The organism is Sporolactobacillus sp. CQH2019 (genome assembly GCF_028765345.1).
In the GTDB taxonomy this organism is placed as follows: domain Bacteria; phylum Bacillota; class Bacilli; order Bacillales; family Sporolactobacillaceae; genus Sporolactobacillus.
On record NZ_JARAJZ010000011.1, the window covers coordinates 1 to 115,343 of the forward strand.

The following is a 115,343-nucleotide window of genomic DNA, read 5'->3' on the forward strand; positions in this document are numbered from 1 at the left end:
TCTTGAGTCAGCAGCAGTGCTGCTTTTTGGCGTTTGAATGGCATCGTATCCTCTCCCCAGAATCTTCTTGTTTCAAGGATACCATAAACCATCTATATAAACACTAATTTTGAATCGATCTACTAGTAAGGATTTAAGGGACTGACCGGCTGTTTTGGTTCCGACCGCATCTCGACTAAACAGAAAATCATTCGGATTTGTGGTATGAGACGGGATTCTCTGAGCTTTTTATTAAGGGCAGCCGGGGGGTTGTCAGCCTTTCTCAGACCGATCATACGACTTTCTGATCAATCGCATAATTCAAATCTTCTAAACTAATGACTTGATTCTCGCTAATTAAATTAGTAGACAGTTTATATAAAAAGCGAACTTACGAAATGGATAGTAACCTTACCTAATCAAAGCTCACCCACTCAAACCAGTGTGCGAAAGTTGAGCAATTACGATAGCATGCCTATGAATTCTTCGAGGCTTTTAGCAGTGAAATAAATCATAGGATCCAACTCTCCTGATTCTTCGTGGTCCCATACACAAACAGTTGGATGATTTTTTGAGATCCTATAATCCAGGCATAGATAATCCCCAGCAAACAGTATCGCAATTGGCAGTAAATCTACTCCAATCAGATCCTCATTATCTGTAAGGCGCTCCTCGATACGAGTTAAAGTCACATCGATATCATACATGCCAAACTCATTGTTTTCTGTTTCTTCTAAAACACATAAAAATCTATCTATCTATCGCATAAAAATGATTTTGAGTATAAAAAGACTTATGCTCAGGGGTACCCCCATTGTATTTTTTTAAAAAATCTTTATAGCTTTTTGGAAGAGCTACTCTCCACATTTTTTCTTCTTTTTCAAGAAGTGTATCTGTGGGTAATGGAAGTACTATTCAATCAACTATATCCATATAATAACAATCATTTTTAGTTAGTTTTTCTAAAAATTCGGTCAAGGAATCAGCGATCTTATACTCATCATAATAAATCGCCCCACAATCTTCATTACTAAAGCTTATTAACATCAATGTACTTTCGTTAGCTTCAAAAAAAACTAACTTACCATCTTCTAATTCTTCATATGCTTCAATATCCGGATATAATTCAAAATCATTTTCTCTCAATCGGAAATCTCTTAATGAGAGAGGATCCATTAATCGATTTATATTATTGCTTGAACTCTTAATAAATCCGTACCCGATCTCATTATAAAATTGTACTAATTCACTCGGAATTTTCAAATTTAGTTCTTTTTCAACATCGCCTATTTCTTCTTTAGAAACTGGAAAAAATCGATTATCAGGATCCTTTTTTAAAAAATCAAATTTCATCTTTTATCATCTCCTTTAAATAGTACAGTAGCAGGTGAATCCTTCCCATGAATACCCAACTGATGTTCGTCAGGAAATTTTGCGGGATGAATGTTCCACCAGGTACTGTCTCCACCATATGTGTTTTCAATTATATGATGAGCATCATATTGGTCTCCTTTACTTCTAATAATTTTTCCTGTTTTCCCCGAGATTACATCCTCTGAATATGTTGGCCATTTTTGGTCTGTCTGAGTTTCCCATTCTGAGATTAATTTATTTTTTATCTTATTAAAATCTCTTCTAAGTTTTCTTGTTTCAGCAGGTGTTTTTTTTATATATTGATTGTTTCTTAATGCATTTTTTAGTTCATCGATTTGATTTTGGGGCAACTTCCTTCCTGTTTTTGCCTCAATATCTCTAATGTAACTCCTTACCAAATTTGAGTCTAACTTACCCGTTACGCTAGCTCCACTTTCCCCCTGAACATCCTCTATTTTACTATAATTGATCTGGGGATTGACACTTTCCTTAGATGCCATCTGCCGGAATGTGTTTTTGACATTCTGAGTCAGACTCTCCCCGCCGCCTGCACCGCCAACCCCCGAAGCGCCGGCAAACTCCGGCTGCAGGCCGCTCAGGGAAAGCCGGTCTCCCGCGTTGGCCGCGGCTTGTTTCACGCTGTCTATCCCTGCACGGCTGATCTGTTTCAGCTGGATCAGCCGCCTTCCGGATGCCCGGCCCATCGTTTTCGTCAGATCGCACAGGGTCGTCACGCCCTTTGTGCCCATCCGGCCGATCGCACTGAAAGCGCCGCCGGCGGCCTTGAAAGCGGGGATCACGTCCAGCACGCCGAAGACGCCTTCCGTGACCCGCTCTTCCGTGCTCAGCTTCCGCCCGGAGATCAGGCTCGTCCCGGTGGCCGGTCGGCCAGCTGCATCGCCCCGTAGGCGGCACCCGCCGCGATCCCGGCCGGCGGGCAGGCGATCGTCAGGATGACAACCGCTGCTCCGATGCCGAGGTTCCCCTGGGAGTCTTAGGATTGTGCTTTAGTCGACCTTCATGATTTTTAGTTTAAGGACGTATTATTGAAATTAAAAGAGTCATTCACTTTGATGTGGTAGGAACGATCGATATGACAGTTGATCTTTACCGATGAAGCGTGCAAATGAAAAAAGCACCTATCATCACAATAGACAATAAGATGCTCTAAATTATTTCATTCACTCAATTGTTAAAGGCATTACGTTTGAGAGGTCATTAAAAAAAAGAACGGTGTTTCTTTATACAAATTAAATGGGATTATCTGGATATCCGATTAAATATCTATTAATGATCGCAGTTAGGCAACCGTTTCAAGGCTATCTTTTTCCCACGATTTAGTTGATTGACACGGACTCCGTATTTGGACAACAATTCGTTTAAATATTGTTCCGCCTTCAGGATCTCGAGTGAAGTTTTAGCTTTAAAGGGTTGTTAGAATATGATTCCCTTTTTATAAATTCACTTTACCATTTCTTCATTTTTGTCCAAAACTTTGGGTTCATTATACCCGTGACCGTCTTAACTGGCGAGCTATATTACTATAATTCTTATAACCTTGATATTTTGAAGATTGCATACCTTACTAAAAAGCACGAGCAAACATTTCCATTGTGGAAAGCTTACATTTTTCTAATCAGTTATAAAACTATTCAAATTTTTTGATTTGCCCTAATTTCTTCAAACCAACTATTAAAAATATCATTGGGCAATAAATCTTCCGTCTGAGAATACACCAAATCATATTGATATTTACCTTGTAATTTATTCAATTTGACATCGTAGTACAGTTTCATTTCAGCTGGCATTTCTCTTTTATATTCTTTACATATATCATGAATTCTTTCTAAATCTTCTCTTCCAATTTTCATTAAAGCTTTTTGCCTTTCAATAGAAATATCATATTCTTCTTTCGAAATATTATTTAACTCATGTTTATGAACTAATTGTCCATTAATTCTGTAAAACACATTAAAATAATATGCTTCTGGTTCATAAGAACAATATATATATATATTGTCCACTTTGTTATTTACATACTCCAACGAAATTGATACCATGTCTGTTTGTAATTCAGCAAAATAGTCCTCAAATTGTTTCATATCTACCACCTCTTTACATTTAATTTTTGATGGTTATAGAATCAAAAATGCCATCAATTGTATACTCCACATCAAAACTATCTGGCCTTAGGCTAGTATCTTTATAATTAACTTTTACATTAACCGACACTTTTTTACCTTCTTCCAGCGCCTTAGCCCGCTGATTCTCTATTTTCTTATACTTGCTCAAATTTACTTTGCTAGACTGTGAAACCATATTATCTAAATCCGGAGAGCCACCAAACCTATCTCCTGCTATGTGTCCTGCATGATCTCCTGGTTGCTTGCCAGCTGTATTAGAATTGTGTGGAAGTCTATCTTCTCTTGTAGTTAGTTGCAACTCATCTGCATTAAAATCAGTTAATCGACCTAACCCATCTGTTTCATAAAGATATTCATATTCACCTGTTTGATATTTACTATTTGGTTTTAGGTGTCCTAACTTATCAATATGACTACCATCACGTATAATGTCGTCTACAGCTTTACCAGTTCCCTTAGCACCCTGAACATCCTCTATCTTACTATAACTGACTTCCTGAGTATGCTTTTGACATCCTGAATCAGACTCTCTCTGCCGCCTGCACCAACCCCCGAAGCCCCGGCAAACTCCGGCTGCAGGCCGCTCAGGGAAAGCCGGTCTCCCGCGTTGGCCGCGGCTTGTTTCACGCTGTCTATCCCTGCACGGCTGATCTGTTTCAGCTGGATCAGCCGCCTTCCGGACGCCTGGCCCATCGTTTTCGTCAGGTCGTCCAGGGGCGTAACGTCCCTTGTGCCCATCCTGCCGATCATGCTGAAAGCGCCGGCGGCCTTGAAAGCGGGGATCACGTCCAGCACGCCGAAGACGCCTTCTGTGACCCGTTCTTCCGTGCTCAGCTTCCGCCCGGAGATCAGGCTCGTCCCGGTGGCCGGTCGGCCAACTGCATCGCCCCGTAAGCGGCACCCGCGGCGATCCCGGCCGGCGATGGCGGGGATGATGATGGATGATGATGCCTGCTGTGATGGCGAGATTGGCCCAGAATTCCGTGTCCATTTACCTACATTGTGGTTAGCTAATCGCGTCTCCGGCCGATATTAATGTAAATAAAAACGCACCAAAAGAATGATTGGCACGTGAACTCCAGTACTATCGGAAACTGGCAAGATAGCATGCATAGATGATTAAAGTGCTGTCAATATCACTGCTTTCGTGAGGCTTTAGCCAAGATAATGTAGAGAGTCGTATTTAATGTTATTTACAAATAATCTATTAGGTAGTTTCTCGTTGAATTAAGTAGAAAATCAATTTATTTTTGTAAGCTATGATCTAAACCTATCAGGCTTCCCCAAATCGTCCACTTATTGCTAATAAACAATTCTAAACATTTATAGCGAATCGCCATAATATTCTCTGACTAATTTGTCTCCCCTTAATCTTTTAACGAAATCTTCTAATGCATCACTTTCATTATTATATATTTGCTCTCCTATCTTAGCTGCTCTCTCATCACACGTATACACTGCCCATTTTTTCCCTGATTTTTGAATAACTACCTCTCTCTCGTTTGGAGATCTATCGCAAAAAAAGCAATAGTTCTTCAGGCCTTCTTTTTGAATGATCATTTTTGTTTCTTCTACATTCATTCTCTTTTCCCCCTTGTATGGATCAAAATAATTTTTCTATCATACCCAAATTCTCTAACATTTTTATAGGCAAAGGTAATTGATATTGTATCCCGCCTCCTATCGAGCCAAAACCCGGAGCTATTTCTCCCTTTTCAATAACTAAATCATCAACTGTTAATGAATATTTTGACATATATCCTTCAATAGCAGCTTTTAGTTTTTCATTTGAACAATTCTCTATATACGATTTAATATTATTAAAGTCTCTAGTAATTTTATATTGATGATATTTCGACTCATCTTCCAAATAAGGTAATGAGCGTTGTTCATAAGAGTATGGTTTTCCATCAATAACTGGCGAAGTAAATCTCCCGTCAGCCGGACCATATCTATCAATGACTTCTCCAACTTTAGGTATATAAGGCTTTTTGATGGGATTCCCTTTTTCATTAAGTTTAAATCCATCGTTTGGTACCTGTGACCAATCAATCCTGCCATTAGGTTTTAATACTTCTGGTGACTTAGGAATTTGTACTTTCTCTGGCCATTTTCCCATCTTTAAATATTCATCTGCTAAATCACTATTAATACTCTTTAAATAAACCTGTAAATCCGAATTTGTACACTTTGTTTTTCGTAAAATATTATCTACTGTAGTACTAGCTTTCTCAGCCCCCTGAACATCCTCTATTTTACTATAATTGATCTGGGGATTGACACCTTCCTTAGACGCCATTTGCCGGAATGTGCTTTTGACATTCTGAATCAAGCTCTCTCCGCCGCCTGCACCGCCAACCCCCGGAGCCCCGGCAAACTCCGGCTGCAGGCCGCTCAGGGAAAGCCGGTCTCCCGCGTTGGCCGCGGCTTGTTTCACGCTGTCTATCCCTGCACGGCTGATCTGTTTCAGCTGGATCAGCCGCCTTCCGGATGCCCGGCCCATCGTTTTCGTCAGGTCGCCCAGAGTCGTCACGCCCTTTGTACCTAGACGGCCGATTGCGCTGAAAGCACCGGCGGCCTTGAAAGCGGGGATCACGTCCAGCACGCCGAAGACGCCCTCCGTGACCCGCTCTTCCGCGCTCAGTTTCCGCCCGGAGATCAGGCTCGTTCCGGTGGCCGCATCGGCCAGCTGCATCGCCCCATAGGCGGCACCCGCGGCGATCCCGGCCGGCGGGCAGGCGATCGTCAGGATGACAACCGCCGCTCCGATGCCGAGGTTCACCCAGAACTCCTGGTCCATCTGCTTGTCTTTGATCGATTGGTAGTCGAAGCCGCGGCTGTACTGGATGCTCTCTTTGTACTGGTCGAAAGTCACGTCTCCCGCCTGTTTTCCGGCCGCGGCCCGGTAGGACTCGTATTCCTTTTTCAGCGAGGCAGCCATCAGGCTGCTGCTGTTAAAGAGATCGTCGAACGTAATCGACTGTTTCGTCACTGGCTCATAGGCGGCGACGGAGGCGAGCGGACTGGCTGCTTGGTATTCCTTAACGTTCAGCGTGTTCCGGGTGTGATACTGGCTGATCGAAACCTGCGCCATTTCCGCGGCAAAGGCGTCCATCTGCTTGTAAAAGGGATCATCGATCTGGCGGTTAACCGCGTCGCCTGCTTCACCCGTAAACGTGCCCAACTTCCGGTAGTCCTGGCCCAGTTTGTCGAGCGCCCCAGCCTGGCTTTTGTACGAAAACCAGAGGCGCCGGTCCTCGTCCAGATCGTCGATCGCCTTCTGGATCTGCTGAAGGGTCCGGTCCACCTGGCGCATGCGCTCCAGCGCGCCGCCCCAGCCTGAAATTTGAGCGATCGCCCGGCCCATGTCGTCCCATGAAGCGCTCCGGTAGGAAACATCCTCTCCCATGCTTTCCGTCACCGCCCTTCATTGATTGCGGCGGCCAGCGCCTCGTCCTGGCCGCTCATGATTTCCGCTACGAGCGCCAGTATCTGCGCCGCCCGATAGTAGAAGTCGCCGACATCCATCATTTTCTCCAGCGCCTGCCGGTAGTGGGCAAACGCGTCGGCAGCCTCTCCCTGAGTATAATATCCGAGACCGCTCAGCCGTTCGATCTCCGGCCGGATCCGATTTTGAAAAAGACCGCCGATCGACTGGGCCCGTTCGGCAAAGCGCTGCAGTTCATCGGGATTCAGGGAGATCTCTCCGCCCCCGCCTTCCGCCATCATCGTCATCGGGCATGCGCCTCCTGTCCGTAAGGAATGTCCAGCCAGTCAAACAGCTCCTTGTAGAGATAAAACAGGCTGGCCTTTCGTGTCTTCTGGCTGACAACATCTGTCCGGAAGAGCTGATTTTCAACCGGTACATAGAGAAAGTGGGAATAGGGCCTCAGATAGCCCGATTTTTCCTTCGGCATCCATTCCATCGCTAAAAGATCGGTTTGATTCACAGAGATGGATGCCCACAGCTTTTTTTCCTCGGCTGTGATTTCCTTCAGTAAAAACCGCTGTTCTTCCTCAGTCGGTTTGCGGTTCAGGAAGGGATGCGCCTGAAAAAGCCCGGTAACAAGCAGGCTTTTCGGCAGGATCTCCAGCCGGTAACTGCGCCACGGTTCCTGCTCGGTCAGCACAATCAGATCCCTGCTCCTCTCTTTTCTGAACGCCGCCATCTGATCGTTGATCCGGACATAGGCCGGACTGTCCGCATAGATTTTCAGCATTTCAATGAGTAAAACCGCCTGCTCAGTCAGCCCGCCCGCATCCGTCAGGATCTTCTTCCTCTGCAGCGATCTTTTGGCCTTGATAAAAATCTTCATATCAAGCATCGCCAGCAGTTCCTGTTCCGGAAGGCCGAATAAATCATGCACATCCGCAGCCGTTCCGAGCACATAGAGCTCGGCCGGTGTCAGTCCGTCAAGCGTCAGCCGTTGATCTCCCATATTCACAGCCCCTTTATTTTCGACACTTCATCCGTTCCGGAAAAAGCGGCAATATCTTTTTGCAGAGACTGGAGGGACGCTGCATGCTGCGAAGCAATCTTCGTGACTTGGCGCTGATACTGCAGCAGAATATCCATGAAGGCTGAAAAAGCCAGTTTATTTTTCCCAGTCCAGTCGGGCTGTCCGTCAATATCCGACTTCAGTGCCTCACCCTGCGAAAGTGCGGTGTGCAGCGCGGCGTCGATCGTTTTCATGCATTTTATCGCTTCTCCCAGTTGCGGACCTCTGATTTCCACTTGATTATTGCCGGCTTTTCCCATCGTTTTATGTCACCCCTTCTTCTTGTCTTCTTCCGCGGCTAAATATTTGTAATGAGCATAGGCCCTTTCCGCCCCCGCTCTGGCTTCCTTCGCCTCATCCAGTTTTGTCCTCAAAGTATGCAGTTTCGCCTGCAGCCGCTCGTCCGTCCTTTCCCGCGCGGCACTGAATTCGATTCCCGGGATCTTGGTTTTCGGCACAGGATGTACGCCCATGTAGCTGCCTGTATGCCCGGAGATCTGATGAAGATCGTCTTCCGCCCGGCTGATATAAGCATCTAATTGCTGGCGAAGCTGATCATATTTCGCGCGCTTGCGCTCGGCATCCGTCACGCCGATTCCCAAAAAATTGCCGATCGAATCCCATATTGATTCTCCCAATGGAACGCCTCCTCATCTCCGTTTTCCCTATATCATTTAAACAGCTTGGCGGCCGCTGTTTTAACGTCCGCTTTCTGATTTTTATCCGGCGTCAAAAACAGATTCTTGACAAGGTTATCTCTTTGGCGTGGCTCAGTAAATGTCAGTTTTCTGACCTCCGCCGGTATTTTCCGGTAGGGCCCGTCGATTGTCACATCGATCTCGCTCGGGTTGATCTGCGTCTGCGGTTTGCTGAGACGGTTCGGCGTGACCTTGTCCTGCCTGATATTTTCATTCCCGTAGCCGGAAACAACAATAAATGACAGCAGGACAGCACTCGCCGGCAGCAGCATTTTAAAAAATTTCAGTCTCATGCGCCTTCTCCTCTCTTACGTGGCGTATGATCGCTCTCGTTCCGATCACGGCAAATACCGGAACCGTCAAAAGTGCAATTGCCAGAATCCCTTTCAGGAACGGAAGATAGCCCTGACTGTTTGCGATCGAGAGGTACACGTCGGCGGCCGGATTCTGAAAAGCGAAACCGTCCATGCTGTTTTTCAGCAAAGGCAGCGTAAAGAAAACGACCAGCGCCGATGTAAGCAGAACGCCGGCAATCTCAGACAGCCGGTAAGCCTCCCCGATCCATGCGGACATAAGCGCGATCAGCCCGAATGTGAAGACGCTCCACATGATCGTCGCCGCACCGGTCAGCCCGTACTGCACCGCGCCGTAGTAGATGATGGCGGCGGAACTGATCAGTGCGAGCAGAGTCGTAATCAGTCCGTTCGTCATCTTGCCCAGGCTGCGGTAATGATAGCTGAAATAACCGGTCAAAATACTGGCGATCAGCACGGCAAGCAGGGTAAGAAAAGGCTGCTGAACGGGAGACGCAGGTGTACTGCTGTCGGCCGCCGCCGATTGCTGAGCCGGGCCGGGTGAAACGTTGTTCACATTCCCGGCAGCCAGTCCGGCGAGACCGACCGGACTCGACAGCTGCTGGTAAACATTCTGATTGCGGTTGCCGGGCTCGCCCGTATTGCCGAGCGTCTGAGCAACCGCGTTTTTCAGCTCAGCGGTCGCCGTGACATTCTGCCCCCATGAGTTGCTCAGCCGGCCGGCGCTGCCCTGAACGCCGTTGACCATCGACTGCACGTCTTTTGAATCCTTCAGAATCAGCGTTTCATTGTCTGAGATGTTCTGGATGCCCTGATCAATCATATTCAGCTGATCAAAATTATTATCCTGAAGCGTCACGGCGATGCCGCTGCCGGTATCGGCAATGCTGATGTCCGGATTGGAAGTCTGAAGCGGCTTGATAATGTCCGCCGTCAGTTGCTGCGTGTTGGCCATGTTATTCGCCAGCACATTCTCCGCTGTTTGCAGATCTGCTTTTTGCTGCTGTGTCACGCTGTAAAAATTTTGAATGACTCCGTCCTTGCTTTTAATGGATCCGGTAATCGATCCGGTTGCGTTATTCAACTGTCCCAGATCTGTGTTCAGCCCCGAGACGGTTCCGTTTACGGCACTTGCATTGCTGTCAAGTGCCTGACCCAATTTTTTAGCATTATCATACTGAACATTAAGATTTGTGAGATCATTTTGAACTTTTTCATCCGTGTTGATGGCATCACTCGTCGTATTGTTATCAAATGCGGATTGCATATCGCTGCCGTTCAATTGAACATAAATGTCCATACCATCAGCAACTGCACTCAGTGTCTTGTAATAGTTCAATAGATTGTCTTCCGAGTAGGTTGTACCGCCGGAGAAATCTATTCCATTAATTGTGGCTGTAATTGAAGAAAAATCGGGAATGCTTGCATATGTCGTATTTTTTGTAATTTCAGTCTGTAAATCCGTAATCGCCTTGACGACTTTATCATATGCCGCTTGATCATTATTAGATGGATTGTCTGTCGAACTGCCTGTCCCATTCCCAGCCGATCCGCCTGTCGGGCTTCCCGTACCGGTTGAATCGCCTGCAGAACTGCCCGTCCCATTCCCGGTCGATCCGTTTGTCGGGCTTCCCGTACCGGCCCCGGTCGAATCGCCTGCAGAACTGCCCGTTCCGCTCCCGGATGAAACGCCTGTTTGCTCCAGGGCTGTCTTCGCGTCACTCAATTTATTTTCTCCGTTCGACAGAATCTGGCCTGCCAGATTATTAGTAACCTGACGGAAAGTATCAAGAGCTATTTGCCGGTATATATTTTGAGTATATGTTTTCGTGCCATTAAAGACAGCCGTGATTTGATCTTCGTTATCTTGACCTAAATTCTGAAAGTTATTAAACAGCTGTGTCCCGTCCGTAAAATAACTGTTCAATTGATCCAGCTGAGTAAGTTCCGGCGTTAGAGAAAGATCCCCTGCTCCAGCCGTTTGATTTCCTAAACCGGACACTCCCTGCTGATACTGGGCAAGCATATCGTTCAGACTGGTCTGAGTTTTGGTCGAGGCATCCGTTACCAGTTTCTCATTTTCCATTCGCGTCTGATCCATCGTCTGAATCTGTTTCTTGAGCTGGTCATTGAATGTGTTCAGTGCGTCCAGCTGCCGGCTGATTTGTGCCTTTGTATCGGTCAGCGTCAGCTGTTTGCCGGCCGTCGTTTTTTCCGCCTGGCCGGTTTCGGCAAGCAGCTGATTGATTTCGTCCAGCTGCGTGTTAAAGATCTGCGCCATATTCAGGGACGACGGTTTATAAAAATCGGACATGGCCTGCAGGTACTGCTGTTCCTTCTGCAGGACGCCCGCAAAATTTCCGTTTATGTAATTGATCCGGTCTGAAATGAACCGCCAGTATATTTTGGAAAACTGCTGGTTCAGGGTCCCCCTGACCTTTTCAAACTCGGTCTGGACTTTCGCGGCGTCTGCGGCGGTCAGTTTCGGATCCGCCCGATAGGAAATGATTGCCGTGCTTGGCTTTTGATTCTCAAATGTCAGGATATTCTTAGTGAAATTCGAAGGAATATAGAAAACAGCCTGATAGCTGCCTTGACTTAATCCGCTGTCGGCGACACTGCGGTCGACGGTTTCCCACTGATAATTGTCCTGATCGGAAAAGAGCGGCACGATCTGATTGCCGAGATCCAGTTTCTGGCCGTTGAAATCGGCACCCTGATCCTCATTGACCAGCGCGATATGGCCGGTTTTCGGCACGGAAGGCACGATTGTCTGCGCCGCCTTTCCCTTCTTCACGGCAGGCTGCTGCGGCGACGGCGTCAGGTAGCGCGGCAGCGCGGCCGAAATGCCGACGATGAGCACAAAAGCGAGAATCAGCGACCCCCATTTTATCCAGCGGCTTTTTCTATTCTCGTCCATCCTGAAGAGCTCCTTTTTAATGAAATCGCGATGCGACCGTTTATTTTCAAAATTTCATCTGTTCGCTGTATCAAAGGCGGGCGCGTCCGTCCGCGGGATCATCACGCGGCGGTCCTGTCCCTGATGCAGCAAATAACCGAATCCGGTCTCAAGCACGGGTTCCTTGTTCGCAAAAGGCAATGTAAATAGGGACTGATCGCTTTTCCGAATGAGCAGGAGCGCGTCCTTTGTATTCTTCAGTTCGGCAACGATCGGATCATAGCCCTTCCATTCCGTCTGATTGCCGGCAGCAATCACGTAAAAGCCGAGCGAGGCAAAACGCTTGATCAGTTGAACGATTCTTGTCTGCAAACGGCTGTCTATCCTGCGGAGAAATGTGTCCAGACCGTCAATTAATAAATAATAGGGGGAATAGGCCTCTGCGATTTCCGCACGCGTCTGCCCCGTTTCCAGCATTTTTTCCCTGACTTCCCTTTCCCTCGCAGCAAACGCATTCTCCAGCTGATCGGCATACAGCTCAATCGATGCGGCATCTTCCAGATACATCCAGCCATGGCGTTCGGCCGCCTTGGCAAAGGCCAGTTCCTCGGAATCGCTGACTGCGATCACTGTCCGGCCGGAACGCGCGATCTGCTTGAGAAAGAGCCGGATTGCATTGGTCTTGCCCTTGCCCGGGTCGCCGACAATCATGAAGGTAGTCAATTGCCGGCCGGAAATGCCGAGCGGTTCGACGGATTCCGCATCCAGACCGAGGTAAATACGGTCCGCCTGCATTTTTTTATCCTGAAGGAATTGAGAGACTTCCAAAGTTTCCGGCAGCATCGGCACACGGTAGATCGTCCCGCTCTCCGGATGAATCCGGTTGCATGCATCAACTTCTTCCCGTACTGCCTTCAGCTGCGCACCGGCCGTGCCGGCTTCGAACAGCAGATAGGCCTGGATGCTCTCCAGCTCTTCCGTCATGATCAGAGCACGTCCGGGGATGGCATCAACCGTTTTCTTGACTGAGCCGCTGAATATTGTATAGAATTCCGATTGATCCACCATATAATGAGACAGGCGGACGGGCAGACTGGTCAGCAGATTCGGCCGAATACCGTTGGCGCGCGAGACGGACAGGATGAACTGGAAACCGAGGCTGCCGCCCTCCCGAGCCCAGCGGATGAAGGATTCCTCCAATTCGGACGCTTCCTCTCTCAGTGCTTCAAAATTGTCGACGATTATTTTCAGGTACGGCAGTTTTTCCGTCCCCTGCCCGTTGTAGAGTTCGACATTCGGCACGCCCGTGCGACGCAGCAGATCTTTGCGCCGCTGAATTTCCTGATTCAGCCATTTGGCGAACTTCCCGGTCTTTTCCTCTTCATCAAGCCGGAAGTAATCGCCGGTATGGTGAAGCTTCTTAAGAGGCAGCAGGCCGCCGCTGCCGAAATCGAACAGATAAAATTGCACGTCGTCCGCTGAATAGCGCCTGGCGGCCGCCAGCAGATAAGAGGAAATAGTGGTCGTTTTCCCAAACCCGGACGCACCGAATATCGCCATATTTTTCGCTTTTTGCAGGTGCAGGTATACGGGCGTCTGTTTCTGCGTTTCCGGATGGTCCGCCAGGCCGACGGCGTACAGATCGCCTTCTTCTTTTAATGCTGCCGGCCGGACAAGATGAACAGGCAGCGGCGCAAGCCACGGACTCGGCAGCCGTTTCAGGCCCATCTCGGCGCAAAGCCCGGCGATTGCCTGCACGACTGCTTCAAGCTCCGTTTCCTTTTTCGCCTGGACCTGCGATTTCGCGTGCACCTCGGAAATCGGATACAGGCCGGTGTCCTTGACATAGAAGACGTCATCCTCGGATGTATAGATATTTTTCTCATAAGGCGCCCCGCTCCAGGCGGACTGAAAAAGTTCATACATCTCGTTGTTTCCGACCTGCAGGTAGCCGCGGCCGACCTGTTTCAATTCAGCCGCGTCGCTGTTGCCCAGTATGTCATTGCTGTCGGCCGCATCCTGCACGCGCAGGGCTATTTTAAACCGCGAGTTGCTGCGGATCTGATCATCCACGACTCCGGCAGGCTTCTGCGTCGCCAGAATCAGGTGAATCCCCAGGCTGCGGCCGATCCGCGCTGTCGTCACCAGCTCGCGGATAAAGTCCGGCTCCTCCTTCTTAAGTTCCGCAAACTCATCGGAAATAATGAACAGGTGAGGCATCGGCACCTGGACTTTCCCCTGCTTATACAGCAGCTTATAGTCGTCAATATGATTAATGTTATATTGGGAAAACAGCTTCTGCCGCCGGCGCGATTCACTTTTCACCGCTGCCAGCGCCCGTTCGCTGAAGTTCTTTTCATCGTTGATATTTGTCATCGTTCCGAGCAGATGCGGCAGTTTTTCAAAAAGCCGGGCCATGCCGCCGCCCTTGAAGTCGATCAAAAGGAAGGCCACATCATACGGATGAAAATTGACAGCCAGCGACAGAATGTAAGACTGCAGCAGCTCGCTTTTTCCGGATCCCGTCGTACCCGCCAGCAGCCCGTGCGGTCCGTGCGCCTTTTCATGAAGGTTCAGTTCCAGCCGATCATTCCTGCCGCGCAGGCCGATCGGCACGGCAAGCGACTGAATCGGGTCGTGTTCGGCCCAGCGCCGGCGGATTTGCAGATCGCCGACGTCCTCCGCATGCATCATTTCCAGAAAGGATACACTTCCCGGAATCGAATTGGTGAATCGGGTCGTGTGCTTGAGCGAAGCCAGAAAACGGGAAAACCGTTCATTTCCGTCTTTAGTAAACGGATCCAGCTTGAACTTCTGACCGTTCGCCACTTTGTCCAGAATCATCACGTCTCCCTCATGCTCGTTTACACAGCGGACGACCGTATTCACGTTCTCATTCAGATCATCTTTGCTGTTGGCCAGAAAAATGGAACCGGCTCCGATCTCCGTAAAATCCTTGTTGAGGAACTCCACGATTTCATGTTCGTGAATCAGCCGGTCCGACGCGACGATAAAGACGATATGCGGCAAAAAAAGTCTCTTTTCCTTATTTTCCGTATGCTGCCGCTCTTTCAGCAGCTCATAGATACCCGAGAGCAGCAGATCCCTCGTCTGCTCGCTGTAGATCATGTTCCGTCCCCGGGTGCTCAGGCTTTTCAGATGCGGCAGCCATTTCAGCCAGGCCCATTCCGCGTACTCCTCTTCATCAAAAAAAACAACAAAACGCAGGTCATGGTAGCTGTGAAAAAAAGCCAGCTGCAGCATCATCTGCTGGACGGCCTTGCGGATGATCGAATGTTTTCCGACAATCCCGACCGGCCCGTCCAGCAGCCGGATGGTCAGCGGCACATCGTCAACCCGGCGATAGTGATCCACAATCGTCTTCGCTTCCAGATAAAGTTCGTCAAACGAGCGGTTGGAAAGCTCCTGATCGCTGCCCTGAATTTCATAATCAGCAGGCAGAGTCGTGCTGCCCAGCCTCATTTCCAGAAAATCATCGTCTGTCCGGCTGCGCTCCCAGATCCGCGGGCTCAGCCGGAAGGCAAGTTCTTTCAGCTTAGCGCTGTCCGGGAACTGGTAACGCAGCACAGATCTCTGCTTTTCGTACAGCCGATTCAGTTCTTCCCGCTTTTCCCGAAGGTAGCCGGTATAGTTGGCCTTCCGTTCTTTCTGATGCTCCTTCGCGTGCTTCGATTCTCTCATATATTGATAACCGGACGTGAAGATTGTCGAAAGAAACATGACGATCGAGAGGAGCATATAAATGCCGGTTGGCTGAACAATCAGCACGATCGACATCACGATGAGCATAACAAGAGGCGGCAGAATCGTTATCCACAGATTATGGCGGCCGTTTTTCTCCAAATCCGCCGGCCAGGAAAACTTGACTTTGACCTTCGGGCGTTCATAGATGAGTCTCGGCATCCTCTGATAGTTCGGATACTTTTCAGCTAACAGGGTCTGCGGGCTGCGGGCGGGGACAAGCTCTGTCTGACAGGCTTCTCCCGAAGTCAGGACGATTAAATCCGGCGACTTCAGCGTCCATTCGTTCAATCCCCATGAAACGACGTCGCCTGTCTGTAAAAGCGCACTGCCGTGTACCCTTTCCCCGTTGACAAACACGGGACGGATTTCGGAATCCGGCCGTGCACGCCATCTGTCCCTCTCTCTGATCAAAAGAAAACCGGCTTCGCCTTCATACTGCGGGAAGGAAAAATCAGCACCTTCCCCGGCAGCCGACACTTGAAGTCTGTGCCCGATGTAATAGCCGGCGGATTCCGGATCCGCATTCTGATAGACCAGCTCCAGCCGCTCATCCGCTTCATTGCGGACAATCTCGCGGCGATCGGCAGTCAGGTACGACCGTGAGTCCTGATTGATCAGCATCCACATTTTTTCCCCGCCATCCCACTTCACCGTCATTTTTTGGCTGAATCGGACCGGAATGGTGATCGTATCTTTCAATTCGTCGCCGATAACCACGTCTTTCTTATGAAAAAGCTGCAGGTTAATCAGCTGATAGTGTTCTTTTGTAAAAAGCCATAGCCTTTCCAAAGGGCTTCCTCCTCCTTTCAGCAAATTTTCATTTTTCAGACCCGATGCCCTTGCCTGAAGCTAATGGCTGCCGGTCTGCGTCTTGCCGGATGATCCGCCGCTGCTTTGTGTATTCTGCGTGCTTTTTTGATTCTTCGCCGGCTGGTTCGGCGATGACGTTCCGCTTTGCGTGCTTGCGCCCTGCTGGCTGCTGCCGGCGGCAGAAACGTTCGCGGAACTGCTCCCGCTCCCTGAAGTGCTGCTTCCCGACGTACTTTTCTGCCCTTGCGTTATATCCTTATACTGGGACAGTTCGGAATTAATCGTCTGCAGCTGCTGTGCCTTGGCACTGCCGCTCATCGACATATTGTTCTGAACCGCCAGTTTTTCTTTAATTAGTGCGTAAGCCGTCAGCGTACGGTCATTGAGCGATTTCGCCGTATTCAGCGCACCGGCCGTATCGCCGCGTCCGACCTGAATCCAGTACTGATAGTAGAGCGTGTTGCTTTGGAGGGTCAGGTTATTCAAAATATTGGTGTGCTGCGTATCCGTCAGCGGTTCGTTTTTCACATAAGAAACGGCCAATTCATAACGGACAACATTCGGCATATGATTATAGGCAACCGGACTTAAGACCGTCACAACATCGCTGTAGCGGTTCTGCAGGAAAAACTCATGGCCTTGCTCGAAAAGGCTCTCCCGTGGGAGCTGAATGAAGAATGCATAAATCGTCAAAATAAGAAGAGGAATAAGGACGGCTATGCCGCCGATCAAAAGTCCGTTTTTGATCGTATTCTTTTTTTTAGGTATTCTCGTGCTCTTTTTTTCCAGCAGCAGTTCTTTTTTCCGCTCATTTTCCACCAGGCCGGCCAGCGCGTGAAATGTTTTGCAGCGGAAAAGGTCCTTTACAAACCGTGTTGATTTTGTTGCAAAATCAAATTTGACATATGTATCAAAACTGTTTGACGGGTCAAACAATAATGCGATGACCGCCCTGACATGCTGAAGCGTCTTCTCCTCATCGAATGCAACCGGCGGCAGGCTGTCCCTGACGCCGTAATGAAGAAAGGCCGGCTGAAATCCGGGAGAAAAAAAGAGATTTTCCGGGAAACAAATCGGAACGATCCGGGAGTGCCCGCCATTTTCAAAGAAACGAATCAGGTTGCTGGAAAAAATCAGCCGTTCAACCGTCGTTTCTGTTTCCAGTTCGGAAAAGCTCCGCAGTTCCGAATCTTTCTCGGCTGTGATCACGACTTCATCTTCGGTCGTTTCCGCTTCTCTTTTGAAACCGTCCTCAATACTCTGCAGAACGCCCAATTCTTCCACATGCCGCAGCGGAATCTTGACCCGTTGAAAGGTCAGCCTGTACAGATTGTCCTTTTGCTCCGCCTCCGCGTCCAGTACGGATTGAAAAAAGCTGTTCGAAAGTGCCATAATCGTTCTCCTTCACAATACAGTGAGCTTATCGCCGTCCGAGATTCTTTTATCTCCTAAGATATCAAAACCGCGAATCATTTGTTCTTTATTTTCGACGCGCACCCAGTATCCGCTTCGCGGCGCCTTCTGAATGCCGGCAATCGTCCAGACCGTCCGTATCAGCTGTTTGACCGGCTGCCGGTCCGAGACTCTCAGGTCCAGCGTCTTCCTTTGATAACGAGACAAATCGACTGTAATATTGATGTACATTTTATTTCACTCCATTGGAAAAAAACCGAAACTCTGCCGAGAGCTCCGGTTTCCGACTTTTCCTCACCCGTTGATTTGTCCGGCAATGCGCTGGTCGGTTTCTTCGAGCACGCTCGCCGTCTGCGCCAACTGCCGGTCGATGTCCTCAAGAAGCTGCCGCATCTGCTGAAAAGACGGGCGCAGCCTCTCATACTGATCCTTGAACGCCCGGCTTGAGGCACCCTCCCAGACCTGCTCCAACTGATTGATCATCCCGTCCAGCCGCCCGATCAGCTCGCCCGTGTTCGACGACTCCTGCCCGTACTTCGCCGCGTAACTCCGCAGTTCTTCCGGAGTCAGCCTGATTTGTCCTGCCATGAATAAAGCCTCCTCGTTTTTGGCAAACGCTTGCCGGAAAATGCAGGGTCCAATCCGCGCAGCAGCGGATCGCCGCTGAAAGCAAAAGGCCCCGAGTTCCAAGTCCCGAGAAAATTGATAGATACTCATGAACAGCCGAAGACCCGGATTTCTTGTTTTTCGGAAAAGTAAGCCTTTCCCCGCCATTCACTCGTATTATAAATAAATGTGACAGATTATTGAACAGGGAAAAGTTCCTAAATTTCCGTCAATTTTTGCGCCATTCCCCACTCATTCGACAGACTTCGACAAAAAATTGCAGGCCTTTTTTACCATCTCTTTTTTAAATTATCCTATTCTATCGGCATTTCCTGTCCATTCGGCAGCAATCCTCCGCCGCTAACGGGAAGATGAATTTCCGCATACCATTCTCCGTAAACCGCGATCATGACATGATAGAATACAGACGAACAGGAGAAACCATGTTCGCGCGCAAACGCCTGCAGTTCCCGGTGCGAGGCGGAGAACGGTTTGCCCTCCTCGTCGTGGCGGAGAAACAGCGTATGCTCCAGCATGAGAGACGGCTGAAAAACGAATCCGGCTTCGGGATCTGTATTCAATGACCCGTTCAGCGGCAGATAAAATGTGAACGTAGCCCGATCGGAAAGCGGATCCATCCGGTCAATCGTCATGACAGGCGGTCCGACCGGATACAAGCCGTGTCGGACTGCCTCAATTTTCAAAGATCCCGCCCGGTCGAGCCACATCGCTTTCTCAATAGTTTCCGTTCGGCTCAGCACGTTGAACAGAATAAGCGATGACTCTTTAATGCGGCTGTGCTTCTGTTTTTCTGCCGGCATCATTGAACCCCCACTTTCAATTCGACATATTGAAAATTCAGGTCTCCCCTAAAAAAATGGAAGAACGGAGACGCCATCTCCAGTTCATTTTCTTCTAAAAATTGAAGCAGTTCCGCGTATGCCCATTCCGTCCGTTTTTCAATATTTCCGGAATAATAGGTCATGATCATGTTTTTCACGGTAAAGTAGCTGTGAAAAGAAAAGATGTCGTTTTCAGGAACATAGTTTTCTTCAACAGCGGCAAACACTTCAACAGCCATCTGTTCATCGGCCGGAACATTGTTCAATGAATAGAAAAGCGTCCCCGTCGGTGTCAGATTCTTCTCCTCGAGTATCCGGCAGAAGTCTTCCAGCGCCTCCGGAAACTGCGAATAGTGAAGGCTGTACCGTCCGGACACGACATTTCTAAGCTCAATCGAATCATTTTCGATAACCATCAGGCAGCACTTCCTTTTATGGGAGCGTGTATATCAAAGAACCGTTCTCCATTGACTTCCAGGCAGACATGGTAAAAGGGCCGTTCAAGAATAATCCCCCGCCTGTACGCGACGTTCTCCAGTTCCCGGTATGACGCTGCAAACGGTTCATCCGCTTCATAATGGCGAATGGCTGCCGTTTTTTTGAAATAAAGACGGCTGCGAAAGCCGAGTGCCCGCTCGGCGGGTCCTTCGACAGGCGAACTGAGCGGCAGAAATAATCCGTACTCCCGCAGTTCAGGCTCGTTTTTCACTTCGCCGATTGTCATCACGAGCGGTCCGTTCGGATAAACACCGCTTTCAAGCGCCAGCTTTCTCAGTTCCTCCCCCTCTTCATGCCAGCGGTCCATCCCGCAGATAACCGAACGGCTCAGCAGATTGAGAAGGACCAGCGAACTTTGCTTAACCCTCATCATCAGGACTCCTTTCATTCTTTCAATTGTTCATGCGTTCTTTTATAATTGTCAGCACAGATGAGGATGAGCAAAAACCAATGATTAACGGTATGATCCGTGTCGCCCTTTTTTTTCACGTTCCGGCCGTTTCATGGCTTCTTTTTTCTCCTTTTCTAACCGATTAATCTGTTTTAAAAGAATCTTATTCTTCCTGTCGATTCCTACTTGTTGTTCGGCTGTGACATTAAACGACGGAAAGCGGAGCTTGCAATAGAATACAAAAATAAATTCAGTCGATACAACCGTGTACATCAAAAACGACATGACAAGCATTATAGAAAGAATCATTATGTCCTGTCCCATGTTTCCAAGGAAGCTCATTACTATGCCTCCTAAAATGACGATCGGAAATATAATACTAAACATCGATGAAAAACTATTTACTCGTTCACCATACTGTTTTCCCATAAGTCCACGACCGTTCTCTTTAAATTCTCCTTTCTGAAGAAGATGATAGGCTCTTAATAGAGAAAGGCCAAAAATGAATATGCTTCCTAGAGCATAAAAAATTAGCGTATTGAAAAAAGGAAATGTCAGAAAATCCATTTTAGTTTTAACTAAAAAAAACAATGTCATTTCGAATGACATTTTTGGTGCACTTAATAAAAGAATCAACATTTGGAACTTTTGATATTTTAAACTAAGTCTCTTAGAAATAAATAACAGAGTAACTAAAAATAATATGCAGGCAGTCAATTCTTGAAAAAAGAAAAAAGGAAACCAAAATTGGCTGAAATTTGAACTTACCGATTGTGACGCTGCATATGCACCAAAAACCATCAACAAAGACAAAAACGGATATATAAAAACCATTTTACCTAGCCTTACCGGATTAAGCCGTCCCGACGAAACGCCATTTCGGAAAAACTCGAAATCTTGTTCAGAAAAGCTGCTTAATACCCTCACACTAACCCCGCCAATCTTTGTCCGCAGAATGGATGGCCTATCTCACCCGCGAAGATTTTTTGAGTTTTTCCTTTTGGTATGATTTTGCTGTTTCAAGGCTTCTTTTTTCTCCTTTTCTAATCGATTAATCTGTTTTAAAAGAATCTTATTCTTCCTATCGATTCCTACTTGTTGTTCAGCTGTGATATTAAATGACGGAAAACGAAGCTTGCAGTACAGCACAAAAATAAATTCTGTGACACCGACGGAATAAATGATGGCGGATAACACAAACATGGCAAAAGTAATAACAACATACATCCCAGTCTCTCCGAACAAAACGGTGCCCGCTCCCCCTCCCAAGAAAGAAGCAACCAAAGCGTAAACAGCTATATTCGAAAATTTCGATGTGCTTTCACTATATTGTTTACCTAATAGCCCGCGACCGTTTTCTCTGAATTTTCCTTTTTTAAGCAGGCGATAAGCTCTAATCAACGACAGACAAAAAATAAGAATACTTCCCAGGATGTAAAGAAGCAATGAAACTGTAAATGAAAATGACGCGATACGTTCCGATAATACAATAAGAAAAAAGAAGGTCATATTAAATGCCATGGAAACCGAACTGATAATCAAAACTGCCATCTGTATTTTTTGAAATTTTAAACTTATCCATTTGAAAAAAAACAACAGCGATGATAGGCTCATAATTATTAGCAAAGCCCATTGAAACATAAGCAGCGGTGACCAAATCTCATATAGATTTGTTATCACGCTTAACTCTGCGGTGCTTCCAAACAAAGAAAGTAAAGAAAGCAATGGAAAAACAAAAAGACGCTTTCCCATATTGGCCGGATTTAATCGTCTTGATGAAACACCTTTACGAAAAAATTCGAAATCTTGTTCAGAAAAGCTGCTTAATGCCTTCATGCTAATCCCGCCAATCTTTGTCCATAAAACTATCCTAGCATCACACTTTGCCAGTTCACCCACGAAAATTTTTTGAGTTTTTTCTTTTCCCGTGCTTTTGCCGCTTTATGGCTTCCTTTTCCTCTTTTTCTAACCGATTAATATGTTCCAAAAAAAGCTTATCATCCTTGTCGATCTTCACTTGTTGTTCGGCTGTGATATTAAACGACGGAAAGCGGAGCTTGCAGTACAGCACGAAAATAAATTCTGTGATACCGACGGAATAAATGATGACAGACACCACAAACATAACAAACATGGTGACAATATCCTGGCCCACCAGACCGAAAAGAGAAACAACAATGGCACCTAAAAAAGCCGCAATTATAGCGAAAACAGCAATATTGGAAAATCTGGACAGGCTTTCACTATATTGTTTACCTAACAGCCCACGACCGTTTTCCCTGAATTCTCCTCCTTTAAGCCGACGATAAGCTCTAATCAGTGACAAACAAAAAACAAGAAAACCAGCTATCACATAACTGATTAAGACAATAGTAAATGGAAATGATGAGAAATCCATTTTTGTTTTTACTAGGAACACTAAACTAAGATTGAACGCCATTTGAGGTGCACTTAAAGTCAATATAAACATTTGAAATCTCTGGTATTTCAAACTGATCTTTTTAAAGAAAAACGAGATAGACAAAAGCAAAAGGAGCAATGAACTAATTCCTTGAAAGGTGAAAAATGGAAACCAGAATTCGGTAAAATTAGGACTTACTGACCTAGAAGCTGAATAAGCACCAAGGGCAGTGCATAGGGACAGCAAAGGAAAAATAAACAACGCCTTGCCCATACTGACGGGGTTTAGCCGCCCCGATAAAACGCCATTTCTAAAAAACTCAAAGTCTCGTTCCGTAAATTTTTTAAGTGACGTCATTCGTTGCATCCTCTCATGCTGTATTTATTTAAACCACGAAGCAGAATCCTTTCCCAACGTATTAACACCTATTTTTGCCCAATCCACAGCACTTTTTCCACCCCATATATCTGCATTGGCAAACACATTTGTTCCGAATCCCACACCGGCCCCTACTACAGTTCCCAGTGGCGGCAAGAAGAAAGAGCCGGCGAAGGCCCCCGCACCGGCTGCCGCAGCCGAAGCGCCGAGATCCACACCAATATCTTCTGTAATATTGGCAACTTTTTCCACGCTCATTTTTTCATTTTTATGAGCCTCAATATCGGAATATACAGTCAAACCGACACCGGCAATGCCGGCAGCCTTTCCGAATTTCCCCATGCTGCCCAGCTTTGTCCAACTGCCTTTTTTGACGAAATCCCAGTTGCTGCTCAGGCTGCTTTTCACACCGCCGTTTAAAACTTTTAATTTGCCTGCCATGCTTTTCTTATTCAATAAATAATTTTTCACATCAGAGGACTCAGTGATCAGACCATCCCCAGCAAGACTCGGCCCTTTTTCCCCGCCGATTCTGATCGGATCACCGTTTGTTAACTTCATATTAAACGTATAGTTTTGCGGCAGTTTGCCCCAACGTCCTAGGTACAGCTCCATCCACTTTTTATCACCGGTAATGTAAATATAATTGCCCTTCTTTACTATTTTCAGGCCCTTCATCGCAGCTAGACCCGCAGGCAGAGTTTTTGCCGTCAGTGCCGAGAGCGTGATCGTATATTTTGCGCCGTTTTTTACGAGCACAAGATTACCGTTCTGCCCCGTTTTAGGAACATCGCCGGCATAGGCGGTTTCCACGGCCTCCGTTCTCCGAATCAGTTCTTTGCCGATCGCTGTTTGCGCGAAAGTGCCTCCCAGATAAAAGGACTCGGTGCCTAGATGAGGGCTGTAATCTTTCTTTATCTTGGTCATCGCCCGCTCGATTGCTGTCAGGAGCGGCATCAGGTCGCCGGTAAAATCAGCCGAAACAAAAGACATGAACTGGTCATTCAATTGGCCGGTTTCCCGGTCCTGCAGTTCGACGTCCGACGAGAACGCCATTGTGGAAGGGACATTGAAAAAGGAGACATCACTGACGGCACGGACGTCCGCCGCCAGCTGGCTTTCAATTCCGTCAAAATGGCTTTTCAGCTGTCTCAGCTGTCTACGGACGTCATCCAGATGCTCCGAACGGATTACTGCATTGGAGGCGCTGTCGACCTGCCGGTCAAACTGCTGCAGCATTTTCTTATACACCTGCTGCAGCCGCTCCCCCGCCTGAATCAGGCTTTTAATCAGCGTCAGATGAACTTCGCCGAAATAGGCGCGGATGCTGTCCGCAGCCGCCCCTTCAAAAGACTGAAGCGCGTTGAATTCCCTGATTTCAGATTGAACTCTTTGCAGCGCATCCGCAGCCGTGGCCTCTTGAGGCGCCAGTTGGCTTTCTATTCTTCTCGGTTCTGCAATTCGGACTTTCGGCATCGAACCGCCTCGCTTTTCGTCATCATTTAACGTGTGCAGAGAGATAGTGTGCCAGTTTCTGATCGGTTTGCTCGATTTCGTCCCCGATTTTTTTCAGTTTCGAAACTTCGGAATGAAGCGACGACTGATAATCGCGCAGCAGGCGCTGCCACTGTTCAATTGCCTTGCTGAGTTCCCTGATCGATCGGGCATCGGTCTCGTGAAGACTTGTGTCGACAGGACGGCCGGCCCCCAGATTGGCAGCCGCCCGATCAAGCTGCGAGACTTTGCTGAAATACGCACGCGCATTGAATTCAATTGTTATCATCTTAATCACACCTACTTGGTTTTTAATGCGGCAAGAGACGAATGAATCGACGTGATGTCGGAGCGGCAGAGATTCAGGCTGCCGTTCAAATGTCCGATCTGATCCTGGACGTCTTCTCTTAGATGATGAACGGAAGTGATATAGAATTGATAATCCGCCAGGGTTTCCGAATTCAATCGGTTGTCAAAAATTCTCCGATGGGCACCGTCCCATTCGTTTTGCGGATTATACAGCGAATGAAATTTATTGCGGTTGTCCACAAATGAAGACAGATGCTGATCGATTTTTGCAAGCAGCGCATGCAGCCTGTTGATTTTTGCTGTCAATACCGATTCTTCCCCATAAAGGGATGAAAGGTTATGATTCAGATTCTGCCGGATTTGATCGGCAAGGCTCGCCGGCATCGGTCTTCCCTCCCTCTTGCAGGCTATTAATGAATCGCAAGTGATGCTGAATCCGCTTCAGGCGCAAAATTCCATGAACTTGAAAAAACCGAAACTCCTGTCGGAGCCTCGGCATGATCGAAACAATTATCCGTTGATTTGTCCGGCAATATGCTGGTCGGTCTCTTCGAGGACGTTCGCCGCCTGCGCCAGCTGCCGGTCGATGTCCTCAAGAAGCTGCCGCATCTGCTGAAAAGACGGGCGCAGCCTCTCGTACTGATCCTTGAACGCCCGGCTTGAGGCGCCTTCCCAGACCTGCTCCAACTGATTGATCATCCCGTCCAGCCGCCCGATCAGCTCGCCCGTATTCGACGACTCCTGCCCGTACTTCGCTGCATAGCTCCGAAGTTCTTCCGGAGTCAGCCTGATTTGTCCTGCCATCAATAAAGCCTCCTCGTTTTTGGCAAATGCTTGCCGGAAAATGTAGGGTCCAATCCGCGCCGCGGCGGATTGGCCGCTGAAAGCAAAGAATTCTGTTTAAAAAATAGCTGCAGAATCAGATTCGTGTTTTCAGGAAAGCAAGCCCTTTCCCATTTCTAATTAATATTATAGAAAAATGTGACAAAATATTGAACGGGAAAAAGTTCCTAAATTTCCGTCGATTTTTGCGCGATTCAACACTTATTCGACTGATTTCGACAGGAAATTGCGGGCCTTTTTTACCGGTGGCCTTAATCCGTTCATCGATAAGCTGCCTTTAAATTTTTTCCCGTCTGTGAAATTTACGCTTGACTGTTTTCGCCTGTCTACCGTCCGCTTCCCGATCGCCCCTTTCTATCATGGCGAAAGGGACATAAAGCAAGACGAATTCAAGAAGCATCAGTGCTTCAAGCGAGAGAAGATGCCACGGCTGCGGTCCGAGAAAATCCATGACGGAGGACGTTTTCGGCCTGTTCACGAGATACAGATAATTGGCGTCCGTCAGCCGATCGAGGAAAAAGATACCTGCCCCGTATGCGGTAACAATCAGAAAAGTCGTCCACAATGAACGAAATGACGGCCGGTAATGCTCTACCGCAATCATCAACAGGCAGGCGAGAATCATGCCGCCGTGTGCCGTGAAAAATTCGATGAAGAGAAAATGGGGAAACGCATAGCTGCTCAGATCCGGCGTCAGCAGCGCCTGCAGCGAGCTGCCGATGCCCGCAAAATAGAGGAAGGAAAAAAGATAACGGTTTCCATTGATCAGCAGCAGGATTGCCAGCAGTGCAGAAAGATCGCTCAGCTCAAGCGGAAGCGATGATCTCAGCGACCATTTGCCGGAATAAATGAGCCAGGCCTGATAGCTGATTTCCGCGAGAAGCAGTAAGGCGGCAAGCAGATAACGCAGCCCGTTCCGCCACGGCGCCGAACGGCGAATGCGTTTCCGAAAAACAAACAGAAGGATCGCCGCCAAAGCGATCACGGCAAGAGCCGCCAGATGTTCCGGTGAAAAAAGACGGAACGGTGTTTCATAAGGTTTTGTCTGAAAAAATTTTCCCATATTAATAACACCCCGATGCAAACGAATCGATCTTAGTCTGCCGCAGGGTGCCCTGTTTCATGTATTGTTCATCTGAAAATGCGGTCCGGATTTTTCTGCAAATTTACTCTTCCGTCCGTTGTTCTTTCGGCGCATGCGTCCGCTTCAAAAACAGCGAAAGAATAAATGAAGCGGCAGCGACAATCATCGCCGCCATAAACGCCCGATCCATGCCCGACACCAGTGCTTTCAGCGCCTGTTCGGGTGCCGCTGGGTCGGAGGCGCCTTTCAAATAAGCCTGCTGACCGGAAACCATGATGCCGACGAACAGCGCCGTTCCGATGCCTGCGGATACCTGCTGCAACGTGTTCATGATCGCTGTTCCGTGCGGGTACAGAGCTTTCGGCAGCTCGTTCAGTCCCGTTGTCGATACCGGCATCATCACCATCGCCATCCCGATCAGCAGTACGCTGTATAGGATTACTATGTACAGCGTGCTTTCCGAGGCCGTCAGCCGGCTGAAAAGCCAGACAATCGCACCGATGATCAACAGCCCGGGAATGACCAGCCGTCTCGGGCCGAATGTATCGAACAGGCGGCCCATTAGCGGCGAAAGCAGCCCGTTGATCAGGCCTCCCGGTAAAAGAATCAGACCGGCGCTGAACGAAGTCAGCAAAAGCGCCTTCTGCAAGTAAAGAGGCAAAAGAATCATCGTCGAAAACAGAGTCATCATGACCAGGATCAGGATGACTGTCGCCAGTGAAAACATTGGGTATTTAAAAGCACGAAGGTCAAGAATCGGCTCCGCAATCGTCAGCTGGCGCCAGATAAAAAGGAGAAGAGCTGCCAGACCGACGGCCAGGAAGATCAGGCCGGCCCGGCTGTTCTCAGCACTCGCACCAAGCCCGTATACCAGCCCGCCGAACCCGACCGTCGATAGCAGAATTGAAAGAATCTCTACTTTCGGCCGGGTCACTTCCGAGACATTTTTTAAATAGGCGATCGCAAACAAGATAGAAAAGAACGCCAGGGGGAACACCAGGATAAACAGCCAGCGCCAGGACAATATGGAAAGGATCAGCCCCGAAAGAGTCGGTCCGATCGCCGGTGCGAACATGATCACTAGCCCGATCGTGCCCATTGCACCCCCTCTTTTTTCCGGAGGATAGATCAGCAGAATTGTGTCCATCATGACGGGCAGCAAAAGGCCTGAACCGACAGCCTGAATCATTCTTCCGACCAGAAGAAAGCTGAAATTCGCCGATACGGCACAAATCACCGTGCCGATCAGAAAGAACGACATCGCACTGAGGAACATCTGCCGCGTCGTCAGCCAGCCGGCAATCAGCGCAGTGACAGGCATCAGCATGCCGACCACCAGCATATAGGCCGTCGCCAGCCATTGCACCGTCGCTGCCGAAACATGAAAAGTCCGCATTAAATCGACCAGTGCAATATTCAGAAAGGTTTCATTAAGAATGGCGACGAAAGCGCCGATAATCAGTGCCACAGTAATGGGGCCCCTTTTGATTTCCCGTTCAGAAAGTGTCCCGATGTTTGTCATTTTATAGACTCCTCTTGTCGGAAATAATTATAGAGCTGAAAAAAGTTTGGCGAAACGGGGATGCTGAGCCGGCAATAAGCCTGACGGAAGCGAAAGGGAGCAGGGCCCGTCTCTTCGCCGGCTGACTGAGCGGACGCTGTTTTAGTAAAGATGTGCGCCCGTCACGATACGCTTTTATCGACGTTCAGTGCATCCATTTGATCCATCGTTTCGAAAGACAGTTCAAAATCAAAGATGTCCGCATTAGCGACAATGTGCTCCTCCTTTGTTGAACGCGGGATGGCAATCATCTCGTTTTGTATATTCCAGCGCAGGAGCACTTGAGCGACCGACTTATGATATTCTTCCGCAATCCTGTTTAAAACCGGATGGTCGAGCAGCGCTCCGCTGCCGAGCGGTGAATAGGATTCCACCCGGATCCCTTTTGCATAGCAATAATTTCTGAGCCCTATCTGCGTCTGCAGCGGATGCACCTCAATTTGGTTCACTGCCGGTACAACCGCCGCTTCCTGAAGGAGAGTTTCCAGATGATGCTGTCCGAAATTGCTGACGCCGATCGCCCGTACCCGGCCGTCTCTATACAACCGTTCCATTGCTTTCCAGGTTTCCAAATAGTGATCCCCTATCGGCCAGTGGATCAGATAGAGGTCGATCGTATCGATGCCGAGTTTCGCTGTGCTGTCTTCAAATGCCCTCAGCGTCGCATCATAACCCTGATCAACAACTTTAGTTGTAACAAACAGGGATTTTCTGAGGAGCCCCGACCGGCGAATTGCTTCGCCGACGCCGCCTTCGTTTCGATAAACGGCGGCCGTATCAATCATTCGGTAGCCTGCCTGCAGAGCGTACTGAACGGAATCAATGACCTCTTTGCCGTCGCGGATCTGCCAGACACCGAGGCCGAATCCCGGCATGCTCACACTATTATTCAATGTCACTGTATCGCTCAAAGATTTTATCATTTCGCCCTCCCCCTTCTTAATGAAATTTTCTCATAGATTAAGCAAGGAGAAAAGAAATAAACTCTTATAAATTTTGCATGATTAGAAATAAATTTTATCGAATATTCCTCAGCTCATGTATCCAGTCAGGCCGCGGCATGAAGAAGGCACGGATTCTCCCGAAAAGCGATCGTTTGGCACGAGCGCCAGTCTGTTCTTTTGAATGTTCATGCGAACGGCGCTTGATTCCGTTGAAGAAGAGGGATATTCTGCACGGACAGGCGTTTCCTGTCGGAAGCACCCGATCTTTTTCTTCGGACCGCTGTGTATCCCTGCGATCGTTGGCTAAAACCACCGGGAATTGCCGGCTTGTCATCAGAAAAAAGCAAAATATCAACAGTGACGTGCAGAAAATCTACAGCAGCAGCCAAAGAATCGACAGTAAACGGACTGAAATCAATAATTGTGAATAATCAGAACAGCAAGATCGTCCCTGATCAATGGCTCAGCCGCGTACGGAGAGTTTTATTAATTTCCGGCCGGATTCGCGGTTCTTCCAGCCAAATTCAAGGTCCTACCGGGTTCCTCCGACCGGTTTTCAGACTCTTCCGGCCAAACTCAAGGCCCTATCGGCCGATTTCAAAACTCTTCCGGCCAAATTCGGGGTTCCTCCGGCCGGTTCCGGGCGCTCCTTCCGGCCGAATTCAAGGTCCTATCGGCCGGTTTCAGAACTCTTCCAGCCGGTTCCCGGTGCTGGCACAGTTTTTCGACCATTGCACAAGTTTATTGATCGCGGAAATGCTCTCCGCCTTTCGAGAGATTGACGGTCTCAGGAAAAGCCGATCATTTTTTGATGACACAGCAGGAAAAAGAGCTCAAGAGACACTCATATAATTTTTTATCACGCATAAAAATATCGGGAAAGACTTTATGAGGATCAAAGCCGGGCCGACAGACGCTAGGACGGGCCAGCGGGCACAAGAGCCTTGACGGAACAAAAAAGAGCGGCCGATTATCAATCTATTTCGGACGCTCTTTCATATAATAACTGACAATTTTTTATTCTTCATCGCTGAGCCGGCCAGAACCACGAACTGGATCGTGAAGACGAATCCTTACCGGAGTCCTCGTTCATCCCGACCAGCTGCGACGACAGGTCCATGAACCAGTCGCGGTCATAGGTAACCAGAGCGAGGTCGGCCATACTGCGTAACTGACCGCCCGTCGGCGGCAGGACCGGGAAGGGTTTGATCAGATAACCGAGCGTCTCAATTGTCCGTCCCACGGTCGATTCACGGTCGCAGGCAACGACGTGGACTTTTACCGTTCCTGTACCGGCGTTGTAATCGACAATATAGCCGTGCATGAGTTCCCCGTTTACCGTTCTTCCCTTTACCCAGTCGCCTTTTTTCCACTTCAGTTCCTGTTGCATCATCCTTCACCACCGATCCTGTTATTTATATAGTATATTTATTCAACTTGTCCTTGTGAGCCGAAACCGAAAAATGATCCGAAAATGAGGTATCCGGCCCACTCATTGTGCGCCTGATCTGTTCCAAGAGGGAATCAATGGTCCATCGCTCCAAATACGTTTCGAGCATTTCCTCGGCTTTGAGGAAAGCCTGATCCATCACCGACCGGACGCTCGCCAGTTCGGGATCGTCCGCCTCTTCTTCCGAACACCAGTTCAGTTTCAGCGCCTCGCACGAAACAGTCCGGTAAACATGCGCAAGCGTAACGTCCGCGGGAGAGAATCCGAGGCGATAGCCGCCGCGCAGCCCTTCTTTTGTCGTGACCAGCCCATTCTTCCGAAGAACGCTCATAATCTTGCGGACTCTCGCCGGATTGGTATGAACCTTTCTGGACAGCGATCCGCTGCTCCAGACATGATCCGGAGCACTCGCCAGCACAATCAGGCAATGCACCGCTATCGTAAACTCGCTATTCATACTATCGATTCCTCTATAAGAAGATTAATGTAATTATAATAGATACAGTTTATAAAATCAATTGTTCTGTTTGAAAAAAGTACAGTTGGAAGTCATTTACTGATTGAATTCCGGAAAGTTCAGAAATGGATCGCCCGGAAACGCTTAAAACTCAGTAAAAAGCCGGAAGGCCCTTCTTTTCGGCACAGGCTTTTCTTTTCATACAGAGGACCTGCGCAAAATGAGAAAGCGCAGTCAGCGGTGGCCGATCCGTTCACCCTGCACATTCACCAGTCTGTCCCTTTGCCGGATCCGTACGTCCTCTTTGCTCTCCGTGTCAGTTATTCAGCATCTTCCTGCCAGCCCTTGCAGACGTCCACCCACTTTTTCGCCCGGGCGAAGGTATACAGCTCGTCGATTTTCAGCTCAATCGCCGAATTGCCGCTGCCGCACGCAGGGAACACAGTTTCGAACCGTTTCAGCGACTCGTCCATAAATACCGGCCACTCATTCTTCAGTCCGAACGGGCAGACACCGCCGACGGCATGGCCGATCAATTCTAATGTTTCATCCGAAGACAGCATGTGCGCCTTGAAACCGAAAGTGCCACGGAATTTCTTGTTGTCGATTTTCCCGTCACCGGCCATAACAACGAGCATGGCGCCTTCCTTATTTTCTCCGCGAAAAGCGAGTGTTTTAGCGATACGTTCCGGTTCGACATGAAGATGTTCGGCCGCCAGGTTTACAGTCGCACTGGAGTCTTCCAACTCAATAATATCCTTGTCCCGGCCGAATTGTCGGAAATAGGATCTGACATCATCAACAGACATGGCCCGTCCTCCTTATCCAATCAATAGTTTTGGCGTATCCTGCAGGTTTGCCTGCATCCTATGTAAATTTTTTGCTTAATGAACAGTCTAACAAATTCACTGACCCTGTCAATAAAAGCCGGCTGGCAGAATTTGAGACAGCCGTTATTTTATATTTATTCCCAATCATTTGGCCGGCAGGACCCGCCGGCCTTCAAATTCGAAAAAAGCGGCGGCTCCTGAGAAAAGTTCCGGGAGATCCGAGACATGTTTCGTACAAAATTCAAAATTTTTCGGATCAGCATCCCCTTTTGCAAATTGCCGGGATATATAATAAATTAAGTGTATAATCAGTGTCCGCTTTATCGTGATAAAAATTTTTGACTAGCCGAGAAGGGACGGTATCATGACAACGTATTACACAGGAAAAGAAATCTGCGGCAAGTACAGCGACATTGAAAATGACGACTTTGGGACGGATGCCCATCGATTCATTTTAACTGCAGTAGCCAAAGAAACATTGTATGAAGTGCCCTGCCCGTTCAGCAGCAACGGACGAAATCTCCTGACCTTTAAAGAATGGGAGGAGCACCCGGAAAACTATGATGGTTATCATACCGACAGCATTCAGAAAATGATCGAGTATATAAAAAAGGGCGGAACGATGCCGCCGATGATTGTTAATAAAAATCTGGGCCTCTACGACGGCCAGCACAGACTCACCGCCTACAGTATGATCCCCGAAATAAAGGAAGTTCAGATCTACAAGGAGGTGTGATCCGTATCGGAAACGCGGGAAAAAGGCAGTCCGTCGTTCCCGATCTGAAAAAACGGAGCTGAAATATGCTTCGCTTTTTTCTGCGCGGCCGAGATAATTATTTTCAGCCTGGACAGACTCATTTTCCGTTCCTTATTACAATGACAGCCTCTCTTAGGAAGAATAATTCCATCGGTGCCGGCAAATAGTAATTCCTGTAATCATTAAAAGGAGGTATGAGGATGGACGCACATCGTGCTCAGGAAATTGCCGGGTCGCCGATTATGGTGAATGTGACTCATAACGGGACCCCCGTTTATATTCAGCACGTCGATGAGAGCATGCAGACCGCCCGGATTTATCCGCTTGACAATCCGGGAAATGAGCGTGAAGTTTCTGTCGCAAACCTGCAGGAACATGAATAAATGAAAAGCACCCGCCGCCGCGATTTTGGCTGCGGAAAGTTATAGAAACCCTGCAGGCCGGCTTCCTGCCGAATGCCTTTTAACATTTGTCGGTCCAAAAGACAAATAAAACACATATTTTTAGTATGAATGTGTATTGACATAACGGCGGCCAGTGGTATGATATTAATCAACAAATTAATAAAGTGAATTCTTATCCAGAGCGGCGGAGGGACTGGCCCTATGAAACCCGACAACCAGCACATGATTGTGTATGGTGTTAATTCCAGGAGCACGGATCCGTGTTCAGAAGATGAGAAGGAATAAAAAGCAGGCCTTCTTCATCTTGACGGCTTGTTTTTTTATTTTAAATTACAAATGAGTTAAAGGAGGCGGATGGCAGCAATTCACTTCAAACAAAAAAAATCGGAAAAGGAGGTGAACCGCACGATGCTGGCATTGAAAAACATCCATAAGTCGTTCAACGATCATGAAGTCCTGAAAGGCATCGATTTAGACATTAACAAAGGCGACGTCGTGACCATCATCGGTCCGAGCGGCACCGGCAAAACGACCTTGCTGAGATGCGTCAATTATCTGGAAAAACCCGACGAAGGAGAAATCGCCTTCACAGATTTCCAGCTGAACTGCCGGTCCGTCAAAAAAAAGGACATTCTTCGGCTCCGAAGAAAAACGGCAATGGTTTTTCAGCAGTACAATCTATTTAAAAACAAAACAGCCATTGAAAACGTCATGGAAGCACAGATCGTTGTCCGGAAAAAAAGTAAAAAAGCCGCTTATGAAAGGAGTCTGGAAGAATTAAACAGAGTCGGGCTCGCCGACAAACTGGACGCCTATCCTTCCCAGCTTTCCGGCGGCCAGCAGCAGAGAGTCAGCATTGCCAGAGCCCTGGCAATGGAACCGGAAATCATTCTTTTCGACGAACCGACGTCGGCGCTTGATCCGGAACTGGTCGGCGAAGTATTAAACGTGATTGATAGTATTGCAAATTCGGGCGTGACGATTCTGCTTGTTACTCACGAAATGGCCTTTGCCCGGACCATTTCGACAAAGGTCGTGTTTATGGATCGGGGGAAAATCGTTGAAGAAGGGCCGCCTTCTCAGATTTTCAACCATTCTAAAGAAAAAAGGACCCGGGAATTTCTCAGTCATTTTAACAACAGCTACAAAAAAATTATAACAGCAAAGTGAGTGGAAGAACAATGAAAAAGATTTCAGCCGCCGTACTTGTTTTCATCCTTTTATTTACACTGGGCGCTTGTTCGAACAGTTCATCCGGCGCAAACCAGTCCTCATCTTCATCGAAGTCGTCCAGCGTAAAAACCGTTCAAATTGCCGTCCCGACGGCCGAAAAACCGCTGAGCTATACGGAAAACGGAAAACTGATAGGCTATGAGGTTGAGATATTAAGAAAAATCGATACAAAGCTGAAAGACTACAGTTTCAATATTCAAAGCGTCTCTTCGAACGCTCAGCAGATCGGCCTCGATACAGGCAAATACGATTTGATTGCCGAAGGATTTTTTAAAAATTCCGTGCGTGAACAAAAGTATCTGATTCCGAATGAAAGCGACGGAGCAAGCTTGATCAAAATTTATACGAATGACGCCAATCAATCCATTACGAACTTTTCGGATCTGGTCGGCAAAAAAATCGCTCCGGTCGACGCCAACGGGGGCATATACAATATTTTAACGGCCTACAATACTCAGAATCCTTCGAAAAAAATCGACATTCCGACATCGGACACCGGTCTTTCGACAGCCGACCGGCTTAAAGAAGTAGCTGCCGGAAAATATGACGCCTCGGTTCTTCCGTCCAATTTGGGTGAGGCTCAGATTATTAAACAACTGAACTTAAAGATTCATACTTCTGCCCCGGTAAAAGTAATCCCGACCTACTTCCTGCTCTCGAAAAAGAACGAAAAGCTTAAAGAAGCCGTTGATTCAGCCTTAAAGCAGCTGAAGAGCGATGGGACGCTTTCCGCACTGTCGAAGAAGTATTACGGAGAAGATGTTTTTCAATACAAAATAACCAACTAATTATATCGAATTACATTGCAATAGGTAACGGAAATCTGTCACTATTTTATTGAACATTCTCACAGCTTCAGAAGGGATACAAGCGAAGATGGATATTGGCTACATGATCAAAATACTGCCCGGTTTTATTGACGCCCTTCCATTAACGCTCGCCGTTATTGTCTGTTCCGGGTTAATCGGATTATTATTAAGCATACTTGTCACAGGTATCCGAATTAAAAAAGTCAAATTTTTCAGTCCTCTGATGGAACTATATATTTCTTTCACAAGAAGCACGCCTATTCTGCTTCAGATGCTTCTTGTTTATTACGGGCTGCCGGTTGTCCTGTCTTTAATCGGCATGAACATCAATTATTGGAGCGGCATATTTTTTGCCATAGTGACCCTTGTCTTTCATTACGGCGCCTATCTTTCGGAAATTCTCAGGCCTGCCTATCTGGCCGTCGATAAGGGGCAGAAAGAGGCCGCTGACAGTCTCGGTTTTACGCCTTTTCAGACACAAATCCGGATCATATTCCCCCAGGTTCTGCCGATCGCATTGCCGGGTTTGGGAAATGCTTTGATTTATTTGATCCAGGATACATCCATCTTATTCATTATCGGCGTGGTCGACATTATGGGTACGGCAAATAATCTGATCTCCAACGATTTCGGCTCAAGGCAGATTGAAGTCTTTCTGACCGTCGCCTTAATCTATTGGGCCATTTCTTATCTAGCGGACAGGTTTATCAATTTTTTTGAAGCCAGAACGGCAAAGTATCATCTGGAAAACGGAATAAAACGATAAGGAGAAAAGTCTTGTTCGAACCCAACATCTTTTTTCAGGACTTTTCAGGGATATTGACTATTGTCCCTTATACATTAGGGCTTGCACTTTTGATTTTATTTTTCGCAATCCTGATCGGAGGCATTTTGTCGCTCATTGATCAATATAAGGTCCCTGTCCTGTCCCGGGTCACAGCCGTGTGCATTTCTTTTTTAAGAGGAACGCCGCTGCTTGTCCAATTATATTTAGCGTACTACGGCCTGCCGAAAATTTTTCTTTATTTTGCGGAATTGTTGAATCTTAGGTTCGATCCCAATCAATTTAATCCGGTCATTACGGTGATTGTCTCTTATTCCATCTGTTTTTCGGCTTTTCAGTCGGAAATCATACGAGGAGCATTTATGGCGGTCAGCTACGGACAGATAGAAGCCGCCCAATCCCTCGGATTCAGCTCCGTTCAGACCTTAAGAAGAATTGTCGTCCCGCAGGCCGTCATTGAAGCACTGCCCAACTTTTTAAACTCATACCTATCGATTATAAAGTCTCTGTCTTTGGCTTTCATGGTTTCCGTTGTCGATATATTGGCGAAAGCAAAACTTGAATCCGCGTTAAACTTTCGCTATCTGGAATCTTATGCCGCAGCCGCTGCCGTTTATTGGCTGCTATGCGTGTTCCTGACTGTTGTTTTCAGAAAATATGAAAAAACGTTAAGAAAAGAAGCCTGATTTCTTATAAAAGGGAGGACAAGAGCATGAACCGATTCGAACGTATTAAAGCCGCGTTAAACTTTGAAGATGTGGACCGTATTCCCGTAAATTTATGGATGCATTTTTCCGCTTATGATCAGAATCCAAAACTGCTGGCTGAGAAACAAGTGGCATATGCCAGAAAATATGATTTTGATTTTATTAAACTGGCTCCGTTCGGTTTATACGGAGTGGAAGACTGGGGCGTCGAAATTGAATATTTTAACAAAATTAACCAACCGCCCACTGTCAGACGTTATGCAATTGAGTCGGCCGACGACTGGAAAAGGCTTGAAGTGCTTCCTGCCATTTACGGAACGTATGGAAAGCAGCTGCAGCTTTCCCAGCATGTCAGCAAACTGGCGAAGAGAGAATTCCCGTTTGTCCAGACGATTTTCAGCCCACTGACGACCGCCCATAAACTGGCGGGAGACCGGCTGTTCCTTGATATTAAGGAAAATCCCGCAGTTGTCAAACAGGCGCTCGATGTGATTACGGAAACGACGATCAATTTTGTTAAAGCCAACATTGAAGCCGGTGTCAGCGGATTTTTCTTTGCCACGAAATCTGCGACCAAAGATCTGTTCACGGAGGACGAATACAAAGAATTCGGTGTGCCTTACGACTTGAAAGTGATTAACAGTTATAACAAACAGACGTTCTTCAATATTGCGCACATTCACGGACCGAACAATCTGTTTCATCTGATCGCAGCCTATCCGGTGAATTGTCTGAACTGGCATGACCGCTGGGTTTCTCCTTCGCTTGCAGAAGCGAGAAAAATAACAGACAAGTGCCTTCTGGGCGGCATTCGGGAGGTTCCGTATTTCGATGAGAATAACCGGATCGTCCGAAAAAGCCTGCTTGTGAACGGTACCGTCAGTGAAGTGGAGAATCATGTGAAAGAAGCGATTCGTGAAGTAAACGGCAAGGGGCTCATTCTGGGACCCGGCTGTGTTGCCGATCAGGAAGCGTCCGAAAAAAATATTTATGCCGTGAGAAGGGCTGCCGTGCCCGGCAAAGCGAAACCCGCATCCGAGGCCACGACTGCCTGATGCCGATTAACCGGCAGCTTTGGTTAAAAGAAACCGTAAAGGAGCACGGTAAAAATGGCACATACACACGGCGGGCCTATATATTCTTACGGAAGCGCGGGCGAAAACATTTCTGGAAATAAGGAGGCAAGGACAAGGAGCGGACTGATTATTTCCCTGATCGGGCTGCTGGCCATAGCACTTTTTCAGGCGGCGGTTGCTGCGATATCGGACAGCACGGCGTTGCTGGCCGATACGATTTACAATTTCGGCAATCTGCTGACATCGATTCTATTATGGGTCGCTTTTTCACTCAGCCGCCGCCGGCCGACAAAGCGTTTCACATTCGGTTTTAGGCGTAGTGAAAATCTCGCGGGCTCAATGATCGTTCTTGTAATCTTTTTCAGCGCCGTACTTGCCGGCTATGAATCGATCGGAGGATTATTCGCCGGATCTTCTCCATCGCACCTCGGCGCAGCAGCCATTGCCGCCGCTGCCGGATTTATCGGCAACGAAGCAGCCGCTGTCTGCCGCATCCGGGCGGGAAAACGGATCGGAAGCGCGGTGCTGATCGCGGACGGCCGCCGTGTGCGGATTAACGGCTGGACTTCTCTCGCCGTATTGGCGGGGATTTTGGCGACATGGCTGGGCTATCCCGTCATTGATCCGATCATCGGCCTGATCATCGCTTTCATGATTCTGGTTACTGTTAAAAATGCAGCACGGACCGTTTTCACACAATGGCTGAACGGAATTGATCCGAAATACATTGAAACCATTGAAAAGACGGCCGCCCGGGTCGACGGCGTCCGGCATGTAAGAGATGTTAAGGCGCGCCGCCAGCTGGGCCATCGAATCGTTGCCGAACTGAGCATCACGCTTCCGTCCGATTCTTCCGTCAGAGAAGGGCATGCCATTGTACGGCAGATCATCCATCGTCTGCGGCATGAAATTGAACACCTGTCTGCCGTGCAGATTCATGTTGAACCTGCCGAAGAGCAGGGCGTATCCTTTCATACTCATAAATGATCGTCCGCGGACACGATCACACGGCGCGTCCTGTTTATCAGAGGAGCACCCCAATGTCTAAGGGTGCAGCCGAAAAAACGGGCTAGGCATGGTTTATCCGTCCGTTTGCTGGCCCGGCAAGCCGGCGTGATGAAAACAAATACCTTAAGGGGGCAAACGGCTGGTGCCTGAAATTAAAAAAAGCGGCAGGAAAAAAGCAGGCGAATCCGGGTTTGACGCATTGCTGAGGCAGGTCCGGAAAAAATATTCTTATGATCCGCAAAGACAGATCGAATTTTTCAGAAGTGAACAAAGCAGCGCCCGATTTGAATTAATCGGCCTGTTAAAAGTGCTGGAAATGCATCTGGGCGAGGAACATAAAACTTTTGAAATCAGCAGTGAAAGTATGGACTGTATCTTCCGCTCATTAATTGATCTGGCAGTCCATCTGAAGGAAGGCCTGCCCGACGGAGTCTATGAGTATACCCTCGGTAACTTAAAAGAGATAACCGATTCTATTTTAAAACAAGGCACAGATGCCGACGCCGTCAGACGCTTCTCCAAAAAATGCCTCCCGGCATCCGCTCTGCCCGGATCTAATCTGTTCCTTTAAGGAACAAACCGGCCTGATCCGCATTTGCATGCAGAAAAGATGGTCCCGATAAAACGGGATCATCTTTTCTGCGCTATCGGACACTATCATCGGTACCACGGGAGCGCAGGAAACTGTGCACACGGCCGGAACCATTGAGGCGTTGCGGCGGCGGACATTCCCGGCGAACCTTCTTCTCTTCCCGTCCCGGGCTCTTCCGGCCCCAGATCGATCATTCCAAGTATCCTGCTGCAGTGCTCACGATAATAAGTCCATTGTTTTGACCGGGGATCGTATACGTTCATGCCGACCCTATCCGTCGCAGGATTAAGAGACAGCAGCCTGATCGTCAGCATTTCTGCAGAACCGGCGAGCCCCACTCGATAATAATGGCCCGTTCTTCCGAGATTGATTTCGTTTTGAACGGCTGCGGACGGCCGCAGATCAGCCGGCCGCCTGCAAAAATAATTCCGATCCCGAAACCTGCCGCGGCAGTTATTCACGCAAACGTCACCTACCTACCCATTTTTTACTAATGTATGCCGGACAGATTCACGGGCATGGGCGCCTGTTCCCGATATCAATCAAGAGCCGGAATTTTACAAGAAAGTGGCTGCTCATAGGCAACCGGGAGCGGCATCCCGCATTCAGTGCATGTTTGCCCCCCATAGAATACGGATTTCTCCAAGCATATTTTTAACACGTTTTGGAGCACTGCCGGACCGCGCAAATAAAATGAATGATACGTCACAAACAGCGTCCTAAGGGCATCGGTCGTCTAAAACGTTCCGCGAAATTTAACAGTACAAACTATGAGCTTGCTTTATCCATGCACCAGCCTTTTTGGATTATGTTATCGATTTTTGAATTTTCTGTTCTTATTTCAAGAACTCATTTTTTTTAGAAAAACTGTGAAAGAGTTAACAGGCTTTCTCCTTTGCGGCTCATAGGCCGTGCTCATGAAAGCGATTAAAAGTAAAGCAGTACGCAAAATGTCTATCGGGACGAATACCTTTTGTCATTTTTTTAAAATAGCAATCTTTTCCTTTAAAAACTGCTCCATTCAGAACGATTTTTGGCATTGAGCATCACTTTTTTTAAATTTGCCATTCTCGCGATTTTCTGATGATCAGGGTACTGTTAAAGAGTATTGTAATTTGAATTAAGGAAGTGATCTCCAGTTGATTGTAAAGGAAAGAAATCCACCCCGAATTCTCCAGCAGATACGCGCTTTAAAAAGCCGAATTCCCAGCCATCATCCTCAATTTACTGAAATCAGTCGCAATGAAACAAGAAGGTCAAGTGGGTTTAAAGGTGAAGAATCCCTCGATTATTTTTTTACTGATCTGGCAACTGAAAAAGATTATTTTATCTTTCACGACCTCCGCCTTTCCTTAAACAATACTTTTTTCCAAATGGACACTCTTATTATGACTCGCTGTTTTCTATTAATTATTGAAGTGAAGAACATGGCGGGTACACTCTACTTCGATCCGGTCTTCAAACAGTTGATCCGGACGCTTAATGGCAGAGAGGAAGGGTTTTTCGATCCTATTGCACAGGTCGAGCGGCAAAAAATGCAGCTGACCCGCTGGATGAATTTACACCAACTGCCACCGATCCCGATTGAATTTATGGTTGTCATAAGCAATCCCTCTACAATTATCAGAACTGAACCTGGAAATTCCGCAGTTCCTCAGCGAGTCGCTCATATACATCAAGTACCTGAAAGAATTAAAACGATCAGATCCACGTATTCGGAAGAAAAAATGACTTTGGCCGAACAAAAAAGAATCAGTCATTATTTAATAAAATATCACACTCCTTCCGATATCAATATTCTGAAAATGTATCAGATTACTGAAGCTGATTTAATCGCAGGCGTCCATTGTCCTTCTTGCCGTGCAATTCCGATGCAACGAACCAATGGGACCTGGCACTGTCCCTCCTGCGGCTGCAAATCGAAAAATGCACATGTGCAGGCACTACACGACTACTTTCTGCTTATCTGCCCTGCAATAACTAATGAAGAATTCCGAAAATGGACATACTTAAAGTCCAGTAAAACTGCTTATGAACTCTTGCAAAAAATGAACCTTCCTGTATCGGGAAACAATCGACGTCGATTATATCATCAACCGATCGGTTTCGATAAATGATCTTGCTTATATCATTTATGCTTCAAAACAACTTCCTTTTTTCATTAGAGCAATTCTCGATTCTTTCCGGGCGATTCTCCCTGCACAAGGCGATTTCAACTCTGATTAGGGCGATTCTTCTCTTTTTTAGGGCGATTGAACTTCTTTTCGGGGCGATTCCTGTTTCTTTCCGGGCGATTCTCCCTGCACAAGGCGATTCCTACTCTGATTAAGGCGATTCTTCTCTTTTTCAGGGCGATTGAACTTCTTTTCGGGGCGATTCCTGTTTCTTTCCGGGCGATTCTCTCTGCACAAGGCGATTTCAACTCTGATCGGGGCGATTCTTCTCTTTTTCAGAGCGATTGAACTTCTTTTCGGGGCGATTCCTACTCTAATTAAGGCGATTCTTCTCTTTTTCAGGGCGATTGAACTTCTTTTCCGGGCGATTCTCCCTGCAAAGGCGATTCCTACTCTGATTAGGGCGATTCTTCTCTTTTTCAGGGCGATTGAACTTCTTTTCGGGGCGATTCCTGATTCTTTCCGGGCGATTCTCTCTGCACAAGGCGATTTCAACTCTGATCGGGGCGATTCTTTTCTTTTTCAGGGCGATTGAACTTCTTTTCGGGGCGATTCCTGATTCTTTCCGGGCGATTCTCCCTGCAAAGGCGATTCCTACTCTGATTAGGGCGATTCTTCTCTTTTTCAGGGCGATTGAACTTCTTTTCGGGGCGATTCCTGTTTCTTTCCAGGCGATTCTCTCTGCACAAGGCGATTTCAACTCTGATCGGGGCGATTCTTTTCTTTTTCAGGGCGATTGAACTTCTTTTCGGGGCGATTCCTGATTCTTTCCGGGGCAATTCCTGTTTCTTTCCGGGCGATTCTCTCTGCACAAGGCGATTTCAACTCTGATCGGGGCAATTCTTCTCTTTTCTAGGGCGATTAGACTTCTTTTCGGGGCGATTCCTGTTTCTTTCCGGGCGATTCTCCCTGCACAAGGCGATTCCTACTCTGATCGGGGCGATTCTTCTCTTTTTCAGGGCGATTGAACTTCTTTTCGGGGCGATTCTCGATTTTTTCCGGGCGATTCTGTCATCAACACGGCGGACGAAGAACCCGTTCCCGCGGCTCTGCAGCTGATTGTCGACGAGCTGCGCCATTATCCGGCCTATGTTATAGATTCGCGTCTGACGATCGTCGCCTGGAATGCGCTGGCATCCGAAGTATTCGGACATTTTGAAGAATTTGAGCGCATTAGAGCGGAATATTGTCTGGCGGATGTTTACAAGAGAAGATTACCGGCAATCCTTTGTTCACTGGGAATACATGGCCAGAGTCCTGCTTGTACAGTTCAGAGGCCTCTATGGAAAATACACAAACGATCCCTGGCTGAGCCTTCTGGCCGACAGATTAATGAAAGAAAGCAAAGAATTCAATGCATGGTGGCCGCAGCACGATGTCAATGGAATTCCTGACGGCAGCAAAGTAATGAACCATCCGAAATTAGGGCTTCTGAAAATGAACTATACGAATTTATTGCCGGCTGAAAATCAAAACATGGTTTTGACTGTGTTTACCCCGCAGCCTGATATGGGAACCCGGGAAAAATTAAATAGGTTGCTATAATATCGTTATTGCCATGAAACACCTGAATGCCTGATCGGCGATACTTAGGAGACGATCAGCGTATATGAGAAAAATAAAGCCTGAACCATTGACCTGCAAACTGCGACACGATGACACAGCGAAAGGCCTGCCGAACCTGGGCAGGCCTCTTTATTCGTCATTCGGTTAAAGCACCTTGCTCAGAAACGCCTTGGTCCGTTCCTCCCGTGGATGACTGAACAGTTCATGCGGTTCATTTTCTTCTACTATATAACCGCCGTCCATGAAAAGAACACGGTCGCCGACTTCACGGGCAAAGCCCATTTCGTGTGTCACCACAACCATGGTCATTCCGTCCCTGGCCAGCTGTTTCATGACGTCGAGCACTTCGCCGACCATTTCGGGATCCAGCGCCGATGTCGGTTCATCAAACAGCATCATTTTCGGCTCCATCGCCAGTGCCCGGGCAATCGCAATCCGCTGTTTCTGGCCGCCGGAGAGTGAATCCGGATAGGCATCCGCTTTTTCTTCCAAGCCTACCTTCTTCAGCAGTTCAAGCGCTTTTTCCCGTGCCTTCTCTTTCGCTACTTTTTTAACTTTCATAGGAGCCAGCATGATATTATCCAGAACCTTCATATGCGGAAAGAGATTGAATTGCTGGAAAACCATGCCGACTTCTGCGCGGATTTTGTTAATATCCGTTTTTTTGTCGGTGATATCGACGCCCTCGATAAAGACATGGCCGGATGTGATGCTGTCCAGCAGGTTGACGCATCTGAGAAAAGTCGACTTGCCGGCGCCGGAAGGGCCAATAATGACGACCACTTCCTGTTTTTTCACTTCAACGTTAATATCTTTCAGCACTTCATTATCGCCAAAATTTTTCTTCAGGTTCTCCACTTTAATCATTCTGTAGCCATCCTTCTTTCCAGACGATTCACCACTGTGCTAAGAGAAAGTGTGAGAATAAGATAAATCAGCGAAATCGTCAGATAGGGCTCCCACACTTTGAAGTATTCGGCGCCCATCTGCTGTGCCCAGTATGTCAGTTCGGGAGCCGCAATCGTGGACACGAGAGAAGAATCCTTGAGTAAAGCAATAAACTCGTTTCCGAGCGGAGGCAGGATTCTCTTGAAAGCCTGGGGCAGGATAATATACCTCATGGCCTGGGCGTGCGTCAAACCGAGTGAACGCGCCGCTTCCATCTGCCCGCGGTCGATGGACTGAATGCCCGACCGGAATACTTCGGCGATATAGGCCGCTGCATTCAGGGAGAGCGCGATAATTCCGGCGACAATACCGTTGGACTGCCCCAGCAGAAGGGGAACGACCCCAAAGTGAACAATCAGAATCTGTACAAACAGCGGCGTCCCCCGGAAAAAGCCGATATAACAAACAAACGGTAAAGACAGCCATTTATTCCTCATCATTTTTCCAAAAGCAATCAATAATCCGAAAAGTGTCCCGATCAGAATCCCCGCGACAGAAAGCCCGATAGTCAACAGTGTTCCGCTCAGAAAGAACGGGGCATAGCTCCAAATAAGATCAAATCGAAAATCCAATCCGCTTTCCTCCTTATAACCCAAAAAATTGCGCAACATGTATCGAGTTGCGCAATTTTCGGTAGGCACTCACCTTGTGACCGTTTTTTATTTTTGCTGCGCTTTTAATTCATTAATGTCCGGTGAGGCCTTAAACCATTTTTTGTAGATTTTTTCATAAGTGCCGTTCGCATACAAAGTGTTGACGGCCTTGTCAAAGACCGGTCTCAGCTTGCTTCCTTTCGGATACATCAGGCCGTAAAATTCGGGGGCAAATGCCTTTTTATCAGCAATCACTTTCAGATTCTGGCCCGGATTGTTTTTCGCATATTCTTCAATCACCGTATTATCTGCCACGACCGCGCTCGCTCCGCCGTTAAGCAGTTCCATGATAGCCAGATTGATTGTTTTAAACTTCTTCACGTTCGGATTATTCTGGCCGACTATTTTTTCAACCGCGGCCTGTCCGGTTGTTGCCGTTTGCACCGCGATCACCTTGCCTTTCAGATCGGCGGCGGATTTAATACTGCTGTTTTTCTTAACCAGAATTTTGTTCGTTGACAAAAAGTACGGAACAGAGAAATCATACGTCTGCTTTCTCTGGCTGTTGATGGTTATTGCCGAAATGCTCATGTCCGCCGTTTTATTTTTCAATTCGACAAACAAAGGATCCCAGCCGACATTGACGAGCTGAACCTTATAGCCTGTCTCTTTGGACAGCGCATTAAGAATGTCGACGTCAAAACCGACGATCTTACCATTGCTCATGTACTCAAAAGGTGCATAAGTTGCATCATCCACGACCCTTAACGTCTTTTTTTGCGTGCCTGAAGAAGCGGCCGGACTACTGCCGGATGCACAGGCGGAGAGAACCAGAACAAGTGCCAACACCAGAGAAAAAACGGACAGCATCTTTTTCATTTATAAATTTCCCCCTGTTTTTTCTGAAAACATATTTTTTATTTTAAATTAAGAATAATTATACCCTTGTTTTTTGCGTTCTGGCAAGATTATCAAAAAAATTTAAACTATTTTTTCGATTAAATAAATTGCATGGTATTACGCATGATTTTGCAACCGACCGTCTCTCTAAATAAACAAGCGTCATACTTTTTTTCTAGCAAAGAGGAGAGACAGGTTCCCCGCTGCGCCGGCCTTTAAGTATGCTTTCAGCCGTAAAAAAGGGCGGTTCATCCCGTTAAACGAAGATGATCGCCCCGTACACACAAAAAAAGAGTGAGTCTCTTAACGATCCTGCACCCTTTTCTTTTTCGAAGTATGCTCTTAAACGGGCAAGCCCCGGCGAACAGCCGATTTGGCTGCCCCTTTCAGCCCCAAACCTTGACTCTGGATTCAATAGGCGCGAATTCCTTGTCACGCGCAGGAGCAGTAATATTTCCAAACGGCATTTCGGCTCTTAAATTCCAATTTTCCGGGATATCGAATGCCTTGCCGACTGCTTCGTCTATCAGCGGATTGTAATGCTGCAGGGAGCCGCCGAGGCCGATGTTCGCCAGCGCCGTCCAGACAGCAAACTGATTAATTCCTGTACTCTGTTCCGACCAGACCGGAAAGTTATCGGCATAAAGTGTAAACTTCTCCTGTAAATCCTTGACAATCTGCGTATCCTCAAAAAAAAGTACTGTACCGAGCCCGGCATTGAAAGAGGCCAGTTTTTCAGCGGTCGGTGCAAATTTGTCATCAGGAACGACTTTGTGCAGCGCCTGTTCGACGATGCCGCCGATGCCCCACAGTTTTTCATTTTCTTCGCCGAACAAAATAACGGCGCGCGCCGTTTGAGAATTGAACGCAGAAGGCACATATTTAACGGCTTCCTCAATCGTTGCGACAATCTCCTGTTTCGAAGCCTTGGCGTTTTTATCAAGTCCGTAGATCGAGCGGCGCTGCTTGATCGAATCCAGAAATGCGTTTGACATGAACACAACACTCCCTAGCTTATCTTTTTTCCCATGCTTACATAAGTATAGTTTCGATGCACGGAAAAGTAAACTAACTCGTTTCAGTCTTGCCCTGTTCACCAGACTCTGCGGTAAACCAGCATTCTGCCCAACGATGCACTTCAACCAATATCGGCTCAATTCCTTGCCCTTTTTTCGTCAGCCGATAGGTGACCTGTACCGGATAGCCCGTTCCGACATGACGCTCGACAATCCCCAGCCCTTCCAATTCTTTTAGCCGGGCAGCAAGCATCCGGTCGCTCAGCTCAGGGATTGCGGCTGAAATCGTGCTGAAGCGGCATTCCCCGCTCAATAAAACTTCTATAATCAGTCCGTTCCATTTTTTCCCAAGTACCTGGAAAGCCTTTTCAAATTTAGGGCAGATCGATAAATCTCTTTTCATGATCATCACTTCCATCTTTATTGTACTATAATATAACATGGATGTGTTTACCCCTCTTGCAAAATCTATGCCGCCTTCCGGTAACGGAATCCCTTATGAATGATTGGAAAGAAAGGGCATTCAGACAAATTTATTGACTGCCATGTTAAAAAACGGTTCCCCGGCGGTCTGCCTCAACATCTTTTTACAGCAGACGCTCGTGATCTCAGGGTACAGCCGATCCTGTTTTTCCGCCGGCTTTGGACGTGCCCGGTAAAATTTTCTCAAGTCCCGGGTTATAAAGATTCTTATACTTTTTATCGTATTTTAACAAATCATACAGTGTTTCAAACCGGTATCCCTGTTTTTCCAGAGCCGGAATGATTATTTTCAGTGCAGCTATTGTCTGTTTCCGGTTTCCGCCTGAATCGTGCAACAAAATGATATGGCCGGTCTTAATATTTTTCAGAACGTGCCTGACGATGTGAGCAACCCCCGGGTTCGACCAGTCTTTCGGATCCTGCTGCCAGGACCAGAGAATCACCTCAAAATGGCTTTTTTCGGAAAAATCGACCGTATCCGGGTTAACTCTTCCTCCGGGCGGACGAAGAAGCTTAATGCGCGGCGGTTTCTGGTACTGGTTGATCAGTGTCTGGGTTTTATAAACTTCATTAGAAAAAATCGAGCGGGGCTTCCCGGAAAGAGTCACATGGGAAAAGGTGTGATTGCCCAGTTCGTGACCTTCCCGGACTTCACGCTGCACCAGGTCCGGATAAGCCTCCATTCTCTTGCCGATCAGGAAAAAAGTGGCTTTGGCATGATATTCCCGGAGCAGATCTAAGACTTGCGGAGTATAAACCGGATTGGGACCGTCATCAAAAGTCAGGGCAACGACTTTTTGATTATTGGGCACCTCCCAGACGACACTTCCCCTGGCCTCATATTTTGGCCGGCTGACCCCGGCTACAGCTGCTCCGCCCAAAGTACAAAATGAAAGGGCTACGGCAGCAGCAGAAAAAATTAAGTGTCTGAACACATTCATTTGCGGTCTCCCGTACCATCGAATTTAATTTTAGTATCTGCATTTTTCCTGCTGTCATGCAGGATGAAGTACAGGCAGAGCAACCGGAAGTCCCGCCTAATAATACAGAATTATCTGCTTATTTCACAGAACCGATTGCTGCTTTCGCTCAGCTGCAGGGCAGAGAGCCGGAAGCATGTTTTACTAAAAAATAATGTATAATAATATCAAATGCGGCCGGCGTTTTCCGCAGATAAACCGGAAGAAGCCGGTCGGCATACGTTTTCCAGCCACGATTTTCCAGGAGGTCGAAGCGATGAGTGCATTGAAACAGGGCGAAATCACCCACGGTTTTAAGCTTGTACATACCGATGACGTCGATGAAATCAGATCAAGGGCGTATGTATTCGAACATGTGAAAAGCGGTGCGAAACTTTTATATCTGCAGAATGACGACGACAACAAAGTGTTCACAATCAGTTTCCGGACACCGCCGAAAGACAATACAGGGGTTTTCCACATTCTTGAACACTCCGTGCTCTGCGGTTCCGACAAATATCCGGTCAAAGAACCGTTTGTTGAACTGCTGAAGGGATCGCTCAATACATTTTTGAACGCATTCACATTCAGCGATAAAACCATGTATCCGGTCGCCAGCAAGAATGACAAGGATTTTCTGAACCTCATCGACGTCTACATGGACGCAGTCTTTCATCCCAATATTTATAAGTACAAAGAGATACTGGAACAGGAAGGCTGGCATTATGAGCTGACCGACGCGAAAGAAGCAATCAATTACAAAGGGGTCGTCTACAATGAAATGAAGGGCGTTTTTTCCTCGCCGGAGGGGCTGCTTGAACGAATCAACCAGAACTCGCTCTTCCCTGATACGGCCTACGGCTTTGAATCGGGCGGCGACCCGCTGAACATTCCCGACCTGACTTACGATCAGTTTATTCACACCCACCAAAAATACTACAGTCCTGCCAACAGTTATATCTATCTGTACGGCGCCATGGACATCGGCGAAAAATTAGCGTATCTGGATCGGAACTACTTAAGTGCCTTTAACAAGATCGACGCAGACTCCTCTATTGCAGCTCAGCCGCCAATCGGCAGCTCGGTGGAAATTGTTAAAGATTATCCGATTCTGCCCGGGGAAGATGGCAAAGATAAAACATACATGAGCATCAACTTTGTCATTTCAGAAGCGACGGACGCGGAAACCAGCCTCGCTTTCGAAATTTTGGACTACCTGCTCCTGGACAGCCCGGCCGCCCCGCTTAAAAAAGCGATTCTGGATGCCGGCATCGGCCAGGATGTATTCGGTTCCTATGACAACAGCACGCTGCAGCCGCACTTCTCTATCAACGTGAAGAATTCAAACATGGAGAAAAAGGAAGCGTTTAGAAAGGTCGTCTTCGACACGCTGCGCCGTCTCATCGGCAGCGGCCTTGATAAAAAACAGATCGAAGCAGCGATCAACGTCAAGGAATTCCAGCTTCGCGAAGCCGATTACGGCTCTATGCCGAAGGGGCTTGTCTACAGCATGGCGGTCATGGACAGCTGGCTGTACGGCGGCGATCCGCTGATTCACCTGAAGTTCGAGAACACTCTGGCAAAAGTCAAACAGGCGCTCACCGGCGACTATTTCGAAACCTTGATTGATCACTATCTGCTGAACAGCCGCCACCGGTCGTTTGTAACGATCAGGCCGTCCCGGACCCTTGCTGAAGAAGAAGCCGGCCGGACAACGAAAAAACTGGCTGATTATAAGAAGAGCCTGAGTGAAGACGCGGTCGCTCAGCTCGCCGCGTCGACCAAAAAATTGAAGGAACGCCAGTCCGGCAAAGACCGTCCGGAAGACCTGCGGAAAATCCCTCTGCTGTCACTGAACGATATTGACAAAAAAGCGGAAGAGATTCCGCGATCGGAGACGGAAATCGACGGAGCCAAGACGCTGTTCCATGACCTCGCGACAAATAAGATCGCTTATGTCAGCCTCTATTTCGATACATCGGCCGTCTCTGAGGCGCATATTCCCTATCTCTCGCTGCTTCAGGAAGTTCTGGGCAAAGTCGATACGCAAAAGTATCCGTACAGCGACCTTGTCAGCGAGATCAATATCCGCACCGGCGGAATCGGATTCGACAATCAGACTTTTGCCGATAAAGACAGCGATCAGATTTACAAGCCCAGATTCGCGGTCAGAACGAAGATATTGGCGGACAAACTGCCCGAAGCATTCGATCTGCTTCATGAGATCCTGTTCCGCAGCCGTTTCGAAAATTCTTCCCGGCTGAAAGAAATCATCCGGGAGATCAAGTCGAGGCTGGAGATGGCTTTCAACCAGGGCGGTCAGGCCGTCGCCGCGAGAAGGCTGGCTTCGTATTTCTCAAAAGCCGCCCGCTACAGGGAACAGCTTAAAGGACTCCGCTTTTATCAGTTCATTTGCGAACTGAATAAAAACCCGGACCGGTACATGGACGAAATCCGCGCGACACTGGCCGGGCTGACCGCTCAGCTGTTCACCAAAGACCGGCTGATTGTCAGCATAACCGGGGATCAGCCGATCCTTCAGGCCGTCCGCGAGCATTGCAGCCGCCTGAATATCCCGAAGTCCGGCACAGTTGAGAAGCAGGCAGCCGAATCCGGGCAGGGCGGCGGTCCTGCCGTACAAAATGAAGGGCTGATGACATCAAGCAAAGTCCAGTATGTCACCAAGGGCGCGAATTTCAAAACGCTCGGCTTCGGCTTCAGCGGAAAAATGCATGTTCTGAAACGGATTCTGACGCTCGATTATCTGTGGAACCATGTCCGGGTAATGGGCGGCGCCTACGGCTGTGGCATCATGATTGAGTCATCCGGAAACGTCATCTACTGGTCCTATCGTGATCCGAATCTTGATGATACCCTGAAAATTTATGACCAGGCCGGTGCCTATGTGAAATCCTTTGAGGCGGACGAGCGCGAGATGACTAAGTATATTATCGGCACCATTTCCAGTCTCGACGCGCCGCTGACTCCGAGGGACAAAGCCGATCAGTCCGACGCCGAATATTTCCGGCGGGTCACTCAGGCAGATATCCAGCGCGTCCGTAACGATGTGCTGGCAACGACTAAAGAAGATATCCGGCAGTTCGCTCCGCTTCTGAATGCCGTCGCCGCTGAAAACCATATCTGCGTTTTCGGCAGCGAGACGGCAATCAAGGAGAACGAGAACCTGTTCGGCCAATGCATCCATGTTTTTCAATGAACCTGCCATTAAAGAAATAAAACGGGGCTGTCTTAAAGAGCAGCTCAGATGAACGGCGGGAGGGATCGTTTCTCCCTCTTTCCACCTCTTGTCGGAACCGCATCCTGCGGTTCCGTTTTATGTTGCGCGCCTCCGCCGGAAAAACGGCCCGGAGGCAGATTTTTTGCCGGAACTGCCTGTTCATTCGTATGGGCCGGAAAGTATACCGGACAGAGAACCGGCCTTAAAATGCAGAGAATTGATAAAACTGATCGGCTATTATGGCAAAGTCCGAAATATCAACAGGAATCGCTGCTTCACTAATATGCAAAGAATCAACAGTATCAGTAAACTGAAAAATATTGACAGTAGACCATCCGGAATCAGTAAGTGGCAATAGTCAGAATCGGTTCCCGCATTTCAGCAGATTTTCCGTCCATTTGGCTAAAAGCAGCCCGGATTAATCGACCAGGAAGGAGTCGGATGACAACCGCCGCTCAAAAAAGCCGAAACAATCAGAGGACAAGTGGTAGAATATGATCATATGGGGCAACAGAAATGTTTCGGATAGCGGCGGAGCATTGTCTCTTTCACGTCATAAAGAAGGGGTGATCGAATGAACCAGGCCAAAGCTTTCGGATCGTTTGTCCTGCGCTATGAAGCAACGTTCAGAACGTCGGCATACCTGCAATGGGGAAAATCGAAAAAATCCCTCGGAGCGGTGCTTTTGCTGAATCCCGGTTCGGCAAATCCGGACGAACAGGATCCGGATTTGAATGCCCGTCTGAAAGCATCGGGGGCCGCAATGGGCCGCATCCGGACAGATGCCGTCATGGAACAGCTAATCCGGCTGATCGAAAAGATCCACAATGACCGTCCGGTGATTGAAGGCCGATTTCGGATCTATCATTTATTTAATTTACAGGAAACGAATGCGGAAAGAGCCGTCAATGCATTCGAACGGCTGGCCGACAGCCGAAAGATTATCGTGACCGAATCCCTGGTCACTCCCCGCGAATTGCAGGCCCATCCGTGGATTCTGCTCGGATGGGGCATCAATCACCGAAGAAGCTGGCGCCATCTTCGCGAGATTAAAGATTTATGGCGGCAGCAGATCGAAGCATCCGGAGTCCCGAAGTTCGGAAAAATGAACAAGAACGGCGATTATTATCCCCCGTGCCCGCAAGTCGTTTCCGAACGTCCGATCATGCTCGATGAACTGTTCAACCAGTATAACAGAGTCATCAAACCGCTTCTCCCTGCGGAAAAGCCGATTCGTCTGAAAAATTATACACTGCTCAGATGGAACCGGAAACCAGGCAGAGAAGCCCGGGCAATTTTGCGGGATAACCGGACCGGCCTGCAGTGTCTTTTTACACCCGGATCGGCGCAGGATCTAATCTGGTTCCATGCCGATCTTGCCGGAGACCCGTCGCTTTCAGACTGGGAACCGTTTCATGACCGAAGTTTCGATCATCTATCGTCGATTGCTTTTGGAGAAGAAAAGGAATGAGATTTAAATCTGCCGTCAATCAGGGAAGCAGGCAGGCAGCCGCTGAGGCGGGAACATCGGCATACGCAGCGTATGTTAATGGTTAACCGCGATACGATCTTCAAATCGTTCGGGGTTCAATTTCCCCGGGATTTCCCCATATTTTCCAGGCCCTTATCGTTGAAAAAAGGCTCTTCCGTTTTTCGGAAAGAGCCTTTCAGCAAATAAAGATTATTCAAGACAGAAATCCTTTATTTTCTTGCGCACGTCGGACGTAATGCCGAATTCGATCATCAGATAGCGGTCAAACGTTTCATACGTGTCAGTAATCGAATCCATTGAAGCCTCAAGGAATTCTTCATGAAGCGAAAAGTCCTCTTCAAACTGCTTGAGCGCCCTGTCGGTAAGATAGTGCGAAGCTTCTTCAAAAAGTTCCCTGTGATAATCGACAAGCGTCAGATTCGAAAGCATATAATCGTCCATGATCGTTTCAAAAGGCACACCCAGCGTTGTTAAAATAAGCATGGCTCCGACACCCGTCCGGTCGCGCCCGCCCGCACAATGATGGACAAACGGAAGATTTTTCTCCGGCCGTGCTACCAGGCTCATCAATCTCCGATAGGACGCGTTTCGAATCGGCATTTGTTTATAAACCTGAGTAAATTTCTCACGTGAAAATGTTTTATAGAAAATCTCCGGCGCCCATTCGGAATGAGCGGTTGTCTTATCTTCGCCGTTTACTGCCACACGTTCGTGGCGCTCCCAGCCGATCTGCGGATCCGGCCTCTGCTCGGCTTCCATTTTATCCCGGTAATCATAGATCAGCCGGAAATCAAATGCTTTCAAATACTGAATATCTTCTTCCGTAAGATCCGTCAAGTCGGCCGACCGGAAAATCAGCCCCTTCTTTACTTTTCTCCCGTCTCTTGTTTTCAGTCCGCCCATATCGCGAAAATTATAGGCTCCCTTCAAAGGCAGCAGCTGTTCCGACAATACCGTGCTTTCCATTGGCATCCCCCTCACATACGGACATCGATCGGATTAGATTAAACCAGCGGTTCCTATTCATCATAGCATAATTTTTTACTGCGTCGCTCGTTTCCGGATCTCGACCTTCGACCAAGTCCTTTTTCATCATAGCATAATTTTTTATTTCTTTTATTGCGGCTTTGTTAATCATAGGTCAAGCTTTGTGCCCTGCACTGACCGGCTATGTTGCTTATGGGGCGGCTTTAAATCTTGTTCCTCCCCTTCTTTGAAGAACGCACCGTTTGGCGGTACAGCTATCCCCTCGTTCAAAAACCTTTACAAAATGCGGCTCTTAAATGATTTATAATGTGGATGAATGTTCCTTTTTATCGGAAATATTATAAAAAAGAGGTGCCGCGATGCCGATAAGACGTATTCTATTATCCTCAACACTGAACACTCGGGATCTGGGCGGCTACCCTGCCGCGGATGGCAGGGCGACGCAGTTCGGCCGGATTATCCGCAGCGATGCACCGCTTGCTCTGACTTCAGATGATCGGATACTTTTGAAGCAGCTGGGTGTGACCGCCGCCATTGATTTTCGTTCGGACCGAGAAATCGTCAGCGATGTGAGCGCCTTTGAACAGGCGCCTGATTTTGACTATTACCATTGCCCGTTTGCGATCGGCAACCGCGATCCGGGATCAAAGGAAGGTGTTCCTCCGCTGTACGCCGAAATCATGACGGATATTCCGGTCATGCAGCGGATTATGCGGATCATCGCAGGACAGAGGGGCGGAGTTCTGATCCACTGTGCGGCCGGCAAAGACCGGACAGGGGTGGTTTCCGCGCTGCTTTTGCTGACGGCCGGAGTCAGTGTCAGCGATATTCTGAGCGATTACCAGGTTTCATATACCTATCTTCGTTTGAAAATAAGGAAAGGTTTGAAAGAACATCCGGAACGCCCTTCCTATTACGGCCGCTCAGATATGGAATATATGGAGAAAACGCTGGATCATTTTTTTGAAACCTACGGAAATGTTACGAACTATCTGCAGACGATCGATCTGAATCCCGTTGAAATATCGGCTCTCAGGGAAAAGCTCTTGTCCCGAAGCGCTGAAGATCCTCTTGCCTGAAAAAATGATGGGAGTGCTGCATGTGTCAAACTTAGAAAAGTTTACCGGAAAGGCGGATATCTACGCCAGATTCAGGCCCGATTATCCCGAAGCGCTGATCCGTGATCTGATCCATGAAAATGACCTTGACGGCTCCTCGGCAGTCGCCGACATCGGTTCGGGAACGGGAATCCTGACCGGGCAGCTGCTGGATAACGGGCTGAACGTTACGGCGGTCGAACCGAACGCAGACATGCGCCATGTCGCGGAAACAAGGCTGAGACGCAATCCCCGGTTCACATCCGTCACGGGTACTGCCGAACAAACGGGGCTAAAAAGCGGAACCATCGATCTAATTACCGTCGCTCAGGCTTTTCACTGGTTCGACCCCGATAAATTCGGGAAAGAATGCCGGCGCGTTCTAAAAAACGGAAAAAGAGTTGCGCTGATCTGGAACAGCCGGGTCGCGGAGGATCCGCTGACTCGGGAAAGTGAAACTGTCTGCCGCCGGTTTTGTCCTGAATTTGATGGATTCTCAGGGGGAACCGGCGATGAATCTTTACGATTGGACTCCTTTTTCCGGAACGGATATGTCGTCAAAACATATGATCACCCGCTTAAATACAATTTGAAAACCTTCATCGGCAGGTACCTCTCGGCTTCATATGCACCGAAACCGGCCGATCGGAATTATCGGCTCTATATTGAAGCACTGAATCGGCTGTTTCAGAAATTCAGCCGAGAAGGGCTGATCGCTTTTCCAAACGTGGCCGAATGCTTCAGCGGCCGGATTTAAAAAACGCTCGTTCATTCTTTCAGCAGCGGAAGAACTCCTGATAACTGAAAAAGAAGCTGAAATAATAAAAAGCGTTAACATTTTCTACTTATCTCCATCCGAAAAATCATTATATAATAATAAGGGCGGCAAGAAGCAAAAGTAAGCAGCTTCTTTAAAATACCCTCTCTACTACGTTCAGGAAAAGAGATGACAGAAATGAATGAAGAAGCCATTCGTCTCATCACCGGAAGAAAATCGATCAGAAAGTACGATGAGGCCCAAAAAATCAGCCGGGACGAGATGACCCGGATGCTTGAAGAAGCCTGCCGGGCTCCGTCAGCCTTGAATCTGCAGCCCTGGCGCTTTCTGGTCATCCAAAGCCATGAAGGAAAAGAAAAACTCAAACCGCTTTTTTATAATAATCCGCTGCTGCTGGACTCCTGTTCGGCAATGATCGCTGTTCTGGGAGATTTTGCCGCATCGGATTACAAAGATCAGATTTACGACAAGGCGGTAACCGGCGGAACGATGTCCAAAGAAGAACGCGACAAAGAAGTCCGGCTTATTTCCGATCTTTACGACGGCATGCCGCACGACGAGCAGCTGACCGACGTTTCTTTTAACAGTGCGCTGGCAGCAATGCAGCTCATGTTAGTGGCCCGGGCCCACGGTTATGAGACCTGCCCGCTCGGCGGTTTCGACAAGAAACGTTTCAGTGAGGTGTTCGATTATGACCGCTCCCGTTACCTGCCGCTTGTTCTGATTGCGATCGGGAAACCGGCGGAAGAAGGATTTGATACCGTGCGTCTCGGCGTTGACGAGATTACAAAATGGATTTAATCTGTGCAATCCTGATATCGGACGTGCCCCGCTTTGGATGGGGGGCCGTCCGTTTTATTTTATGCTGTAAGGAAGCCGGCCGGCCCGCCATAAAACCGGTTCCGCCCCCGCAAGAAAGGCTTCGCCTGCGCTGAAAGCCGGGCGAAGCCATATTTTCTGACCTATTGCACTGGCGCCATCGCAACGGACTCTTTTTTTACATGGCGGCGGATAGATGCCTGCCGCCGGAGTCACATCTGCCTCAGCCGCTCGATCCGGTTCTCGATCGGAGGATGGGTCGCAAACCAATTCATTTTTTTGCGTTTCCGGCCAAAAGGGCTGGCAATGTACATAGACGCCGTCGCTTCCTTTACATCTTTCAGGCCCTTTGTATCGCTGCCGATCTTGGTCAAGGCATTGATCAGCCCCTGCGGATCGCGCGTAATCTCGACCGCCGACGCATCGGCGAGATACTCCCGATTGCGGGAAACGGCCAGCTGGACAAACCGGGCGGCAAGAGGAGCAAGAATAATCAGGACCAGGGCGACAACCATCATGATTGGGTTGGACTTGCTGTTGTCGCGCTTATTAGCGCGGCCGCCTCCCCAGAAAAATATGCGCTGGCCGAAGTCGGCAATAATCACAATCACGCCGACCAGTGCGATACAAAGCGTCATTAAACGAATGTCGTAGTTGCGAATATGCGAAAATTCATGGGCGGCAACACCGGCTATTTCCTCACGGTTAAGCTGTTCCAATAATCCTGTGGTAAACGCAATGACGCTTGACTCCGGTTTCATGCCGGTGGCAAACGCATTGGGGGACGGGTCATCCACGACATAAATTTTCGGCATCGGAACATGGGCGACGATCGATAATTCGTCAACAATGTGAAACAGCATCGGATTGTCTGCTTCTTTGATTTCCCGGGCACCCGACATGCCGAGCACCTGCGCTTTCGCACTGGCAAACGTCACGGGAATATAAAAAGCCAGGACAACCGCTGCGATGACCAGACCGGCAATGGAATCACTGCCGGCAAAATAACCGACCGCCCATCCGATCGCCAGGACGAGCAGACAGAAAAACACGAGGAGCGCCAAAGTCTTCCGCTTGTTTTGCTGGATCTGCTGATAAAGCATGGCCGGCCTCCTTTAAAAAGTGACCTTCGGAACATCACGGTCAGCCTCCGGAATGGTTAACAGCTCTTCTTTCTTAAATCCGAACAGGCCGGCCAGAATATTGGTGGGAAAAGATTCCCGCTTAATGTTGTAGTCCTTAACCGTTTTATTGTAAAGCTGGCGTGAATAGGCAACCTTATTTTCGGTCGTCGCCAATTCTTCCTGAAGTTGCAGAAAATTCTGGTTGGCTTTCAGGTCGGGATAGGACTCTGCCAAGGCGAAAATCGATTTCAGAGCCTCTTCAATCTGATTGTCTGCCGCAATCCGCTGCTGCGGCGTCCCGCTGACCAGCCGATTCCGCGCTTCGACCACCCGGGAAAGCGTCTCCCTTTCATGTTTGGCATAGCCCTTGACTGTTTCGACCAGATTGGGAATCAGATCATGGCGCCGTTTCAGCTGAACATCGATCTGGCTGAAAGACTCCTGGACCCAGTTGCGATACTTGATCAGGCCGTTATACGACACAATGAAATAAATCACAATGACGGCGATGACGGCGATAATGATAATGGTAGCCATAAGATGCGAAACATCCCTTCTGTTTTAGGTGGCCAAAAAATCCTTACAGCTAAAGTATAGCATCATTTTTCATGAAATAAGACGGCTTTTTTGGATCGAATGTTCTGCTTATCTTTTGTTAAAATACCTGTAAAAATACGAAGCCGTTCATGTCCGGATCTCCGCCGTCTTGCCCCGGGCACCGCCATTACACAGCATGGCAAAGCCCCCGCTTCCGCATCCGATTTCCGAGAAATGCACAGATCTTATACGGGAGCGGACTCTTTCTCCAGATACAGTACTTTGGCTTCCTCATCGTAGGCAAACAACTCCGCATAGCGTCCCCAATCAATTAAAATATCCAGCTGATGATCGGCTTCGATCGTTCCGAAATGCTTCTCAAAAATTTCAACAAAGAATTCACGTTCCATTTTATTATTGGATTTGGAGCGCAGAATGCGGACAATATTTTCTATAATCGGCACATATTTCCGTACCTGTGCCTTAAATATCTCTTTTCTTTCAAGGACGCTGGCATCGGCAAATTGATGGCCGATGTCCGTTAGGTCGATATCCCCCTGACGAATGGTCGCAAATCCGAAAATCTGGGCTGTTTCAACAATAGGCAGAAAATCTTCCAGGTAGAGATTAAACTGGTCGGCCAGCTTGTAAAGATCGACTTTGTTTCCGAGATCGTCAATCAATTCAATAAAACCGGTCAGCGCACCCGCGGGGACTTCCGGAAATTTTTCTATTTTCTTTCTGTTTTCTCCGGGAACGCTCACCGGTTTCACTTCGCGTTTCGTCATAATCGAATAGATCTGGTCGACGAATTCTGTAAACCGGTATTCCGTTTTGTCGCGCCAGTGCGGCAGAGGAATAGAAATATCGGAAATGACGCGGGCAGGATCACGCGAGAGAATGATCGCCCGATCGGACATATAAACGGCTTCCTCGATGCTGTGAGTCACCATGATGATGCTTTTAGTCGGGATTTTCTTCTCGATCCACAGTTCAAGCAAGTCGCGCTTTAAGTTTTCCGCAGTCAGGACGTCGAGTGCCGAAAACGGCTCATCCATCAGCAGAATGTCCGGTTCCATGACTAAAGCGCGCCCGATGCCGACACGCTGACGCATGCCGCCGGACAGCTCTTTCGGATAGGCTCCTTCAAACCCGTCAAGCCCGATCATATCAATAGCGGAAAGCGCCCGGCGCATTTTTTCATCCTCCCGGAGCGGACGATTATCAAGTCCGAGTTTCACATTTTCGAGGACCGTCAACCAGGGAAACAGGGCGAATGACTGAAAGACCATACCGACACCCGGATTCGTGCCGACGATCTTTTTGCCGTTATAGAGAACCGAACCCTCCGATGGAGAAACCAATCCGGCGATGATCCGCAGCAAGGTCGATTTCCCGGAGCCCGACGGACCGAGAATCGAAATCAGTTCGCCTTCTTTAATGCTGATGCTGATATCTTCCAGAATCCTGACGTTGCCCTGATTCGGCAGATCGTACCGTTTGCTGACGTGCTGTAATTCAATCAGTTCTTTTTCCATGCCCAATCACGCCCCTAATCCAGATGATATTTTTTCTCCGCCAGTGCAAACAGCCTGCGCCATAATAAACGATTGATGATCACGACAAGCAGGCACATAACAAGGATGCCCCAGATGATTTCCGGCCAGTTGCCCAGTTTTGTTGCCTGGGCGATATAGGAACCCAGCCCGGATGCCTGCAGATTATTTGTTTTCCACGATACAATTTCGGAGACGATGCTGGCATTCCAGGCACCTCCGCTTGCCGTAATACAGCCGGTTAAGAGAAAGGGGAAGACCGCAGGGAGGATCAGCGTTTTCCACGTCTGCCAGCGTGTCAGCTTCAAAATGACGGCTGCTTCCCTGAGATCGGACGGAATGGCCGCGGCACCGGCGATCACATTGAATAGAACATACCACTGTGTGCCCAGCATCATAAGCGGAACAGCGCCGATTTCCATCGAAATTCCAAGCTTCAGGTAGAGTATGATGACAATCGGGAACACCATGTTAGCCGGAAAAGAGGCCAGCACCTGAACCATCGGCTGTACAAAGCGGGCGATCCGCGGATTCGTTCCAATATAAACGCCGACGGGCAGTGTCCAGATAACTGCCAGAAGCGTTGAAACAAACACGCGCAGGGCCGTCAGCAATCCGAGGATGACGGCATGGATCAGTTCCCCCCAGCTGAGCCTGGCGATTTCCAGAACACCCGCGTACATGTAACGCAGAGCAAACACCGCCACCAGAATCAGAATCAGCCACTTCAGAAGGCTTCTGATCCGCCGCATTGATTCGGGAAGACTGATTCCGGATCCTTTTGAAGAAACGTAAACGAGCAGATCGTGAAAAAATCTCCGGATATTCTGATTGATCCAATGGACAAATCGCGCCCTTTTGAGAATGTCGTAAACCCAGGAAGACGGAACTTCCTTTGCTTCCGTCTGCTCATTTTTAAATTTCTGGCTCCAGGCAATGATCGGGCGCCAGAATAACTGATCCACGGCAATGACGACCACAATCATCGTGATAATCGCGTAAACAATGTCTTTGATATTTCCCTCCGCGGTCGCCTGGGCCATGTAGGAGCCGATTCCCGGCAGATGGATGTTCTGATTCAAAACGCTGATCGACTCGCTGGCCGCCAGGAAGAACCAGCCGCCGCCGAAAGACATCATGCTGTTCCAGACCAGCCCGATCATGGAAAACGGCACTTCCAGCTTGCCGAACCGCTGCCAGCTGTTCAGCCGGTTCATTTTGGCCGCCTCATTCAGGTCGCGGGGGATCGTCGTCAGCGAGTGGTAGAAGCTGAACGTCATATTCCACACCTGGCCCGTGAAGATGGCGAAAATCGACGCGCACTCCACACCGAGCAGGCTGCCGGGGAAAAGGGCCATGAAAGCCAGTACGGTTGCCGACAGAAAGCCGAGGACGGGCACGGACTGCAGAATATCGATCGCCGGTATCATAATTTTTTCCGCTGTCCGGTTATATGCCGCAACGCGTCCGTAAATAAAAGTAAAGATCAGGGACGCCGCAAAAGCGATGAACATGCGAAGCAGCGATCGGCCGGCATAATAAGGAAGCCACACAGGATCAAGATTTAAGGCCGTCTGCTGCTTCGGAGAAAAAGGGGCATGCATACCCGACCCCAGTTTTGTTAATAAATAAAGAAGAGATAATAACAGAAAAATGACCAGCAGATCGGCCCAGCCGAATCGAATTTTTTTATCGGCACTATCAAAAAGGTTCCATCGCATCGGTGTCCTCCCTTTCCTGTAAATTAAAAACAAAAACTCTCCGCTGTCAGACAGGGAGAGTTCCAATTTCCTTCTTTGTTCATCATTTGCCGCATAAAAGACTGCTTCTAATAGGTGAAATCGGTGACGCGACAGTCCGTGGGAATAACCGGAAACGGACAGTCTTTGTCTCCTTGAAGGAATACAACGTTTCCTGCCGGAGCGGCAGCGTGCTTATTTTTCAGCACCGCACTCATTATTCTTTCCTCAAAAGTGAAGAGAGATATACCGTTTAAAAAAACGCATAATCGACTACTGCCACCGTCCATTCCAGTTTCCCCCCTTATCAAATAAATATAAAAAGCCCCACAGGACGGATCCCCGGGGGCATGAAGTCAAGGCACAATTACCGGTTCCCCCTGGTCCAGTTTTAGCACTATACAACGTAAAGGTTATCCTTAGCCACCTTAAGAAAAGCCTTAGTCCGGCAATTCCTGTTCTACCCATTGGCATCTTTCGATCTTTCCGGGCAGTGGCCTTTGTTCGTATAGGAGCCTCACCTAACGAGGGCTATTCATCTAACCACAAAAATACTCCTGAACCTATGGATTGTCAACACTTATATTTCATGGTGCTGTCACTAAGAACCGCAGTGACCCGGAAACGGACGCCGCTGCATTTAACCCGTCAGGTCAAACAAGGGCGATTCACTCACATAAAAATTTCTCCCCTTGATTTCACAAAGCAAGCTTTCGCCCCATCCCCGACGGAGGTTTTAAAATACCCAAAGGAAGAAGCGCGGTTCGCAGAAAGTTCAGGTTGTGCATGATCGCAAAATTTTTACATATTTCTACAATTAATTCCGCTTACATTGTATGATGACGGAAAAACAGAGAACTCAGCAGATTAAATGAGAATCAGACAGGGGAAAAACATCATGCTTTTCAAAAAAACGCTTTTTGTCATTCTAACCGCGATACTTGTGCTTGCAGTGGCCCATATATTTATAAAGAGCAGGGCCGGAGCAGACGATCTGCAGATCTTTGCCGACAGGAAAACCGTTAACGTGTACAGCAATCCGCAAACGCAGAACGGCGGCAGAGTTCTCGAAAAAATAGACGGCGGACAGACGCTTGAAGCGGCTCCGATGAATGCCGACTGGGACAGAACGGTGAAAAAAATCGACGGCCGGTACGGCTATGTCGGCAGTCACGACGTTCTGAAGGATAAGACCGGTGCTCCTCAAAAAGTTTACAGCATCGGTAAAACAACAAACATTTATACAACGCCGTACCCCTCTGGGGAAAAAGATTCTATATACAAAACAATCAAAGGGATCAAATCATTCATTGTCCATAAAATGGATAAAAACTGGTACAAAACATTTATCCGCATCGACGGGAAGGAATATACAGGCTATGTATCCAGAGACGATTTTGATTTCGCCGTTCCCCCGAAAAGCCATCAGTACCGGGCGCTGAAGCCGGACTCCGATGTGTATGCCGATATTTCCGGCAGTGACCGAACGACGATCAAGGCATTAACGCAAAACGATATCATCTACGGGCAAAGCTTCAGCGTCAGCTGGGATAAAGTAACTGTCGACGGACAAACAGGGTTTATCAATGATCATGATTTTGCGCAAGACGATTCATTTAAAGGAGATTCTCTTGCAGCTTTTGGCGACAGCATGACCCGGGGAGCCGAAGCCGACACGGATCGAGGAACGACAAAATATTCATGGACAACGTATCTCCCGGAGGAGATCGGCGTATCCAGAGTTTACAACTACGGCGTCAGCGGTTCCGCCGTAGCCGTAAGAAGCACCCGTAAAGATTCTTTTCAGGAGCGGGAGAGCTGGATCAACAAAGACGGCAAGCATCCCGATGTCATTCTTGTTCTGGTCAGTATCAACGACTTCCGCCATGACGTTCCGCTCGGCAGTTTTAAGGTGAGAAACCGGACGACGTTTTACGGGGGATTAAGGAATTTCACCGAATATCTTCTGAGCAATGACCCCAAATCCAAGATTATTTATATGACGCCGCTGATTGAAAATCGGCCGCCGGTCACAACCTACCAGCCTAATATTTTCGGCCTCAATCAGACCGACTACGCCGAGGCCATCAAAAAAGTCGCGTCTTATTACGGCATTGAATGCATTGATATGCAGACCTGGACAGGCCTTGATCCGTTTAATCCCGCGATTAAACAAACGTTTTACATCGACGGCCTGCACATGAACAAAGCGGGATACAGAATCATGTCGGCTGAGATATCCAGACGGCTGCTTAGCGGCTGACGCACTTAAAATGCAGACAAAAAGTAAAAGAAGCATCGGCAGCGGGACTCCGGGCAGTTCCGTTACCGGTGCTTTCATCTATTATTTTGAATCTAGCCCCTGAGCATGCGAAGTCCGTTCAGAATAACGAGGATCGTGCTTCCCTCATGACCGACAACGCCCAGAGGCATGGAAATAAACTGCAGAAGATTGGCGCACATCAGCAATCCGATCATCGAAAGAGCAAAGACAATGTTGGTCTTAATGATCCGGTTCATCCTTTTCGACAGCCGGACCGAGTCGGCAATCCTCTGCAAATCGTTTTTCATCAGGATGATGTCGGCGGTTTCCAGCGCCGCATCGTTTCCGCCGCCCATGGCAATGCCAACCGACGCCTGGGCAAGAGCCGGCGTATCATTGATGCCGTCGCCGACCATGCCGACAGGGCCGTATTTTTCGCTCAGTTTTTTGATCTCACTGACCTTGTTTTCCGGCAGACAGTTGGCGATAAAGGAACTGACACCGGTTTCCTTTTGAATCGCTTCGGCCGTTTTTTCGTTATCCCCCGTCAGCATAATCGTTTGAATGCCAAAACGGTGAAGGATTTTAACGGCCTCGACGGACGATTCCCTGACCTGATCTTTCAGAGCGAAGGCACCGATGACTCGGCCTTCCGATTCCACGTAGACCAGGGTACGGCCCTCAGGCAGTTCGCTCTTATGTGTACCGATAAAGGCCTGCACGGCCGCGGGATCGAGCATATCCGCTTTCCCGATCGCATAAGTGCGGCCTGCGACCTCTCCCGTCACCCCGAACCCCGGTTTCACTTTGACATGCTCGGCTTCCGGCAATGTCCGGGCCGCTGTCTGAGTATAAGCGACAAGCGCCTTCCCAAGCGGATGCGAAGCGTTATTTTCTATAGCGGCGACGGCGGCCGTAAATGCGGCATCGTCAGACCCGCTGACATTCAGCATATGCGTGACTTCCGGCCGGCCTTTTGTCAGCGTTCCGGTTTTATCAAAAGCAAGGGCTTTGACGGCAGCCAGCTGTTCCAGATGCACGCCGCCTTTAATCAGGATCCCTTTGCGCGCTCCGTTGGCCACTGCGGACAGAACGGCCGGCATCGTCGAAGCGACAAGCGCGCAGGGCGAGGCGACAACGAGCATGACCATCGCGCGGTAGATCGTGTCGCTCCACGACCAGCCGAAAACAAAATGCGGCAGGAAAAGCATCAATAAGGTTATGCCGATGACAACCTTAACGTAAGTCGTTTCAAACCGTTCAATGAAGAGCTGGGACGGAGCCTTCTCACTCTGCGCCCTCTGGACCAGATCAACGATTTTGCTGAAAAGAGAGTCCTCGTTTCTTTTTGCGACACGGACAAGCAGATTGCCGTCCATGTTGACCGTTCCGGCCAGGACAGCATCCTTTACTTTTTTCAGCACCGGTATCGATTCACCTGTCATAGACGACTCGTCAACCGTCGTTTCCCCTTTAATAATCGTTCCGTCGGCCGGGATCCTCTCACCCGGTCTGATACGGATCGTATCTCCGGGATTCAGCTGACCGACCGACACCGGCCGCTCCTGATTATCAATAACAAGCCTTGCCGTTTCCGGCTGCAGATCCATCAGCGACGAAATGGCGGAAGAACTTTTGGCCATTGAGTACGTTTCAAGAGCGCCGCTGAGCGCGAAAATAAAAATCAGGACGGCGCCTTCCAGCCAATGGTCAATGCCGGCCGCGCCGACCGCCGCAATGCCCATAAGCAGTTCGACATTCAGCTGTCTGTTTTTCATCGTGTCCAAAATGCCCGCCTTGATTTGATAATAACCGCCAATGACGTAGGCAAGCAGATAAATATACCAATAACTGAGGCCGGTCAGCTGACCGAGAACGTAACCGAGTAATGTTAAAAAACCGCCCGTCAGTGCCGCGATCAGTTCACCGTGTTTTAGCAAAAGCTGCCGCACCCTCCCGGGGAACGAAGAGCGGCCGCTTTCGATTTTCAAATCCGTTTCCTCAAGCACATGCATCATCCCCTCTACTCAATTGATAAATATTATCATTTAATAATTGATCTTGCACTATATACCGCTTTATCAGCAAAAAAAGAAGCGGCGGTTATTATTTTTATAATCATTATTAATTTGTATTATCATACTACCATGTATTGCGGCTGTTTCAAATACATTTTTATCATTTATTTTTTATAATTGATAATGATAATTACATTCACCGAGGCTTTTAACAAAGGATATTTTTATAAAAGGTTGCATCTTCAACTACACTTTTTTTAAAAAGTTTATATTAATCATTAAATGATATTCATTATTAATCAAAATGCTCATTGCAATGGAATAAAAAATACCGGCAGCAGCATTTTATGCCGGAGTCGGCCATTTGCGATTTTCCGGCAGAGGATCCTCCGGAGAACGAGACTGTGAATTGAAGAGATTGGTGAATGACGGAGAGTGAAGCAGGTTTGACCTGACGAATTTCAGTTGAGAGATTTCTAATGAGAGGAACCGGCCGATAACAGAGAAAAGCGGGGCGGAAGCAATGCTGAAACCTTTATTGATCGGAGGATACGGGATTTCAAGCGCACAGCCGAAGGCAATGGCGGGCTGGGTTCTATCATTAAATATAATCTAAATCGTGAGCAAGCGGTGTCTGAATCATTTTTTTAACGGCCTTTACATCCGATGTCTGGGAAAGAATCCACATCAGTTTTGTGACAATAGCCTCCGTATTCATATCGCCGGCCGTGATGCCTCCCGCATCGGCGACCCGTTTGCCTACTTCGTACAGCTGAATATCCTGCCCTTCTTGAAGGCACTGAGTCGTAATAATCACGGGAATGCCCTTCCGGACCAGTTCTCTGACACCGGAAATCAAGCTTCTCTTTTCAAAAGGCAGTCCGCCGTTGCCGAAGCTCTCGATGATCAGCCCTCTGGTATGCTCTTTTATAAAATCAAAAAACACGGGCGAAAGCCCCGGAAATACTTTCAGCAAGAATACATCGGGACAAATGCCGATATGAGATTTTAAAACGGCTTTCTCGGTCTCGGGACGAAAATTGATTCGGATCATTCGGTCATCAATAAAAGCGACATAAGGATAATTGATGCTTTCAAATGCATCGTAGCTCTTCGTTCGTATCTTCACAGCCCGCGTGCCCTGAATAGCCTTTCCGTCGAAAACAACGAAAACGCCGGGGAGGCCGGCCTTTTGCGCAAATGTCAGCGCATCCTGTATGTTTTTTTTCGCGTCCGTCCTCTTGAAACTTACCGGTACCTGCGATCCCGTCACAACCACCGTCTTTTTAATGCCGAGAAGCAGATAGGAAAGAGCCGAAGCCGTAAAAGCCATGGTATCTGTACCGTGCGTGATTATGAAACTATCATATTGACTTTGGTGCTCATGAATGACTCGGGCCATCGTCAGCCAGTCTTCAGGCTGCATATTGGTACTGTCCTTATTCATCAGAACTTTGAAATCCACGGATACTTCCCGGCTGTGAGTAAAATAGCGAGCCAGCTGATCGATCGTCAGTCCAGGTGCCAGCCCACCTTCATGGCAGGTTGAAACAATCGTCCCGCCCGTAGCGATCACTAAGATTTTTTTCAACAGTTTATCCCCAATACGTGCATTTATAAACCAAATTATAGCCGTTATTCGATTATTAGCAACACAAAAGTTTACTTTACGTGTACTATAATATAGACTAATTTAAGGAGGGAGACATGTTCTTGCCGGATAAATTGATTGAACTTCGAAAAAGAAAAAATCTAACCATCCAAAACATGGCCGATGCCATCGGAATAGCGAAAAGCACGTATGCCAGCTATGAAACAGGTTATCGCCAGCCCCCGATCGACGTGCTGATCAAAATCGCAGATTTTTTCGCTGTCTCTCTTGATACATTGGTCAACCGGCACCATACAGCGGCCATTCATCTCGACGGGGCAAACAGCGGAGATTACAGAGTATATATTGATAACTTAGAGCTGAAGAATGATGAGATCAAAGAAATCATTGCGTATGTTAAAGTGAAAAGGAAATTGCCGTTGTGATAAGTTATTAAAAAAGGGGATATCCTCAACTCATGTATCCAGTCAGTCCGCGGTGTGAAAGCACCGTCGATTCCGCTGAAAAGCGATCACGTGGCAGTCTATAGCTCTGAAATGTTCATGTGAACAGCGATGTATCCCGCTGAAAAAGGGGATATCCGGCACGGACATGGCGGAAACGTTCGATCTTTTTTCGACCCGCTGCATATCCCTGTAAATCGTGGTGAAAATCACCGGGAAAAATGCCGACTATCTACTGTAAAGTGCAAAATATCAACAGTGAAGTGCGAAAAATCGATAGTAAACAGGCCGGGATTAATAAGTGCAAATAATCGGAACAGCAAGTTGTATCCGATTGGTTTAAACTCTTGAGAAGGCGATACTCCGCCGGAACAGAGCGAATCAAGCCCATTTCGGGGCGATCGTTCACTGCTTTAGGGCGATTCATCCTTTTTTCGGGGCGATTGTTCACTGTTTTAGGGCGATTCATCTTTTTTCAGAGCGATAAACTCTTGATGGGGCGATACTCCGCCGGAACAGGGCGAATCAAGCCCATTTTGGGGCGATTGTTCACTGTTTTAGGGCAATTCATCTTTTTTTCAGGGCGATAAACTCTTGACAGGGTGATACTCCGCCGGAACAGGGCGAATTGAGACTTTTTTAGAGTGATCGTTCACTGTTTTAGGGCGATTCATCTCTTTTTCGGGGCGATAAACTCTTGACGGGGCGATACTCCGCCGGAACAGGGCGAATTGAGACTTTTTTAGAGCGATCGTTCACTGTTTTAGGGTGATTCATCCTTTTTTCAGGGCGATAAACTCTTGACGGGGCGATACTCCGCCGGAACAGGGCGAATCAAGCCCATTTTGGGGCGATTGTTCACTGTTTTAGGGCGATTCATCTTTTTTTAGGGCGATAAACTCTTGATGGGGCGATACTCCGCCAAAATAGGGCGAATCAAGCCCATTTCGGGGCGATCGTTCACTGCTTTAGGGCGATTCATCCTTTTTTCAGGGCGATAAACTCTTGACGGGGCGATACTGGCCGGCGGCCCGGCTGTATGGATCAGATTTCAGTCTATTATCGACCGTTAGTAGCTGTTTATCGGTCATCGCAAGGAGTTTTTCGGTCGTCGACGGTGCTTAATCGGTCTTCAGCAGGTATACCCGATTTATCAACCTATCAATTGTGACAGAAGTTTATCGACCCTTGCAGAAGTTTATGGATCGCGAAAACGTTCTCAGTCTTTAGAGATTGGCGATCTCAGGAAGAGTCGATCAATTGACGGCAGGCACAGCCGGACAATGAGCTAAGGGGATACTCATATTAAAAGATAAAATTAGTCGTGACCTGTTTCTAACTCGACCGCCGGATCAGGAAAAACGGACGTTCAATGGCAGATCCGATTAACCTTGTCTTGAATGAAATGAAGAAAAAGTTGAGCGGTCCTATCTATAATGGATGGTTTCCGGCTGCAGCCAGGCCTTGGAACATCGGACAGACTTACGCCGAAACGGTTTCGGGCCTGCTTCCGGCTTGAAACCGCCGTCGCGCAGCGCCATGCTGCAGTGCTTATGAGCTGTTAACTTTTTACTTATGGAGGTCTCTTTATGAATCAACGATATAAGCTCGATTACAAATCTCCGATAGGCGTCATCGAAATCATTGGCACGAAGGATGCGGTCTGCTCCGTTACGTTTTCCGAGCGGACGGAACCGCTGAATTTAAGGACAGAGGATACGCCTGCCGTTTTAACCGATGGCTTCAATCAGCTTGACGAATATTTTAAGGGCACACGGCGTCAATTTTCCGTGCCTTTCCTGTTTGAGGGTACCGATTTTCAAAAAAAAGTCTGGACGGCTTTAACAAAAATACCGTACGCTGAAACACGTTCTTACAAAGATATAGCCGCCTCCATCGGCAACGAAAAAGCCGTTCGGGCCGTCGGCATGACAAACAGTAAAAATAAGATAAGCATTATCGTGCCCTGCCATCGCGTGATCGGTGCAAACGGGAATTTAACCGGCTATGCGGGCGGCTTATGGCGTAAAGAATGGCTACTTGAACATGAACGATCGGGAATTCATTTTTTGGACTGAATAGTTTCCCCGGTTCATGTATAAGCTGCTCAGGAATGCAGGATCGGCGATCATATCCTCAAGCGCGGCATGTGCGGACGGGGCTGAAAAACATCCGATACTTTTCGACCGGCCGCAGATTTATATGAACCTAAGTCATGTTGTTAGACGCGGATGGCGGTGAATGCTACACTGAAGCTGTTTAAAGAAGGGGGAGAACGATTTATCATGAAAATCGGATTTATCGGCAGCGGCCATATCGGACAAGCCGTTGCAGCAAGCGCTATTCAAGCCGGATACTCCGTTGTGATGTCGAACTCACGCGGACCGGAAACACTGGCTGAACTGGTGCGGAAGCTCGGTCCGAATGCAAAAGCGGCGGCATCGGAACAGGCGGCACGCGAAGGCGATATTGTGGTCGTCACAGTTCCGCTGCGCGCACTGCCCCAGCTTCCGACTTCCGGACTGGCCGGAAAGACGGTCATTGATACAATGAATTACTATCCTTCGCGCGACGGCCGGATCGAAGCTCTCGATCATGGATCAACGACAACCAGTGAGCTCACGGCCGAACATTTCCCCGATGCCCATGTGGTCAAGGCATTTAATTCAATCTTTGCGACCGATATCGGACCAACGGCCAAACCGAAAGGCGATCCAAGGCGGCGGACTCTGCCGATCGCCGGGGATGACGCAGAAGCAAAGAAAGCTGTGACGGAATTAATCGAGTCAATCGGCTTCGATGTCTATGACGCCGGACCCCTGCATGAAGGGTTTCGCTTTCAGAATGGCACACCTGCCTACTGCGCACGCGCCAATCGGACAGATCTGATTGATTTATTAAATCAGGCAAAAAAATGATGTGCATCCACCCAGTTCTGTTTAAATCAAACATAAATAGCTGAACAGATCAGTTTTTTCTGAACTGTTCAGCCTTTTCACATAGTGCTCCTTAGCGTCTATCGTGCTCTGAAACAGGCAGAGAAACATTATTATGAAAAACCCGACAAATAAAAAATACTTTTTAAAGTGAGTAAGAAATTCAGATTTGCTATGAAATAATCATTCCACTCCTTTGATGGCTTCAACCATATCCAGTTTCCTGATTCGTCGACCAATTAAGATAGTCGTGGTCAAGGCACAACTGATAGTAATAATTGAAGCAAATGCTAGATTTAATCGACTGATTAATGGATAATACTTAATTTGATAAGTAGAAAACGTGCTTACATACTTGTCCAAAAACCAGAAACCAAACGGTAACCCGATAATCCAACCGATTAGAGTAGTAACCACGTTTTCGCGTACAGTCAGTAAACGAATTTCATTGCGATGGAACCCAAGTACCCTGAGTGTCGCATAATCCCTGCTTCTTTCTGCAAAGCTCAGTGAACCCAGATTGTAAAGAACGACAACTACCAGTAAGATTCCAAAAACCTGAATCAAAAGGAAAATACTTTGAAAATTATTAACAAGGTCAATAGCGTTAGCCTTTTGTTTTTCTATAGTGACCAGTTGACTACTCACGTCGTGTGTTTTCAGAAGCTCTTTGTTCTTATTAGACAGTACTCCTTTCATCAGCAAGGTTTGAGGTAAGAAGTTTCCGCCATGATTTTGCCAAGTTTTTTGTGTCAAGTAAACCCCTTGAGGAATACTCGATTTTAAAATGCCTTTGACTTTCATTTGGTAAGATTTTTGACTTGTTGAGACATTAGTTAGCTTGATCGTTTGTCCAAACTTAATGCGGGCTGATTGAGCTAGTCCCTCAGTAACATAGATTCCGCCATCGTTAATTTGCTTACCATCAGTAGTTTTAATATTGACCAAATTTCCCTTACCAATAATATTAACAATATGGTTTATACCATCATCCGGGCTTATTCTCGCCGTTAAGGTTTCCAGCCATTGCCCATTTACACTGGTTAGTAACCTGCGGATGTTTAACAGATGGCGAGTCGAAGTAAAAGTATAACGCTCTTGATATTTGAAATCTTGACCATAAGACTGTGATACTTGACCGTACATTGAATCGTGGACACCAAAGCCGGCAATTAAAAGTGCCATACCTCCACAAACTCCGACAATTCCCATCAAAATCCGTATTGGATTAGCTAAGCTATCCCGCCATGTCCAGCGACTACCATAACTTATCCGTTTCCAAAAGACTGGGAATATTTTTTCCACACTGATCTGATGCGTCTGTTTAATTTTATTACCCCGCAGATAAACAGCTGGTAATCCACTTCGGGCATTATGTGAAGCAATAAAGGCTGAAATAGTACTGATTAAAATGACTAAAGCAACGATGCCGAAAGAATTCCATGTATAGGCGATCTGCCAATTGGGCAGAGAAAACATTGTTTTTTGAGTCTGCAAAACAAAAAGAGACATGACGGGTGAAGCCGCCGTTCCGATTAAGGCTCCCAGAGCACTAACAAGGAGCCCATAAGAGGCGTAGTGCCGACTAATTGACCGATTAGAATACCCCAAAGCTTTTAATAGCGCAATTTCTTGAGTTTGTGATTCAATTAAACGACGAATGGTTGTATACATGGCTAAGATTGCTAAAAGGATGAAGAGTGTCGAAAACATAATTGATAAATTACGAATCTGACCGACTCGATCTAAAGCGGTTGATACTTCCGGTAAGGTCTGGCGATTGTAATAGGCAAGATAACGTGAACCAAGAATCTTTGGCACTTCTTCTCTAATCTTTTGATTATTAGAGTCGCTGATTTCTAGCAGGTTGGCTTGACCCAAGTAATGAAAATCATTCTTTAAAGTCTGTTGGGTAATTGTTCCAAAACCATAACTCCGGTAATTTGGAGCGACAAAGTCATTAGTGCCGGTGTAATAAATTCGACTTGGCGACCTGATCAGGCCGATAATTTTAAGGATAATCATCCGTTGATTATAAGAAACAGTAAGATGATCACCAACTGTTAAATTGTGTGATTTGGCATATTCGGTATTTAGGTACATGCCGTCCCTTTGGGAATCAAGTTCTTTGCCCGATACAAGAACTGGTTTACTCAAGCTTTTAGATCCCGGTGTTTCGAGGGTCAGGTAGCTTTGGTTATTGTAACCATCTGAAGTTGTGACTTGAATCGTAGTTTTTAAAGAAGTCTGACTGACAACACCGCTGATCTTTTTAATTTTATTAACATCGTTTGCAGTCAAGTTTACAGCGCTAATCCAAGAATCGGCTAAATGGCTGCTTTTCATATACGCATTTAGGCTGACATCCATCCCATGCCAAACACCTTCTAAACCTGTGTAAATCAGAACACTTAAAAAAGCCATGAGAAACACAGAAAAAAATTGAGTCCATTGCGATAAAATATCCCGTCGCAATTTTCGACTGAGAAATTTCATTACCAGGCCACCTTTTTCGGATCCACTGGGGCAGCATTGTCAACGATTTTAGCAATTTTACCGTCGTGCAGATAAATAACCCGGTCAGCAATCGGGGCAATCGCAGCGTTGTGCGTCACTAAAATTACCGAAGTTTCTTGGTTACTTGCTTCTTTAAGTAGTTGAATGATTTTTCGGCCAGTCTGCGAGTCCAATGCTCCGGTTGGCTCATCACATAATAATAACTTTGGCTTTTTAGCCAAAGCCCGGGCAATGGCCACTCGCTGCATCTCTCCTCCTGAGAGCTGGCTAGGGAAATTATCTCTGCGGCTAGTTAAACTGACTGCTTCTAAATATTTTTTAGAGCTGGCATCATTTTTAGTAAGGTTGGCAGCAATTCCGATATTCTCTAAAGCTGTCAGACTGGGAATTAGATTATAAAATTGAAAAACGAAGCCGACGATCTTTCTTCGATAATCGGATAGTTGATGATCATTCAACTTAGTTAAATTAGTATCATTGATTTCTACGATTCCTTTGGAAGCTCGATCCATTCCTCCTAATAAATTCAAAGCAGTACTTTTACCTGAACCAGACGGGCCTAAAATTACTGTGACCTTACCCGTTTCAATTTCAAAACTGACATCATTTAAAGCAAGGACCTCTTGTTCACCTAAATTGTATATTTTACTGACATTTTGAAATTTAATCATTTTTGCCATGTCACTCCAATTATTTAGTACTTTGATAAGATTTTGATTTTTTCTCGTAAATTTGGTTCATGATATTGTTCTATTATTCTTTTAGAAACGGATTCCCGATTGGTAGCGATAATTTCCTTTGCCTGTTCTATTGCCTCTGGCACTGGAACAACAATCTGCAAATTAAGCAGGCTAATTATTTTTTGTAATCTCGATTCTAGTGAACCTCCAACAATATAGAAGGGTATTCCATATGTTAAAAATATTTGCTTCAGTTCAATATCAGATAATCTGCGGTATCGTTCGGAAACAGGACGATGTCCGTCCGGATCCATTTTGAATTCAACGGGTAAATGAACAACATGGTTGTACCAGTATTTAGCGTGGAGACTAACCACCTGTCCATAAGCGGACATATATTTCTTTAGAAAACTTTTTGATGGCACGCCTAAAAAAGCCTTTATCAATTGGTGTATAAAAGGAGCACCGGGATTAATGCCAATTTTTAACCTGACAGTTCCATAAATCCATTCATTTAAAACTGAACCGTCAGAAATAAAACTGCCATATTTGGAAAATAAGGTTGCCTCGGTTTTGATTCTTTCTTCTAAGCGTTTCAATCCCAAAGCCATTAGTTCAGTTAAATTCATATCTTGAAATCTTCTTCCTGGGTATAGATCCGTTAAAATTTCTCTGGCCGATAATGCATCAATTTTCGGTATTCCTGTAGCAATGGACAGGGCCGTTGTTGTTGTCTTACCTGTCGAATAAGTTCCAGAAATAACTAAATGGAGGTCTTCCACTTTATGATTATTCCCAGTACTCATTTCGAGCCCCCCTGCCTTGTTAACTTTTTAGGAAGTTTATGAGCAACCTTTGCTACAAAAACAATTGTTTTGGCATTGTTATAGCCAGCCATAGAAAAAGTACGCCATTCTTCACGATTTAGCTTAATCATATTGGTATCAGTTATTTCGGCAAACACAGGGATATTATCACCGATTTTCGGCAGTGTGTTTGTCAGGAATTTCGCTTTGATTTTCCGCATCCAAAAATTTCCGGATTCATCTCGTTTAAGATTATCGTAATGATAAGCCAGTATTTCCCCCATTTGGGCGAAAACGACTAACCAGTCAAGAAGAGAAGTTAAATATTGATGGTTGCTCTGAAGTCCAGTAAAAATAGATTTCTGACCGTCTTCAAAGATATGCGCAAGAGCCTGAAGTTGCAGACGGCTTAAAAATTCTATTTGTTTGATATCATGAGCTTTATTGTTTAGATGATTTTCTGTATAATTAGTAAATATATTAGTGGAAATCGGAACGATGGCAGTCGGCCTGAGATTTACAAAGTATAACTTGACATTCATATCTTCTTCAACTATCTCGGCCTTAAATGACGAAGATTCTAACTGTATACTTTTTATGTAGATTTGAATGGAATCAATGTTTTCTACCGGTTTACTGCCAGCCTTGATTTCAAAAGCGTATAAAAACCAATTTTTCACTTCCATTAGTGGATTTTGTTGGAGAACTTTTTCAACTAAAAGCATTCCTAAGATTAGCCCATCAATACTACTTAGATGCTGGGATAATATTAGTGAGTTTTTTTTAGACCAGTCTTTACCCGTTTAACTTGACCAAAGCACTCCCAAATACCATTGCTTAATCGTAACTGACATAGTTTGTGGGTCACTTTTTTATAACCGTTTCCAAAGTAACGTTTTTCATGGTCACCTAATAGCTGATCAACTGTGTAATTTGTCATCATAGTCCCATTTCTTTCCTCCTGTATTTTTTCTAATTAACTGCATTTTAGTCTGGTTTATTTCATAATTAAAGTAGGGTAATAAAGTAAAGAAACGGTACAAAAAAACGGATTTATGGAGCATGTAGCTATGACGACAGATAAAAATATTTTAGATTGTCCAATTGAACCAGTGGTTAATATCTTAAGTGGTAAATGGACACCTTTAATTTTATGGGAAATATCGATTGGCAATAATCGCTATGGCAGCATTCATAAGCGTTTACCAGAGATGAGTACAAGAACGTTATCACAACGCCTGCGTATGCTTGAGAAAAGTGGCATAGTCAATAGGAAAGTATTACCGACAATGCCGCCCACGGTGAAATATGAGCCTACTGAAAAAGGCTGGGCTTTAAAGCCGATTTTACTTGCTATGAGATCTTGGTCAGAAAAATACTGTAATTAATGGCAGATAAATCGCCATATATTTCAAATTATTGAACGCCATTTAAAAAATGATATTTGATTAATTACAGTGCCCAACTTTGCTTGTAAAGTTTTTCCTTTGAAACAAAGGCCGAACACGATCAGACTTTTTCCTGAACTGTTCAGCCTTTTTACATATCTCTTTTAAATGTCTCTCCTCCTCGGAATGGGCAGCCGCCCGAAAAAATGCGCCCTATTTTTTATCAGGAAAGGAGATTGCGAACTCATTCTGAACGCAAAGTTCATCGGATTTGAAAATAAGAGACCCGTCTTACACCGGGAGGGCCCTGGAAAGATGAGCGGATCCATAATCGGGATTTTAACGGGGACATAAGTTCGATAATTTGATGCAGAATCAAATAAAAGAAACCTTTCGCCTCTTCATCGGCTTTCCGAATCGTGCACGCCCCTTTAGCATTACATCGTTTTTGGAACCTGACCGGCCGTTAAAACAGCGTCCGCCGCTCACCGCTTTTTTCGGTCGAGAGCCGGACAGGATCAGGGACGAATCCTGGCTTTCAACTTTGAAACGTGAAACAGGCAGCAAAACAGCAACATCTTGTCCCGGCTTCGCATTTACGATTCCCCCAAATATAACTCAAAGGCTTCATTCGGATCTTTACGCGGAGATATTTGCACAAAATCATTATATGAGCTAAAGGGTTGTACTCTTCCTTTATTCAGCAGGAAAATATGACTCGGCATCGATTCATAATCTCTTAATTCATGAGTGGATACGATCACGATTCTTTTGGGAGACTGGGCGATAACGTTCAATCTATCTAATATTTGCCGGCGGGAAGTTGGATCGACACCGCTTGTAGGCTCATCAAATAAAAACAGCTGCTTGTCTAAATGGGTCTCAAATAATGTCAATAACCAGCGCCTTTCTCCGACAGACATAACGCTGATTTTTTTATTTAATAGATTATAATACAGATTCTGAAGGCGATCAGATAATAGGCGGATGTCGATCGGCGTATATCCGTTAGAAATTCCGAAAATAAAACGTTCGAGATCCTTACCCGTTAACGCTCCAAAAAGGGCAGGAGTCTGGGTTTGATAAAGAATTTTTTCTTTTTTGGGAAGCCCGTTTATTTCACCTGACTGAGGCGTGCTTAAACCCGTCAGAATATCAAAGAGTGTTGTTTTGCCCGCTCCATTATAGCCAATCAACAAATTTAACATTCCGGATTCCGGCTTCATATTGAGATTTTTAAATAGAGAAGTTTTTGTATATGAAAAATCAATATTTTTTAACTCGATTTGCATTTAAATCACCTTAGTTCCGCATATAGAACGAATTAACCTGTATTTTAGAAAGCGACAGGATGCCGATCACTATGTATAGCGCTATGATTGTCATTAATACGATTAGCCGATCCAAGGTGAAAATTCCCTGGAACAAATGAACAACAAACATATCTACCTGGGTAACAAAGTCATTGGGGATCAGTCCATATAACAATTCTCCCCAAAAAGTGCCGGTGTCTTTACGAACAGCCGAAATCCATATAAATAGAATTAATGATATATTTGAAATCGTTATCATCGTATTTGCCCGTACTTTCAGAACTCCAATAAAGAGGACGAATAAGGCAATCGGGACACTTGAAATAATATAGATGGACAGAGAGGCAAATACGATAAAGAAAAATGAACGAAAATTATACATAGCGATAACAAATGCAAAAATCGAACTGCATATTAATCCGAATAATAACTCGCTCAAAATCAAACCCACGACGACTAAATGTTTATCGCCGCCGGAAATCATCGTAAATGTTTTAAAAGTGCCGTTTTCCCGATAATTCAATAACTGCAGTGAAATGCCATTCAACATAACGCTGACGACAATATAGCCAAGATAATTGCCTATTTTCAATATCAATTGATTTTTATCGATATCTCTGCCCTCGAATAACGGCAAATTTGAAAAAACGAAAAATAAAGTCGGAGCAATAACAGTGTAAATAAAGGGGATTTTTTCCGACCAGATTATTTTATTAAATACTTTAAAATAATTATAAATAATTTTTGTATTCGTTTTCATTGTTTGTTTTCCCCCCCTTCTTTAAGGAAACAGAATTTGTTTCCCTTTATTCAGGAACTCATTCATATTTAATATTTTGCAAATCTTATATTGTTCTGGAAACTCTTGCCGTATTTCGATAAACAAGCTGCCGACCAGAAACATCTGACAAAAGCGGCAGCTGGAACCGATTTGTTCATAAAAATAAAAGCAGCAGTGCTGACAAGGAATTGAGTCACTCCAGGTTTAGTTATTGACTATCAGTATAATATAAATATTTTGTAAAACATGTCGTTTTTTGTCGATTAACGATTCTTCACATACCCGCTCAATATGATTGCTCTGATAAACGACATTTCTACATTCCATATAGTTTCGATAAAACGCAAACTTCCGATGACATTATCGGCGTTCAACGCCTGATTTAACTGCAGCAAGCAGGCGGATCTATAAAACGTATTTCACTGTTCGGCAGTCTGAGTCCTAATCGGTTTCCGTTCCACCGGCGAAGACAAAACAATTAACGTTGTCGGTTTGCCGTACTCCAGGCAGGCATCGATGTAGTCTTCCAAAGTGTGGACCGATTCGGTCACGACTTTGGTTAAGTAGCTGTACATACCGGCGATTCGATGGCACTCGATGACATCCGGATAACCGGCAGCAAACTGTGCATATTTTTTACAGTCCCTGGGCTCCATTAAAATAAAAGCAGTCACATGCTTGTTTAATTTTTCCGGTGAAACGAGAGCGCAGTATTTTTTGATCACGCCCTGCTCTTCCAATCTTCTTACCCGTTCAGTGACGGACGGAGAAGTCAGCCCCACTTTTTTGCCCAATTCAATCATGGTCAGGCGTGCATTTTCCTGCAATTGAGAAAGGATATCAAGATCGATTTCATCCATAGAAGCCGTCTCCTTAATTATTAAAATAGATTTTATATCTTCCTTAATTATATATGAATATATCAACCATTTGCTTAAATGTGCCATGTCATTTTCTCGTAAAGCCCTATAAAATGATTAAAAAATACATAGATGCAAAGAGGGGGATTATCTTGGCTGAACATTCATTAAAACGGTCGATCACCTGGGTTCAGGGAACAGCGCTCACCATTGGCGCCGTTCTCGGCTGCGGCATTCTTGTGCTGCCCTCCATTACCGCAAACAACGCAGGACCGGCTTCTCTTTTATCATGGATTCTCATGTCTCTTATATCTTTCCCGATTGTTCTGACCATTGCGCATCTGGCACAGATCATGCCGAGTGCCGGAGGAATCGCCGCCTATGTCGAAAGGGCTTTCGGGCCGATGACGAGTTCCGTGTTAAGCTGGATTATGCTCGGCTCTATCCCTGTAGGTGTGCCGATCGTCGCGCTGACAGGCGCCTTTTATGTAAATGACATTCTGCCGGTAAACATATGGGAAGTAATCGGCATGGCTGCCCTGATTCTGGCTGTTTCTTTATTTTTGCATGTCAGGGGGATTGAACTTTCAGCCAAAGTCGGTCTGGGGGTTATCTGCGGAATCCTGGGTTTATTAATCACGGCTGTCGCTGTCTCTGCCCCTTACATCCGCCGCGATGCCTTTACTCCGTTCGTGCCTGACGGCTGGCTGTCCGTCGGTTCAGCATCCGTCATCATTTTTTTCTCGTTTGTCGGTTGGGAAATGATTGTGCCTCTTGCGGAAGAATTTAAGAACCCTGAAAAAGATATCTTCGTCAGCTTATTATTAGGCGCCTTTTGCATTGCCATTTTATACATATCCGTTTCATTTGTGACCGTAGGCACCCATTCCTACGGAGGCAAAAAAGAGATCGCTTCATTGAGTATTCTTATCTCAAAAGGGCTGGGAACCGCAGGGGCTGCTCTGACAACTGTCCTCGCTTTATTTATCACATTCAGCAGCGTTCACGCAAACATTGCCGGATTTTCAAGGATGGTTTATGCTCAGGCAAGAGGGGGAAATTTTCCGGCTTTCTTTGCGGCTCTGCATCCGCAGCACCGGACTCCGGTCAGAGTCTTAGCCGCTTTAGGCGCGATTTTCGGCATCGTTTTAATTCTGTACGGTTGGGTCCGGCCCGATCTGGGGACGCTTTTAAAAGGACCCAGTGCCGTTTTTATTACTTCCTATATACTGACTATGCTGGCCGCCTTAAAAATCCTAAGACCTCTGACCATCGGCTGGCTGATGGCATTTCTTTCACTGACGTTCAGCGTCATCCTGTTATTTTTCAGCGGCTGGGCAATCCTGTATCCTGCTGCCCTGTCTGCTCTTGGCGTGCTCTATCTTCGAAAGAGAACCCGGCAGTTAAAAGCAGGGGGATCAGTCTGACTTATAAAGAGAGCGGGTTTGAAAATATCCGTGCACTAATTGCCGATGAATTTGTACCGCCGTATAAGACCTTGAAAACAACGGACAGCCATTCCAACATCGGCCATAACGCATCCGGGGCCGAAACTCTTTACATGCTGTTTTCTAAATTTGAGCGGGCCCATAAGCCGGATAAAAATAATCTTCCGTCCTCACAGCGGCAATGAAAAGCATACCTCGGTACCGCTGCCGAGCACACTGTCGCATTCAATGCGCCCCCCGTGGCGTTCCACGATATCTTTCGCAATGCACAGGCCCAGGCCGGAACCGGGGACATCCTGTCTTCGTGCTGCGTCGCCGCGGTAAAATCTGTTGAAAACAAAGGGGATGTCATTTGCCGCGATGCCGCTGCCGGTGTCTTTGACGCAGACAATCAGTCCGGCGGCTTCCAGCTTAAAATGAATGTTTATCCTGCAGCCGTGCTGCCTGTATTTAATGCTGTTGGATACAAGATTCTGCATAACCTGTGTGATCCGTTTACGATCGACCGTGATCAGCACATTCGGAACCTCGTCAACGGAGAAGGCCACACCCGAGTGCGCCGCGTCAAGTGACAGCTCCCCGCAGACCTCTTTAAAAAAAGGCCGCGCATAAATTTCCTCTAAAACAATAGGCAGTTCGCCAAGCTGTGCCTTTGTTTCTTCAAGAATGTCGTCTATAAGCCCTGTCAAAAGCCGGACCTTTCTCAGCATCAGGCCGGAAAGGTCATGGATCCGCGCAGGGCTGTCGGCAATGCCGTCACGGATTTCTTCCGCATAGCCGGAAATGGCGGCAAGCGGTGTTTTCAAATCATGGGATACACAGGCAAAAAGCAGCCTGTCGGCATTAAGCAGATCGTTCTCACGCCGGAACGCAGCTGAAAGCTCATCACGCATGGCCTCAAAATCATGGCACAGTGAACCTATTTCGCCGGTGTCGTCATAGAGCAGCCGCGTATCCAGATCGCCCCGCAGCATCCGCCGGGTCGAGCCGTGCAGCAAAGCAATCGGAGCGAAAAGGTCATTTTTCAGAAGATGTGCGACAAAGAAAAGCAACAGACATACACCCGCCATCAAGAGAAAAAGCGATAAGATAACCGGCCATGCTGCCTTCGGAGAACTGTAATTCTTTTTATCGGCCGTCACATACAGCATGCCGCTGATTGTGCCGTTACGGACAATCGGAGAGGCAAAAGTAAGCATTCGCCCATTATTTTTTATACCATTGAGACCGGAGAGGGTATGCAGATCGACAGTATCCCCTTTTCGATACGCAGCAACGGTCGATTCAAGCACCCGGCCGTCGGTGCCGAAAAGGGCATAGTGTGCCTTGTTTCCGACGTGAAGCGCGCCTTTCTCCGCCTGAACCACAAGAGCGTTAAAATCGACACGCATCCGCCGGTCATCAAATGTATCGGAGACGATGCTGTACCAAGTAAAAGCCGCAAGAACAGCCAGCCCGAAACAAAGGGCGCCTGCCAAAAAAAGCAGGCGCCCTATCCGGCGGCGGATTCCGCCGTCTTTTTGTTTCCGCCGCATGAAAGAAGTCACTTTTCCCATTTATAGCCCACTCCCCAAACGGTTTTGACAAATTGTACGTTGGCTTTGGCGAGTTTTTCACGAAGCCGGCCGACAGTTACCGCCACAGTGTTATCATCCACATAATCCGTGGTGCCCCAGAGAGCTGCAAGCAGCTGCTCCCGGGAAAAAACCTGCGAAGGGTGGGCACAGAAATAGTCAAGCAGGCGAAACTCCTTTGCCGTAAGCGGCAGTTTTTCAGCGCCCACCGACGCCGTAAAAGAAGCCGGATCGACGACCAGTGCCCCGCAGATTATTTTCGCGCCGGCGCCGGCAGCCGGCCGCGCAGCAAAGGCTACATATCGGCGGATGTGCGATTTTACGCGGGCAACCAGTTCGACCAGCGAAAAAGGTTTCGTGAGGTAATCGTCGGCTCCCATACCGAGCGAAACCAGCTTATCAAGATCGGAACTTTTGGCAGAGATGATGACGATAGGAACAAACGAGGCCTGCCGTATTTGCCGGCAGACCTCGATGCCGTCCATCTTCGGCAGCATGATATCGAGGATGACAAGCGAAGGCTCAAAGCTGCGCGCCTCTGAAACAGCCGACTCGCCATCATAGGCATGCCGCACGGCAAATCCCTCTTTTTTCAGATAATCTTCCATAATACCTGCAAGATCGAGGTCATCTTCCACAACAAGCACTTTCTCGTTTGCCATCGCACCGCCCCCTCAGATGATCTTATTGTCGCACAGCAGCGGACAGGCGGCAAAGGCTATTCGCTAAATCACCAGCCATGCTGCTGTAAGAAAGCAAAAATGGTTTCTTCACGCCTTGCCTGCTCCTCTTTATCATAGCTGCCGAGCTGCAGATCGCCTTCAATGCGCCCGTCTGAGAGATAAACAAGACGGGAGGCACGTCCCGCGGCCTTAAGGTCGTGTGTCACCATCACAATGGACTGTCCTCCCTGCGCTAACTGAGAGAGAATGTCGAGCACTTCAAGTCCCGAAGCGGAGTTGAGTGCTCCTGTCGGCTCATCGCAAAATATGATTTGCGGTTTGCCGATCAGGGCACGTGCAATCGCCACACGCTGCTGCTGCCCTCCGGACATTTCCGAAGGATATTTATCACGTTCCTCTGCAAGGCCGAAGCGAGTCAGAAGCGCCATCGCTTTCTCGTTAACCTCTGTTTTGGGTACTCTGCCGTATCCGCAATAGGCAACATTTTCAAATGCAGTCAGATCGGGAAGCAGGTTGGCGCTCTGGAATACAAAAGAGATATCATTCTTGCGGATAGCCGGAATTTCCTTCTCCGGAATCTGCCTGATATTGCGGCCCAAAATTTCCACTGTGCCGCTCGTCGGCCGGTCCATTGTGGAAATCGAGTATAAAAGTGTGGATTTCCCGCTTCCGCTCGGTCCCATGATGACCGTGAAATCTCCTTTGTAAATTTCAAGGTCCAGATTTTTTAGTACATTGACGCCCTGTTTGCCGAGAATATAGTTTTTGCAAAGCTTAACTGTTTTGATAATTGCTTTTTTCATATGTCGATCCTCCATGCATTTCGTGTTTTCGTTTTCCTGCTCCGGCCCTATTCTTCCATCAGTTCAACCGGAGAAATTTTTCTCAGCGGAATGCAGAAGAGCAGCGTCAGTGCAAGTATGCCCGCAAAGATCGATCCGATCAGTATGGTTAATTCCTGCGGACTGTTCACCAGCCCAGGAATACCCATCATCGAATAAAATATGAAGGGCGAAAGCGTCAAATGGAGTGTGACGGCCAGTGCAGCGCCGAGCAGTGACAGCAGCAGAGTTTTAAACAGATTTTGCAGGCTGATATAGGTATTCGTGAAGCCCATCGCCTTAAGGATCCCGAACTTTCGGCGATCGTCGAGCTGTGTGGTCATCAGCAGATTGAAGATATTGAGCAGGCTGAAAGTGATAAAAACCGTGACAAGCATGACGGTTACCGGATTCATGATCTCTTCGACTGCTGTGATTGGTTCCTCTACATCCTTCTGCATCCGATCCGCAGTAAGACCGAGATCATGCTTCATGCGTGCGACAAAGGCGGCCCGATCCGTTCCGCTTTTGAGCTTAACAGCCATCGAAGCCGGCCGATAGGGGAGGCCGGTCTCTTTCAGCGACTGATCGGTCATCTCAATCGTTTTGCTCGTGTGTACCATATTGTCATAAATGCCTGTAACAAGATAGGACTTTTTACTGTTCCCAATGGTCAATGTAATATAGTCTCCGATACCGATGGAAGAGCCCTTAACCGTGCCGCTGCTCACGGCAATTTCATTCACGTATTTTGGGGGCCGCCCAATTTTAATGGCATTGAAAAAGTCCCTGTCTGATAGATCATTCCAGCTGATGACAGAGCTGTTATTAAAGTTTGCGCCATAACTGTTCTTTTCTGTTTTGATACTGGCAAGGATAAAGGGTGAGCCGTACACACTGTTCAAAACCGCCGGATCGTTTTGGACCGCTGCGATTTTTTCCGGTGTCAGGCCGCCGCTGACATAGTAGTCTGCGCGCGGTGTGCCAAACCAGACATCCGTATTTTCTGCAATATGGTCAACCGTGTAGTTGATGCTTATAAAAAAGGTACTCAGATAGAAACTGACTGTGAGGATCACCACAAACATGACGCTGAACGAACGATGCTTCCATACATCGTTGATGGCCGTTGCCAGCGGAGAAAAAGCGTGAGGAATCAGCGAACGCCTGAGCTTTTTCGGTGAGGAACTGATGCCGATCTGGAGAGCCTGAACCGGCGTGATGCGCCGGATACGCCGGTGGGCCTGCCAGACAGATAAAAGCAGCAGCATGAAAAGCGCTGCGGCCCCCCCCAAAGCGAGCAGCACCGACGTAAAGGAAAGCCGAAATCCGCCGATGTATCGCGTGATCGTCGTTCCGACAGCATAGCCGACCGGCAGACCCACTGCCGATCCGAGCGTAATCCCGACGGCTCCGACGAGTGCATAGCACTTGAGATAAAAGCCGGCGATCTGCCTGTCTGTGAAACCCATCGCCTTATAAATTCCGATAGAGCGGTATTCCTTAATGAGATTGTTTTTAATCAGAAAACGGATAATCACAATCGACACCACGAAGATCAGAATCGCAGAAAGCATGCCGATACTGCCCAGGATCAGTGTGAGCATGGTAAAGCTGAGCAGCAGCTGAGAAACGTTAAAACTAGTGAACAGGGCACTTGTTATCGAGGATGGCAGGTTGTGCAGCCAGGTTTCCGCATCAGAATAATCTTTTTTAGAATTGATGGCAAGGAAAACAGTGGATTCCCCGCCCTTCAGCGAGGAGAGCGTCGACTCGGAAACATAAAACGGATAGATCCCGAACATGCCTGACGGACAAGTGGCATCGTTAATGAGTCCGGAAACCGTAAGCGTTCTGTTCGAGGTGCCCTGCAAGGTGATTTTGTCACCGGTCCTGATCCCCTTCTGGTCGGCAAAAACACCGGGTAACCAAATCTCGCCCGGCGCCGGCCCTGTTTTATTCTGAATTCCCGTCTGAGGCGTGATTTTCCAAGAGACCGCACGGTAGTCCGGCAACGCGTAAAATGAAAACAAACCGGGTGTGATATCACGGCCTCCGAACATCAGCTTGTCAGCGACGATACGGCCGTCGAGTGTTGCAACACGTGTAAAATCTTTGTTGTTTCCCGCCTGAGCAAGCAGCCGCTCGGCCGGGGCACCCCGGCTGACGTTGACAAACAAATCAGGGGAATTTTTCTTTGAATAATAGTCTGCCGCATAGTTGCTTGTTTCCACAGTGAAAATGAGGCAGGCACTGAAAATCGCCGAGGCAAAAAAGAGGATAATTCCTATAAGAGTGAACTGAAGTTTCTTCTTTCGCAGCTTATGAATCCACATCGTACGGCCAACTTCCCTTCCTGAACTTTCTTTATTCTAGAAGAAAAACCTGACAGTGCATCAACAAAAGGATAACAAAACAATAACGCAGATCTGACCGAAAAAACGGCTGTGCGAAAAACACAGGAGCGGCGGACAGAAACCACTGTATCGGTTCCCATTTTTCGCCTGTCCGAATGGCCCTTTTTAAATAGTTCCCTTCCATCAGCCGGATATTTTCTCCTTACTTTTTAGATGCCGTCACACGGCGGGTATCCTTGCCTGAAGGCCCGGTTCTTGCCGGGTCCGGCAGCGGGCTTTTATCATCCGGCTGCCGCTTATGTACCGGGCGCAAAAAAGGCCGGCCATGATCAAATGATTGATCGGCCGGCCTGTGTTTCACTGCTTTTACTTTTCGGTTAGCTTTTCTTTCAGCTCTTCTGCTCCAACCGGAACACACCGAAGCAATTCTTCTTTAAGAAAAAACAGCTGGCTGGATCCGGCAATTTAACAGGGACAGACATTCTGAATAACCTTGTCTTTAGCTTTCTCTATAGCGGTCAGTGCTAATCTATTTACACTTCTTTATCTGTATAAGAAAAAACAGGAGCATACTTCCGGCTTCCGCTGTTCATCATATCTTTGTCCGTCCGTTTGAACTTTTTTCGAGAATCATTTGACCGGTTCAAAGGTCCTGCAATCTGTCTCTTCATGATCGGAAGCCTGTTTGCCTTTATGGCTGACAACATAAATGGTATCGGCCGCACATTTGTTCCCGCTATCCCAAAATGTGCAGTTGCTCACTTCACAAAGTACGTCTTTAGCCAAGTTTCTCACCTCCTCGGCGCTTAGTATAAGCCGGGCCGGGAAGATTGATTCTTTAAAAGCTATAAAAAGCACTCGAACCGTTGCGGCGTTCCGAACATTTGCATCAATAACTGAGCCCGTGCCGATGATGGTTATGTTCTATATGCCGGTGTTTCAGAGAAGGAAAAATACATTTATCAAAAATGCCGACCAGCGGGCCCTGAAACAAGAGCGAAAAAATGGTGCCCACATTAACTGCAAAAAGATGGTACGTCGTGATCCAGCAAACGATAATCACCAGGATAGGCGGTACAAAAGTAACTAACTGAGCAGCAGGCGCACTTCCCCTCAAGTACTTAAAACGGACAATCTGCATGAGATCGTCACACGGATGAAGCAGCCAATTAACCCGCTGATAAATCGAAACGGCCAGGGAAATAAGACATATACCTGCGACATCCAAAATAATCCGCACAGTAAGAGGCAGTGCATCGATGCCCAGACCGTTTAAGAAGACGCTGAACATCCCGATCAGATAGCTGAACGGGCCTAAAAAAACAAGATTACCCAAAACGCGGCGCCAATCAAATCTGCCGATGATCAGCACGTTGATCAAGATAACGATAAGGCCGTAAACAAAAAGAACTAAGTCCAGGGGAACGCCTGTCATTTGCGTAAAATTAACTGCCGAAGCGGTCCATAACGCACTTCCCAAATTTAACGAAACCGTCAATGCATTTCCCAAAGCATTGAAGAAAATTGACATCGTAAAATAAGCGATGTTCTCAACGTTTCCCATTTGTACAGAATGTTTAGCTAACACGCCTATTTCCTTTCCGTATCAAAAAATATTTCAAGCTGCCTTTCCGTTTTCTGCAACCTTTTTATAGTTTAATCCTTTTCCCTTGAACCGTTCAATACTTGATTCCGCAAAATTATCCGCTCCGACTACGGCCGCCCGCTAACCCCTTTAAAAATCGATACACAAAACGCCCGCTTGATTCTCTGCGGCCGTTTCAGAAACAGCATGCATACTGATTGAAAATGAAGTATCGGCCGTTTGTTTTTTTCAGGCAAAATAAATTTTTACAAAGGGGAAAACGTACTCGGCTTGACGGTGTCGCAATGAAGCACATTTTTCTGACACACAGCTTCGAACCAGTTGACAAGATTAAGCGGGCATTATACCATAGTTCTATGAATATAGAACAGCAAGATAAGAACCAAGTACTCGTGCCTTTATTTAAGGCTTTGGCTGACGAAACACGATTAAATATTGTTCGAACGCTACGCGACACGACTGGAGAATTAAGCTGCGGTGACATCGGCGAAAGGATGAACATTGCAAAATCGACCGCCTCCTATCACTTCCGGACGCTGAGAGAAGCCGGACTGATCAGCACACGTAAAGACGTCCGAACCAAATATGTCAGCCTGCGCCGCGATGTTTTTGATGCTTGCCTGCCGGGTTTCCTGGATTCCTTGTGAATCCGGGTATTTATTTATTCGTTAGTTCCATTATTGTAGAACAATGAAATAATAAGGGAGATCCTAATGAAAAAAATTCCGCTGCTATTTTTTACGACCACATTTATCATCGGAACTGACACATTCCTCATTTCACCGCTCTTACCGGTACTTAGCCATATATATCATACGCCGTCCAATCTCGCGGGCTGGATGGTCAGCGCCTATGCATTAGGCTACGCTCTATTTGCATTGATTGCCGGTCCGTTATCCGACGGTATGGACCGCAAAAAAGTCATGATCTTCGGTTTGTCTGGTTTCACCCTGGCTACCTTCTTATGTGCCGTCTCCCCCAGTTTCCCGACAATGATTCTTTTCAGGTTCCTGGCCGGCATTAGTGCCGCTTTTGTCACTCCGCAAATCTGGGCAGCCATCCCGCAGCTTGTCGCGCCAAAATCAATCATAAAAACAATGGGCGTCGCGACGGCCGGACTTTCTGTTTCCCAAATGATCGGTCTTCCCGCAGGCAGCTATCTTGCCGTCTTTTCATGGCGGGCCCCTTTTCTGGCCCTTTCTTTTTCTGCACTGCTTCTCAACTTTGCGATTGGGTCCCTTCTGCCTTCCCTTTCGACCGTTCGAACAAATAGGAACAGGCACATCGACCGGATTTATAACTCTGTTATGAAGGCGCCTCACGTCTTTAACTATTTTGCAGGCTATTTCATGTTTCAAACCGGTTTTTTTACCTCATACGCTTTTTTAGGCATCTGGTTCACTCAGGATTTTTCTCTGAATGTCGCTTCTATCGGCACGAACATGATCCTGCTTGGGCTTGGCAACTTAATCGGATCGCTTTTCGGCAGCAGACTCGTCGCCAGAGCGGGCGTGGCAAAATCCGTCCTTTTTTCCTTGATTTTCCTATCCATCACTTACGTACTCCTTCCGCTCTCGGGATCACTGTGGATCGCCGAAGGCCTGTTCCTCCTCATTTTCTTAGTCGGCGGCTTTATTTTCCCCGTGCTGATGAGTACTCTTCAATCGCTCGCTCCATCGGCCCGAGGCACAATTTCTGCCTTAGCAAGCGCCGTGATGTACGCCGGCACTACAGTCGGAGGCGTTATCGGCGGGTTCTTGTTTGACTGGTTTCACGGTTTTATCGGAATCGGACTTTTTGCTGCAGCAATGAATGTGATCCCTCTCCTTTTCTTTCAAAGAGCAGGGCTGTTTCATGATAAGAAAGAAAAAGGCATGCGCCGATAGTGCCGGCGGCATCCCATTTGACATTCCGCTGCTTCCGGTAGTTAAATGTTTTGTAGAGAGCGCTGTTAATGATCCGGGCGGCACAGCTTTACCCTCCCTGCCAGTGTCCCTTTCATACCGTTCATGATGCGGATCAACAATCTGTTAAGCCGCGTTCAGGCGGCGTTTCCCGTTATCGCGATACATATCAAAGCAATCATTATTACAATTAGGAAAGGAAATTATATCTTGGCAACTTATCTGCGCAGAACGACCGACAATGATCTACCCGAGATCGGCAGAATTATTGAGAGTGCTAAATTACTGCTGAAAGCAAACGGTATTAATCAATGGCAGGACGGTTATCCGGACGAGACAGCTTTACAGAACGATATTAGGCAGCAAGTCAGTTACGTGTTGATCATCGACGGTCAAATCGCCGGTACCGGCGTCATCCTGAACCAAGTAGACCCGTCCTATGAAGAAATTGAAGAAGGCAGCTGGGCGGGGCCTGAAAAATCCGCTTACAGCTCAATTCACAGGACCGCCATGTCTCCTGAATTCCGCGGCCGCCACTTATCCTCGCTATTGATGGGATACCTGATCTCCGCAGCCGGATTAACAGGGCACGCTGATATCCGGATTGACACGCATCCTGACAATCAGGCGATGCAGCGTGTGATCAGAAATGCCGGATTTGATTACCGGGGCATTATTTATCTAAATAAGCCCGATGGCAAACGCCGGGCCTACCAGCTCTTATTGCCTTAATTCCGAAACAGGAAGGCACCCGGATCGGGCATCGTTCCATTCATCAAAAGCATACTGCTCCGGAATTGAAAAATGCAAAACATGTACACGAGACCGATTCTCTGCGACATCCGCACCGATCGAAAAACTGCGCTCAACGACCGATGAATCGAGCGTGACGGCCGATAAGCTCCCGGCGGCGACCGATACCGGGCATATAATGACCGATAAACTGTTCAGAACGACCGATAGACTCCGGTGATGATCGATAAACTTCCGGAAGGCGATCAATAAACGGTCCTTAACGACCGATGAATCGGGCACACTGGCAGTCTATTCAGATCTGCAGGTTGAAAACTAACTAACGTTAGTTTATAATTGGTATTAGCAATAATAGAAGGTGAAAAGTTGAGTACAAAGCAGGATATTTTTGATTGTGCACTGGCTCTTTTTTCAAAAAGCGGTTATAACGGCGTATCGATGCGGGACATTGCAGGCAAAGTCGGTATTAAAGGCAGTTCAATCTATAACCACTATGCGGGAAAAGAGGCGATCATGGATGACATTTGCCAGGCTTTTGTAAGAACGCTTGCCGTTTCGCGCCCTCCTTTGGAGAAAGTGGCCGAGAGTATAGATAAGACGAACGCCGCAGATGTATTCAAATCTTTAATCGTCGCTTATGGCAGACGGATCAATGAACAGTGGACACAGATGGCACGCTTAGTCTTTTCGGAGCATTTCTACAACCAAAAGGCCGGGGACATATTTGTCAGAGAAATTCTTGAAAATAATGTTTCCTATTATGTATCCGTTCTGGCAGAGATGGAACGTAAAGGAAAAATCAAGAAGATCGACAAGCCATTCATCGCGGCTCTGTTCAATAATGAGCAAGTCATGCTTTCCATGCAGTATGCACACTGTCAAACGGATGAACAGAAAAAAAAGGTCGCTGAACTGATGATGAAAAGTGCGGATTATTTCTTTCAGAGATTGGAGACGAAAAAAGATGCAGGCAGCAGGCAATAAAAAATCGGCATCCTGTTATGTATTGATCCTTTTACATTTTTTACTGGGCATCGGGGCATTGATAGGCGGGGGATTATTAATTTTAGCTCCGGACGGATCGCTTCTCAGCATGCCGCTCTCGCTTTTAAAATACAGTACATTTCACTCTTTTTTAATCCCGGGAATGATCTTATTCCTTGCGCTGGGCTGTTACCCCCTGGTGGTCGCCTTGTTTCTGATCAATGAAAAACCGTTCCGTCTTGCAGAGATATTCAATTTATATAAAAATACGCATTGGGCCTGGATGCATTCGCTGTATGTCGGTTTCACGCTCATTATTTGGCTGACCATTGAGATTTATATACTGCAGGGAATTGGCATCGTTCATCTTGTTTATATGTTTCTTGCGCTGGCTATTCTGGCCGTTACCCTGCTTCCTTCAGTAAAAAGATATTACACGCATTCCTGATTCCGGGCGGCGGAAATACAATCATACTGAAATTATAGAAGAGGACGTCTCAAGAGTTGATGGATCAACGATGGGACGCCCTCATTTTATACCCTCATTTTATAAACAGCGGTCAATCAAAGATTTTGATCGTCCATCTCATTCATCAACGGCTCTATTCGGCAGAACAGCACCGCATTCTGCCGTTGAAAAAAGCGGCCGCAGCTATTAAAAATTCACTTGCTCACGATCCGTTAATCTATTTTTAATTTACAACATGTATCTTTAAGAAGATTTATTTGTATTGTCCATTTTAGGAGGATAAAACACCCGATCGTTTTTAAATTCGTCTATGCCGCCTTTTTTACTTTCAATCAAGAATTCCGAGGGTGGTCTTATCACTTAGCATTCCTGCAGGGCCTCCGGCTTCCGTTCTGTCCATCTTCAGGGTACATGGCGAAGTTGGCCTGTTCCTGCAGAAAACCGTCGCAGAATTTCCGGGTTTTGTTTCTCAATCGCTGACTTCCATCAGCTATGTTTGCTTTCAATTCACTATTGTGTTCCTTATGCTTTATCCGTTCATAATGAGCACACGTTGAAAATCCGATCCTTCTGTAAAATCTTGTCGGAACATGATCGGAGGCGTCCGGGCATAAGCTTTAATCTATGTATAAGGGGAAGATCTGAAATTCACAAATGAACAAAACGGCATTTTTCAATGAATGGCGGTGATCGGAACCATAAACGCTTCCCTCTTAACGGCCGGATCTCCTTTTCCGTGAGAAGAAAGACGGCAAATAGAGGAAACGGGCATCGGCTCGGCGTTAACGACACTGAGGAGACCTGTATACCAATTTCTTATATCGCCTAACAGAATTCAGGAAAAAACGAAACATTCCGAGGGGAAGTGAGATTATGAAAAAATACCGCCGGGTCATGTGGCGGAAACTGCTGATTGCTTCGATGATTATCGCTGTCCTAATCGGACTGCTCTGGGCAGGCGGATCAGGCGTGTGGAATGTTGCCCTGACTGTATTAAACTTAGTGTTCCAGCTGTTTTTTGCCGTACTGATGATTATTATCCAATTTTCCGCGCTTTTTTGGTTCCTGGCCAGAGGCCGGACATACTGGATCATGCCCGGCGAAACCGGATCAAACTGGAATGATTACCGGGGCAATCCTGAAATCGTTGAGAATGCCAAACGAATTGTCACCTTGCTTAAAGGGGTCAGAGACTTTAAGAAAATGGGAGGCGAAGCGATACGGGGTATGCTGTTGTGCGGATCTCCGGGGACCGGCAAATCCTATCTTGCCCAAGTGATCGCCAATGAAGCCCAGATCCCTTTTGCTTACGCATCGGCTCCAAGTTTTCAAAACATGTTTTTTGGCGTCGGCAATTTAAAAGTCATGAGCCTTTATAGAAAAGCGAGGAAACTGGCCAGGACATACGGTGCCTGCATCATTTTCATCGATGAAATCGATGCGATCGGCATGTCGCGGCAATCAAGCGGCGGCAGCGGCGGTCTCGGAGCGCTGTTCGGCATGGGCGGTTCCGGTTTGCTTAACGAATTGCTTCTGCAGATGGATCCGCCGAATCTCGATCATTCACGTTTCGCCAAATTTCTCCGTTCGCTTGGGCTCCGCCATAAAAAAGCGGAACGGAGCGCCGTTCTGACAATCGGCGCCACGAATCTGCCCGACGTGCTGGATCCGGCCCTGCTTCGTCCCGGCCGGTTTGACCGCAAACTCTGGGTTTATCCCCCGGACTATGACGGCCGGGTGGATGTGTTCGACTATTATCTTAAAAAGGTGAATCGCAATCATACATTAACTCCGCAAAAGGCGGCACTGGACACGATCGGCTACAGTCCGGCGCAGATTAAACATATTGTCAATGAAACGATTATCATTGCCCACCAGCGCGGTTCCAAAGACGCCGGCTATAATGACTTCCGGGCGGCCATGGAAACTTATGAGTGGGGTCTTCAGCAGCCTCTTCGTTCCATGAGTGCCGACGAGCGGCGCAACGTAGCCTATCATGAGGCGGGCCACGCGGTTGCCCAATATCTGCTGAAACCCCATGAGCGTGTCTGGAAAGTGACCATTATCCGCCGGGGCGGTGCGCTCGGCATTGCTGCAACAAAGCCGACACAGGAGCGGTACAATCAAAGTGACAGCGAAATGCTGGCAGAAATTCAGGTCTGCCTTGCTTCACGGGCGTCCGAAGAGCTTTTTCTGGGGAAAAAGCTAAATGGCGTCACGTCCGATCTGCAGCAGGCGACTCTGCTTGCAGGCGCCTACCTCGGCGCGGTCGGAATGGGCGATGAATTATTCAGCTGGCTGTCCATAGGTTCACAGACCGATGCGCTCAAACAGTTGCGTCCGAAGATCAATGTCCTGTTAAAGGATCAAATGAATCAGGTGAAAATTTTAATTAACGAACAAACGGATTTCGTTCATGCCATTGCCGAAGAATTACTGAAACGCGGAGGGCTCACGGGAGAAGAAATTGACGAAATCTACGTCGGGCTGAACGGCCACTCGCGGCCTGAAGTACCTGAAATTGCATGGGTCGATAGCGCCGATACGGAAGCGCCGTCTGAAAAAGTCGCCGATCGGGAATAGCGGCAAGGGCGATCATTTCTCAAAGCCGGAGAAATGATCGCCCTTTTTTGCTTGAATTTTTCCTCGCCTTGCGGCACGCCGCCCGGATCCGCTGTCCATTCTCTCATGTCTTCCGCATTCAGGATCGATCCCGATTTCTTTTTTCTTTCAAAAGGTTTTGAAACTCCATTTCCAATTCTTCAGACGGCTCGATGCTTAAGCGGCTGAGCACTTCTGTTATTTTGGTCTCGAGTAAAAGCCGCCGGTCATTCTGATTATCCTGATTCTTTTTCGGCTGATCCTGCTTATATTGCCGATAGGTGCCCTCAAATAAATGGATCTTCTGATCGCGGATTTCCAGAATGCGTGTCGCAAGCCCGTCAATGAAGCGGCGATCATGGGAAACGAAGAGCACGCTCCCCTCATACTCTTTGAGAAGCGACTCTAATGCGCGGGCAGCCTCTATATCAAGATAATTCGTCGGTTCATCTAAAATCAGCATATTAACGTCACTTAAAAAGAGTTTGGCAAGCGCCGCCCTTACTCGCTCACCGCCGCTCAAAACCGCAACAGGTTTAAAGACATCCTCTCTAAAAAAATGCATGCGTGCAAGAACCGTCCGCACCGTCGATTCGTCCTGCTTTGAAGTCGAGCGGACGTTCTCAATAATCGTCTTTTCTTTATCCAATATGTTTAGATTTTGGCTGAAATAGCCTGGTTTCAATGATGGTGAGCATGTGATGCCGGGCGCCCGGCCGACGATCTTTCTGACCAACGTCGTCTTTCCGCTGCCGTTGGGGCCGATAATCGCAAGCTTCTCGCCGCCGCGGACAAAAAAGCTTGTTTTTTCCCAAAGTACCCGTTTGCCGATTCGTCCGGATATATCCTCCGCACGAAGAATGATCCGATGCTTAAATGTTTCTGCATTCGGCAGATCCATCTTCAGCGGCTGAATCTCTTTCACTTTTTCTGCCTGTTCAAGTTTTTCCAATCGCGTTTCCATTGCATTCGCCGTTTTCTGCAGCTTCTTTTGTTTCTTGGCATAGTAAGGTTTGGCCGCCCCTGATTCCACATGACCGGGCCTCTTTGCGGCCCGTTCTGCTCTTCTCTCCTTTAACTTCAGTGCTTCTTCCAGCTGCCTCTTCTTTTTCACATAAGTTTCATAAGCGATTTGTTCCTGATGACGTCCGGCTTCTTTTTGTTTTTCATAATCGCTGTAGTTGCCGGCATACGTGTTTATCCTGCCTTCATCGATTTCCCAGATCGTTGTGCACAGGGCATCCAGAAAAGCACGGTCATGGGAAACGAGGACAAATGCTCCCTGCCGCTCATTCAGTTTCTTTTCCAGCCATTCGATATGGTCCGCATCAAGATTGGTTGTCGGTTCGTCTGCAAGCAAAAGTTCCGGATTTTTAGCAAGCACCTCCTGAATGTATTTCTGCGTCACTTCACCGCCGCTTTTTGCTGCCGCCGTCCGCTTCAGCTGCGGCAGCAGCTCACATGATACATGCCGGATCACGTTTCCCTCTTCAGACGGACTTTTTCCCGCCAAAATGCGAAGCAGCGTCGTTTTCCCGCTTCCATTCCGGCCGATAAGGCCAACCCGGTCATTTTTATGAACCCGTAATTGATCGACAGCAAACAGCAAACGGTCTCTAACGTACTGTTTTATATTCAATGCTTCTAACAAGATCATCGAATCATCCCCGCTTTTTCATTTTTCAGGGACGCAAAAAGTCCCCCATCCGTTCTTTCAGAATAGGAGGCACCTATAGGCAAATACCAAAAGAAGAACGCCCTTTTGGCTCAGCCGCCGAAAACCCATCCTATCCTGAAAACTCCGATTGAAGACATGGAAACAGACTTACTCCTTTTCTTCCAGACGCCTTCAATAATCGGATTTCAAACATAGGATCAGTTTTTCATTGGCCTTGATTCACCCTTCCGTTCGTTCGATTACATTTACTGTATGCGATTAATAAGGCATTGTCAAATGCTGCAGGAGAGACAGGCCGCTTCATCCCAATGGGGACAGTCATTCTCCGAAAGACGTTTTATGCATAAAAGCGGTACCTGGCAGTTTGAATGCTTTCACACATGCCAATCTTAAGACAAAGTTACTGTGATAAAGCTTAGACTGATTTACAATAAACGGATATTGCGCAACAGCCCGGATCGGATTCTGGACCCAAGCATTGAAAAAGCGTCCGAACATGAGCGGTCGCTCCGATCTGATCAAGGGCGTCCGAATTGCTGGATAGTCGCTCCGAACCGTCGGAAAGTTGGGACCAGAATCCGGGCAGCCGCTCCGAAGCATCGAAAAGTGGCGCCGGAATTTTGAAATGCTGTACCGAATAGGAGCAATCGTTCGGTTTGATTCGATCGGCAGGCTTGATCGTTAAGCCAGCCGGTTTCGATTTCTTTGAAGACACTCTGTGCTACCTGATCGAAAAAAGACTGAAAGATTAAGAACTATTGTATGCCTTCCAGAAAACAAAACGGGAAGGGCTTTCTGTCCTGTTTTATCTCCCATTCACACCACCTTCTTTATCTGTTACCTCTTGTAATAGGATAATCCGTGATGTATTAATAAAATAACAGATCAGAGGAGGCACTAGAATTGCAAAGAGTTGTTATCACGGGAATGGGAATCATTTCACCGCTCGGAAACGATGTCCGTACGTTTTGGAACAACTTAATTGCCGGGAAATCAGGTATTCGAAAAATTGATACATTCGATACAGAACCATTTAAAACAAAAATTGCCGGCCTTGTAAGAGACTTCGATCCAGCGGACTGGATTGGAAAAAAGAATGCAAGGAGGCTCGATCCCTTCTGTCATTATGCACTGGCTGCCGCACAGCAGGCCTGGGACGATGCTCAGCTGAACAGTACCGGGATCAGCTCCGATCGCTTCGGCATTTTTGTAGGTTCGGGAATCGGCGGAATTCAAACTCTGCTCAACAATGCCGAGAAGCTGCGCGCCCGTGGTCCGCGGAGGGTGAGTCCGATGCTTATCCCGACAATGATCGCCAATATGGCGGCTGCCGAAATGAGTATCAAATGGCATGCGACAGGGCCTACTATGGCCCCTATTACTGCCTGTGCAATCGGCAATACTTCAATCGGAGAAGCCTTTAAGCTCATTCACAGCGATGAAGCAGATGTCATGTTCGCCGGCGGAACAGAAGCTGCGGTAACAGAACTTTCGTTGGCCGGTTTCGAAAATGCGACTGCCTTGTCAACAAGAAATGAACAGCCCGGAAAGGCGAGCAGGCCCTTTGATGCGGGCAGAGATGGATTCGTTATGGCCGAAGGGGCAGGAATTATTATTCTGGAATCACTGACCCATGCCTTGAACAGGCAGGCATCCATTCATGCAGAGATCATTGGCTATGGGGCCAGCTCGGATGCTTATAACAGAGTCGCTCCCGATCCGGAAGGTAAGGGAGCATACTCGGCTATGAAAAAAGCACTTGACGACGCAAGAATATCTACCGGCGAAGTAGACGTAATCAGCGCGCACGCAACCAGCACAAAATCGGGTGATTTATCGGAAACTGCGGCTATTAAACATCTGTTTGGGAAAAGAGCATACGACATCCCGATTACAGCCAACAAATCAATGACCGGCCATATGTTCGGTGCAACCGGCGGTGCAGAAGCCATTGCGCTTGTAAAAAGTCTACAGAATGACATTATTCCTCCGACCATTAATCAGGAAGAGGCAGACCCCGAATGCGATTTGGATTATACTCCGAACATCGCTCGAAAGCAGAAACTGAATATAGGCCTCTCCAATTCTTTTGGATTCGGCGGACACAATGCTGTTATCGTCTTAAAGAAATATTCCGTATAAATGAAGCTTCATACGTTTAAACAATTTTAAAAGCTGCCTTTAAAAGGGCAACTTTTTTAATGACTTATCGCAGTACTGCGGCTATATTAAACTAATTAAATAAACAATTGTTTAATACGCGGTTATTTCAATTCCGCACATAAAATCCTGTACTGAAAACACAGCAATCGGCTGAAGATCGACAGTAAACGGACCGGAATCAATAATTGCAAATAATCAGAGCAGTAAGATCGCCCTTGATTGATGGATCAACTGCGGCTGGAATTTTATTAACTTTCGGCTGAATTCGCAAGGTTATCGGCCGTTGCCCCGCTCCTTCCGGCCAAATTCAGGGTCCTATCGGCCATTGCCCAGTCTCTTCCGGCCAAATTCAGAGTTCTATCGGCCGTTGCAGGGAGTTTATCAGTCGTTGCGTCCGATTCCGTAGCACCCGATCAAATCATTGCAGAAGTTTGATCGCGGACACGCTCTTCGTCTCTCAAGAGATTGATGGTCTCAGGGAAAGTCGATCATTATCTGACGGCCCGGCAGGAAAATGAACTGAAGAGAGATATCCGCATTACTGAATTTTATCGGTCATTCTGAGATGGTATCGATCTTCAAACAAATATATTAACCATTATGGACATTGCCTGTCCCACAATATTCAGTTCTTTTACAGCATAGCTTTTTTTATTCTCTCTTCCTAACATTCTTTTCCCTGCTCATAACGTAAAGGGCAGATGCCGTCAAAACAAGAGGATCCATATACCCGGGCCTTTTCTTGCCCCGAAAAACTTTATGAACCGGGACAGCTATTGCCGTTCTAAAATAATGATTGATAAGAAAATTCGGCATTTATATTGACAAGAAACATTTCTGCAGGTATATTATTTAATTGATAATGATTATCGTTACCAAATAAAACTGTAGGAGGTTTCTAACTTGTCTCGACGACTGAATATAAAATCCGTCCTTGTTCTTGCAGGCGCTTTGATCATCATAGGTATTTTGACTTGGCAGGGCATTATTTACGGAGGAAATCCGCCGGATCCGTCGGAACAGCATATGAGTGAAACTGCGGGTATTGTCAATACAGGCATTCTTGTTTTTCGTGAGGGCCTGGAAGCAATCCTTGTACTCTCCGCGCTTACCGCAGGCCTGATGCGTACAAAACAAGTATTCTGGAAACCGATTGCTTTCGGATCCGGTGTCGGCTTTGCGGCTGTACTGACAACTTGGTTTGTTTTGGTCGGCATTATTTCGCTTGTTGCCGCGACGACATCGGAATATACTATTCAGGCTGCTACAGGATTATTAGCCATTGCCGTACTTTTACTGGTCATGAACTGGTTTTTCCATAAAATTTACTGGACGGTCTGGATCGGCGCACACAATAAGAAAAAGAGTGAACTGATCAGATCTTCTTCTTCCAAGAGTGCGTCGGCTACATACATGGGCCTGGCAATGCTCGGCTTCTCAGCTATTTATCGTGAGGGATTTGAAGTGGACCTCTTTCTCCAGACAATCCGCATGCAGGCAGGAGGAGAAATTGTTTTACTTGGTGCCATTGCCGGCCTTTTCCTGACGCTCATTGTCGCAGCGCTTACTTTCGTTGCTCAGCGAAAATTACCCTACAAAAAAATGCTGGTATTTACAGGTATTATGCTCGGCATGGTTTTGATCGTCATGGTCGGTGAGAATATACAGGAAATGCAGCAGGCCGGCTGGATCGGGACGACCGGTATCGGATTCTCACTTCCTTCCTGGTTAGGCATGTGGTTTGCCGTTTTCCCGAACTTCGAAGGGATTACCGCTCAGATTCTGGCTGCCTTCTTTGTGATTGCTTCTTATTTTGTCGCAGAATACATGCGGTCATGGAGGCCGCGGAAACAGGCCAGGCTTAATCAGGCCCATTAATGCATCGTCAGGAGTGCACAGTGCTTTTTCGTCCTGCTTTTTGATTGATTGTCAGCAGCGGGCGTACAGATTATCGCTTAGTGACCGGCTCGCCTCTGCTCAGCAGGCCTAAGCCTCCATGATCCTGCGGAAAAGGTAAAATTTGATTTTTAGGTTGAGGTTAATTCTCATAGATTGATAATTGATGGAAACAAAAAGGTGTCATTCAAATGGCAGAATGACATCAAAAAAGAAGAACCGAAGAGGAATTTTCTACAAATTTCTCCGGTTCTTGAGTTTTAAAAGGCTTTTAAGGAAGCTTCTTTTGCAACAAAACAGGTTCACACTATCAAATTGGCCATTTTATGTTCAAATTTTCAATAATCGATATAGATGGCCAACCCGAAGCTTAGTTAATTTTACTGAACGGCAGCCGCTTTGCCAATGACCGCGCCGTTTTCAACCATGCCTTTGGACGCATCGACTCTCAATTCTTTGAGTGCCTCGGAATTTGTAAAAACAATCATGACCGTGTCTTCTTTTTTCGCCGCCCTGACTTGATCCAAATCCATGAAGGCCAATTTGTCGCCGCCCTTAACCGGCTGCCCCTCTTTAACAAAGACTTCAAAGGGAGCCCCCTTTAAATCAACCGTGTTAATGCCCAGGTGGACCAACACCTCGAGCCCGTTTTCCATTTTTATGCCGATGGCGTGTTTTGTCTCAAAGACGGTCATGATCCTGCCGGAGACGGGACTTGCAATCGACCCATCAGCAGGTATGATGGCAAATCCATCTCCCATCATTTTAGATGAAAACACCGGATCATTCACTTCTGCCAATTGGATGAGTCTTCCGCTGGCAGGAGCGTATATTTGATCATCCGCAACAGCCGTTTTACGAAAAAGTTTAAACATGAAGATATCTCCTATACTTTGCCGATTTTTCTGCAGAAAATGTGTTTCATCTGATTGGGGCCGGACCTTTTCTGAGGCCTGAATGTATCCCTATCCGGTTTATTTTACCCCGGCGTGCCTTTTTTTGCGATCATCCGTAAAAAGCCGATCTTCCCTCATCCGCTCGCTGCCGGAGATCGAAAGCTTCCTCCCCAACGATTATGCGGCACAGAACCTGTATCAATGCCGCCCGCTTCTTAAAAAGTGAATGGATCAGCTGTTTTCTTTATGAAAAAAAGTTTGAATATTAATTTTCGACTCTCTGAGCATATTCATGATTTTCTTGGAATGCCGATTCGCATAAGCGTAATACAAAACGTCAACCGTGAACAATTGTGATACCAAAGAAGTCGTCGCGGCACTTCTTAGCATGACCGCTTCACCGCCGCTGTGAATAATAGGCAGATCCACCAGTTTGGCCAAAGTGCTGTTTCTGTTTTGCGAAATGCCGACCGTGCAGAATTTTTTTTGTTTAGCAATCTGTGTCAGTTTGACCGCTTCATTGGTTTCTCCTGAATTTGATATGGCGACAAACATGTTGCGGCCTTCAGCACTGATTAATGAAGAACTGAGCAAATGATGATCAAGCATATTCACAACGGGTTTGCCGATTCTGGAAAATTTCTGCATGAAATCTTCGGCAACGACGTGTGAAGCCCCCAGTCCATAAACATAGATGGTTTTACATATATCAATCATTTCTGCCATTTTTTTGATGCTGTCTGTATCCAGATTATTGGATGTTTGCGAAATAGACTGATTGAACCGCAGGGCCAGTTTGTCTACGATCACCCGTTCATCCTCATCCGGTGTGATATCGGTGTACAGTCCTTCATTTACATCGGAAGCGTCGGCATACAGGCGGATTTTCAATTGGGAAAAACCCGATAAGCCGATCGAGCGGCAAAAGCGCACCACTGTGGCCGGACTGACACCTGCTTTTTTCGCCAGTTCGCTCGTATTATCGCTGACGGTTTCCACCGAATGACGAAGAACATATTCGCCGATTTTTTTTTCTGTCTTGGAAAGTTCGTTTAATTTCGATTTGATTTGCAGAATAATATTTTCTTCCACAATGATCCATCCACTCGTTTACTTTGATTCTTCAATAGCATCCTTTGGAATGCCAAAGAAGTAAGTGACAACAAAACCGCCGACATACCCGGCCAGCAGACCGATGACATAGCCCAGCCAGTGCCCGTTCGCAATAAGCGGGATTAAGGGAATGCCGCTCGGGCCGATGGCAATCGCGCCGATATTGCCGATGCCGCCGACAACGGCACCGCCGATCCCGCCGCCGATGCACGCGGTGATGAACGGACGGCCGAGCGGCAGCGTAACCCCATAGATCAACGGTTCTCCGATCCCAAGGATGCCGACCGGCAGAGCCCCTTTAATCAACTGAACCAGTTTTTTATTTTTTCTGCATCTGATCCATAATGCGAAAGCCGCTCCGACCTGACCGGCACCGGCCATCGCCAAAATAGGCAAAAGGGGCGTCGCACCGGTTTTATTAATCATTTCAATATGGATCGGAGTTAAAATCTGATGCAATCCGAACATGACCATCGGCAAGAATAAGAGACCTAATATAAACCCGGAGAAGGCACCGCCGACATGCAGCACCCAAGTAATCGATCCGACCAAGGCACTGGACACGACGCCCGCAACCGGCATGACAATGAAGATAGTAAAGAGTCCGACAACGAGCAGGGCAACGGTGGGCGTGACAATCATATCAATTGAATCGGGAATGATCTTGTGCAGTCTTTTTTCAATAATTGCCAATATCCACACTGCAAAAATAACACCAATAATGCCACCCTGTCCAGCCGTCAGGGCGTTGCCGTTAAAAATATTGATCAATGGGGCCTTCAGATCCATTCCTGTCAGCAGAACGGAGGCGCCGATAACCCCGCCCAGGCCCGGTGTTGCGCCGAATTCATTGGCGCTGTTTATGCCGACGTAAATAACCAAAAATGAAAACAGTCCGTTTTTAATCACGTTTAATGTGGTGACGGTGCCCGCCCAGTTCTGCCCAATGCTGCCGGCAGTCATCAGGTTGGACAGGATCGCTGCAATACCGGCAATCATACCGGCACCGACGAAGGCAGGAATCAGCGGAACAAATATATTTGAAATCGACTTTAATATCCTTTTAAAGGAAGAATTGTTATTATGTTTCGCTTTCTCGCGTGCTTTTACCTTTGCGGCGATCGCTTCTACCTGCTGACGGTCCGTTAATGCCGGCCCGTTCTCCGGCTGTCCGGCCGGATGATCGGGGAAGGGTTCTCCCAGCTTAACGCCTGCTTCGGCAACCATAATGTTGGCTACTTTATTGACAATGCCCGGGCCTAAAACAACTTGTAAAGTTTCATCCTCGACAATGCCCAAGACGCCGTCCACCGCTTTAAGGCCATCCATATCTACTTTATGATCATCCTGAATGGTCATGCGGACCCGCGTCATGCAGTGAATCAGCTTGGTGACATTATCGATACCGCCTACATTCGCATAGATTTGCCGGGCTAATCTTTGTTCTTTAGATTCCGCCATTTTGTTCTCCCCCTCAAACGATTTTCCTGATGAAGCCCTTAGCTTTATTTAGTCTCTGCTCTGCTTCTTCTTTTGAAAGATCTGTCAGCACCATCACAATCGCCAGTTTAACGTTTTCATCGGCCGCGTGAAATGCTTGATCAGCCGTGGCATAATCGCACTCTGCGGCCTGCATAATAATCGATTTGGCCCGTTCCACCAGTTTTTCGTTTGTCGGTTTAACGTCAACCATTAGATTTTTATACACTTTGCCGATGCCGATCATTGCGGCCGTGGAAATCATATTTAAGACTAATTTTTGTGCGGTTCCGGATTTCAGCCGTGTCGATCCGGTTAAAACCTCAGGACCGACCGGTATCTCTATAGCCGTGTCCGCATGTTTGCTTATTTCGGCATTTTCATTGCAGGCAAGACTGGCCGTTGCCGCGCCGATCTGGCACGCGTAATCCAGAGCCCCGATCACGTACGGTGTCCTGCCGCTCGCAGCTATGCCGAGTACAGTATCTTTTTCCGTCAAATGAATATTTTTCAAATCCTCCGCGCCCAAAATCGGAGAATCCTCTGCTCCCTCGACAGCTGCAGTCATCGCACGAGGGCCGCCGGCAATTAATCCCTGTACCATGGAAGGATCCGCACTGAAAGTCGGCACACACTCAGCCGCATCCAGTATTCCCAGACGGCCGCTTGTCCCCGCACCGACATAGATCAAGTGCGCACCGCTGTTAAAGGACTGTTCAGCCGCTTCAACGACCTGTTCAATTTGCGGCAAAGCCTTTCTTACACTCAAAGGAACGCTCTGATCTTCTTCGTTCATAAGGCGCAGTACATCAAGGGCCGATAAGGTGTCCAGGTTCATGGTGCTTTCGTTGCGCTGTTCGGTTGTAAGCTCTTCTAAATTCATGGTTCGTCCTCCTGGAATGTCGGTTATCTTAAATTTTGTACCGGATTGTATCAATTCGAGAAGCGGAAGGTCGCTGTCAATGATCTGCCCGATGACATTGACCCTGATATCGGAAGGCAGTTCTTTCTTTACAATTTGCAGTTCGCCCTTATACCTCTTGTAAAGATTATTATCGATTGTGATGCTTCCTTTTCTTCTGAGCTCCGTATTTTCCGGCTGAATATCTTCATGTCTGTTCCTCATCCTCGACGTTTCGCTGCGTATGACATATTTGCCCGGATCTGTTCTGTTCCGATGTTCTCTGTACATGTACGGATCCCATTTTTTACAGACAGAAGCGGCATGCAGAAGCAGGACGTTATGGTCAAGATACTCGCGGAATTGACCACGCGATACATTGGATAGATCCGGATCGCCGATATAGACACTGTCAACCTGATAATTGTTCATCAGCGACAATGCCGAAGCCAGCGGGCTCCGATGTCTGTGGATCTCTAAAGTAGGGAGCGTCTCATAAAGCGGCAGACGCAGCGCCCCGTCACCTGGTGCGAACGCGGTAATTTTAAAATGCCTGCTTTTCAGCCGGCGATTTTTTTCCAAGAACCATGTTTCATCCAGTCCTGTCTCGGGTCTCGGATAGTAATTATGCCAGGCTTCAATATTGTTAAAATCGGCATGGTATTGCACGAGCTGATGATAATCGTTTTCGGTTAATGTACTGGCATTTAAGCCGACGGTCAGACGGTTTGAAAGTCCGGCAATCGCTTTCCAGCTAATGCCGCCATCCATTCTCAAGCCATTGATTCCGCTTTCAAGGACATGCAGAGGATTATCGATTGAAAGACCGATATGCTTCAGCGCATCCCCGGAAATGTCGATCATCAGTTTTAAATCTCTTCTTTTTGCAATTTCCAACAGATGGGTCAAACGATCAAGATATTTCGAAACATCGTCTTCCGGGATATGAAGGGAAGTAAAAATCCCCTTGAATCCACAATCAGCCATTTTGTGAATATACTTTTCTTTCTCTTGTGACCAGTCATTAAGATATACGGAAAAACCAAACACATTCTCACCCCCCTTTTAAGCGTTTTCATTATAGCATGTATGAAATATAGTTTCAATAAAAAGATAATATTATATCATTTATAGAAATATGATTTCAAAAACAAATTGATACTGCTGCTCATTCAATACAAACCATTTAAAATGGTCCGCCCAGTTTCTTTTATCTCTTGAGATACTGAATTTCATGCAGCCTGATAAAAAATGATCCGTTTCATCGACCGTTGCGAATCACCGCGCCGGCTGAAACGGACTGGGAAAAACTTATTTGTCTGTCAAGTGCTGCTCTGCTTAATACAGATATTGTCTTTTTTAAGCCGTTTGATTGCGGAGGCTGCCGGATCGAACGATTTTTTCGTTTCATTTATGATATCTGCAGAGCACGGCTCTCGCCGATCGCGGACACAGATCCAGACGGGGAACACCCCTTAAAAGATGTCTGGATACAGTAAAAACCAGCGCTTTTTTTAAGCGCCGGCCATAGAAATTTATCGTGTTAGGACAGATCGGCAAAAGACGTTCGGATTGTTGCTGTTCAGCAATTTTTTATTCTGCCGCTTTTTTTGAATCGTCTTTTATAAAGAAAGACCAGATAATAACGATAACCAGGAAGGAAAGGATTCCTATGGTGATGCCCAGCTGGCCAAGGTGCCCGATATTACCGAGGATGATGCCGCCGAACAAATAATCAGTATCGGCAAACGTCGAAGCCGCCAGTCTTAAGCTTCCCAGTACCGGGAGAATAAACAGAGGCAGCCAGCTGATGAGCAGGCTGTTAACAGCCGAGCCGATGACTGCCCCCCGACGGCCTCCGGTTGCGTTTCCGTAGATTCCCGATGCTGCGCCGCAGAAAAAGTGACCGACGACGCCCGGTATGATTACGACGGTCTTGAGAGCAATCATGACAAACATGCTCAAAGTCCCGACGATAAAGCTTACAAAAAAGCCGATCAGAATGGCATTCTGCGCATAGGGAAAGATAATCGGCACATCCAGAGCAGGTTTGGCATTGGGCACGATTTTGGTAGCGATACCCTGAAAAGCCGGGATGATTTCACCGAGGATCATCCGGACGCCTGCCAGGACAACATAGAATCCGGCGGCAAAAGTACCGGCCTGAGTGAGCGAATAAACAAGATAATTCGTGCCGGCGCTCAGTTTGGATTCAATAAACTGCGGACCCGTGACCAGCGCCAGTATCAGGTAAACGACACCCATAACTAAAGTGATGGAAACCGTTGAATCCCGGAGAAAACCAAGATTTTTAGGAAATTTGATGTTCTCTGTAGATTTGCTTGCATCACCGAACCATTTTCCTATTAAACCGGCTGTTGCATAGCCGATATTGCCCGTATGTCCCATCGCAACCTGATCGCTTTTCGTAATTTTTCTCATGAACGGCTGGCAAATGGCAGGCGTAACGGTCAACAATGTTCCTTCAAAAATTCCGCCGAGAATGATTGTCCAGGGATTAACCTTCATGCCGGTAGAAATGAGAACGACGGCTGTGAGACAGGACATATATAACATAGCCTGGCCCGTCAGGAAAATATACTTGAATTTTGTAAATCTGGCCAGCAGCACGTTAACGATCATACCGGCCAACATGATCAGGGCCGTCGGTGTGCCGTACTGCTGCAGGGCAATAGCAACGACGGCTTCGTTCGAAGGAACGACGCCTTGAACGTGAAGAGCGAATTTAAACATGGCCGCAAATGGATTCAATGCATTCACAAGAATTCCCGCGCCGCCAACAAGCACCAAAAAACCAACAAATGTCTTAATCGTTCCTTCAACAATCTTCGTTGCCGGTTTTTTTTGAATCCATAATCCCAATAACGCAATTAATCCGACAAGCAGTGCAGGGGTACTCGCGATTGAAACAAAGAAATTCAGAATGGCCTGCATAGTATTCACCACCTATTTTTTTCATTCATCAGGAATGTGGGATGTTTTCTTTATCGAGTATCTCATTCACCTTTCCTCTGAGTTCCTCTTTGTCGATCAGGCTCTTGAGCAGATAAACCCGATCCTTGGGAAGGCCCGAAGCCCGATCTTCCAAGTCGCTGCCAAGGAAAAAATAATCGGCAGCCTGTTCGTTTAATCCGCCCGTATCAAAATGAACCACTTCAATATCGCCGGTATCTACATTTTCTTCTTTTAAAACATTTTCGATATTCATCTGAACCATAAAACTGGAACCTAATCCGGATTGGCAAATCGCGGCAATTTTCATTTTTGGGCTTCCTCCTTAAATTGTTCAGCCATTTCAGCAACCGATGCGGCATTTTCAAGCTTCTGTACGTTATTTGAATCTTCGAGTAAAGTAAGCAGTTCTCTTAACGCCTGTAAGTGTTTCGTATTATCCACAGCTGCCAATACGAAAAACAGCTTAATGGGGTGATCCGCATTGACAAGATTAACAGCCGGTTCGACCTTCATGAGGGACATACCCATTTCATTGACCCCATTTTCAGGGCGGGCATGAGCAAGGGCAATATAGGGCCCGATATTAATGTACGGGCCATTTTTTTCAACCAATGAAATCATTGTCTGAACGTACGACTTCTCGATTTTGCCTGTGTCGAGCAATGGTTTGGCCGCTTCCTTAATAGCCTCGCGCCAATCAAGATGATGTGCACGCTGAATTTGGATGGTCCGTTCGGTTAAAAGGCTGGATAACATATCTGCTCCTCCCTTCTCCTTTTTCGTTACAAGATGATCATACAAACTACATAGAACGCTTACAAGTAAAGCCGGTTCATTCAGATCAGTGCAAGTATTGAACCCCTTCGGTAAAAGAATTATTATTAATTTGAAAGTGTCTTTGTATGACCCTTCCTTTCGCCAGTGAATCGGAAATGTCCCGTCCCAGACCGGATCCTGTTTTTTAACCTCGGATGGGCGGATTCATGGCTCAATCGTATTCTTCCTTATGAAAGGTGCGGTGACTTCCAATATGCTTAATATTAGTAAAAAACAACAAATTAATGCGTTAGTCTCCATCCTGCACAGGGAAACAACTTATAAGAGTCTCTCTGACCTGGAAAACGAACTGCATCTGTCACGGCGGAGTGTCTTTTACTGGCTGAAACAGTTAAATAACCGACTTGAGAAAATGGATTTAGACCCGGTTCAGCATCTCATACAGGGCGGATATTTCTTAACAAAACGGACTGAAAAAGCACTGATCAAGTTCACAGATGCGGATTATTTCAGTCAACTAAACGGAGACGAACGGCGGGCAGCCATGACCTGGCTGCTGATCCAGCATGTTCCGCGGCTCTCATTAACCGATTTATGTAACCGTTTCAGCATCTCCAGGAACACAGTGATCAGAGATTTAAGGATGATTAATTCTGCACTGCCGGACCCTGTGTGTATTGAAAATACGCCTCATGGAAAAGTTTTAACCGGGGATGAAAAATTACAGCGCAGGTGGGTATATGCGCAAATTCTTAAAAGAAATCCGGCGGTTCTTCACGATCTCGAGAAACTGCCGCAACTGCAAGAGACGGAACAAGCGCTTTATTGGCTTCAGCAGCAGACAAAGAATTTATACAGTGAAGATTCTGCAAAAACGCTAACCTGCTACATTTCCTGGTTACTCGCGCGTGTCAGCAGTCTGGGCCCCCTTCCGGCAGATGTTCAGGGCTGCCGGACAGACACGATCGGTCTGTGGTGCCGGCACTTGTTTCATCGATACGTAAAAGTAACGAGTGGTGAAGCAGCCCATTTGCGTGAAGTGCTGCTGACGGCTCAGCTTCAGAGTACCGGCAGTCAGGCACCGATTATGAAACGATTAGTTGCCCTTTCCAGGCAGGTGGTGAACAGATTCCATATTATCTCCGGCGTCGATATTTCATCACCTGGGCTGATCCAGTCGCTTGCCACTCATTTGCTGCCCACTTACTACCGCTTTCAATATGGGGTGCTTTACCGCTACCCCAATTTATCCGGCATCAAGACCAAATACGCCTACTTAACGCAATTAACCAAGTACGCGATCTATCCTTTTGAAAAATATATCGGCAAACCATTAACCGATGACGAGCTTGCATTGATTACAGTCTATTTTGGCGGTGAGCTTAAAAAAATGCCCGCATCACTGATTACCTCTGAGCCTGACGTTTTTCTAGTCTGTACGAGCGGCATTGGCACATCAAGGCTTTTATTTCAACAGCTGTCCGTACAATATCCGGAAATTATCTTTACAAAACCAATGAGCATTAAAGATTTTCAAGCCTGTCATTTAACGGAACAGGCTCCCAAGGCGATCATAACAACAACGCCTTTAGAATCTGATCATGATATTCCCGTGATTCATGTGCAACCCATTCTTTCAGATTATGATTTTCATAAATTGGATCTGGCATTCAGGAAAATCGGCCTTCTTCATCTTAATAAAAAAAGTGTTCAGAACACGGTTAAGGATATATTAAATATTGTTTTTGATTATGCCAGAATTGAAGATTTCAACGGTCTGACAAAAAGTCTGACCAACTATCTAGCCGCGGATGCAAAGGTCGATAGTTCAACCGTTCTTCCCAATCTTTCAATTTCCGAGCTTATTCCTTTAAGCAACATTAAGATCATCGACAAAGTCAATGACTGGAAGGACGCGGTTTATCAATCATTTGAACCGCTGATTGTCCATCAGGATGTAGGCCTTAGATATGTTAGAAAAATCATCGAGTTAACTGAACAAAAGGGGCCTTATATGGTTGTACAGGATCCAGTGATGCTTGCGCACGCTACCCAACAGGAGGGAGTGAACAATCTGGCCATGTCACTGCTGCTTTTGCATCATTCAGCGATCATTCAACACTCAAATGTCCAGAAGGAAATTAAAGTTATATTTTGTCTCGCTCCGATTGATAATGTTTCCCATGTTAAGGCGTTAAGCCAACTACTCAATCTTCTGCAGAATAATGAGTTGTATGAACAGTTGATGGATGCGGACACTCCGCGTGAAGCTCATTTAATTCTTGAAAAACTTGGGAAAGCAGAGAAAGTTTAACGGGGATTAATCCATTCGAATTCCGAAATTGTCATTGGAGGCATCAGGGAATTCCTGAAAACCTTTCTTGTAAAAATCCACGTCCATGTATATAGGCTGCGAGGCTGACGAATGTCCTTGGGGGCGATATAACGTATGTCCCGGCCAGCAGTAACAGTCTGTCCCGGACAAATCTTCCGCTGTTAGCTGGAAAGGCTTGTAAAAATGATGGCGGAAATTCCTATTTATTTTTTGCATGCGGCCGGCCTGCCGTCAGCACCTTCATGATGCCGCTCTAAATGTTGCTCAGAGCTGATGGCCAACCGCCCTGACGGCGATTTTATGAGATTTCAAATTTCTTTTTCTGCTTATCCCATAGGCTTAGGCTGAATTCCTGTCCGCTTTTAGACAGAATGAAAAAGCGGTCGAATACCAGGCTAGCTCCGCAACCATTTTGTCCCGTCCATCAACGCGTCTCATTGTCAGAACCGTTTATACATGATAATGTATAAACATTAGAACATATGAATAAAATAAGAGAAAAAAGCAATGGAGGGCCTTCATATGATGCGCAACTACAGAAAAATCGTCAAGATGGGAAACAGCTACGGATCTACAATCCCCCCAAAAACATTAAGCCACCTTGGAGTTAAACCGGGAGATGAAATCAGTTTTGAAAATATGAAAGACGGGACCGTCCGGATCAAAAGAAAAACCACTCGCCTCCCAAGCGGAATCGATGAAGACTTCGTTTCCATGGTCGATGGCATCATCCAGGACAACGACGCCGTTTTCAAAGGACTCGTCAATCGATGACCTGCTATCTCGCCAAAAACCAGGTCATCTTCCTCAATGCGCTGCTCATTCAGACCTATTCGCCAACTGAAGATATTGGAATCAAAAATCCGGCTTTGTTAGACAGCGCCGTGAACCGGCCCCGGCAGTCCGCCTTCGGCAAAGACGCCTATCCGACGCTTTTCGAAAAGGCGGCGGCGCTCTTCCAAAGCCTGGTCCAGAACCATCCATTTTACAGCGCCAACAAACGGACGGCCTATGCGGCTCTCGAAGCCCTTCTGAGGATCAACGGTTTTAAAATCCAGACGGACGACAGGGAAAAAGAAGATTTCACCGTCAGAATCTCCGATCAGGAAAACCGAATCGCCCTTGCAGAAATCCGGACCTGGATCGAAAACCATTCCATCCCCTTTTTACAACCGTAAATCATCCGGAATTAAAAAAGGACAGGAACGCATTGGGACACGAAAGCGGGCAGGCCCTGATGGAACACGGCCATGACATCCAACTGGAATGCAAAGGAAAAGGCTGCATTAGGGGTTTTAAATGTACGGTGCTCCTTCGTAAAAAAAAGTGTATGCGGCGTTCTGTTATTTGCGGCGCGGTTTTGACATATACATTTTTCATCCGTTCATTTACGAGGTGCAGCATGGACAATCCGACTAATCAGCCCGTTCCGTTTCAATCAGTTCCGCAGCCGACTCGCAGCGACGGAGCGGGCAACATCGACAGAGGTCCCAGAGACCTGGAAAGGGATAGGCAGAATCTTGATTTATTGGTCCCTCCGGTAACAGACGCCCGACTTATTCCCAATTGCCGGTTTTCATTTTCCGATACACATATGGTCTTGAAACCGGGCGGCTGGTCAAGAGAAATTACCATCCGCGAGCTTCCGATCGCTACGACATTGGCAGGCGTCAATATGAGTCTGACGCCGGGAGGAGTACGCGAACTGCACTGGCATCAGCAGGCAGAATGGTCGTACATGCTGCTCGGACATGCGAGAATAACAGCTGTCGATCAAAATGGGCGCAATTTTATCGACGATGTCGGGCCGGGAGATCTGTGGTACTTCCCTGCAGGAATTCCTCATTCGATACAGGGACTGGAGGATGGATGCGAATTTTTACTTGTTTTCGATGACGGCCATTTTTCGGATTTTAATACGCTGAGTATTTCGGATTATTTGGCTCATACACCGCGGGACGTGTTATCGGCAAATTTCGGTGTGCCGGCGGATGCGTTCAGGAATATTCCGACCGAACAGGTTTATATCTATCAAGGAAAAGTTCCGGGAACGATTGACTCGCAGAAGGTACAATCTCCTTATGGGATCGTGCCGCAAAGTTTTAAGCATCGGCTGCTGGCACAAACCCCATTAAAAACGACCGGCGGCAGTGTACGGATTGTGGATTCATCGAATTTTCCTGTATCCAGAACGATCGCGGCCGCTCTTGTCGAAATTGAACCCGGCGCGATGCGGGAACTGCACTGGCATCCCAATAATGACGAATGGCAGTATTATCTGGCAGGGCAGGGACGAATGACGGTCGCGGCGACAAACGGCACGGCAAGAACCTTCGATTACCGGGCAGGAGATGTCGGCTACGTGCCGTTCGCGTTCGGTCATTATGTCCAGAATACCGGCACGGAAACATTATGGTATCTCGAAGTGTTCAAAAGCGACCGCTTCCAGGATGTATCACTCAATAACTGGATGGCACTGACCCCGGCCGAATTAGTTCAGAGTAATTTAAATATCGGCCCCGAGCTGCTTTATGCCCTGAGAAAGAAAAAATGGCCGGTTGTGAAGTATACCGGTTACTCTTATTACCCGAGGTGATATTTTAGAGGAGAGCGTACATCTCCGATATACTTTTATATCGCAAAGTCTGTAGTAAAGCCCGTTCTCTCCTAAGATACATACAAAGAAGCCACTCAATTGCCCGGTATACTTTTTTTACGATCTATTTTTCTTATGCTATTATTTCTCTTTCTCTTCAGATAAAATGGACTGCCTGGCCATTGCCGAGGCAAGACAAAAAAACTGTTACTATGATCTACTCGCATAGCAACAGTCTCAGCAGAAATTTATTTTTTGCAAAGGTTCATTGAATAACGGTTAAAAAGCAACGTTAAATTTAGTCTGCGGCTTGAGCCTGATACCTGGATTCTCCGTTTAAATAAGTTTCGCTTAGGCTCATATCATCATTTAACACCAAAAAATCTGCATCGCGATTAGGCAGAATACTTCCACAGACGTCTGCAATATTTGAACTGCGTGCAGGGACATAGCTTGCCATCAATACAGCTTCTTCAGGAGTTGCAATATTCCAATCGACAACATTCTTAACTGCATTCTTTAATTCCAAAATACTGCCGGCTAAACTATTACCAGCCTTCATTCGCGCCATACCATTCTGAACATAAACCGGAAATTCTCCCAATACATAATCACCGCATGGCATCATACCGGCCCGCATGCAATCAGTGATCAGAATAATATGCTCAGGTGTTTTATTTTCAATCAATGACCGTACAGCAAACGGATCGACATGATGTCCGTCACATATTAATTCATCATCAACTAAGTTCATGCTCAATGCAGCCCCTACCATCCCAAGGGCTCGATGATTCAGCCCACTCATACCGTTGAATGTATGTGTAAAGACCGTAGCACCCGCTTCAACACACCTTTTCGCCTGTTCAAAGGTCGCGTCGCTGTGGCCAAGAGCTACTACAGTTCCTGTCTGAACAACAGCTTTTGTAAAATCGGCGGCTCCCTGGCGCTCTGGTGCAATTGCTATCTTTTTCAGCAAGCCATGTGCCGACTCCTGCCAATCCCTGAACTCTCTAATATCCGGATCCTTGAAATATTTTGGATTCTGCGCACCTTTATGCTTTTCGGTGAAGTACGGACCTTCAAAATAAATTCCTTGAATCTTAGCACCCCGAGCTTCCTTATAATGTTCGCCTATTGTCTTGCACACAGCATTCAGCTGATCGAATGAAGCCGTTAATGTTGTTGGCAGCCAGGAGGTTACGCCGGCTTTCAATAAGCCTATGGACATTTCCTGAATCTCATTCCAATCATTGTCCATAAGATCATAATTCAACAGCCCGTGGATATGCGTGTCAACGAGACCGGGTGCAATCCATTTGCCGGTGTAATCAATAATTTTTCCAGCCGGCCTCTGTCCTTCACCTAAATATTCGCCAAACTTTCCATCGCTCGTTACTTCGAGGTATCCGCCATTTTCAGTCGTATTGTGTAGAAAAAACTTTGCCGCATGCAAATAATAAGACATTGAACCATTAACCTCCCCACTTTACAAGCATTTCGAAGATTTCCCCTGCAAAAATTTTCATAACAATTGTTGCGTTTAGAAAGCAAACAAATGGGTACCGGCCCCAACAAGTCCGATCACGACAGTTATAATGATCAAAGTCAGCGGCGAACGCCCCTTCTTTAGCATCCAAAAGCAAAACAAAGTATACAGCAATGGCAGCAATTTCGGCATGATCTTGTCAATCACGCCTGCTTGCAATGCAACTTTAACACCGCCGGCATTGATCTGTGCCAATGAACCGTCCAATTTAAAAGTGATGTAAGTTGCCACCAATGCCCCGACAACCATCAGCCCGACAATGGAAGCAGCACGAGAAATCTTTTTTGTGTTTTCCCGCATGGCCGCTATAGCCCTTGTACCTGTGTTATATCCATAATTCATTAACCAGAACAATAAACTAAAATGAACGGCGTTGAAAAGAATTAAAAATAGAATGGGGCCAAAAACATTACCCTGCATCGATAGTGAAACACCGATACCAGCCGTGATCGGCAGCAGAGTCAGCCAAAACAGAGCATCGCCAATTCCTCCCAGGGGACCCATTAAGGCAACCTTGACACCACGAATCGTGGAACGGTTTTCCTTGTTTTCCTCCATTGCCAGGATAACTCCCTGAATGAAGGTTACCAGAAATGGATGCGTGTTATAGAATTGTAAGTTATCCAATAAGGAATAGCTCAGATCTTTTTTGTTAGTATGAATTTTCTTCAACCCGGGGATCAGACTGTAAGTCCATCCCCCGCCCTGCATTCGTTCATAGTTAAAAGATGACTGCAGTAACAGTGAACGCCATACCATGTTATGAAGATTTTTCTTTGTCAGCACCTTTCTTGGCGTGGGATCTTCATAG

The 115,343-nt window shown here is 47.1% G+C and carries 110 protein-coding genes, 3 pseudogenes and 2 riboswitches (1 of these 115 running past the window's edge); of the genes and pseudogenes, 38 read left to right on the forward strand and 75 right to left on the reverse strand.

Features of this window, described 5'->3' with window-relative positions; translation table 11 throughout:
• Positions 1-440 precede the first annotated feature (440 nt).
• The 35 genes from OYT88_RS20830 to OYT88_RS15150 form a co-directional block, all read right to left on the reverse strand.
• Positions 441-686: an SMI1/KNR4 family protein gene (locus OYT88_RS20830; RefSeq protein WP_338000556.1), complete on the reverse strand. Its 246-nt coding sequence runs from the start codon at positions 684-686 to the stop codon at positions 441-443.
• A 43-nt stretch (positions 687-729) separates the two neighbouring features.
• Positions 730-846, reverse strand: a complete 117-nt coding sequence (locus OYT88_RS20835) for an SMI1/KNR4 family protein (RefSeq protein WP_338000557.1) — start codon at positions 844-846, stop codon at positions 730-732.
• Positions 847-894: 48 nt separating this feature from the next.
• A complete protein-coding gene (locus OYT88_RS14990; protein WP_274401158.1) occupies positions 895-1,332 on the reverse strand; it encodes an SMI1/KNR4 family protein in 438 nt (145 codons plus the stop codon).
• Complete coding sequence (locus OYT88_RS14995) at positions 1,329-1,991, reverse strand: hypothetical protein (RefSeq protein ID WP_274401159.1); 663 nt, start codon at positions 1,989-1,991, stop codon at positions 1,329-1,331. The genes OYT88_RS14990 and OYT88_RS14995 overlap by 4 nt, the downstream gene beginning before the upstream one ends.
• A 1,014-nt stretch (positions 1,992-3,005) precedes the next feature.
• On the reverse strand, positions 3,006-3,455 hold the full coding sequence (locus OYT88_RS15000) for a DUF600 domain-containing protein (protein WP_274401160.1): 450 nt from the start codon (positions 3,453-3,455) through the stop codon (positions 3,006-3,008).
• A gap of 19 nt (positions 3,456-3,474) precedes the next feature.
• Positions 3,475-3,975 (reverse strand): DNA/RNA non-specific endonuclease, encoded by a 501-nt coding sequence (locus tag OYT88_RS15005; protein ID WP_274401318.1) that lies wholly within the window; start codon positions 3,973-3,975, stop codon positions 3,475-3,477.
• Positions 3,972-4,292 carry a hypothetical protein gene (locus tag OYT88_RS15010; RefSeq protein WP_274401331.1) on the reverse strand — a complete coding sequence of 107 codons (321 nt, stop codon included), beginning with the start codon at positions 4,290-4,292 and terminating at the stop codon, positions 3,972-3,974. Before OYT88_RS15010 ends, OYT88_RS15005 begins: the two co-directional genes overlap by 4 nt.
• Before the next feature lie 528 nt (positions 4,293-4,820).
• Entirely contained in the window at positions 4,821-5,078 is a 258-nt protein-coding gene (locus tag OYT88_RS15015; RefSeq protein ID WP_188802495.1) for an Imm59 family immunity protein, read from the reverse strand.
• Between the two features lie 22 nt (positions 5,079-5,100).
• On the reverse strand, positions 5,101-6,906 hold the full coding sequence (locus tag OYT88_RS15020) for a TNT domain-containing protein (RefSeq protein ID WP_274401161.1): 1,806 nt from the start codon (positions 6,904-6,906) through the stop codon (positions 5,101-5,103).
• Between the two features lie 8 nt (positions 6,907-6,914).
• Entirely contained in the window at positions 6,915-7,232 is a 318-nt protein-coding gene (locus OYT88_RS15025; protein ID WP_274401162.1) for a hypothetical protein, read from the reverse strand.
• On the reverse strand, positions 7,229-7,936 hold the full coding sequence (locus tag OYT88_RS15030; RefSeq protein ID WP_274401163.1) for a DUF5081 family protein: 708 nt from the start codon (positions 7,934-7,936) through the stop codon (positions 7,229-7,231). Before OYT88_RS15030 ends, OYT88_RS15025 begins: the two co-directional genes overlap by 4 nt.
• Positions 7,937-7,938: 2 nt before the next feature.
• Complete coding sequence (locus tag OYT88_RS15035) at positions 7,939-8,256, reverse strand: hypothetical protein (protein ID WP_274401164.1); 318 nt, start codon at positions 8,254-8,256, stop codon at positions 7,939-7,941.
• A gap of 9 nt (positions 8,257-8,265) precedes the next feature.
• The gene (locus OYT88_RS15040) at positions 8,266-8,634 is read right to left on the reverse strand and encodes a hypothetical protein (RefSeq protein WP_274401165.1); all 369 of its coding nucleotides are present in this window, start codon (positions 8,632-8,634) and stop codon (positions 8,266-8,268) included.
• A gap of 32 nt (positions 8,635-8,666) precedes the next feature.
• A complete protein-coding gene (locus OYT88_RS15045) occupies positions 8,667-8,987 on the reverse strand; it encodes a hypothetical protein (RefSeq protein ID WP_274401166.1) in 321 nt (106 codons plus the stop codon).
• On the reverse strand, positions 8,968-11,928 hold the full coding sequence (gene esaA / locus OYT88_RS15050) for a type VII secretion protein EsaA (protein ID WP_274401167.1): 2,961 nt from the start codon (positions 11,926-11,928) through the stop codon (positions 8,968-8,970). Before esaA ends, OYT88_RS15045 begins: the two co-directional genes overlap by 20 nt.
• 54 nt (positions 11,929-11,982) lie before the next feature.
• Complete coding sequence (essC, locus tag OYT88_RS15055; RefSeq protein ID WP_274401168.1) at positions 11,983-16,461, reverse strand: type VII secretion protein EssC; 4,479 nt, start codon at positions 16,459-16,461, stop codon at positions 11,983-11,985.
• 60 nt (positions 16,462-16,521) lie between these two features.
• Positions 16,522-17,874, reverse strand: a complete 1,353-nt coding sequence (gene essB, locus OYT88_RS15060; RefSeq protein WP_274401169.1) for a type VII secretion protein EssB — start codon at positions 17,872-17,874, stop codon at positions 16,522-16,524.
• Positions 17,875-17,886: 12 nt separating this feature from the next.
• Positions 17,887-18,126 (reverse strand): ESX secretion system protein YukD, encoded by a 240-nt coding sequence (gene yukD / locus OYT88_RS15065; RefSeq protein WP_188802484.1) that lies wholly within the window; start codon positions 18,124-18,126, stop codon positions 17,887-17,889.
• Between the two features lie 63 nt (positions 18,127-18,189).
• A complete protein-coding gene (locus OYT88_RS15070; protein WP_274401170.1) occupies positions 18,190-18,483 on the reverse strand; it encodes a WXG100 family type VII secretion target in 294 nt (97 codons plus the stop codon).
• A 332-nt stretch (positions 18,484-18,815) separates the two neighbouring features.
• A complete protein-coding gene (locus OYT88_RS15075; protein ID WP_274401171.1) occupies positions 18,816-19,322 on the reverse strand; it encodes a hypothetical protein in 507 nt (168 codons plus the stop codon).
• Positions 19,322-19,759 carry a DUF5085 family protein gene (locus OYT88_RS15080; protein WP_274401172.1) on the reverse strand — a complete coding sequence of 146 codons (438 nt, stop codon included), beginning with the start codon at positions 19,757-19,759 and terminating at the stop codon, positions 19,322-19,324. The genes OYT88_RS15075 and OYT88_RS15080 overlap by 1 nt, the downstream gene beginning before the upstream one ends.
• Positions 19,759-20,211 carry a hypothetical protein gene (locus OYT88_RS15085; RefSeq protein WP_274401173.1) on the reverse strand — a complete coding sequence of 151 codons (453 nt, stop codon included), beginning with the start codon at positions 20,209-20,211 and terminating at the stop codon, positions 19,759-19,761. Before OYT88_RS15085 ends, OYT88_RS15080 begins: the two co-directional genes overlap by 1 nt.
• 84 nt (positions 20,212-20,295) lie before the next feature.
• Positions 20,296-21,159, reverse strand: coding sequence for a hypothetical protein (locus tag OYT88_RS15090; RefSeq protein WP_274401174.1), 864 nt, complete (start codon positions 21,157-21,159; stop codon positions 20,296-20,298).
• A 42-nt stretch (positions 21,160-21,201) separates the two neighbouring features.
• Positions 21,202-22,068 carry a hypothetical protein gene (locus OYT88_RS15095; RefSeq protein WP_274401175.1) on the reverse strand — a complete coding sequence of 289 codons (867 nt, stop codon included), beginning with the start codon at positions 22,066-22,068 and terminating at the stop codon, positions 21,202-21,204.
• Between the two features lie 55 nt (positions 22,069-22,123).
• Positions 22,124-22,990 (reverse strand): hypothetical protein, encoded by an 867-nt coding sequence (locus OYT88_RS15100; protein WP_274401176.1) that lies wholly within the window; start codon positions 22,988-22,990, stop codon positions 22,124-22,126.
• Positions 22,991-23,014: 24 nt separating this feature from the next.
• Positions 23,015-24,487, reverse strand: a complete 1,473-nt coding sequence (locus OYT88_RS15105) for a T7SS effector LXG polymorphic toxin (protein ID WP_274401177.1) — start codon at positions 24,485-24,487, stop codon at positions 23,015-23,017.
• 22 nt (positions 24,488-24,509) lie between these two features.
• Complete coding sequence (locus OYT88_RS15110; RefSeq protein ID WP_274401178.1) at positions 24,510-24,794, reverse strand: TIGR04197 family type VII secretion effector; 285 nt, start codon at positions 24,792-24,794, stop codon at positions 24,510-24,512.
• 11 nt (positions 24,795-24,805) lie between these two features.
• Complete coding sequence (locus tag OYT88_RS15115) at positions 24,806-25,198, reverse strand: YwqH-like family protein (protein WP_274401179.1); 393 nt, start codon at positions 25,196-25,198, stop codon at positions 24,806-24,808.
• A gap of 126 nt (positions 25,199-25,324) precedes the next feature.
• Complete coding sequence (locus OYT88_RS15120) at positions 25,325-25,618, reverse strand: WXG100 family type VII secretion target (RefSeq protein ID WP_274401180.1); 294 nt, start codon at positions 25,616-25,618, stop codon at positions 25,325-25,327.
• Between the two features lie 316 nt (positions 25,619-25,934).
• Positions 25,935-26,720: a YwaF family protein gene (locus tag OYT88_RS15125; protein ID WP_274401181.1), complete on the reverse strand. Its 786-nt coding sequence runs from the start codon at positions 26,718-26,720 to the stop codon at positions 25,935-25,937.
• 103 nt (positions 26,721-26,823) lie between these two features.
• Positions 26,824-28,263: an MDR family MFS transporter gene (locus OYT88_RS15130; protein ID WP_274401182.1), complete on the reverse strand. Its 1,440-nt coding sequence runs from the start codon at positions 28,261-28,263 to the stop codon at positions 26,824-26,826.
• A 161-nt stretch (positions 28,264-28,424) separates the two neighbouring features.
• Positions 28,425-29,225: an aldo/keto reductase gene (locus tag OYT88_RS15135; protein WP_274401183.1), complete on the reverse strand. Its 801-nt coding sequence runs from the start codon at positions 29,223-29,225 to the stop codon at positions 28,425-28,427.
• Positions 29,226-30,270: 1,045 nt separating this feature from the next.
• The gene (locus tag OYT88_RS15140; protein WP_274401184.1) at positions 30,271-30,639 is read right to left on the reverse strand and encodes a hypothetical protein; all 369 of its coding nucleotides are present in this window, start codon (positions 30,637-30,639) and stop codon (positions 30,271-30,273) included.
• 22 nt (positions 30,640-30,661) lie between these two features.
• The gene (locus tag OYT88_RS15145; protein WP_274401185.1) at positions 30,662-31,153 is read right to left on the reverse strand and encodes an RrF2 family transcriptional regulator; all 492 of its coding nucleotides are present in this window, start codon (positions 31,151-31,153) and stop codon (positions 30,662-30,664) included.
• A gap of 320 nt (positions 31,154-31,473) precedes the next feature.
• Entirely contained in the window at positions 31,474-31,962 is a 489-nt protein-coding gene (locus tag OYT88_RS15150) for a YbaK/EbsC family protein (protein ID WP_274401186.1), read from the reverse strand.
• Between the two features lie 385 nt (positions 31,963-32,347).
• Between OYT88_RS15150 and OYT88_RS15155 the strand changes: the two genes are divergently transcribed.
• The 9 genes from OYT88_RS15155 to OYT88_RS15195 all read left to right on the forward strand — a co-directional run bounded on the left by OYT88_RS15155 (position 32,348) and on the right by OYT88_RS15195 (position 39,332).
• Positions 32,348-32,719, forward strand: coding sequence for a ParB N-terminal domain-containing protein (locus tag OYT88_RS15155; RefSeq protein WP_274401187.1), 372 nt, complete (start codon positions 32,348-32,350; stop codon positions 32,717-32,719).
• A 221-nt stretch (positions 32,720-32,940) separates the two neighbouring features.
• A complete protein-coding gene (locus tag OYT88_RS15160; protein WP_274401188.1) occupies positions 32,941-33,123 on the forward strand; it encodes a small acid-soluble spore protein H in 183 nt (60 codons plus the stop codon).
• A gap of 190 nt (positions 33,124-33,313) precedes the next feature.
• Positions 33,314-33,422, forward strand: a riboswitch (SAM riboswitch).
• Positions 33,423-33,552: 130 nt separating this feature from the next.
• A complete protein-coding gene (locus OYT88_RS15165) occupies positions 33,553-34,314 on the forward strand; it encodes an amino acid ABC transporter ATP-binding protein (protein ID WP_274401319.1) in 762 nt (253 codons plus the stop codon).
• Positions 34,315-34,325: 11 nt separating this feature from the next.
• Positions 34,326-35,165, forward strand: a complete 840-nt coding sequence (locus OYT88_RS15170; RefSeq protein WP_274401189.1) for a transporter substrate-binding domain-containing protein — start codon at positions 34,326-34,328, stop codon at positions 35,163-35,165.
• Between the two features lie 88 nt (positions 35,166-35,253).
• A complete protein-coding gene (locus OYT88_RS15175) occupies positions 35,254-35,952 on the forward strand; it encodes an amino acid ABC transporter permease (protein ID WP_274401190.1) in 699 nt (232 codons plus the stop codon).
• Positions 35,953-35,963: 11 nt separating this feature from the next.
• The gene (locus tag OYT88_RS15180; RefSeq protein WP_274401191.1) at positions 35,964-36,656 is read left to right on the forward strand and encodes an amino acid ABC transporter permease; all 693 of its coding nucleotides are present in this window, start codon (positions 35,964-35,966) and stop codon (positions 36,654-36,656) included.
• Positions 36,657-36,682: 26 nt separating this feature from the next.
• Positions 36,683-37,732, forward strand: a complete 1,050-nt coding sequence (locus OYT88_RS15185; protein ID WP_274401192.1) for a uroporphyrinogen decarboxylase family protein — start codon at positions 36,683-36,685, stop codon at positions 37,730-37,732.
• Positions 37,733-37,786: 54 nt separating this feature from the next.
• Positions 37,787-38,740, forward strand: a complete 954-nt coding sequence (locus tag OYT88_RS15190) for a cation diffusion facilitator family transporter (protein WP_274401193.1) — start codon at positions 37,787-37,789, stop codon at positions 38,738-38,740.
• Between the two features lie 163 nt (positions 38,741-38,903).
• On the forward strand, positions 38,904-39,332 hold the full coding sequence (locus tag OYT88_RS15195; RefSeq protein WP_274401194.1) for a hypothetical protein: 429 nt from the start codon (positions 38,904-38,906) through the stop codon (positions 39,330-39,332).
• 86 nt (positions 39,333-39,418) lie between these two features.
• On the opposite strand, the gene OYT88_RS15200 is transcribed toward OYT88_RS15195, so the two are convergent.
• Entirely contained in the window at positions 39,419-39,814 is a 396-nt protein-coding gene (locus OYT88_RS15200) for a hypothetical protein (protein ID WP_274401195.1), read from the reverse strand.
• Between the two features lie 678 nt (positions 39,815-40,492).
• Between OYT88_RS15200 and OYT88_RS15205 the strand changes: the two genes are divergently transcribed.
• The 4 genes and pseudogenes from OYT88_RS15205 to OYT88_RS15215 all read left to right on the forward strand — a co-directional run bounded on the left by OYT88_RS15205 (position 40,493) and on the right by OYT88_RS15215 (position 43,072).
• On the forward strand, positions 40,493-41,470 hold the full coding sequence (locus OYT88_RS15205; protein ID WP_274401196.1) for a nuclease-related domain-containing protein: 978 nt from the start codon (positions 40,493-40,495) through the stop codon (positions 41,468-41,470).
• Positions 41,471-41,708: 238 nt separating this feature from the next.
• The gene (locus OYT88_RS15210; protein WP_274401197.1) at positions 41,709-42,062 is read left to right on the forward strand and encodes a hypothetical protein; all 354 of its coding nucleotides are present in this window, start codon (positions 41,709-41,711) and stop codon (positions 42,060-42,062) included.
• 514 nt (positions 42,063-42,576) lie between these two features.
• Positions 42,577-42,669 (forward strand): annotated as a pseudogene (locus tag OYT88_RS20965) (MmyB family transcriptional regulator); the annotation flags it as partial.
• Positions 42,670-42,682: 13 nt separating this feature from the next.
• Positions 42,683-43,072, forward strand: coding sequence for an MmyB family transcriptional regulator (locus OYT88_RS15215; RefSeq protein ID WP_274401198.1), 390 nt, complete (start codon positions 42,683-42,685; stop codon positions 43,070-43,072).
• 165 nt (positions 43,073-43,237) lie between these two features.
• Here OYT88_RS15215 and OYT88_RS15220 read toward each other — a convergent pair whose 3' ends face one another.
• The 6 genes from OYT88_RS15220 to OYT88_RS15245 all read right to left on the reverse strand — a co-directional run bounded on the left by OYT88_RS15220 (position 43,238) and on the right by OYT88_RS15245 (position 47,974).
• Positions 43,238-43,960 (reverse strand): amino acid ABC transporter ATP-binding protein, encoded by a 723-nt coding sequence (locus OYT88_RS15220; protein WP_274401199.1) that lies wholly within the window; start codon positions 43,958-43,960, stop codon positions 43,238-43,240.
• The gene (locus tag OYT88_RS15225; protein WP_274401200.1) at positions 43,957-44,613 is read right to left on the reverse strand and encodes an amino acid ABC transporter permease; all 657 of its coding nucleotides are present in this window, start codon (positions 44,611-44,613) and stop codon (positions 43,957-43,959) included. The genes OYT88_RS15220 and OYT88_RS15225 overlap by 4 nt, the downstream gene beginning before the upstream one ends.
• 87 nt (positions 44,614-44,700) lie before the next feature.
• Positions 44,701-45,513: a basic amino acid ABC transporter substrate-binding protein gene (locus OYT88_RS15230; protein WP_274401201.1), complete on the reverse strand. Its 813-nt coding sequence runs from the start codon at positions 45,511-45,513 to the stop codon at positions 44,701-44,703.
• 407 nt (positions 45,514-45,920) lie between these two features.
• Positions 45,921-46,529 carry a nitroreductase family protein gene (locus tag OYT88_RS15235; RefSeq protein WP_274401202.1) on the reverse strand — a complete coding sequence of 203 codons (609 nt, stop codon included), beginning with the start codon at positions 46,527-46,529 and terminating at the stop codon, positions 45,921-45,923.
• Positions 46,530-46,602: 73 nt separating this feature from the next.
• Complete coding sequence (locus tag OYT88_RS15240; protein ID WP_274401320.1) at positions 46,603-46,953, reverse strand: winged helix-turn-helix transcriptional regulator; 351 nt, start codon at positions 46,951-46,953, stop codon at positions 46,603-46,605.
• Between the two features lie 205 nt (positions 46,954-47,158).
• On the reverse strand, positions 47,159-47,974 hold the full coding sequence (locus OYT88_RS15245; protein WP_274401203.1) for a polysaccharide deacetylase family protein: 816 nt from the start codon (positions 47,972-47,974) through the stop codon (positions 47,159-47,161).
• Between the two features lie 295 nt (positions 47,975-48,269).
• Between OYT88_RS15245 and OYT88_RS15250 the strand changes: the two genes are divergently transcribed.
• Together OYT88_RS15250 and OYT88_RS15255 are read left to right on the forward strand one after the other, a co-directional pair.
• The gene (locus OYT88_RS15250; protein WP_274401204.1) at positions 48,270-51,209 is read left to right on the forward strand and encodes an insulinase family protein; all 2,940 of its coding nucleotides are present in this window, start codon (positions 48,270-48,272) and stop codon (positions 51,207-51,209) included.
• Between the two features lie 595 nt (positions 51,210-51,804).
• A complete protein-coding gene (locus tag OYT88_RS15255) occupies positions 51,805-52,701 on the forward strand; it encodes a hypothetical protein (protein ID WP_274401205.1) in 897 nt (298 codons plus the stop codon).
• A gap of 210 nt (positions 52,702-52,911) precedes the next feature.
• On the opposite strand, the gene OYT88_RS15260 is transcribed toward OYT88_RS15255, so the two are convergent.
• Positions 52,912-53,688 carry a tyrosine-protein phosphatase gene (locus OYT88_RS15260; RefSeq protein ID WP_274401206.1) on the reverse strand — a complete coding sequence of 259 codons (777 nt, stop codon included), beginning with the start codon at positions 53,686-53,688 and terminating at the stop codon, positions 52,912-52,914.
• A gap of 380 nt (positions 53,689-54,068) precedes the next feature.
• Between OYT88_RS15260 and OYT88_RS15265 the strand changes: the two genes are divergently transcribed.
• The 3 genes from OYT88_RS15265 to OYT88_RS15275 all read left to right on the forward strand — a co-directional run bounded on the left by OYT88_RS15265 (position 54,069) and on the right by OYT88_RS15275 (position 56,385).
• Entirely contained in the window at positions 54,069-54,788 is a 720-nt protein-coding gene (locus OYT88_RS15265) for a tyrosine-protein phosphatase (RefSeq protein ID WP_274401207.1), read from the forward strand.
• 22 nt (positions 54,789-54,810) lie between these two features.
• Positions 54,811-55,563: a class I SAM-dependent methyltransferase gene (locus OYT88_RS15270; RefSeq protein WP_274401208.1), complete on the forward strand. Its 753-nt coding sequence runs from the start codon at positions 54,811-54,813 to the stop codon at positions 55,561-55,563.
• 198 nt (positions 55,564-55,761) lie between these two features.
• Positions 55,762-56,385 (forward strand): nitroreductase family protein, encoded by a 624-nt coding sequence (locus OYT88_RS15275; RefSeq protein WP_274401209.1) that lies wholly within the window; start codon positions 55,762-55,764, stop codon positions 56,383-56,385.
• A gap of 230 nt (positions 56,386-56,615) precedes the next feature.
• Here OYT88_RS15275 and htpX read toward each other — a convergent pair whose 3' ends face one another.
• The 4 genes from htpX to OYT88_RS15295 form a co-directional block, all read right to left on the reverse strand.
• A complete protein-coding gene (gene htpX, locus OYT88_RS15280) occupies positions 56,616-57,506 on the reverse strand; it encodes a zinc metalloprotease HtpX (protein ID WP_274401210.1) in 891 nt (296 codons plus the stop codon).
• A 12-nt stretch (positions 57,507-57,518) separates the two neighbouring features.
• A complete protein-coding gene (locus tag OYT88_RS15285; protein WP_274401211.1) occupies positions 57,519-58,064 on the reverse strand; it encodes a LemA family protein in 546 nt (181 codons plus the stop codon).
• Between the two features lie 245 nt (positions 58,065-58,309).
• Complete coding sequence (locus OYT88_RS15290) at positions 58,310-59,602, reverse strand: ABC transporter ATP-binding protein (protein WP_274401212.1); 1,293 nt, start codon at positions 59,600-59,602, stop codon at positions 58,310-58,312.
• 14 nt (positions 59,603-59,616) lie between these two features.
• A complete protein-coding gene (locus tag OYT88_RS15295; protein WP_274401213.1) occupies positions 59,617-61,341 on the reverse strand; it encodes an ABC transporter permease in 1,725 nt (574 codons plus the stop codon).
• Positions 61,342-61,728: 387 nt separating this feature from the next.
• A riboswitch (M-box (ykoK) riboswitch) is annotated at positions 61,729-61,895 on the reverse strand.
• Positions 61,896-62,257: 362 nt separating this feature from the next.
• Between OYT88_RS15295 and OYT88_RS15300 the strand changes: the two genes are divergently transcribed.
• Positions 62,258-63,622 (forward strand): SGNH/GDSL hydrolase family protein, encoded by a 1,365-nt coding sequence (locus OYT88_RS15300; RefSeq protein WP_274401214.1) that lies wholly within the window; start codon positions 62,258-62,260, stop codon positions 63,620-63,622.
• 92 nt (positions 63,623-63,714) lie between these two features.
• Here the strand turns inward: OYT88_RS15300 and OYT88_RS15305 are convergent, their stop codons facing one another.
• A complete protein-coding gene (locus OYT88_RS15305) occupies positions 63,715-65,637 on the reverse strand; it encodes a heavy metal translocating P-type ATPase (RefSeq protein ID WP_443217520.1) in 1,923 nt (640 codons plus the stop codon).
• 604 nt (positions 65,638-66,241) lie between these two features.
• On the reverse strand, positions 66,242-67,231 hold the full coding sequence (locus OYT88_RS15310) for an asparaginase (RefSeq protein ID WP_274401216.1): 990 nt from the start codon (positions 67,229-67,231) through the stop codon (positions 66,242-66,244).
• A gap of 122 nt (positions 67,232-67,353) precedes the next feature.
• On the opposite strand from OYT88_RS15310, the gene OYT88_RS15315 reads away from it, so the two are divergent.
• The 5 genes from OYT88_RS15315 to OYT88_RS15335 all read left to right on the forward strand — a co-directional run bounded on the left by OYT88_RS15315 (position 67,354) and on the right by OYT88_RS15335 (position 70,613).
• Positions 67,354-67,677 carry a helix-turn-helix domain-containing protein gene (locus OYT88_RS15315; protein ID WP_274401217.1) on the forward strand — a complete coding sequence of 108 codons (324 nt, stop codon included), beginning with the start codon at positions 67,354-67,356 and terminating at the stop codon, positions 67,675-67,677.
• A gap of 1,057 nt (positions 67,678-68,734) precedes the next feature.
• The gene (locus tag OYT88_RS15320; protein ID WP_274401218.1) at positions 68,735-68,866 is read left to right on the forward strand and encodes a hypothetical protein; all 132 of its coding nucleotides are present in this window, start codon (positions 68,735-68,737) and stop codon (positions 68,864-68,866) included.
• Between the two features lie 201 nt (positions 68,867-69,067).
• Complete coding sequence (locus tag OYT88_RS15325; RefSeq protein WP_274401219.1) at positions 69,068-69,214, forward strand: hypothetical protein; 147 nt, start codon at positions 69,068-69,070, stop codon at positions 69,212-69,214.
• Between the two features lie 70 nt (positions 69,215-69,284).
• Positions 69,285-69,773: a methylated-DNA--[protein]-cysteine S-methyltransferase gene (locus OYT88_RS15330; protein ID WP_274401220.1), complete on the forward strand. Its 489-nt coding sequence runs from the start codon at positions 69,285-69,287 to the stop codon at positions 69,771-69,773.
• Between the two features lie 207 nt (positions 69,774-69,980).
• Entirely contained in the window at positions 69,981-70,613 is a 633-nt protein-coding gene (locus OYT88_RS15335) for an NADPH-dependent F420 reductase (protein WP_274401221.1), read from the forward strand.
• A gap of 201 nt (positions 70,614-70,814) precedes the next feature.
• On the opposite strand, the gene OYT88_RS15340 is transcribed toward OYT88_RS15335, so the two are convergent.
• From OYT88_RS15340 to OYT88_RS20970, 5 genes and pseudogenes are all read right to left on the reverse strand, one after another.
• Positions 70,815-73,127, reverse strand: coding sequence for an ABC transporter permease (locus tag OYT88_RS15340; protein WP_274401222.1), 2,313 nt, complete (start codon positions 73,125-73,127; stop codon positions 70,815-70,817).
• Positions 73,127-73,828 carry an ABC transporter ATP-binding protein gene (locus OYT88_RS15345; protein ID WP_274401223.1) on the reverse strand — a complete coding sequence of 234 codons (702 nt, stop codon included), beginning with the start codon at positions 73,826-73,828 and terminating at the stop codon, positions 73,127-73,129. Before OYT88_RS15345 ends, OYT88_RS15340 begins: the two co-directional genes overlap by 1 nt.
• A gap of 14 nt (positions 73,829-73,842) precedes the next feature.
• On the reverse strand, positions 73,843-74,634 hold the full coding sequence (locus tag OYT88_RS15350) for an AAA family ATPase (RefSeq protein ID WP_274401224.1): 792 nt from the start codon (positions 74,632-74,634) through the stop codon (positions 73,843-73,845).
• Positions 74,631-75,416 (reverse strand): annotated as a pseudogene (locus OYT88_RS15355) (AvrD family protein); the annotation flags it as partial. The gene OYT88_RS15350 and the pseudogene OYT88_RS15355, both read right to left, overlap by 4 nt.
• Complete coding sequence (locus OYT88_RS20970; protein WP_443217521.1) at positions 75,404-75,577, reverse strand: AvrD family protein; 174 nt, start codon at positions 75,575-75,577, stop codon at positions 75,404-75,406. The pseudogene OYT88_RS15355 and the gene OYT88_RS20970, both read right to left, overlap by 13 nt.
• 127 nt (positions 75,578-75,704) lie before the next feature.
• Between OYT88_RS20970 and OYT88_RS15365 the strand changes: the two genes are divergently transcribed.
• Positions 75,705-76,022 (forward strand): winged helix-turn-helix transcriptional regulator, encoded by a 318-nt coding sequence (locus tag OYT88_RS15365; RefSeq protein WP_274401225.1) that lies wholly within the window; start codon positions 75,705-75,707, stop codon positions 76,020-76,022.
• A gap of 596 nt (positions 76,023-76,618) precedes the next feature.
• On the opposite strand, the gene OYT88_RS15370 is transcribed toward OYT88_RS15365, so the two are convergent.
• The 3 genes from OYT88_RS15370 to OYT88_RS15380 form a co-directional block, all read right to left on the reverse strand.
• Complete coding sequence (locus OYT88_RS15370) at positions 76,619-77,314, reverse strand: AAA family ATPase (RefSeq protein WP_274401226.1); 696 nt, start codon at positions 77,312-77,314, stop codon at positions 76,619-76,621.
• Between the two features lie 10 nt (positions 77,315-77,324).
• Positions 77,325-78,095 (reverse strand): hypothetical protein, encoded by a 771-nt coding sequence (locus OYT88_RS15375; protein WP_274401227.1) that lies wholly within the window; start codon positions 78,093-78,095, stop codon positions 77,325-77,327.
• Between the two features lie 440 nt (positions 78,096-78,535).
• Positions 78,536-78,976 carry an Lrp/AsnC family transcriptional regulator gene (locus OYT88_RS15380; protein ID WP_274401228.1) on the reverse strand — a complete coding sequence of 147 codons (441 nt, stop codon included), beginning with the start codon at positions 78,974-78,976 and terminating at the stop codon, positions 78,536-78,538.
• Positions 78,977-79,128: 152 nt separating this feature from the next.
• On the opposite strand from OYT88_RS15380, the gene OYT88_RS15385 reads away from it, so the two are divergent.
• A complete protein-coding gene (locus OYT88_RS15385; RefSeq protein WP_274401229.1) occupies positions 79,129-80,403 on the forward strand; it encodes an APC family permease in 1,275 nt (424 codons plus the stop codon).
• A 191-nt stretch (positions 80,404-80,594) separates the two neighbouring features.
• Here the strand turns inward: OYT88_RS15385 and OYT88_RS15390 are convergent, their stop codons facing one another.
• The 6 genes from OYT88_RS15390 to OYT88_RS15415 all read right to left on the reverse strand — a co-directional run bounded on the left by OYT88_RS15390 (position 80,595) and on the right by OYT88_RS15415 (position 87,447).
• Positions 80,595-81,980, reverse strand: a complete 1,386-nt coding sequence (locus OYT88_RS15390; protein WP_274401230.1) for a sensor histidine kinase — start codon at positions 81,978-81,980, stop codon at positions 80,595-80,597.
• The gene (locus OYT88_RS15395) at positions 81,968-82,660 is read right to left on the reverse strand and encodes a response regulator transcription factor (protein WP_274401231.1); all 693 of its coding nucleotides are present in this window, start codon (positions 82,658-82,660) and stop codon (positions 81,968-81,970) included. Before OYT88_RS15395 ends, OYT88_RS15390 begins: the two co-directional genes overlap by 13 nt.
• A gap of 68 nt (positions 82,661-82,728) precedes the next feature.
• Entirely contained in the window at positions 82,729-83,484 is a 756-nt protein-coding gene (locus tag OYT88_RS15400; protein ID WP_274401232.1) for an ABC transporter ATP-binding protein, read from the reverse strand.
• A 47-nt stretch (positions 83,485-83,531) separates the two neighbouring features.
• The gene (locus tag OYT88_RS15405) at positions 83,532-85,838 is read right to left on the reverse strand and encodes an ABC transporter permease (protein WP_274401233.1); all 2,307 of its coding nucleotides are present in this window, start codon (positions 85,836-85,838) and stop codon (positions 83,532-83,534) included.
• Positions 85,839-86,489: 651 nt separating this feature from the next.
• Positions 86,490-86,645, reverse strand: a complete 156-nt coding sequence (locus OYT88_RS15410) for a DUF1540 domain-containing protein (RefSeq protein ID WP_274401234.1) — start codon at positions 86,643-86,645, stop codon at positions 86,490-86,492.
• Between the two features lie 103 nt (positions 86,646-86,748).
• Positions 86,749-87,447 (reverse strand): DUF6198 family protein, encoded by a 699-nt coding sequence (locus tag OYT88_RS15415; RefSeq protein ID WP_274401235.1) that lies wholly within the window; start codon positions 87,445-87,447, stop codon positions 86,749-86,751.
• Positions 87,448-87,821: 374 nt separating this feature from the next.
• On the opposite strand from OYT88_RS15415, the gene OYT88_RS15420 reads away from it, so the two are divergent.
• The 3 genes from OYT88_RS15420 (at position 87,822) to OYT88_RS15430 (ending at position 90,101) form a co-directional block, all read left to right on the forward strand.
• Positions 87,822-88,112, forward strand: a complete 291-nt coding sequence (locus OYT88_RS15420; protein ID WP_274401322.1) for an ArsR/SmtB family transcription factor — start codon at positions 87,822-87,824, stop codon at positions 88,110-88,112.
• A 66-nt stretch (positions 88,113-88,178) separates the two neighbouring features.
• Complete coding sequence (locus tag OYT88_RS15425) at positions 88,179-89,351, forward strand: MFS transporter (protein ID WP_274401236.1); 1,173 nt, start codon at positions 88,179-88,181, stop codon at positions 89,349-89,351.
• Positions 89,352-89,579: 228 nt separating this feature from the next.
• Positions 89,580-90,101 carry a GNAT family N-acetyltransferase gene (locus OYT88_RS15430; RefSeq protein ID WP_274401237.1) on the forward strand — a complete coding sequence of 174 codons (522 nt, stop codon included), beginning with the start codon at positions 89,580-89,582 and terminating at the stop codon, positions 90,099-90,101.
• Here the strand turns inward: OYT88_RS15430 and OYT88_RS15435 are convergent.
• On the reverse strand, positions 90,090-90,404 hold the full coding sequence (locus tag OYT88_RS15435; protein WP_274401238.1) for a hypothetical protein: 315 nt from the start codon (positions 90,402-90,404) through the stop codon (positions 90,090-90,092). The genes OYT88_RS15430 and OYT88_RS15435 overlap by 12 nt on opposite strands.
• Positions 90,405-90,488: 84 nt before the next feature.
• Here OYT88_RS15435 and OYT88_RS15440 point away from each other — a divergent pair, with 84 nt between their 5' ends.
• From OYT88_RS15440 to OYT88_RS15450, 3 genes are all read left to right on the forward strand, one after another.
• Positions 90,489-91,106, forward strand: coding sequence for a TetR/AcrR family transcriptional regulator (locus tag OYT88_RS15440; RefSeq protein ID WP_274401239.1), 618 nt, complete (start codon positions 90,489-90,491; stop codon positions 91,104-91,106).
• Positions 91,087-91,554, forward strand: coding sequence for a hypothetical protein (locus OYT88_RS15445; RefSeq protein ID WP_274401240.1), 468 nt, complete (start codon positions 91,087-91,089; stop codon positions 91,552-91,554). The genes OYT88_RS15440 and OYT88_RS15445 overlap by 20 nt, the downstream gene beginning before the upstream one ends.
• Positions 91,555-92,448: 894 nt before the next feature.
• Positions 92,449-94,158, forward strand: coding sequence for an AAA family ATPase (locus OYT88_RS15450; RefSeq protein ID WP_274401241.1), 1,710 nt, complete (start codon positions 92,449-92,451; stop codon positions 94,156-94,158).
• A gap of 118 nt (positions 94,159-94,276) precedes the next feature.
• Here OYT88_RS15450 and OYT88_RS15455 read toward each other — a convergent pair whose 3' ends face one another.
• A complete protein-coding gene (locus tag OYT88_RS15455; protein ID WP_274401242.1) occupies positions 94,277-95,833 on the reverse strand; it encodes a Vga family ABC-F type ribosomal protection protein in 1,557 nt (518 codons plus the stop codon).
• 924 nt (positions 95,834-96,757) lie between these two features.
• Between OYT88_RS15455 and fabF the strand changes: the two genes are divergently transcribed.
• Together fabF and OYT88_RS15465 are read left to right on the forward strand one after the other, a co-directional pair.
• Positions 96,758-97,996 (forward strand): beta-ketoacyl-ACP synthase II, encoded by a 1,239-nt coding sequence (fabF, locus tag OYT88_RS15460; protein ID WP_274401243.1) that lies wholly within the window; start codon positions 96,758-96,760, stop codon positions 97,994-97,996.
• A 924-nt stretch (positions 97,997-98,920) separates the two neighbouring features.
• Positions 98,921-99,895 (forward strand): FTR1 family iron permease, encoded by a 975-nt coding sequence (locus OYT88_RS15465; RefSeq protein ID WP_274401244.1) that lies wholly within the window; start codon positions 98,921-98,923, stop codon positions 99,893-99,895.
• Between the two features lie 398 nt (positions 99,896-100,293).
• Here OYT88_RS15465 and OYT88_RS15470 read toward each other — a convergent pair whose 3' ends face one another.
• From OYT88_RS15470 to OYT88_RS15505, 8 genes and pseudogenes are all read right to left on the reverse strand, one after another.
• Positions 100,294-100,788, reverse strand: a complete 495-nt coding sequence (locus OYT88_RS15470; RefSeq protein ID WP_274401245.1) for a PTS sugar transporter subunit IIA — start codon at positions 100,786-100,788, stop codon at positions 100,294-100,296.
• A 252-nt stretch (positions 100,789-101,040) separates the two neighbouring features.
• On the reverse strand, positions 101,041-101,901 hold the full coding sequence (locus tag OYT88_RS15475; protein ID WP_274401246.1) for a MurR/RpiR family transcriptional regulator: 861 nt from the start codon (positions 101,899-101,901) through the stop codon (positions 101,041-101,043).
• An 18-nt stretch (positions 101,902-101,919) separates the two neighbouring features.
• On the reverse strand, positions 101,920-103,383 hold the full coding sequence (locus OYT88_RS15480) for a PTS transporter subunit EIIC (protein WP_274401247.1): 1,464 nt from the start codon (positions 103,381-103,383) through the stop codon (positions 101,920-101,922).
• 13 nt (positions 103,384-103,396) lie between these two features.
• Positions 103,397-104,284, reverse strand: coding sequence for an N-acetylmuramic acid 6-phosphate etherase (murQ, locus tag OYT88_RS15485; protein ID WP_274401323.1), 888 nt, complete (start codon positions 104,282-104,284; stop codon positions 103,397-103,399).
• Positions 104,285-104,320: 36 nt separating this feature from the next.
• Positions 104,321-105,352, reverse strand: a pseudogene (locus OYT88_RS15490) (MupG family TIM beta-alpha barrel fold protein); the annotation flags it as partial.
• A gap of 543 nt (positions 105,353-105,895) precedes the next feature.
• Entirely contained in the window at positions 105,896-107,257 is a 1,362-nt protein-coding gene (gene ulaA / locus OYT88_RS15495) for a PTS ascorbate transporter subunit IIC (protein WP_274401248.1), read from the reverse strand.
• A gap of 28 nt (positions 107,258-107,285) precedes the next feature.
• The gene (locus OYT88_RS15500) at positions 107,286-107,585 is read right to left on the reverse strand and encodes a PTS sugar transporter subunit IIB (protein WP_274401249.1); all 300 of its coding nucleotides are present in this window, start codon (positions 107,583-107,585) and stop codon (positions 107,286-107,288) included.
• On the reverse strand, positions 107,582-108,034 hold the full coding sequence (locus OYT88_RS15505; RefSeq protein ID WP_274401250.1) for a PTS sugar transporter subunit IIA: 453 nt from the start codon (positions 108,032-108,034) through the stop codon (positions 107,582-107,584). The genes OYT88_RS15500 and OYT88_RS15505 overlap by 4 nt, the downstream gene beginning before the upstream one ends.
• 274 nt (positions 108,035-108,308) lie before the next feature.
• Between OYT88_RS15505 and OYT88_RS15510 the strand changes: the two genes are divergently transcribed.
• The 4 genes from OYT88_RS15510 to OYT88_RS15525 all read left to right on the forward strand — a co-directional run bounded on the left by OYT88_RS15510 (position 108,309) and on the right by OYT88_RS15525 (position 112,986).
• Positions 108,309-110,369, forward strand: a complete 2,061-nt coding sequence (locus OYT88_RS15510) for a BglG family transcription antiterminator (RefSeq protein ID WP_274401251.1) — start codon at positions 108,309-108,311, stop codon at positions 110,367-110,369.
• Positions 110,370-110,915: 546 nt separating this feature from the next.
• A complete protein-coding gene (locus OYT88_RS15515; RefSeq protein WP_274401252.1) occupies positions 110,916-111,164 on the forward strand; it encodes an AbrB/MazE/SpoVT family DNA-binding domain-containing protein in 249 nt (82 codons plus the stop codon).
• Complete coding sequence (locus OYT88_RS15520) at positions 111,161-111,568, forward strand: type II toxin-antitoxin system death-on-curing family toxin (RefSeq protein ID WP_274401253.1); 408 nt, start codon at positions 111,161-111,163, stop codon at positions 111,566-111,568. The genes OYT88_RS15515 and OYT88_RS15520 overlap by 4 nt, the downstream gene beginning before the upstream one ends.
• A gap of 224 nt (positions 111,569-111,792) precedes the next feature.
• Positions 111,793-112,986 (forward strand): oxalate decarboxylase family bicupin, encoded by a 1,194-nt coding sequence (locus OYT88_RS15525; RefSeq protein WP_274401254.1) that lies wholly within the window; start codon positions 111,793-111,795, stop codon positions 112,984-112,986.
• 298 nt (positions 112,987-113,284) lie between these two features.
• Here the strand turns inward: OYT88_RS15525 and nagA are convergent, their stop codons facing one another.
• Together nagA and OYT88_RS15535 are read right to left on the reverse strand one after the other, a co-directional pair.
• Complete coding sequence (nagA, locus tag OYT88_RS15530; protein WP_274401255.1) at positions 113,285-114,451, reverse strand: N-acetylglucosamine-6-phosphate deacetylase; 1,167 nt, start codon at positions 114,449-114,451, stop codon at positions 113,285-113,287.
• A gap of 75 nt (positions 114,452-114,526) precedes the next feature.
• Positions 114,527-115,343 carry the 3' portion of a PTS system mannose/fructose/sorbose family transporter subunit IID gene (locus OYT88_RS15535; protein WP_274401256.1) on the reverse strand. The gene runs 56 nt beyond the window's last position, so only the last 817 of its 873 coding nucleotides appear in the window; its start codon lies beyond the right edge, outside the window — the gene reads right to left on this strand; its stop codon occupies positions 114,527-114,529.

Bases quoted from the DNA above. Each gene is read 5' to 3' on its own strand.
- OYT88_RS15120 (WP_274401180.1), bottom strand. From the start codon at position 25,618: ATGGCAGGACAAATCAGGCTGACTCCGGAAGAACTTCGGAGCTATGCA.
- OYT88_RS15045 (WP_274401166.1), bottom strand. From the start codon at position 8,987: ATGAGACTGAAATTTTTTAAAATGCTGCTGCCGGCGAGTGCTGTCCTG.
- OYT88_RS15145 (WP_274401185.1), bottom strand. From the start codon at position 31,153: ATGAATAGCGAGTTTACGATAGCGGTGCATTGCCTGATTGTGCTGGCG.
- OYT88_RS15115 (WP_274401179.1), bottom strand. From the start codon at position 25,198: ATGCCGGCGAGCCTTGCCGATCAAATCCGGCAGAATCTGAATCATAAC.
- OYT88_RS15335 (WP_274401221.1), top strand. From the start codon at position 69,981: ATGAAAATCGGATTTATCGGCAGCGGCCATATCGGACAAGCCGTTGCA.
- OYT88_RS15110 (WP_274401178.1), bottom strand. From the start codon at position 24,794: ATGATAACAATTGAATTCAATGCGCGTGCGTATTTCAGCAAAGTCTCG.
- OYT88_RS15395 (WP_274401231.1), bottom strand. From the start codon at position 82,660: ATGGCAAACGAGAAAGTGCTTGTTGTGGAAGATGACCTCGATCTTGCA.
- OYT88_RS15345 (WP_274401223.1), bottom strand. From the start codon at position 73,828: ATGGCAAAAATGATTAAATTTCAAAATGTCAGTAAAATATACAATTTA.
- OYT88_RS15095 (WP_274401175.1), bottom strand. From the start codon at position 22,068: ATGAAGGCATTAAGCAGCTTTTCTGAACAAGATTTCGAATTTTTTCGT.
- OYT88_RS15075 (WP_274401171.1), bottom strand. From the start codon at position 19,322: ATGCCGGCAGAAAAACAGAAGCACAGCCGCATTAAAGAGTCATCGCTT.
- essB (WP_274401169.1), bottom strand. From the start codon at position 17,874: ATGGCACTTTCGAACAGCTTTTTTCAATCCGTACTGGACGCGGAGGCG.
- OYT88_RS15240 (WP_274401320.1), bottom strand. From the start codon at position 46,953: ATGAAAAGAGATTTATCGATCTGCCCTAAATTTGAAAAGGCTTTCCAG.
- OYT88_RS15515 (WP_274401252.1), top strand. From the start codon at position 110,916: ATGCGCAACTACAGAAAAATCGTCAAGATGGGAAACAGCTACGGATCT.
- OYT88_RS15500 (WP_274401249.1), bottom strand. From the start codon at position 107,585: ATGAAAATTGCCGCGATTTGCCAATCCGGATTAGGTTCCAGTTTTATG.
- OYT88_RS15190 (WP_274401193.1), top strand. From the start codon at position 37,787: ATGGCACATACACACGGCGGGCCTATATATTCTTACGGAAGCGCGGGC.
- OYT88_RS15470 (WP_274401245.1), bottom strand. From the start codon at position 100,788: ATGTTTAAACTTTTTCGTAAAACGGCTGTTGCGGATGATCAAATATAC.
- OYT88_RS15320 (WP_274401218.1), top strand. From the start codon at position 68,735: ATGGATCAGATTTCAGTCTATTATCGACCGTTAGTAGCTGTTTATCGG.
- OYT88_RS15235 (WP_274401202.1), bottom strand. From the start codon at position 46,529: ATGTCAAACGCATTTCTGGATTCGATCAAGCAGCGCCGCTCGATCTAC.
- OYT88_RS15300 (WP_274401214.1), top strand. From the start codon at position 62,258: ATGCTTTTCAAAAAAACGCTTTTTGTCATTCTAACCGCGATACTTGTG.
- OYT88_RS15165 (WP_274401319.1), top strand. From the start codon at position 33,553: ATGCTGGCATTGAAAAACATCCATAAGTCGTTCAACGATCATGAAGTC.
- OYT88_RS20835 (WP_338000557.1), bottom strand. From the start codon at position 846: ATGTGGAGAGTAGCTCTTCCAAAAAGCTATAAAGATTTTTTAAAAAAA.
- nagA (WP_274401255.1), bottom strand. From the start codon at position 114,451: ATGTCTTATTATTTGCATGCGGCAAAGTTTTTTCTACACAATACGACT.
- OYT88_RS15375 (WP_274401227.1), bottom strand. From the start codon at position 78,095: ATGAAAACGAATACAAAAATTATTTATAATTATTTTAAAGTATTTAAT.
- OYT88_RS15250 (WP_274401204.1), top strand. From the start codon at position 48,270: ATGAGTGCATTGAAACAGGGCGAAATCACCCACGGTTTTAAGCTTGTA.
- OYT88_RS15085 (WP_274401173.1), bottom strand. From the start codon at position 20,211: ATGAGGGTTAAGCAAAGTTCGCTGGTCCTTCTCAATCTGCTGAGCCGT.
- murQ (WP_274401323.1), bottom strand. From the start codon at position 104,284: ATGAATTTAGAAGAGCTTACAACCGAACAGCGCAACGAAAGCACCATG.
- OYT88_RS15510 (WP_274401251.1), top strand. From the start codon at position 108,309: ATGCTTAATATTAGTAAAAAACAACAAATTAATGCGTTAGTCTCCATC.
- OYT88_RS15230 (WP_274401201.1), bottom strand. From the start codon at position 45,513: ATGAAAAAGATGCTGTCCGTTTTTTCTCTGGTGTTGGCACTTGTTCTG.
- OYT88_RS15350 (WP_274401224.1), bottom strand. From the start codon at position 74,634: ATGAGTACTGGGAATAATCATAAAGTGGAAGACCTCCATTTAGTTATT.
- OYT88_RS15285 (WP_274401211.1), bottom strand. From the start codon at position 58,064: ATGGCTACCATTATCATTATCGCCGTCATCGCCGTCATTGTGATTTAT.
- ulaA (WP_274401248.1), bottom strand. From the start codon at position 107,257: ATGCAGGCCATTCTGAATTTCTTTGTTTCAATCGCGAGTACCCCTGCA.
- OYT88_RS15125 (WP_274401181.1), bottom strand. From the start codon at position 26,720: ATGGGAAAATTTTTTCAGACAAAACCTTATGAAACACCGTTCCGTCTT.
- OYT88_RS15030 (WP_274401163.1), bottom strand. From the start codon at position 7,936: ATGGGAGATCAACGGCTGACGCTTGACGGACTGACACCGGCCGAGCTC.
- OYT88_RS15370 (WP_274401226.1), bottom strand. From the start codon at position 77,314: ATGCAAATCGAGTTAAAAAATATTGATTTTTCATATACAAAAACTTCT.
- OYT88_RS15450 (WP_274401241.1), top strand. From the start codon at position 92,449: ATGAAAAAATACCGCCGGGTCATGTGGCGGAAACTGCTGATTGCTTCG.
- OYT88_RS15455 (WP_274401242.1), bottom strand. From the start codon at position 95,833: ATGATCTTGTTAGAAGCATTGAATATAAAACAGTACGTTAGAGACCGT.
- OYT88_RS15220 (WP_274401199.1), bottom strand. From the start codon at position 43,960: ATGATTAAAGTGGAGAACCTGAAGAAAAATTTTGGCGATAATGAAGTG.
- OYT88_RS15070 (WP_274401170.1), bottom strand. From the start codon at position 18,483: ATGGCAGGACAAATCAGGCTGACTCCGGAAGAACTGCGGAGTTACGCG.
- OYT88_RS15505 (WP_274401250.1), bottom strand. From the start codon at position 108,034: ATGTTATCCAGCCTTTTAACCGAACGGACCATCCAAATTCAGCGTGCA.
- OYT88_RS15420 (WP_274401322.1), top strand. From the start codon at position 87,822: ATGAATATAGAACAGCAAGATAAGAACCAAGTACTCGTGCCTTTATTT.
- OYT88_RS15295 (WP_274401213.1), bottom strand. From the start codon at position 61,341: ATGCGATGGAACCTTTTTGATAGTGCCGATAAAAAAATTCGATTCGGC.
- OYT88_RS15365 (WP_274401225.1), top strand. From the start codon at position 75,705: ATGACGACAGATAAAAATATTTTAGATTGTCCAATTGAACCAGTGGTT.
- OYT88_RS15445 (WP_274401240.1), top strand. From the start codon at position 91,087: ATGCAGGCAGCAGGCAATAAAAAATCGGCATCCTGTTATGTATTGATC.
- OYT88_RS15405 (WP_274401233.1), bottom strand. From the start codon at position 85,838: ATGTGGATTCATAAGCTGCGAAAGAAGAAACTTCAGTTCACTCTTATA.
- OYT88_RS15025 (WP_274401162.1), bottom strand. From the start codon at position 7,232: ATGACGATGATGGCGGAAGGCGGGGGCGGAGAGATCTCCCTGAATCCC.
- OYT88_RS15390 (WP_274401230.1), bottom strand. From the start codon at position 81,980: ATGGGAAAAGTGACTTCTTTCATGCGGCGGAAACAAAAAGACGGCGGA.
- OYT88_RS15080 (WP_274401172.1), bottom strand. From the start codon at position 19,759: ATGGTTATCGAAAATGATTCGATTGAGCTTAGAAATGTCGTGTCCGGA.
- OYT88_RS15255 (WP_274401205.1), top strand. From the start codon at position 51,805: ATGAACCAGGCCAAAGCTTTCGGATCGTTTGTCCTGCGCTATGAAGCA.
- OYT88_RS15525 (WP_274401254.1), top strand. From the start codon at position 111,793: ATGGACAATCCGACTAATCAGCCCGTTCCGTTTCAATCAGTTCCGCAG.
- OYT88_RS15140 (WP_274401184.1), bottom strand. From the start codon at position 30,639: ATGATGCAACAGGAACTGAAGTGGAAAAAAGGCGACTGGGTAAAGGGA.
- esaA (WP_274401167.1), bottom strand. From the start codon at position 11,928: ATGGACGAGAATAGAAAAAGCCGCTGGATAAAATGGGGGTCGCTGATT.
- yukD (WP_188802484.1), bottom strand. From the start codon at position 18,126: ATGTACATCAATATTACAGTCGATTTGTCTCGTTATCAAAGGAAGACG.
- OYT88_RS15015 (WP_188802495.1), bottom strand. From the start codon at position 5,078: ATGAATGTAGAAGAAACAAAAATGATCATTCAAAAAGAAGGCCTGAAG.
- OYT88_RS15150 (WP_274401186.1), bottom strand. From the start codon at position 31,962: ATGTCTGTTGATGATGTCAGATCCTATTTCCGACAATTCGGCCGGGAC.
- OYT88_RS15400 (WP_274401232.1), bottom strand. From the start codon at position 83,484: ATGAAAAAAGCAATTATCAAAACAGTTAAGCTTTGCAAAAACTATATT.
- OYT88_RS15325 (WP_274401219.1), top strand. From the start codon at position 69,068: ATGGCAGATCCGATTAACCTTGTCTTGAATGAAATGAAGAAAAAGTTG.
- OYT88_RS14990 (WP_274401158.1), bottom strand. From the start codon at position 1,332: ATGAAATTTGATTTTTTAAAAAAGGATCCTGATAATCGATTTTTTCCA.
- OYT88_RS15380 (WP_274401228.1), bottom strand. From the start codon at position 78,976: ATGGATGAAATCGATCTTGATATCCTTTCTCAATTGCAGGAAAATGCA.
- OYT88_RS15175 (WP_274401190.1), top strand. From the start codon at position 35,254: ATGGATATTGGCTACATGATCAAAATACTGCCCGGTTTTATTGACGCC.
- OYT88_RS15000 (WP_274401160.1), bottom strand. From the start codon at position 3,455: ATGAAACAATTTGAGGACTATTTTGCTGAATTACAAACAGACATGGTA.
- OYT88_RS15160 (WP_274401188.1), top strand. From the start codon at position 32,941: ATGGACGCACATCGTGCTCAGGAAATTGCCGGGTCGCCGATTATGGTG.
- OYT88_RS15290 (WP_274401212.1), bottom strand. From the start codon at position 59,602: ATGGAAAAAGAACTGATTGAATTACAGCACGTCAGCAAACGGTACGAT.
- OYT88_RS15100 (WP_274401176.1), bottom strand. From the start codon at position 22,990: ATGACGTCACTTAAAAAATTTACGGAACGAGACTTTGAGTTTTTTAGA.
- OYT88_RS15130 (WP_274401182.1), bottom strand. From the start codon at position 28,263: ATGACAAACATCGGGACACTTTCTGAACGGGAAATCAAAAGGGGCCCC.
- OYT88_RS15480 (WP_274401247.1), bottom strand. From the start codon at position 103,383: ATGGCGGAATCTAAAGAACAAAGATTAGCCCGGCAAATCTATGCGAAT.
- OYT88_RS15035 (WP_274401164.1), bottom strand. From the start codon at position 8,256: ATGGGAAAAGCCGGCAATAATCAAGTGGAAATCAGAGGTCCGCAACTG.
- OYT88_RS15330 (WP_274401220.1), top strand. From the start codon at position 69,285: ATGAATCAACGATATAAGCTCGATTACAAATCTCCGATAGGCGTCATC.
- OYT88_RS15135 (WP_274401183.1), bottom strand. From the start codon at position 29,225: ATGATAAAATCTTTGAGCGATACAGTGACATTGAATAATAGTGTGAGC.
- OYT88_RS15185 (WP_274401192.1), top strand. From the start codon at position 36,683: ATGAACCGATTCGAACGTATTAAAGCCGCGTTAAACTTTGAAGATGTG.
- OYT88_RS15265 (WP_274401207.1), top strand. From the start codon at position 54,069: ATGCCGATAAGACGTATTCTATTATCCTCAACACTGAACACTCGGGAT.
- OYT88_RS15105 (WP_274401177.1), bottom strand. From the start codon at position 24,487: ATGCCGAAAGTCCGAATTGCAGAACCGAGAAGAATAGAAAGCCAACTG.
- OYT88_RS15155 (WP_274401187.1), top strand. From the start codon at position 32,348: ATGACAACGTATTACACAGGAAAAGAAATCTGCGGCAAGTACAGCGAC.
- OYT88_RS15245 (WP_274401203.1), bottom strand. From the start codon at position 47,974: ATGAATGTGTTCAGACACTTAATTTTTTCTGCTGCTGCCGTAGCCCTT.
- OYT88_RS15170 (WP_274401189.1), top strand. From the start codon at position 34,326: ATGAAAAAGATTTCAGCCGCCGTACTTGTTTTCATCCTTTTATTTACA.
- OYT88_RS20970 (WP_443217521.1), bottom strand. From the start codon at position 75,577: ATGATGACAAATTACACAGTTGATCAGCTATTAGGTGACCATGAAAAA.
- htpX (WP_274401210.1), bottom strand. From the start codon at position 57,506: ATGCTTTATCAGCAGATCCAGCAAAACAAGCGGAAGACTTTGGCGCTC.
- OYT88_RS15305 (WP_443217520.1), bottom strand. From the start codon at position 65,637: ATGCATGTGCTTGAGGAAACGGATTTGAAAATCGAAAGCGGCCGCTCT.
- OYT88_RS15340 (WP_274401222.1), bottom strand. From the start codon at position 73,127: ATGAAATTTCTCAGTCGAAAATTGCGACGGGATATTTTATCGCAATGG.
- OYT88_RS15275 (WP_274401209.1), top strand. From the start codon at position 55,762: ATGAATGAAGAAGCCATTCGTCTCATCACCGGAAGAAAATCGATCAGA.
- OYT88_RS15020 (WP_274401161.1), bottom strand. From the start codon at position 6,906: ATGGGAGAGGATGTTTCCTACCGGAGCGCTTCATGGGACGACATGGGC.
- OYT88_RS15520 (WP_274401253.1), top strand. From the start codon at position 111,161: ATGACCTGCTATCTCGCCAAAAACCAGGTCATCTTCCTCAATGCGCTG.
- OYT88_RS15425 (WP_274401236.1), top strand. From the start codon at position 88,179: ATGAAAAAAATTCCGCTGCTATTTTTTACGACCACATTTATCATCGGA.
- OYT88_RS15260 (WP_274401206.1), bottom strand. From the start codon at position 53,688: ATGGAAAGCACGGTATTGTCGGAACAGCTGCTGCCTTTGAAGGGAGCC.
- OYT88_RS20830 (WP_338000556.1), bottom strand. From the start codon at position 686: ATGTATGATATCGATGTGACTTTAACTCGTATCGAGGAGCGCCTTACA.